Consider the following 113,172-nt stretch of genomic DNA (forward strand, 5'->3'; position numbering starts at 1 on the left):
ACATCTCCGAAGACGCCGCCGGCCTGCTGAACAAGACCTTCGGCACCGACGCCGTCAAGCGCGGCCTCCTCGTCGGCACCGCCACCATCACCGCACAGATCAAGTAACACCCCGCACCACCACAATCGGCCCGGACCACGCAACAGCGTGGCCCGGGCCGACGTGCGTTGCGGCTCGTGCGTCGAGCGGAACCGGGTGTCCCTGGCGGAACCGGGCATACCTGGCGGAACCGGGCGTACCTGGTGGAACCGGGCGTACCTGGTCGGTGCTTTCGACCAGGTACGCCCGTTCTTGCGAACCAACGCGCGCGATGGGAAAGAACGGGCGCACAGACGGACGGGAGGCCCAGCGCCAGCTGGCACCGGGCCTCCCGTCCGTCATGTGCGGACGCCGGGCCGGCGGCCGCCGTCGTTACGGGCTGGGCGACACCTCACGTGCTCACGTCCGCGTGGTCTGTCGCTCAGCGCGAAACACAGCCCAGCCCGCAGCTATGGGCCGGGTGCAGGCGGCTCGACGGCCGTGCCGGGAGGGACGGTGCCAGCTGACACCGGGCCTCCCGTCCGTCCCGTGGTGCGCCGGGCCGGCGGCCCCCACCGAGACTCGGCCCGCGGACAGGTTGCGGGTGCCGGGACGCGCGGTCTGTCCAGCGGAGCGAGGCTCGGCCAGCGACGGCGACGCGCGCAACGAGCAACGCCCCGACCGGACCGGTCGGGGCGTTGCTCGTGGTGGTGCCGATCAGCGGATGATCGAGATGTTGTCCGCCTGCGGGCCCTTCTTGCCGGGCCCGATCTCGTACTGCACGTGGTCGTCCTGGGCGAGCGGCCGGGAGCCGGTCGCCGCGACGATGCTGGAGAAGTGCGCGAACAGGTCTTGGGACCCGTCGTCGGGGTGGATGAAGCCGAACCCCTTGCTGTGGTCGAACCACTTGACGGTGCCCGTGGGCATGGCGGTCAGCACGGCGTCAGTGGATGCGCAGCTGCGCGACCATGGGGCACGCGAAGGGGTCGCGGGCGGCGAGGCCGACGCGGTTGAGGTACCGGACGACGATGCCGTAGGAACGCAGCAGCGTGGTCTCGGTGTATGGCACGTCGAGGGTGTCGCAGTGGTCACGGACGAGCAGGCGGGCCTGCTTCAGCGCCGGACGCGGCATCGACGGGAACAGGTGGTGCTCGACCTGGTAGTTCAGGCCACCCATCAGGAACGACACCCACCAGCCGCCACGGATGTTGCGCGACGTGCGCACCTGGCGGGAGAAGAAGTCGACCTTCGCGTCGTGGGCGATGGTCGGCATGCCCTTGTGGTTCGGGGCGAACGAGGCACCCATCATCACGCCGAACACGGCCAGCTGCACCCCGAGGAACGCGCACGCCATCCCGAACGGCAGGAACCAGAACACCACCGTCAGGTAGATCGCGAAACGGGCAACGAGCAGGGCGCCTTCGATGAGGCGGTGCTTCTTGTCGGCCTTGGTGCCGTTGCCGGTGACGATGGACATCACGGCGTAGCGGTGCAGGTTCAGGCCCTCGAGCGTGAGGAGGGGGAAGAAGAGCCACCCCTGGAAGCGCATGAAGGTCTTCATCGCGCCACCCTTGACGGCGGCGGCGTCCTCCGGCAGGAACCGGATGCCGTCGGGGGCGATGTCCGGGTCCTTGCCGACGGTGTTCGGGTTGCCGTGGTGGCGGGTGTGCTTGTTCATCCACCACGAGTAGCTGAGGCCCACGAGGAACGTGCCGAGCCAGCGGCCCGCGCGGTCGTTCCACTTCTGGGACTCGAACACCTGACGGTGCGCGGCTTCGTGCGACAGGAACGCGAACTGCGTGAACAGCACGCCCAGCGCGCCGGCCACGATCAGCTGGAACCACGAGTCACCCAGGAACGCGAACGCGACCCAGGTGAGGGCGAGGCTGCCGACGAGTGCGCCGAACAGTGCCCAGTAGAAACCGGTACGACGGCGCAGGAGGCCGTTCTCCTTCACCTGCGCCAGGAGCGCGGAGTAGGTCGAGGTGCCCTTGCGGGCCCCCGTAGCGGGACGAGTGCGGGTGTAACCCGGAGCGAGCGGAGTGGTGGTCATGTGGACCGCCTTCCGGTACGGATCGGTCCTTCAACCGGTTCGAGGGAGTTCACGCGATTGCGCTTGCGGCGACCCTAGGGGCCGAACTTGCGTGTTCACCGTGGTGTCCAGAACACGTTGCGCAGTGCACGAACTCAGCCCGCGTGGCGCTCCGGACCGTCCGCGCACCGACCGGACGATGCACGCAACGTCTGCCCCGGGTACTCCCCGAACCGACGGAAGTACGTGCCCGAGAACCGCCCCAGGTGCCGGAAGCCCCAGGCCATCGCGGCCTCGCTCACACTCGTCTCGTGCCGGCTGCTGGACTCCAGTGCCGCGCGCACCCGATCAAGCCGCATCCGCAGCAGGAACGTCATCGGCGAGACCCCGTGTTCCCGCATGAACGCCGTCTGCAGGGTCCGCGGACTCACGCCCACGGCGTTGCAGATGTCGGCCAGGCACAACATCTGCTCGCAGTGTCCGTCGAGGTAGGCCTCGGCGAGCTCGACCGTCGACGGCGTCACCGCGCGGCGGAGGACCGCGGGCGTCCGCACGCCGAAGGCTCCGAGGACGGCCTCGACCAGCGCGACCTGCGCACCGGTCCGGGCACCGGACGTGAACCCGTCGCGCGTCGCGGTGACGGCCACCTGCTCGACGCACCGGCGCAGGTGTTCGAGGGCCGCGACGGCGGGCTCAGCACCCCGCGTCGGCAGTTCGGACGCTGCTCCCAGCGACGAGCGCACCTGGTCGAGGAGCGACCGGTCGATGCTCACGAGCTGCAGCGTGCCCTTCGGGGCGCGCACCGAGAACTCCCCGGACGTCGGCATCAGGACGGGCGTGCCCGGGCGGGTCTCGAGGACGACGCCGTCCTCGACGGCGATGCGGACACCTCCGGTGCTCGACCACCCGACGACGATGCGGTCGATGGGCTCGAAGACCCCGGAGAAGCCGGAGGTCGCCGACGCCGTGACGAGGCTCACGCAACCGTCCCGTCGGGTCCGGTAGCGGAACCGGAACGGCAGCCGGAAGGCGTCGTCCTCGACGTCGAAGCGCACGTCACGGCCGTGCCCGGCCTGGGCGAGCACGCGCGCGGCGAAGGCCCGGTCGGTACCGGATCGTTCGGTGCGGCGTCGCTGCGCGTCGATCCTCGCGGTGACGGTCCGGGCGGCGTCGATCCCGTGGACCGCGGTCAGCACGGTGCCTCGTCGAAGCGCTGTCCGCAGCGGTGTTCGAACCAGGCGCGGGCGTCCTGCAGGCTCGCTCGCCGGTCGTGCTCGTGCAGCGCCGCCATGAGCGTGCAGTCGAACCCGTCCACCGTGCGCTCGATGAAGCCGAGGAGCATGTCGGGGTCCCCCCATGCAGCTGCGGCGTCGACCACCCGCCAGCACCCGGCGTCGACCGGCTGCACGCGGATGTCCGTCGGGTCCGTCGCGGCGAGCGCACGGATCCGATCGGTGTGGACGACCTGCTGCCAGACGGCGGCCTCGGCCATCACGGTCGTGGATCCCTGGCGGTGTCCCATCGCGCCCTCCCTGTCGGTTCGATGTGGCGCATCGCTTCGACCGCGATGCACGAGACACTTTCAGTATCGACAGGACGATTCCGGTCATGTCAGGGGTTGACTTCGTACCGCGCAAGGTGGATCATCCGTCGCCTCGATCGGTGCCCTGGGAGCGCGCCATCGGCGGGTCCCGTACGGTCGGCGCATGAGCGACGGGAGCAGCGCGACCCAGGACGGCCCGCCCCGACTCTCGCGTGCGGTCCGGGATGCGATGCGGTTCGTCCACGAGCAGGCTGCGACCCACATCACCGTCGCCGACGTCGCCGCGGCCGTGCAGCTGTCGCCGCGGAGCCTGCAGAAGCGGTTCCAGGCCGAGATCGGGCAGTCCCCCGGAACCTTCCTGCGCGCCGTGCGCCTGGAGGGTGTCCGACGCGACCTGCAGGAAGCCTCCGGTGCGCCGGACCGGCGGACGATCGCGGAGATCGCCGAACGCTGGCAGTTCAGCAACGCGGGCCGGATGGCTGCGGCGTTCCGTGCGGCGTACGGCATCGCGCCGTCGTCGGCGCTGCGGTCCTTCGTTCCCGAGGACGACGAGGACGGCGCACCGAGCCTGTCGGACCGGAACCAGCGGCGCTTCCGCCTGGTGCTCGACTGCGAGGTCGACGTCGACGACGCGAAGGCGGTGCTCGCCGGTGCCCTGCAACGCGCGGGGACCGGTCCGTGGCGGGACTACCGTCCGGACGGCGGCAGCGAGGACCTGATGGCGTTCCTGCTCGGCAACGCGGTGCGGACGGTGGTGCGTGAGACCTCCGGCGTGACGCTGGTGGCCCTGGACGCGATGCTCCGGGTGCAGGACGAGCAGGGGTCGTACCCGCCCGCAGAGCTGCCGGCCTGGCGCGCCGGCCCACCGCCGAACGTGCCTGCGCCGTCCGGATCGTCCGACACCGACCAGCGCGTAGGATCGAGAGACGGCAGGGAAGGCGCCCATGGATGACGCATTCGAGCGTGCACTCCGTGCGCTCCGGTCGGCAGAGATCGCCGACGACGAACTCAGTCGGCCGTTCGCGCTCGCGCTGCCGATGGGCGGTGTCTCGATCTCGACCTTCGGTGACCTGTGCCCGAGCGAGACCGTGTCCGCGACCGACGAGGTCGCCACTCGCGTCGACGAGATCCAGTTCGACCTGTCCGAGGGACCCTGCTGGACCGCGCTCGCGACCGATGCTCCAGTGCTGGAGACGGATCTCGTGCAGCGTCCGAACGCCGCGTGGCCTGCCTTCAACGATGCCGTCCGGAGCGAACCCGTCGGCGCGGTCTTCGCGTTCCCGGTCGCCTTCGGGCCGTTCCCGCTCGGCGCGGTCGATGTGTACGTGCCGGAGCCCGCGACGATCGAGGACGACACCGTGCGGCAGGCCATGACCCTCGCCTCGGCCGTCAGCCGCCGGGTCCTGCGCCGCGCGCTCCGCTCCATCGCGGACGAGGACGACGCCCTGCTCGACCGCAGCCCGTCGTCGCGGCGCGTGGTGCACCAGGCCACCGGGGTCGTGCTCGCGCAGCTCGACATCAGCCCCGAGGACGCCTACCTGCTGCTGCAGGGCCACGCCTTCGCCCGCCGGACGACGATGCGGCGGGTGGCGGAGGAGATCCTCGACGGCACGGTCCGGTTCGAGAAGCGAGGCGACCTGATCGAGGAGGTCCAGTGACGACGGCAGGCAGAGAAGCCCGGATCCTCGAGACGTTCACGTCGCTCGCCGACACCCTGGTGGACGCCTACGACGTCGTGGAACTGCTGCAGACCCTGGTCGAGACGTGCGCCGACGTGCTCGGCATCGACGCCGCGGGCATCCTGCTGGCGAACGACGACCAGGAGCTCGAGGTCGTGGCCTCCACCTCCGAGGCGACCCGTCTCGTCGAGGTGCTGCAGCTCGATGCCGAGGCCGGCCCCTGCATGACCTCGTTCGCGACCGGACGGGTCGTGACGTGCCCGGACATCGAGGTCGCCCCGGCGGAGTGGGCGATGTTCCGCACGGGTGCGCTCGCGCTCGGGTTCCGCTCCGTGCACGCCGTCCCGCTCCGGCTGGGGAGCAACGTCATCGGCACGCTCAACCTGTTCGGGGCCGGCGTCGGTGCCCTCGCGGAGTCGGACCTGCGCGTCGCCCGGGCCCTGGCGGACGTGGCCACGATCGGCATCCTGCACGAACGCTCCCTGCGCGAGCACGAGGTCGTCCGCGCGCAGCTGCAGCGGACCATCGGGTCGCGCGAGGTCATCGAGCAGGCCAAGGGCGTCGTGTCGTACCTGCGCGGCGTCTCGATCGAGGACGCCTTCGCAGTGATCCGGGGGTACGCGCTCGAGCACCACGAGCCGCTCTCCGAGGTCGCCCGCGCGATCGTGCAGCGCCGACTCGTCCCCTGACGACCGCGGGCGAGCAACCCCGACCGCGGGCGAGCACGCACGACCACGGGCGAGCACCCACGGCCCCCTCCGCCCGCTACGGTGAGCGGATGGGCAAGGTCACGCTGCAGGACGTCGCCGCACACGCCGGCGTCTCGATGAAGACCGTGTCCAACGTCGTCCGCGGCTACCAGCACGTCAGCGACCCGATGCGCAGCCGGGTGCAGGCCGCGATCGACGAGCTCGGCTACCGCCCGAACGTCTCGGGGCGGTCCCTGGCGACCGGACGCTCGAACATGCTCGCCTTCGCGTTCCCCGACCTGCGGCGTCCGTACTTCGCCGAACTGGCCCACGTGTTCTCCCGGGTGTGCGCCGACCGCGGCTACCAGCTCCTGCTCGAGGAGACCGGCGGCGACCCCGACGGTGAACGCTCAGCGGTGCGGGGACGCGAGGCCGGTGTGGTCGACGGGGTCGTGATCCACCCGCAGGTGCTCACACCCGAGGCCATCGACCGGATCCGCGGGGACACCGCCGTGGTGTTCCTCGGCGAGGACGTCCGGCCCCCGCACGCCGACCAGGTCGTCATCGACAACGCCGGGGCCGCCACCGAGGCCGTCGCGCACCTGGTGGCGCTCGGCTGCCGCCGCATCGGGTTCTTCGGGCACGAGACCGGCCCGTCGTCGCGCACGTCCGGACTGCGTCTGGACGGCTACCGCGCCGGACTCGTCGCCGCGGGCCTGCCGCTCGACGACGCGTTGCTGGTCCCCCGCGAGGTCGGCGACGCCGCCGGTGCCGAGGTCGCCTTCGGTGCCGCGCTCGACGCCGGTCTCCGCGTCGACGGGCTGCTCTGCCGTGACGACCTGGCCGCACTCGGGGCGCTCCGGGCGATGCGCCTGCGCGGCCTGGACGCCCCCGGCGACGTCGCCGTCGTCGGGTGGGACGCGGTCGGACTCGGGTCGAGCCTGGTGCCGAGCCTGACCTCCGTCGCGCCCGACACGGTGGCCCTCGCCGACACCGCGCTCGACCTGCTGGTCGAGCGGATGGACGGCTCCGACGTCCCCGGCCGGCTGGTCACGGTCGGCCACCGCCTGCTCGTCGGCGAGAGCGCGCCGTACGCGGACGGCACGTCCGACCGGGCGGCGCACCAGCGCTCGTGAACGGCGGACGGGAGGCCCGTGGCGGTGCGGCCACGCGCCTCCCGTCCGCCGTTCCCCCGTCGACTGCCGTCAGCGGCCTGCGGGAGCCGACTCCCCCGGGTGCACGCTGCCGAGCAGCTCGACGACGACGTCCCGCAGGGCGTCGGGCAGCCCGACGGTGCCGAGCTCGACGATGCGGTCCGCACGCGGCAGGTCCTTCGCCACGACCTCCCACGCCTCGAGCTTCTCCGGGTTGTCGGCCTGCGCGCCCTCGAGGACCCACCGCACGGCCTCCCGAGCGTCGACACCGACGACCGGAGCGCCGACCAGCGTGACCGATCCGCCCGACGCCGAGTCGACGGACAGGTCGACCGAGAACCGGTCGGCCGCACGTGCCGACGTCGGCTGCCCGTCGGCCGGCGCGGCGAGGAACGTGATCCGCCAGTCGCGGTGGGCGGGGACGACGTCGAGGGCCCCGGTGGTGGCGTGCACCCGGAACTCGGCGTGCGCTGGGTCCCAGGTCAGGCGGGTCCGGGCGGTGCGGCTGCCCTCGCCCTCGTGGTCCTCGACCAGGGTGAACTCGCCGGTCGCACCCGGTGCGACGAGGACCTCGAACGCCGTCGGGTTCACGGTGGCGTCGAGCTGGTCGGCCGCGGCGAGCGGCAGGATCCCACCGGCGCGCAGCAGGACCGGCACCGTGTCGAGCGTGCGGTGCAGGTCGACGAACCGGTCACCCGCGTACACCGTGCCGGTGAAGACGTCGGTCCAGGTGCCCGGCGGCAGCCAGGCCCGGGCGACCCCGTGCCGGCTGACCGGGTCGCGCGGTGCCACGATCGGGGCGACGAGCAGCTCCGAGCCGAACGCGTAGGTGTTCGGCACCCGGTACGCCTCGTCGCGGCGCGGCTCCAGGTGGTAGAGCGGCCGGACCAGCGCGGTGCCCTCGGCGGTGCCGTGGTTCATCGTGTGCAGGTACGGCACCAGGCGGTGACGGAAGCGGAGTGCCTCCCCCATCGCGGCGCGGGCCTCGGCCGGGAACACCCACGGCTCCTTGCGGATGAACGGGTTGTTGGCGGAGTGCAGGCGCATGATCGGCGAGAACACCCCGAACTGCACCCAGCGGGTGGCGAGTTCGTCGTCGCGGACGCCGCGGGTGTGGCCGCCGATGTCGTGGCTCCACCAGGGGTAGCCGATGTTCGCGGCGGTGGCGGTGAACTCGGGCTGGAACGCCAGGGACGCCCACGACACGACGGCGTCACCGGAGAACCCGACGGCGTACCGGTGGCTGCCGGGGCCGGCGTAGCGCGAGAAGGTCATGCCGTCGACGGGGGCCGGGACCGCGGTTGTGTCGGTGTCGGTGTCCGCGGTGGTGTCTGTTTCCGCGGTCGTGTCGGCGGTTGCGTCGCCCGACGCCGCGTGTCGCGCCGAGTCGAGCAGGTGGAAGTGGTTGAGCAGCCACAGCGGGTCGACCCCGGGCAGCCCGGTCTCACGGCCCTGCTGCCAGTCGATCCACCAGAAGTCGACGCCCTGCTCCTCGAGCGGGCGGTGCAGCTGCTCGAAGTAGGCCTGCAGGAACCGCCGGTCCGTCGGGTCGAACGGGATCGGCTGCTCGGTCTCCGGGTCGACGCCCATCGCCCGCGCCACCGCGGGGTAGGCGTCCTCGAACGCCCGCACGCCGTCGGCCGGGTGCAGGTTCAGCGTCGTGCGCATCCCCCGGCGGTGCAGCTCGGCGAGGAAGGCCTCGGGGTCCGGGAACAGCGATGGCTCCCAGGAGTACCCCGTCCAGCCGTTGCCGAAGCGCGGCGGGACCGAGTCCACCCGGTGCCAGTCCATGTCGATGACGGCGACCGAGAACGGCAGGTCTTCGTCGGCGAAGCGGTCCAGCAGCTCGAGGTACGAGGTGTCGCTGTACGGGTGGTACCGGCTCCACCAGTTGCCGAGTGCCCACCGCGGCATCCGTGAGGGCGGCCCGGAGACGGCGTGGTACGTGCGGAGCGCGGCGTCGTAGTCGCGGCCGTACGCGAAGACCGTGACGTCGCGGCGCCCGGGGACCCGTGTGCCGATCCAGCCGTCGTCCGCGAACAGGAACGACTCGCTGTCGTCGAGCGCGGTGATGCCGTCGCGGGCCAGGATCCCCGACTCGAGCGGCATCCGGCCGTCGACGTCGTCGAGGGTGCGGCCGGTGCCGCCGAGGTCGCGCGGCTCCTGCCCCCAGCGCCAGCGGTTGGCGTCCGGACCGGTGGTCTCGACGACCAGGCCGCTCGGGCTGAAGGGGCGGCCGTCGTAGCGCAGGCGGGCGCGATCCGTGGTGACGACGACGCCGGCGGCGGTGCCGGTGCCGTCGGCGGCGGCCGTCCGCTCCACGGTGAACGCCGGCACGGGCAGGCGGCGGCGCATCGCGAAGGTCGACGCGCGGTCCTCGAACCCGCCGTCGTCGCTCCACTCGATGCGGAACGCCCCGGCGTCGAGCACGGTGATGCGCCAGTGGTCGCCGGTGACGACGGCCGCGGGGTCGGCGACCGGGTCCGACCCCGGGAACGGACGGATGGTGGGGAGGACGGCGCCGGTGGTGCCGGTCGTGCTGGTGCCGGTGGTGCTGCTGCTCACGTGGTGCCTCTCAGCTCTTGACCGCGCCCTGCGTCACGCCGCTGATGACCCAGCGCTGCGCGAACAGGTAGACGATGATCGTGGGCGCCATCGCCATCAGGTACGAGGCGAAGGCGACGTTGTAGTTGGTGCCGAACTGACTCTGGAAGATGTTCTGCACCACGGGCAGGGTCTGCAACCCCGGATCCGCCGTGATGAGCGACGGCATCATGAAGTCGTTCCACGATGCCAGGAACGCGAAGATGCCGACCGTCGCGTTCATCGGGCCGAGGAGCGGCAGGATGATCCGCCAGAAGATCTGCCACGTGGACGCCCCGTCGATGCGGGCGCTCTCCTCGAGCTCGACCGGGATCGACCGCAGGTACGCCGAGTAGAGCAGCACGCTGAACGACAGTTGGAACATGGCGTGCAGGATCCCGACGCCGATCGGGTTGTCGAGGCCGATCTCGGCGGTCAGCTTGATCTGCGGCAGCGCCACCACCGGGAACGGCAGGAACATCGCCGCGAGCAGGTAGACGAACGAGTACCGGAAGAACCGCTTGTGCCAGTTCCGGACGATCGCGTACGAGGCGAACGAGCTGAGCAGCAGCGTCGCGACGACGGTGAGCGCCGCGACGCCCAGGGACACCGAGAAGGACACCGGGAACCGGGTCAGCTGCCAGGCCTCGGCGAACGAGCCCGGGTTGAACGGGAACGGCAGCGAGAGCGCGTTGCCGTCGACGGACTGCTCGGTCGTCTTGAACGCCATCGAGAGCGTCACGTACAGCGGGATGAGCACGGTCAGCGACGCGAGGCCGAGGACCACGGTCAGCGTCCAGTTCGTGCCACCCAGTCGTCGGCGGGGGCCGCGGCCGGAGCGACCGGTGCCGCCGGTGGTCACGGCGCGGGTGTCGGTCGGGGGTCGTGTGTCGATGGCGGTCATGCGAGTCGCAGGTTCCTTCCGCGGGTCGCCGCGAGCTGCAGCACGGAGATGAGGACGGTGATGATGAAGAACACGGTCGCGTTCGCCATCTGGTAGGCGTAGTCGCCGCCGGTGAAGCCGCCGAAGATGGTCATCGCGACGCTGCTCGTCGCGCTGCCGGGGCCGCCGTTGGTCAGACCGACGATCACGTCGTAGGCGCCGAGGTAGCCCTTCACACCGAGCACGGTGTTGATGACGATGAAGCCGCCGAGCAGCGGGAGCGTGATCGAGCGGAGCTGCTTCCAGCCGGTCGCGCCGTCGAGCGCACTGGCCTCGTACAGCTCCTCGGGGATGGACGTCAGCCCCGCTGTGTAGATGAGGAGCGCGCCGGGCACGGTCTGCCAGGCGGACACGATCACGATCGCGAGCCAGGCGAGGTTCGGGTCGCCGAGGATGCTCTGCTCGAGCGGGCCGAAGCCGACGCTCGTGGCCAGGGCCGGCACGGTGTTCGAGAACAGGAAGTTGAACACGTAGGCGACGATGATCCCCGAGATCACCATCGGGATGACGAACACCGACCGCAACCCGGCGGCGAACCGGATCTTCTTCGCCAGGGCGATCGCCAGGGACAGCGCGACGACCTGCGTGACGACGACGGTGACGGCCGCGAAGCCGAGCGTGAACCCGTACGACGCCAGGATCGCCGGGTCGGAGACGAGCGCCTTGTAGTTCTCGACGCCGATGAAGTCCCACTGCCCGAACCCGAGGTAGTCGGTGAAGCTGTAGAAGACGCCGACGCAGGCGGGGGCGACGACGAACGCCGTGAACAGCACGAGGGCCGGCACGAGGAACAGGTAGTACATGCCCTCGGTGCGGCTGAGTGAACCGACACCGCGGGAACCCACACGCCGGTGCGTGCGGGCTGCGTCGGTCGCCGGACCGGAGGTGTCCGGGTCGGTGTCGCGGGAGAGCGGGGTCTGCATGGTCATGGTGACTCCTGTGTCCTGGTCCGGCTCAGACCGTCGCGGAACGGCCGGCGAGCCGCCGCCAGTCCGAGTCGAGCCGCTGCAGCATCGAGGTGAAGTCCCCGCTCCGGATCGCCGACTGCAGGTAGTTGCCGAGCGGGATCGACGTGGGGATGAAGGTGCCGGCGCCCTGGTAGAACGCGGCGTCGTCGACGTACTGCTGCAGGCCGGCGAGGCGCTCGTCCTGCTGCGGTGGTGCGTCGATGCGGGGCGAGTACGCCAGGTTGTCGCGGTTGTAGGCGTCGATGACCTCGGGCTGCATGAGGAACTCGACGAGCTCCTTCGCCTGCTCCGGGTGCTCGGACGCCGTGGGGATCCAGAGCCCGAGGTCGATGTTGACCCGGGCCTTGCGGTCGCCCGGGTCGTTCGACACCGGCAGGGCGAAGGTGGCGACCGGCAGCTTGTCGTCGATCAGCGCGATCTGCCCGAGCGCCCACGGGCCCTGCAGGTACATCGCGGCCTCGCCCTTGCCGAACGCCAGGTTGCCGTCGGCGTAGGCCCGGGTGGCGTGGTCGCGGTTGAAGAACGACGAGATGGTCTTCGCGCGCTCCATCGGCACCGCGAAGTCCTTCTCGAACGACACCTCGGAGTCCGGGCCGACGTCGGCGCCGAGGGCCTTCATCTTGCGGAAGAACGAGCCGGTGTCGACGAGGCTGCCCACCGAGTAGTCGAACAGGCCCTGCCAGAGCGTCCAGGTGTCCCGGTCGGTGGCGTAGATCGGCGTGATGCCGGCCTTCTGCAGGGTCCGACAGACCTCGACGAACTCGTCCCACGTCGTCGGGACCGGCAGGTCGTGCTCGGCGAAGATCCGCTTGTTGTAGATCACCCCGGCCGCGGCGAGCGAGTACGGCAGCACGCTCGTGCGGTCCTCGAACTTCGCGTACTGGTTCGTCAGGGTGTCGATGTCGGGGCGGACCCGCGCCGCCGACGGCAGGTCACCGAGGTCGCTGAGCACGCCGCGCGAGATGTACCGGGCGAGCTCGAGGTTGTCGTTGAAGCAGCCGACGTCCGCCGGTTCACCGCGCACGAACTGCGGGGCGATGGCCGCCGTGCTGTCGTGCACGACCGACAAGCCGGTGTGCTCCCCCTCGAACTTCCGCAGCAGCTTGTCGAAGTACGCGATGACCTCCTGCTTCTGCTCGTAGAAGCGGAGCGTCGTGGCTCCACCGGCGGCACGCCCCGGGGTCGCGCACCCGGCGAGCGCCATCGTGCCGAGTGCGATGCCACCGGCCGCGCCCGCGAGGAACCCCCGCCGGCTCACCGCCGCCTGGAGTGTTGCGGTCCTGCTTCCCACCATCGGGTCTCTCCCTCGTCGCGCATCGTCGCGCAGGCTCCTGTTTACAGCGCTGTAAAGCGTACGTCAACGTTGTAATCGCATGTGGCAGTAGTCGGTGCACCCTACGGACAGGAGGCACGGTGCCAGCCCGCCCCGCGCCTCCCGTCCGCCGCGCAGCGCGTCCACCGCCGCGCGCCGCCGCCCACCGGGACGGACACGGCACGGAGCTGGCAGGATCGTCTGATGGCTGAGGACGAACGGGACATCGCACTCCGGGTGGGGCACGAGGAGCTCCGCATCCGCGGGGTCTACGAGACCATCAGCATCATCAACGACGTGATGGTGGCGCTCTGGTTCATCGTCGGTAGCGTCCTCTTCTTCTCCGAGACCACCACGACGGCCGGCACCTGGCTGTTCCTGATCGGGAGCGTCCAACTGCTCATCCGTCCCGTGATCCGGCTGTCCCGGAGGCTCCACCTCGGTCGGGTCGGCCGGGGGAACCCCACGGAGTCCGCGCGCGATTTCTGAACCACGACACGCCTGGGCGAACACACAGGAACGCGAGCAGGCACCATGGAGGGATGGCAAGCACCACTCCTCCCCTGCCCGGACCCGTGACCACGACACCGCAGTTGCGGCGGTGGGTGTTCTGGCCCGCCGCCGTCATCGTGCTGGGGTTCGTGGCCTTCACCCTGATCTCCCCCTCCACCGCCGAGGCGCTGTTCCTCGGTCTGCAGGACGGCATCGTCAAGAACTTCAGCTGGTACTACGTGCTGATCGCCGCGTTCTTCGTCGGCTTCTCGCTGTTCGTCGGCTTCAGCCGCTTCGGTGACATCAAGCTCGGCAAGGACCAGGACGAGCCCGAGTTCTCGACCGGTTCGTGGTTCGCACTGCTCTTCGCCGCCGGCATGGGCATCGGCCTCGTCTTCTACGGCGTCTCCGAGCCACTCAGCCACTTCGCCTCCCCGCGCCCCGGCGTCACCGGCACCGAGAAGGAGCTCGCGCAGCAGGCACTGACCCAGACGTTCCTGCACTGGGGCCTGCACGCATGGGCGATCTACGTCGTCCTCGGCCTGGCCCTGGCGTACGCGATCCACCGCCGGGGTCGCCCGGTGTCGATCCGCTGGGCCCTCGAACCGCTGCTCGGCAACCGCGTCCGCGGCGGCTGGGGCAACCTGATCGACGTGATCGCCCTGGTCGGCACGCTGTTCGGCGTCGCGACCTCGCTCGGCCTCGGGGTGATCCAGATCGGCGCCGGACTCGAGAGCGCCGGCATCGCCGACAGCAGCATCGTCAGCCAGATCGCCATCATCGCGGTCATCACGGCCGTCACGATCGTCTCGCTCGTCACCGGTGTGACCAAGGGCATGAAGATCCTGTCGAACTTCAACCTGCTGCTCGCCGCCGCACTGCTGCTGTTCGTGCTCATCGTCGGCCCGACGCAGTTCCTGCTGCGGGACTTCGTGCAGTCGATCGGCTCCTACCTGCAGAACATCGTCGGCCTGTCGTTCAACGTCACCGCGCAGCAGGGCGCCGAGGGCGAGGCCTGGCAGGGCGCCTGGACCACCTTCTACTGGGGCTGGTGGATGTCGTGGGCGCCGTTCGTCGGTGTCTTCATCGCCCGCATCTCCAAGGGCCGCACGGTCCGCCAATTCGTGTTCGGTGTCCTGCTGGTGCCGACCGCGCTCACGTTCCTGTGGTTCGCCGTCCTCGGTGGCACCGCGATCCACCGCCAGACCGACGGTTCGGGTGGCCTGATCGGCTCGGACGGCTCGGTCGACATCGAGGGCTCGCTGTTCGCGGTCCTCGGCGACCTGCCCGCCGGCATGGTCCTGACCTACGGCGCGATCCTGCTCATCGGCGTGTTCTTCGTGACCTCGTCGGACTCCGGCTCGCTCGTCATGGCGATGATCGCGTCGGGCGGTGACATCGAGCCGAAGAACTGGCTGCGGGTCTTCTTCGCCGGTGTCGCTGCGCTGCTCGCCGTCGCCCTGCTGCTCAGCGGTGGACTGAACGCCCTGAAGACGGCGGCGATCACGACCGCGTTGCCGTTCAGCATCGTCCTGCTGCTCACCTGTTGGTCGACGATCATCGCCTTCACCCGTGAGCGCCGTGCCTACGACAAGGCCGAGCGCGAGGTCCTGCTCGAGCACGTCGGCGCCTACTACGGCCTCGAGGTCGAGGCGCCGACCGAGCGTCCGGCACGGTCCGGCCTCGGCCGCCCCTGGGCCGCGGTGAAGAACCGTGTGCGCGGCGGCCGCGGAACCGCGGCCCCGACGGTGGGCGCGGGCGCGCTCGACGAGTTCCCGGTGCGGCCCGAGTCGATCTCGGCTGACCCAGCGGTCGACCCGAGCCTCGACGCGCGACCGGCAGCGGACGACGGGCCCGCGACGGAGCAGCCGGAGCGCTGACGGGCGGTCGACGCGACCACCTGACAGACGGGAGGCACGGTGCCAGCTGGCACCGTGCCTCCCGTCCGTCAGTGCGTCAGGTGTCGGTCCGTGCGGACGCGACCTCGAGGGTCACGACGACCGCCACCACGGCGAGCGCCGTGACCGGCAGCGACACCGCCGGCACCGCGATCGACGCGAGGACGACGAGCACCAGGGCCACCACGACGGCGTTGGCCCGTGCCGACAGCGACGGCCGGATCGCGAGCGCCCAGATCGACAGCACGAACACCGCGACCGGCACCGCGACGGTCGCGGCGACCGAGGCGGACGACAGCGCGACGTGTCCGGCGGCGGCGCTGACGGCGACCTCGATGCCGGCGGGCAGGGCACCGGCGGCGGCGAAGACGAAGTAGTGGCCGTAGCCGAACACGAGCGCGGTGGGCAGCGAGCGGATGTGTGCGTGCTGCTCACGGGAGAAGTAGATCCACCACATGCCGACGGTGATCACCAGCCCGCACCCGGCGAGCGCCAGCAGGGCTCCGAGGTGCTCGGTGTGCGCGAGGGCGTCGATCACCGCGCCGGCCGACGCCACCAGTCCCTCGCCCAGGACGATGAGGGTGAACAGGGAGAACCGCTCGGCCAGGTGCCGGGTGTGCCACGGGGCCGTCCCCGTCGAGGTCTGCGCCCAGATCGGCACGGACAGCTCGGCGAGCACGAGGAACGGTGCGGCGTACCCCCAGACGTCGTCGGGCAGGGCGAGTGAGACCACCCAGAGCAGCTGCACGACCGTGATGCCGACGGCGTGCAGGATCGCTGTCCGCCGGTACCGGGTGGAGGACGCGGCGGCGCGGATCCACTGCCCGACCAGGGCCAGCCGCATGACAACGTAGCCGATGACGCCGATCGTGAAGTCGTTCTCGACCATGGCCGCGTGCACCCCGGCGGCGAGGACGAGCACCCCCGCCATCTGCACGAAGGTCATCACCCGGTAGAGCCAGTCGTCGGTGTCGAACGACGTGGCGAACCAGGTGAAGTTCATCCACGCCCACCAGATCGAGAAGAACACCAGCCCGTAGGCCAGGACGGCGGAGGCGACGTGTCCTTCGAGCTCGATCTCGTGCAGGTTCGTCGCGGCGAAACCGACCGCGACGACGAACACCAGGTCGAACAGGAGCTCCAGCGGGCTCGCGGCACGGTGTCGCTGGTCGGGGTCACGCGGCACCATCCGGCGCAGTCCGATGGTCGGCATGGGGCCAACGGTAGGGCATCCCCAGAACGCGGACTGCTGACGGCGGGACCGGCCCTGCCGATCTGTCCGTGTGCAGGCCCCGCACCACCAGACCAGCCCGTCTCGGCCGTGGACGTCGTGTCCGGCCGAACCCCTCCGACAGGAGTCCCGGTGACCTCACCGCGTCCCGCCGTCCGTCCCAGGTCGTTCCGCCGAGCGGCCGTCAGCGCCACCGCCGGCGCACTGACCGCCACAACGCTGCTCGCGTTCGCCGTCACCCCGGCGCACGCCGCGACCTCGGACACCCCGCGCTCACCGGCCGATCCGACCGCTGCGGTGGCCGCACCACAGGAAGACCCTGGAGGCTCGTCCCGCGTCGGTCCGGCCGCGGACGGCGTGCAGGTGGGTTCCGGCTCCTACGCGCCGGCCCCGCCGGACGAGATCACGGACATCGCGGACGTGCGGAAGACGCTCGACCAGGAGCTGTACATCGACCCGTCGAAGGCCGGCGAGCCGGTGCCGACGAACCAGTGGTGGACGGACCTGCTGGTCAGCAAGTACTCCGGCGACATGTGGGCGTACCCGTTCGTCTCGTCGAACAGTGCCGCGGGCACGAAGCTCACGATCCCGACGCGGTGGAACAACGACGGCACGGCGATGCGCCTGGAGTCCCCCGTGACGGTGGGCGGGACGGTGGAGCCGACCCCCGACGCGAGCGACCGCACCCTCGCCGACTTCGAGGACGGCCTGCCCGACGGCTGGACCGCGACCGGTGACGCCTTCACGGCCACCGCCACCGGGACGGCCAGCGGGCAGAGCGCGGTCTCCGGGTGGCTCGGCGGACGCTTCCTGAACTCGTTCAGCGACGAGGACGGCGACGGCGCGACCGGCACGCTCACCTCGCCGGCGTTCACGATCGACCGTTCGACCCTGGCGTTCCTGGTCGGCGGTGGCCGGCACCCCGACCACGAAGCCGTGCAGCTCCTGGTCGACGGCGACGTCGTGGCGAGCAGCACCGGGACGGACAGCGAGCAGCTGCGCTGGGACAGCTGGGACGTCTCCGCCCACCGAGGGCAGTCCGCGCAGCTGCGGATCGTCGATGACCTGCGTGCCGGGTGGGCACACGTGCTGGTCGACCAGGTCCTGCTCACCGACGCCCCGGACGGCCTCGCTGACCGCTTCGCGACCACATTCCGGGCGAAGCAGGCCGATGCGCTCCGCTGGGGCGACTGGAACGTCAGCTGGCGGATGCCGCAGGACGGCCCGGGCGGGCAGTACATGGACGTCACGAGCGTGCAGGGTTCGCCGTACGAGTGGTTCGAGTTCTACGGCATGACCCCGCGCCTCACCCTGCAGGACGGTGCCGAGATCACCGACGGGGACGGCGAACCGCTCGACCTGCCGGTGACGACGGACCGGTTCGAGATCCGCCAGGACGGCCACGTCTTCGGCGTGCACGCCCCCGACGGGACGACCTTCACCCGTGTCGGGAACGCGCTGGAGGTCTCATCCGGCACGCCCTACCTGGTGCTCAGCGCGGTGCCCGAGCAGGGGCTGTCCCTCGACGACCTGCACCGCACCGCCTTTGCGGTCCCCCGTGACACGACGATGACGTACTCGTACGACCCGGCGGCGGCGAACGTCCGCCAGCAGTGGTCGATCCGCACCGACACGCTGCAGGGCGACGACCACGACACCGTGCAGGGCTGGCTGCAGCACCAGTACGCCGACGCCACCACGAACCTGCGCTTCACCGGCGCCACCTACGAGACCCCGCGCGGCACCATGCGGACCACCGTCGGCCACGACGGCTGGACCCTGGACTACGCGTTCACGGGCATCACGCCGATCGGTGCCACGCCCGAGGCGGTCGGCGACGACCCGTACTCCGAGCAGGTCATGCGCGAGTACCTGCACGACTACGCCGCGAAGACGACGTACGGCGGGGACACCTACTGGGGCGGCAAGGACGTCCTGCAGCTCGCCGAGTACATGACGATCGCGCGGCAGATCGGTGCCACCGAGGACGCCCGGACGCTGCAGGACACCCTCGAGCGCGCCCTGACCGACTGGTACACGTACACGGACGGCGAAGCGGAGCACTTCTTCGCGATGTACCCGACGTGGAAGGCCCTGATCGGGTTCGCCGACTCCTACGGGTCGGCCCAGTTCAACGACAACCACTTCCACTACGGGTACTTCGCCGTCGCGACCGCGATGCTCGGCCGGGTCGACCACGAGTGGGCCGCGAAGTACCAGGGCATGGCGACGCTCGTCGCGAAGCAGTACGCGAACTGGGACCGCGACGACGCCCGGTTCCCGCACATGCGCACGTTCGGCGTCTGGGAGGGCCGGTCGAACGCCGGCGGCGTGTCGTCACCCGGCGGCAACAACCAGGAGTCGTCGTCCGAGGCGATCCAGTCCGAGGCGGGGCTCTTCCTGCTCGGCTCGGTCCTGGGCGACGAGGAGATGCAGGCCGCCGGTGCGGTGCAGTACGTCACCGAGCGCGCGGCCGTCCGCGACTACTGGCAGAACGTCCGCGGCAACCCCGCCTCGGCGTCGTACGACGGCAACGGCGCGTTCCCGGACGAGTACGAGCACGGGCAGGCGGGGATCCTGTTCGACTCCGGGCAGGCCCACGCCACGTACTTCTCCGGCGACCCCGCCTGGATCTCCGGCATCCAGTGGATGCCGATCGCCCCGTGGTTCGACTACTTCGGCTGGGACCCGGGCTTCTCGAAGGCCCTGATGCGCGAGATGATGGCCGCCCGCCCGGAGTCCATCGGGCAGGCCGGCGTCACCGACGGCAACGCGGCACGCATCCAGATGCTCACGAAGAAGTGGTGGGGCGTCGGCAGCTACGGCGACGTGAAGATCACCCGCGACCGCCCGGCCGCGATCGGTGAGTTGCAGGACGCGATCCGCGCGGTCGAGACGAACCACCCCGGGTACATCACCCGACGAACCGCGGCGAACCCCCTGTACGTCCCGGCCACCGACACCCTGCTGGTGAGCGTGGAGGACGACGGACGGGTGGTGTTCCCGGACCGGTACTGGACCCCGGAGAACCTGCCCGACTCGCTGGTGCCCACTGAGCTCGACGGTCCCACCGCCGACCGGAAGCCCCAGGACTGGCCCACGCCGTCCCCGCTGATGCCGTTCCTGGTGGACGACTTCCGCGCCGACACCGCGACCATCGACCAGCTGTACGGCGTCGACCTCACCGACCACACCCCGGGCGAGGACACCGAGCACGCCGCACGGGTGTTCAGCGGCATGGGTGACGCCCTCGGCAACGTCGTGCTCGGGTTCCTCGGGCAGTACGACCCGGACACCTACGCCGACGTGCACGCCGCACTGTGGGCCGCCGACGACCCGGCCGTGACCGGACAGTCGATGGCTGGCCTCGTCTACCACCAGGCGATGTCGAACCGGACCGTCGGCACCGAGGTCACCGACCGGCACACCTCGGACCCGCTCAGCCAGGTGTTCCGCGCACCGGACGGCACGATCAGCTACGTGCTCGACAACCCCGACACCGTGCAGCACACGTACGACGTCTACGAAGGCACCGAGGTGATCGGCCAGATCGCGGTCCCGGCCCAGACGCAGATCACGTCGCACCTGGACGCGCGGCTCACCGAGGTGGTCGTCTCCACCCAGGGCGCCCCGAAGACGATCGTCCCCGGCGCGACCACGACCTTCACCGCCACCGGCTACGACCAGTACGGCGCCACCGTCGCGCTGGACGAGGTCACCTGGTCGACCGACACCGGCACGATCAGCGCCGATGGCCTCCACCGCGCATCGGAGCGCGCGGAGCAGGCGACGGTCACCGCCACGATCGGCGGGGTGCACGGGTCGTACGCCTTCCGGGTCGCACCGGCACCGGTCCTCACCGGGTTCGACGTCACGCCCGGCTTCGACCGGCTCGTCGTCGGGACGCCACAGCGGTTCCGTGCCGCCGGCCACGACCAGTACGGCGACCCGGCGGCCCTGCCCGCCGACGTCACCTGGTCGTTCACCGGTGCCGGAAGCGCCGGGACCGACGGCACCGTGACGACCACCGCCGCGGGCTCCGGGTACGTCGTCGCGACCGGTGGCGGTGTCGAGGGCTCGGCGGTCGTCGCCTCGGTGACGTCGATCCCCGACGCCGCAGCGGCTGCCGACGTCGACGCGAGCTCCTCGGACGGCGGGAACGTCGCCGGGAAGGCCGTCGACGGGGACCGCAGCACCCGGTGGGAGAGCGCGCACGGTGTGGACGAGGTCGACTACACGATCGACCTCGGGCGGCTGACCGACGTCGACACCGTGCGGGTGGACTGGGAGAACGCCGCCGCCGCACGGTACGTGCTGCAGGTCCGGGACACCGCCGACGACCCCTGGCGCGACGTGCGGACCGTCGACAAGACCACCGCCGACGCGGACACGGTAGCCGTGGGCGAGACCGCCCGGTTCGTGCGCCTGCACCTGACCGACCGCCTCACCGGGTACGGGTACTCCATCTGGGAGGTGCACGTGTCCGGCACCCCGGCGGCCTCGACCGTCGACGTCGAGGACGTGCTCGTCGCACCGCGCAGCGCGACCGTCCGCACCGGTGACACGGTCCGGATGGCGGCCTACGGGTTCGACCACGACGGGTTCGGCGGGCGGCTCGCCGCGGACCGTCCGGAGTGGACCGTCGACGGTGGCGGCGGGGTCGACCGGGACGGTGTCGTCACCGCAGCGGCCGAGGGCGGTGTGACCGCGACGGTCACGGCCACGGTGCCAGGAGCATCCGGGACGGCCACCGTCACGACCCTCGCCGAGGCGACCGACGGTGACGACGACGGCGGAACGGCACCCGCCCGCTCTCGTGACATTGCCGCCGGCAAGCCCGTCACCACCTCGTCGGACGAGCGCGGCGACCTGTCCGGCGGCAACGCGGTGGACGGCGACGACCGGACCCGGTGGGCCAGCGCAGCACGCGACGGTGAGTGGTTGGCGGTCGACCTCGGGCAGGTCGTGCCGATCGACCAGGTGCAGCTCGACTGGGAGGCCGCGTGGGCCGAGGCCTACCGCGTCCAGGTCCGCGACGACGAAGACGCCCCCTGGCGGACCGTCGCGGAAGAAGCCCACGGGACCGGCGGCGAGGTGACCCACCGGTTGGAGGGCGACGACGTCACCGGCCGCTGGGTCCGGGTCGTCGCAGACCGCCGGCACACCGCGTTCGGTGTCTCCCTCTGGGACCTCCGCGTCACCTCGACGCAGGGCGAACCGACGCCGGACCTGGCACGACGGGCGACCGTGTCGTCATCGGCCGACGAGGGCGACGGCGTCCCCGCACGGAACGCCGTGGACGGCGACCCGGGATCGCGCTGGGCGAGCGGGCACACCGACGACCAGTGGCTCGCCGTCGACCTCGGCGCACCGCACCGGCTGCAGGGCGCGGTGCTCCGGTGGGAGGACGCCTTCGGACGCTCCTACCGGATCGAGGCGCGGAACGCGGACGACGACGGGTGGACGACGCTCGCCACCGAGACCGACGGTGACGGCGGGACCGACCGGCACGCCCTGGACGGCTCGTGGCGGTACGTCCGCGTGCACGGTGTCGAACGGGCGACCCCGTACGGCTACTCGCTGTACGACCTCGAGATCCGGTAGCCGGGGCAGCACCCGTCGGACGACGCCGCCGCGGTGCGGTTACGTCGTCCGACGGATGCCCCCGACCGGCCGGACCACGGATCCTGGCGGGACACCACCCGCACCACGTCAGGAGCACGGACCATGACCAGCACCCCCCTCGAGACCCTCGGCATCATCGGCGCCGGCAACGTCGGCGCGCAGATCGCCCGCCGCGCGATCGCCGTCGGTCTCGACGTCGTCCTCGCGAACTCCCGCGGGCCCGAGACGCTCGAGTCCCTGATCGACGAGCTCTCCCCCGGTGCCAGAGCAGCCACCGTCGCCGACGCCGCCCGGGCCGGTGACGTGGTCGTCGTCTCGATCCCGATCAACGGCTACCGGGACCTGCCGGCCGAGGCGTTCGCGGGCAAGGTCGTCGTCGACACCGGCAACTACTACCCGGAGTTCTTCGGACCGGTGGACGAGCTCGAGCAGGGCGCGGTGCCGACCACCTCCGAGCTGCTCCAGCAGTCGCTGCCGGATGCTCGCGTCATCAAGGCGTTCAACAACCTCGGCGCCGCCGACGTCACCACGGACGGGTCCCCCGCCGGAACGCCGGGGCGCCGAGCCCTGACCGTCGCCGGGGACGACGCGGACGCGAAGGCCGTCGTCACCGAGCTGCTCGACCGGTTCGGGTTCGACGTGGTCGACGTGGGACCGCTGAGCGAGGGCTGGCGGTACGAACGCGACCAGCCGGCGTACGGCGTGCGGCACGACCGGGCCGGCATGACCGCCGCTCTGGCGGCAGCGGCTCGCCGCTAGCCCGCCGCCGTCACCCGGGCGCCGCCTGCGCCTCGGGGTCGTCCCGCACCGCAGCCGCGACGAGGGTGTCGAGCAGCCCGGGCCAGCGCGCCTCGAGCGCGTCCCGGCGCAGCTGCACGGCGTGCTCGCGTCCCGTCACACGGGTCCGGGTCAGTCCGGACTCGCGCAGCACCTTGAAGTGGTGCGAGAGCGTCGTCTTGTGGATGTCGAGTCGGTAGTCGGTGAGGTTGCACGGGTGGTAGTCGCCGTCCGACAGTCGCTCGATGATCACGAGTCGCGCGGGGTCACCGGCCGCCCGGAGCACCCGAACGAGTTCGAGGTCGTCGACGTCGGGCAGCGGGAAGGGGTCGTGCCCGACCTTCGACTCTTCGTTTGACATGCATCAAACCTATCAGGAATGATCTCAATGGTTTGATGCTTGTCAAACAAAGCCGAGGCAACGACCTCGGAACCGAAGGAGTGACCACCGTGCCCACCACCACCGACCCCCGCGTCACCGACAACCGTGCCGCGATCCGCGCCGACCGACCGCCCATCGGCCGCATCGCGATCGTCACCGCGGACCGCGTCGAGGACGTCGAGTTCTTCTACCCCTACTACCGGTTCGTCGAGGCCGGCTACGACGTCGACGTCCTGACGCCCGACGGCGGGACCGTCACCGGGTACGTCGGCCTGTCCCTGCGGACCGGGCTGCAGCGCGTCGCGGACGCCACCGCCGAGCACTACGACGCGGTCTTCATCCCCGGCGGCCTGGCCCCGGCCGAGGTCCGGACCGTCCCCGAGGCCCTGGCGTTCCTCCGGGACTTCGCCGCCACGGGCCGACTCATCGGTGCCGTGTGCCACGGACCCCAGGTCCTGGCCTCCGCCGGGCTGGTCGACGGACGCAGCCTGACGTCCTGGCGCGAGGTCGCCGACGAGGTCCGTGCGGCCGGCGGCACCTGGATCGACGAGCCGGTCGTCGAGGACGGCCAGTTCGTCACCGCCCGGAAGCCCGGCGACATGCCGCAGCAGCTGGCCCGGATCCTCGAGCGGCTCGCCACGGCACGGACGGAACGCGACGATGTCTGATCCCGTCCGCACCCCCTTCTCCGCGTCCGCCACCGCGGCCGACGTCCTCGCCGACGTGGACCTGCACGGCCGCCGGTACCTGGTGACCGGCGGCGCCTCCGGCATCGGCGCGGAGACCGCCCGCGCCCTCGCCGGTGCCGGAGCCGAGGTCGTCGTCGGGGTGCGCGACACGGCCCGCGCGGACGCGGCGTTCGCCGACCTGGAGGCCCGTGGCCTGGTCGTGCCGCGTGCGCTCGACCTCAGCGACCTCGGTTCCGTGCGCCGCTTCACGGACGCGTGGCAGGGCACGGTCGACGGGGTGGTCGCCAACGCCGGCGTGATGGCCCTGCCCGAGAAGCAACTCGCGGCATCGGGTTGGGAGATGCAGCTCGCGACGAACCACCTCGGCCACTTCGCCCTGCTGCTCGGGTTGCGGGAACACCTGTTCGCCGCCGGGTCCGCCCGGGTGGTGACGGTGAGCTCGACCGCGCACCTGCGCTCCCCGTTCCACTTCGAGGACCCGCACTTCGCCGTGCGTCCGTACGACCGGTGGGCCGCCTACGCGCAGTCGAAGACGGCCGACGTGCTCCTCGCGGTGGGCGTCGCGGACCGCTGGGCGGAGCACGGCGTCACCGCGAACGCGGTCATGCCCGGCTGGATCACGACCCGGCTGCAGCGTCACCTCGACGACGCGACGCTCCGGGCGATGGGCGCACTCGACGACGACGGCAACCGGATCGAGCAGCCGTTCTTCAAGACCGCGGCGCAGGGCGCGGCGACGTCGGCACTGCTGGTCGCCTCCCCGCTGGTCGCCGGCGTGACCGGGCGGTACTTCGAGGACAACCAGGAGTCGCCCGTGCTCGACGACGGCACCGGCCACGACCGCGGGGTGGCGCGGTACGCGCTGGACCACGGTGCCGCGGAGCGGCTCTGGACGCTGGGTTCCGGATACGTCACCTGACGGATGCTGCCGGGACGGGCCTCCTGTCAGCGTGGAGCACGCCACGCACCATCCGTCACCAGCGACCCACGAGGAGCCCACCATGACCGGAAACCCGAAGCACATCGCCCTGGAGCCCGCCGCCCAGGAGTTCGTCGACGCGACGTCGAACCCGCCGTTCCTGAACGACCTGCCGCCCGCCGAGGGACGCAAGGCGGTCGACTCCGTGCAGGACTCCCCGATCTTCAAGCCCGAGGTCGACGAGGAATGGCTGGAGATCGAGGGCGGTCCCACCGGCACCGTGAAGATCCGCCTGGTCAAGCCGGCCGGCACCACCGCGAACCTGCCCGTGATCCTGTACGTGCACGGTGCCGGCTGGGTCTTCGGCGACGCCCACACCCACGACCGCCTGGTGCGCGACCTCGCCATCGGGTCGAACGCCGCCGTCGTGTTCCCGGAGTACGACCGCTCCCCCGAGGTCGGCCACCCGGTCGCGCTCGAGCAGTCCTACGCCGCAGCCCAGTGGGTCGTCAAGGAGGGCGGCGAGAAGGGGTTGGACGCCTCGCGCTTCGCGGTCTCGGGCGACTCGGTCGGCGGCAACATGGCGATCGCCCTGGCGCTCCTCGCCGCCGAGCGCGGGGACGTCGAGTTCGTGAAGCTCGTCGCCTTCTACCCGGTGACGAACGCCGCGTTCGACACCGGCTCGTACGAGGAGTTCGCCGAGGGCTACTTCCTCACCCGTGCCGGCATGCAGTGGTACTGGGACCAGTACACGACCGACGAGGCCGTGCGCGCCCTGCCCACGGTGTCGCCGCTCCGCGCACCGCTCGAGGTGCTCGCGACGCTGCCCGACACCCTCGTCATCACCGGTGAGGCCGACGTGCTCCGCGACGAGGGCGAGGCCTTCGCGGCACGCCTGCGCGAAGCCGGCGTCAAGGCGACGAACGCCCGCTTCGGCGGTATCGTCCACGACTTCGTGATGGTGAACGCACTGCACGACACCGAGGCCGCGAAGCACGCGCTGATGCTCGCCACCGCGTCGCTCCGTGCCGCCCTTGCCTGAGCAGGAGCGTGCCCGCGCGAGCACCCCGGAGACGCTCGAGACGCTCGTCGCGCGCGAGGAGATCCGGACACTGCTGGCGACCTACGCCCGCGGAGCCGACCGACGCGACGCCGTGCTCGAGGCGTCCGTGTTCACCGAGGACGGGGTCGTCGCGCTGTACGAGGGCGACCCCTCCTCGCACGAGCCGGTCGACACGATCCACGGTCGGGAGCACCTGGCCGAGACGTTCGCCGGACTGATCGCCCGGTACGAGGTGACGACGTACCTCAACGGTCAGTCCATGATCCGGTTCACGGGACCCGACACCGCCGACGGCGAGACGTACTGCGTCGCGTTCCACGTCCTGCACGACGGCGGCGAGCGGGTGCTCCTGACGATGGCCATCCGCTACCTCGACCGGTTCGTCCGGGTCGAGGGCGGGTGGGCGATCGGGCACCGGGACCTGGTCTTCGACTGGACCGACCGGTCCCCGTCGCACACGTGACTGAGACCGCCACCGCACACCGACACCGACCACCGACCACCGACCACCGACGGAGACACCATGTCGCAACCGCTCGAATCGCTCATGCACGCCAACCTGTTCGAGGTGTTCGGGGAACGCGACCCGGACCGCCGCCGCGCCGCCATCGAGCGGACCTACGCCCCCGACGTCGAGTTCCTGGACCCCGACGAGGTCGTCACCGGCCACGACGCCCTGCACACCAAGGCGCAGCGCCTGCTCGACGAGGCTCCCGGGTTCGTGTTCTCGCCGGCCGGCCCGGTCTACGAGAACCACGGGATGGGGTACCTCGCCTGGCACTTCGGACCGGAGGGAGCGCCGCCCGTCGTGTCCGGGATGGACATCTGCTTCGTCGAGGGTGACCGCATCGCGAAGGTCTACACGCTGCTGACCAGCTGAACCCACCCGCAGACGCCCGACCCGCCGCAGTGTCACGCACCCTGCGATGATGGTCGGGCGTCTGGACGGTGGGCGAGGCAGGAGGACACGGGCGATGTCGATGCAGCACGAGGTGCCCCCGGAGTCCCCGTACGCCTACATGAGCGCCGAGCAGGTGCGGACCTGGTACGCCTACATGAAGCTCCAGCTGCGCCTGCGGTACGAGATGAACCGGCAGTTGCGCGCCGACAGCGACATCTCGCTCGCCGACTACGACGTCCTCGTCGCCCTCACGAGCGAGCCGGGCGGCGAGATGACGATGTCGGCCCTGGCGACCCGCATCGGGTGGGAGCGCAGCCGTGCCTCGCACCACGCGAAACGCATGGCCGAACGCGGGTTCCTCGAACTCCGTCGGAGCGAGCACGACCGGCGCACCACCGCCGTCGCCCTGACCGACACGGGCTGGCGGACGCTCCGCGAAGCCACGCCGCGCCACACCGAACTCGTCAAGGACATGTTCTTCAGCGACCTGCGCGAGGACGAGCTGGCGGGCTTCGCCGACGTGCTCGAGCGCGTGTACGAGTCAGTGCTCGAGCACGGCACCCTGCCCCGACCGGCCGACCACCCCTAGCTCCGCTTGCCCTCACGCACCAGCGCGACGTAACTTAGGTGAAAGATCACCTAAACGAGCGAAGGGCAGCGTGTGGACGCCGAACGAGCCGTGTCACCGCCGCTCCCCGACCGTGCACTGTTCGGCCGCGCGGACGAACTCGCGGCCCTCACGCGCCTGCTCGACGACGCCGCGGCGGTGACTGCGGACGGGGCGGCCGAGGACGAAGCGGCAGAGCGCGGCGCCGCGGTCCTGGTCGAGGGTGAGGCGGGCATCGGCAAGACGACGCTGCTCGCCGCCGTCGAGCGGCACGCGCGGCGGACCGGCTTCCGCGTGCTGACCTGCACCGGCATCCAGGGGGCGAACAGCGTGGGCTTCGACGGCCTGCACGAGCTGCTCCACCCACTGCTCCCCTTCGCGTCCGCCCTGCCGCCGCGCCAGCGCACCGCACTGCTCACGGCCCTCGCGGTCGAGGACGGCCCGAGTCCGGACCGCCTGCTGGTGAGCACCGCGACGCTCGGGCTGCTCGAGGAGGCCGGGTCGCACCGTCCGGTGTTCGTCCGCGCCGAGGACCTGCAGTGGCTCGACCGGTCCACCACCGAGGTGCTCGACTTCGTGGGACGCCGGCTCACGCACACCCCGGTCGTCGTCATCGCGGCGGTCCGGACCGGACACGCCCCGGACGCCGTGCCCCCGTGCAGCTTCACGCGGTTCGAGCTCGGACCGCTCGCCGACGACGCCGCCGAGGCCCTGCTCGACGCCCACGCCGGCACCCTGTCCACCTCGGTCCGGCGACGGGTGCTGGCCGAGGCCGGCGGCAACCCACTCGCCCTGCACGAACTGCCCGTCACCTGGACCACGGGCGGCCCGGCCACCATCGCGTCCCGGCTCCCCACCACGCGGCGGCTCGAGCAGGCGTTCCTCGAGCAGGTCGCCGCCGTCCCGTCCGGCAGCCGCTCGTTCCTGCTGCTCGCCGCGGCGGCCGACGACGCCGGCCTGCAGGACGTCATGGCGGCGGCCCGCACGATGGACCTCGGGGTCGACGACCTCGAGCCGCTCGAGGAACTCGGGCTCCTCCGCACCGACCTCGTCTCCTTGCGCTTCCGCCACCCGCTCCTGCGCTCGGCGGTGATCGGCAACGCCTCGGCCGCTGCACGGTCCGCGGCGCACCGGGCACTCGCGTCGGTGGTCACCGACGGCATGCGCGCCGCCTGGCACCGGGCTTCGGCGACGTTCGAGCGGGACGAGTCCATCGCCGCCGACCTCGAGACCGCCGCCGACCGCGCGGCACAACGGGGTGCCCGCCCCGAGGCGGTCCGGGCCTACGAGCGTGCGGCCACCCTGTCGCAGGGGGTCACCGGTCGGGCACGTCGGCTGGGCCGGGCTGCCGAGACCGCACGGGCCGCCGGCATGACGGCCGAGGCGATCGAGCTCCTGGAGCAGGTCGACTCCCTCGCCGCCGACCCCGAGACGGTCACCGAGACCGCCGTCACGCAGACGGTGCTGAGCCTGACCACGGGTGCTGCCGGTCGACCACGCATCGAACTCCGCCGGATCCGGCCCGTGCTCGCCGGCCCGGAGCACGCGGACCGGCTCGTGCGGGTGCTCTGGGCGGCGGCCCTCAACGCCCGCGGCCGCAACCTGCCGCGATCGGAGTGGAAGGACATCGAGGCGGCCCTGCTCGCGACACGCTCGGCGAGCCCGCTGAAGTCGGTGGCCCTCGCCGTCCTGGCGCCACTCGGCTCCGCCCACCACCTGCGCACCGAACTCGCACACCTGGTGCCGCAGCTCACCGAGCAGCCGCTCGCGATGGCGTCCCTCGCGATCGCAGCCGAGTCCCAGCAGGACCTCGAGACCGCGCTGACGTGCTGGGAGCTGGCGTACGAGCGTGCACACCAGCTCGGCGCCGTCGCCGACGAGACCCAGGCGCTCCGCGGCCGGGCGACGGTGCTCATGCTGCGCGGGCGGGTGCGGGACGGTCTGGCCGACGCCGAGTACGCCGTCCGCATCGCCCGCGACGTCCAGCTCCCGCTCATCGCCGGGATGGCCTACGCCACGCTCGCCCGGGGCCACGCCCTGCTCGGCGACGACGAGGCCGCGCTGGCCGCCCTGCGCGAGGGCTCGGAGTTCGCGCACGGCGGGCGGCTCGCCCTGGCCAGCGCCGACGCGCGGTGGGCAGCGGGACTGGTCGCCCTCGGTCAGCGGCGCCACCGGGACGCCCAGATCGAGTTCACGCACATGACCGTCCACGCGACCCGGTCCCTGTGGGCGATCGCCGACCGCGCCGAGGCCGCGGTCCGGGGCGGTCGACCCGATTCGGTCGTCGAGAACCTCGCCGAGGCCGAGGCGGTCGCCCGTACCACCGGGTCCGCGCACCTGACCGCCCTCGTCGTGCGGAGCCGGGCCCTGCTCGCCGAGGGCACGGACTCGACGGGAACCGACACCGACGGCGCGGGCGGCGCGGACCCGGAGTCCCTCTACGTCCGCGCGATCGAGGCCGGCCGCCTCGCGGACTCCCCGGTCGAACTGGCGAGGACCCAGCTGCTGTTCGGCGAGTGGCTCCGCCGCGAGCGTCGGGTGGTCGAGGCTCGGCTGCACCTCCGCGAGGCGCTCCACGCGTTCGACGCCGCCGGCACCGCGGGCTTCGCCGCCCGCGCCGCGGCGGAACTCCGCGCAGCCGGCGAGGCCCCGGAACGGGCCGACAGCACGACGGCGCCGACACGCGAACGGCTCACACCCCAGGAGCTGCAGATCGCGCGGCTCGCCGCCGCCGGCATGACGAACCGCGAGATCGCGGACCGCATCTACCTGTCGCACCGCACCGTCAGCACCCACCTGTACAAGGTGTTCCCCAAGCTCGGCGTGACGAGTCGCACCGAGCTGGCGGCCGCGCTGGCGGCGTCCGGTCCGACGGACTGACGCACCGGGCGACGACCTGGAGGCACGGGTTACGTCACGCAACGGATGCACCGTGGGCGGACCAGCTGCGAGCCTCGTGGCGGCGACCCGGCATCGGGTCGCGACCACGACGACCACCGGGAGGCGCCCATGCCGGAAGGCTCCGCCGACGACACCGCCGACCACGCGGCTGCGCGGCTGCCGGACGCGCCGAGCGCGTTCTTCACGGCCCTCGTGACCGAGCACTTCGTGCTCCAGACCGCGCGCGGCATCACCGTCTCGGAGTCGTCGACCCGGGCAGCGATCTACCTGACGACACTGTCGAGCGCCCTGGTGGCGTTCGGGTTCCTGGCCGACACCGACTTCGCCACGGGCTACCTCGCCGTGGTGATCCCGGTCGTCGTGCTGCTCGGGGTCTTCACCTACGAGCGACTCGTCCAGACCTCGCTGGAGGACGTGGTCGCCCTCGCCGCGATGCAGCGGATCCGCCGCTGGTACGGCACGATCCTGCCCGGCGCCCGGCGGTACTTCCCGGTGCCCGAGGACCGGATCGCGCCGAACGAGCTGCTCGACATCGGGCTCCGGCTGTCCTGGCGCGGGGTGTTCTTCACGCTGTCGAGCGCGATCGCGGTCGTGAACTGCATCGTCGCCGGTGCCGGGGCGGCACTGCTGACCGCGAGCACGTGGGCGCCGTCCGGGTCCCTGGCGACCGGGGTGGTCACGGCCGTCCTGCTCGCCGGTGTGCACGGGGTCTACCAGGAGCGTCGGTACGCGCGGGTCCTCGGCATCCTGCGGTCCGACACCCGAGAACGACGACGAGAACGAGACGGACTGACACCATGACCGAACCCCTCCTGCAGGCACACGACCTGACGAAGTCGTTCCCCGGGCCGGAACAGTCGAGGGTCCCGGTGCTCCGGGGTGTCTCACTGTCCGTGCTGCCGGGCGAGTTCGTCGCCGTCGTCGGCCCCAGCGGCTCCGGCAAGTCGACGCTGCTGTACTGCCTGTCCGCCCTCGAGCCCTACGACAGCGGATCGGTGTCGATCGCCGGGCAACGCCTCGAGACCCTCCGACCGAAGCAACTGCAGGCACTCCGCCGTTCGACGGTCGGCTTCGTGTTCCAGTCCTTCAACCTCATCCCGTCGCTGACCGCGCGGCAGAACATCGCGCTGCCCGCCAGCCTCGCCCACCGGCCGGTCTCCGCGGACCAGGTCGACGCGGCGCTCGCCTCGGTCGGACTCGCCGACCGCGGCGATCACCGACCGGGCGCGCTGTCCGGCGGGCAGCAGCAGCGGGTCGCGATCGCCCGGGTCCTGGCGTCCGAACCGCACGTCGTGTTCGCCGACGAGCCGACCGGCGCGCTCGACACCACCGCCGGTGACGCGGTCCTCGACCTGCTGCGCCGGGTGGCCGACGGTGACAGGTCGGTGGTGATGGTCACGCACGACCTCGAAGCGGCTGCGCGTGCCGACCGTGTGCTCGTCCTGCGCGACGGGGCCGTGCACCGCGAGCTGGCGCACCCGGACGCCGCCGCGGTCCTCGAAGCACTGACCGCCGCCGCGCAGGAGGCCTGACGTGCTCCGACTCGTCCTGAGCGACCTGCGGCAGAACGCCGGCATCTGGATCGGCGCACTCGTCGTCAGCGCAGCCACCGCGGCGGCTGCCGCCATCGCGGCCGGGATGCTCGAGACCGGCTTCGCGATCATCGGGTCAGGCAGGCCGACGGACCTGCTCCGGGCCGGCGGCCTCGCCACGCTCGCCTCGCTCGTCGTCGTGCTGACGATCATCGCCGTCACCGCCGTCCTCGGCAGCGTCACCCGCTTGACGATCGACCTGCAGCGGCGGGGCTACGCGCTCTGGCAGCTGGTGGGGGTGCCGTCCCGCACGGTCACGGTCGTCGTCCGGCTGCAGCTCGCCGTCGTGGCACTGGTCGGCAGCACGATCGGCTGCCTCGTCGTGGCCCCGTTCGTGCCGGCGTTCCTGCACTTCGGGCTGTCGGAGTCCGACGGGCTCCGGGACCTCGACGAAGGGTTCGGACCGACCAGCGCCGTCACGGTCGTGCTCGCGGTGACGCTCGTCGTCGTCCTGAGCAGTCTCCGGCCGTCGCGCCGAGCCGGTCTCGTCCGCCCGATCGAGGTCCTGCGGGAGCCCGAGTCCGTCCGCACCCGGACGACCTGGACCCGCTGGGCCGCGAGTGCCGTCGCACTGCTGCTCGCCGGGCTCCTGACCAGCTCGATCGTCGACGCCGGCGTCCGGACCGGTGGCCAGGTGCTGCTGATCGGGCCGCTCCTGACGGCGGCCTGCACCGCGATCGGCCACGCGGTGTTCCCGGTCGCCCTCCGGGCATGGACCGCGGTGGTGCCCACGCACCGATCGGCATCGTGGTTCCTCGCACGCAACGCCGCCGCGTTCTTCGTCGACCGGAGCAGCGCCACGGTGAGCGCGCTCGTCATCACGATCGCCCTGCCCGGCAGCATCTTCGCCGGCTTCGACACCCTGGGTGACGCCGTGCACCGGACCACGGGGTCGTCGTCGGGTGGTGGACTCGACGTGCAGAGCGTCCTGCTCATGCTCGGCGGGCCGCTGCTCGTGTCGCTCTTCGGCGCGGCCGCCACCGTCCTGATGGCCGGACGCACCCGCGAGCAGGAGGCCGCGCTGGTCGAGGCCGCCGGCGGGTCCCGCGCCACCGTGCTCGCCCGCGCAGCGTGGGAGTCCGTCATCCTCGTCGGCACCGCGGTCCTCGTCGCCGCCGTCGTCCTCGTGCTGACCGCCTGCGGACAAGCCGTCGCGCTCGCGGTCACCGTCCCCGGCACGCAGCCCCACCTGGGCCTGCAGGCCGCCCTGCCGGCCGCCCTCGTGAGCCTCGTGCTCATGGTGGCCGCCGGCACGATCCCCCTCGTCACCGGACGCCGACGCAGCATCCCGCTCGTCCTCGCCGCCGACTGACCCCGAACCAGGAAGACCCCTCTTGCGCATCCTCTTCTCCGGCGTCCCCGCACTCGGACACCTCCTGCCCCTCGTCCCGCTCGCCCGTGCCGCACAGGCGGCCGGCCACGATGCCGCCCTGCTCACCAGTGGTGGGATGCGCGAGCCCCTGGCGACCGAACTGCCCACGGTGCCGGTCCTGGCGGCCGGACCCATGCCTCCCGACCTGTTCTCCGAAGTGGCCCGCCGCATCCCCGGCAGCGACCCCGCGAACCGGCCCGAGCCGGCGGCCGTCGCCGAGTTCTTCGCCGGCACCCGCGTCGACCTGACCGTCGACGACGCCGTGCGCGCAGCGCGCGGGTGGGCGCCCGACGTGGTCGTCGCGGACGCCGTCGACCTGGTCGGACCGCTCGTCGCCGCGGAACTCGGCGTGCCGTACGCGATCGTCGCCTTCGGCCCCGAGGTCCCCGAGGAGTTCCGCCGCCCGATGGCCGAGCTCGTCCTCCCCCGCTACGCCGAGCGAGCAGTGGTGCCCACCCCGCCCATCGCCCTGCTCGACCCGACGCCGGTGTCGCTGCAGGCACCCGGGTGGACGCAGCCGCCCGTCACGATCCCGTTCCGTTCCGAACCGCACAGCCGACCCGACACCGCCGCCGCCGAGCAGCCGCTCGCACCGGTCTCGGCGCGCGGAGGACGACCGCGGGTGCTCGTCACCCTCGGCACGGTCTTCGGCGACGCCGCGCTGCTGACGGCGATCCTCGACGGGTTCCAGCCCGACGAGGCCGACCTGGTGGCGACCGTCGGGGTCATCGGCGAGCGCCTCGACGACAGCGAGCACGTGCACTTCGTGCCGTTCCGCCCGATGCGCGAGCTGCTCGAGGGCGTGGACCTGGTCGTCGCAGCGGCCGGTGCCGGCACGGTGCTCGCCGCGGCCAGCGTGGGCGTGCCGATGGTGCTGCTCCCGCAGGGCGCGGACCAGTTCATCAACGCTGCCCGTGCCGCCGAGGCCGGTGTCGCGGTCGTGGTCGACGAGCCGTCGGCGGTCGGCCCGGCGGTGCACCGGATGCTCGCGGAGCGCAGTCACTTCGCCGCGGCACGGCGACTGAGCGACGAGACCGCGCAGCGCCCGAGCGCGACGGACGCCGTCAGGGAGCTCGTCGAACGGGTCGAGCGCGTCGCCTGACGACGGGTCTGGTCAGCGGTCGGTCGGCCCGGGTGCTGCGGGTTCCGGGTCGAACACCGTCTGGGTGAACCGCTGCGCGAGCGGGTCGTCCTGGTCCCCGAGCCGGATGCCGAGCAGCGTGTTGATGAGCATCCCCTTGGCCAGGAACGACTCCGCCGCGGACTCCGACAGCCCGGCCTCCTCGACCAGGAAGTGCAGGATCCGGGTGAAGCCGTCTCGGGCGACCGGTCCGACGACGGGGTCGGCACCGAGCATGTACGACTGCATCACGATGAGGTGCACGCCGTCCTCGGTCGCGAGCGCACGGTACGCAGCGCCGAGGCGGGACGCGACGGTGCCCGGCTGCCCGTCGTCGAGCGCCGCCCGGAACGCGTCGAGCACGGCTTCGAGGCACCCGTCGACGACGGCGAGGAACAAGTTCTCCTTCGAGCCGAACATCCGGACGACGTACGGCTGGCTGATGCCCGCGGCCTGGGCGATGCGCTCCGTGGTCGCGCCGTGGTACCCCTGCCGGGCGAACACGGCGGCCGCCGCGGTCAGGGTGGCCTCGCGCCGCTGGCTGCCGGCCATGCGCTCCGCACCCTTCTGGACCGGACCCCTTGCTGTCGTCATGCCGCGAGGGTATCATCCGATTCCATGAGTAATGAATCGATTACTAACAGCGCTGCGAAGTCTGCCGGCTTCCCCCCGGTCCGCCGGGTGCTGCCCGTCCTCGTCACCCAGGTCCTGGTCGCGATGACCGTCGCCGGAGCGTTCGCCGGCCTGTACATCGGCCTGCAGAAGGCCCCGACACCACACCACCTGCCCATCGCCGTCGTCGGCACCCAGGTGGCCGACGCGGCGGGCAAGGCGCTCGGCGACCGCGCCGACGTGCGCACCGCCGGTTCCCCCTCCGACGCACGCGACCTCGTCCGGTCCCGCGATGCGGTCGCAGCCCTCGTCCCCGGCAGCGACGGTTGGTCCCTGTACACGGCAGGCGCCGAGGGACGGAGCGCGACGACCGCCGCGACCACGATGCTCTCCGGGGTCGCGGCCGGTGCCGGTGCCTCCGTCACCCGCACACAGGACGTCGTCCCGCTCGCGACGAACGATGCCCAGGGCATCGCGGGGTTCTACCTGGTCTTCGGCACGACCTTGGCGGCGTTCATCCTGGCGCAGGTCATGAACTCACTCGGCGCCCTCGCGCGCCTCCGCACCCGGATCGTCGTCACGGTGGTGGGGAGCATCGCCGCAGCCGCGGTGGTCGCCGTCATCGCCGGGCCGATCGACGGCGCCGTCCCCGCAGCGACGGGCGCCGTGATCGTGGTGCTCTCGCTCCTCGCCGTCGCCGTCTCGCTGTCCACGATGGCGATCACCTCGATCGTCGGACCGATGGGCGTGATCGTCTCGACGCTCCTCTTCACAACCCTCGGCAACGCGACGAGCGGTGCGACGATCAGCACCCACCTGTTGCCACCCGTGCTCGCCACCGTCGGACAGGCCCTCCCGCCGGGTGCCGCGTTCGGCGCCGTCACGGGGTTCAGCTACTTCGACGGGGCTGGCGCGACGGGCGCGCTCCTCACGTTGGGTGCGTGGATCGTCGCCGCAGCCGTGTCCCTGTCGGTGGCGCACGGGGTGCGGACCGGCGCCGCACGGCGACGGGACGTCGCGGCGATCGTCGGACCGGTGCCGCCGGCCGCCGTCGTGGCGTGAGCGATGCAGTCACCGCGAGCGGCTGACGGACTGGAGGCCCGGTGCCAGCTGGCACCGGGCCTCCAGTCCGCCTGTCGGCACGGCCGATTCGTTGCCGGATCGAGACACCCGTCCGGCCCGGCGTGCGGCATGGTTGAGCCACCGATGGCAGGCAGGACGGAGCGCACGGTGGAACGAGTGGTGGGGTGGGCCACGATCGCGGTGGTCGTCACCGTGACGGTGTCGATGTTGCTGGTGGTCCAGACGACCACTTGTCTCGACGCCGTCCCCGGAGCGGGCACGAGCTCCTGCACGACCACGCCGATGATCGGTGTCGCCGGCACGTGGGTCGCGGCTGTCACCGGCGCCGTCGTGCTCGCGGTCTGCGTCTGGCAGATCGTCCGGGCGGCCCGGTCTGGCAGGGCCGTCCGATGACGAGCACGGGTCCTGGGGCGAATCCGCGTCCGTGGACGCTGATCGCCGTCGCGGTGCTGGTGGGCTGGGCGATCGTGACGGCGCTGCTGTTCCCGGTCACGGGGATGGACGAGCACGAGGGGCCCGGCGACCAGGTGTGGCGGACCTCGTCGAGCACGCTCGGCGTGCCGCTCTCACCGGAGTGGGACGTCCTCGTCTGGCTCGCCGCGCTCGCGCTGGTGCCGGTCGTCGTCGTCGGGCTCGTGTTCCTGCTCCGTCGCCGACGACCGCACACCGCGCCCGTCAGTCCGTCGCCGGGTGGCCCTGTCCGCTGAGGTGCGCGAGGAGCACGTCACGGACACTCGTCCACGACTGCACGCCGTAGCGGTCGTTGTCGACGTGGTGCAGCTGCGCCTGCCCGCTGAACATGCTCACGAAGTACTGCATCCCCTGCCATGCCGGGAACGTCTCGTCAGGGTTCTTCGACAGGCGCCGGCCGACGGCGCTCATCGCGGACAGGGTCCCGGTCGTGCCGGCCCACTGCAGCCGGAAGCGCTCCCCCGTCAGCTCGCTCATGGTGCGTGCGACGTCGCGTGCGGTGACCTGGTCACCCGCCATCTCGATCACCCGCGGAGCATCGTCGTCCAGGGCAGCGAGGGCCGTGACCCTCGCGACGTCGTCCTTCGTGGTGAAGTCGAGCACCTGGTCCGCCGACGACCAGAACAGCACGAGCCGACGGCCGGACAGGATCATCGGGGCCTCGCCGGTCAGCAGGTCGGTGAACATGCCGGTCAGGATCGAGGTCGCCTGCACCGGGGCCGCATCGAGGTCGGCGGCGAACTCGCGCCGCAGCTCGAAGTTGCGGTTGGTGCCGGGTGTGATCCGCCGGTAGTCAGCCGAGTAGTCGGACGGGATGAACCGCCGGACGCCCGCCGCCACGGTCGCCGCGAGCAGCGCGCGCTGGGCGTCGACGATCACCGGGCGGGTCCCGCTCACGGCGGAGACCACGACGTCGGCGCCGCTCACGGCCCGGGTCAGGGCGTCGTGGTCGCCGTACTCGGCGGCGACGACGTCGACACGGGCGTCGTCGCCGAAGCGTTCTGCGGCGGTCCTGCTGCCGGGTCGGGTGAGGACACGCACCCGCACGTCGTGCTGGGTGAGCTCGCGGACGATGCGGTGCCCGAGGTCGCCGGTGGCGCCGGCGACGAGGATGGTGGTGGTCATGGGCGGGGCCTCACTGCAGTGGTGGTCGACGTGGTCGTCGCGGTGCGCCGTCGGGATCGCTCCGGGACGGCGAGGGGGTGCTGGAACGTGGGGTCCGCCTGGTCCGGTCCGGCGGTGCCGAGCCCGGCGGTGAGCGCGACGCGGGCCAGCAGCCGGCGCAGTGTCGTCTGCTCGTCGTCGTCGAGGTGCCGCATGAGCACGCCCTCGGCGCCGCGCAGGGCGGACCGCGTCCGGGCGAGCAGGGCACGGCCGGCGTCGGTGGGGTGGACCTGCCGCACCCGCCGGTCGGTCGGGGCGGGGCGGCGCTCGACGAACCCGCCTGCCTCGAGCGCGTCGACGATGTAGGTCATCTGGGTCTTGTCGATCCCGAGGCGCTGCGCAAGCCCGAGTTGCGACGACGGCTCCTCGGTGGTGATCGCGACGAGCACCTGGTAACCACGGGGACCTCCCGGCACGTCGGCGACCGCCTCGCTGCCCAGCCGTGTGAAGCCCTGGAGCGCCAGCGGCAGCGCCCACCCGAGTTCGGATTCGATCCCTTCGGCACCCCAGTCGATCTCGGGGAGTGCGTCGGTCGGCGTCGGACTGTCCATACCGGAGACCGTACCGGAACAAGATCGTCTTGTGCAAAGATCATCTGCAATCAAGACGGACAGCCGTCGCGACGCCGAGCACCCGAGGACTCCATGTCGGACACCGCAGCCATCACCCCGTTCACCCTCGACGTCCCCCAGGCGGAACTCGACGACCTGCGCCGCCGTCTCCTGACCACCCGCTGGCCCGATGCCGAGACCGTCGAGGACACCTCGCAGGGACCCCGACTCGAGAAGGTCCGCGCCCTCGTCGAACACTGGACGACGGAGTACGACTGGCGCCGGACCGAAGCGCTGCTGAACGGCTGGGGCCAGCACACGACCCACATCGACGGGCTCGAGGTCCACTTCCTGCACGTCCGGTCCGCCGTCCCCGGTGCCCGCCCGCTCCTGCTCACCCACGGCTGGCCCGGTTCCGTCCTGGAGTTCCGCCACGCGATCAGTCCGCTCACCGACCCGGTGGCGCACGGCGGCGACGCGGCGGACGCGTTCCACGTCGTGATCCCGAGCCTGCCCGGGTTCGGCTTCTCCGGGAAGCCGACGACGACCGGGTGGAACACCGCCCGGACCGCGAGGGCCTGGTCGGTACTGATGTCCCGGCTCGGGTACACGGACTGGTTCGCCCAGGGCGGCGACCTCGGCGCCACCGTCACCGCGGAGCTCGCGGCACTGCAGGCCGCCGGGGACATCGGGCTCGCCGGGATCCACCTCAACATGGCGCTGTTCATGCCGACGGACGACGAAGTCCGGAACGCCTCCCCCGACGAGCAGGTCATGCTGCAGGAGAGCGGCCACTACTGGCGGGAGCTGTCGGCCTACTCGCAGCAGATGTCGACCCGCCCGCAGACCATCGGGTACTCGTTGGCGGACTCCCCCGTCGGGCTGGCGTCGTGGATCTACGCGATGTTCCAGGACGTCGGCGGCTCCCACGACGAACACGGCGATGCCGAGCGGCTCTTCCCGCTCGACGAGATCATCGACGACGTCATGCTGTACTGGCTGCCGAACACCGCGGCGTCCTCGGCGCGCCTCTACTGGGAGGCGACGCGGACCGGCTGGGCCACCCCGGGCACCGTCGAGGAACCGCTGACCCTGCCCGTCGGCCTGAGCATCATGCCGGGCGAGTACGTCCGCCGGTCGCGCCGCTGGGCAGCGCGCCGGTACACGGACCTGGTGTTCTTCAACGAGGTCGCGCGCGGCGGGCACTTCGCGATGCTCGAACAGCCGGAGCTGCTCGTCGACGACGTCCGTGCGACGTTCCGCGGGCTCCGGTGACGGCGACCGACCGGATCACCAGCAGCAGGGCGTACCCGATCATCACGCCGCCCAGCGTCGGCACGAGCCAGGCCCGCGTGTCGCCCGCGACGGCGGTGTTCACGAACCCCAGGCCGGGGATCGAGTACCAGACCCGGCCCATGACCTGCGCGGCGACGACCCGTTCGGGATCGACGGCGGAGTTGTTGTCGCCCTTGAACGTGAACAGGCGGCGACCATCGGCCCCGATCGCGACGGCGACCACCCGGTGCGAGATCACGCCGGGCCGATCGACCCGGATCTGGTAGGTGACGATGTCGCCGACACCGATGTCCGAAGGGTCCACCGGGCGGACGACCGCCAGGGTGCCCGGTGGCATCCCCGGTTCCATCGAGCTCGTCAGCACGGTGAGCGGCACCGAACCGGTGATCCGCGGCACCAGGATCGCCAGCGCCGCGAGCCCGACCACGACGATCAGGAGCAGGACCGCGGCCGTCTGGCCCAGCAGCCGGAGGGCGCCCGACCAGCGGGCACCCAGCGGCTGCGGCTGCGGCTGCGGCTCCGACTGCGGCACTGCGGTCGTCACGACGTGGCCCGGAGGGAGAACAGCTGGAGCCCGGACGTGCTGCAGTCGGCGACCGTCATCGGGTTGGTGGCGGCGGACCCGCTCGACGCCGTCAGGCAGAGGTCGTTCCGGTTGCGGAACCGGAAGAGCCCACTGCCCGCGCCGACCGCTTCGGCCGTCCACTTCTGGGCACTGATGTCGTTGTCGGGACGGAGCAGGGCGGAGCGGTCGCTCGGGGCGTCCCAGTACAGCGACGGGTTCGACGGAGACGTGATCCGGAGCCAGTCGTCCTCGGGCGTGAAGCGCCAGGTCTGCGTCGCGCTGGTCGTGCAGGTCGTCGTGGTGATCGGTGAGCCGGACGCCGACCCACCACTCGCGACGCACGTGCCGGTGGCGTCGTTCCGCAGGACGTACCGGCTCGTGGACGTGTACCAGCCGGTGGCGTGCTGGATGCCCTGGGACGCCGGCGACGCGTGGCCGCCCGTCCCGCTGGCGACCGCTCGCACCGTGTACGCGTAGTACTTCGAGACCTGCAGACCGGTGTCGGTGAAGGACCGGACGGACGCCGACGTCACGCTGACCAGGACGCCGTCCCGGTACACGGCGTAGGAACCGATGCCGCTGGCGTCCGCGGGCGCTGCCCAGGTGACCGTGATGCTGCTGTCGGTCTCGGCGGTCTTCGACGGCACCGACGGGGTGACGGTGTCGGCGACGCTCTGGGCGGCGCGGGCGTGCGCAGTGCCGACCCAGGCCCCCTGACGGGCGGTGACGGTCGCGTCGAGGGTGGTCGCGCCTCCGGAGAGGTCGAAGCGCTGGCCCTGACTGACCGACGTCCGCACACAGGTCGAACGGCTCGCGCCGGCGGCGAGGGTCGCGACCACGGGGGCGATCGTCGTGCCCGAACCGGTTATCGCCGCACTCGACGGAGCACCGGAGCAGGGGTTGGCGTTCGTGGACTGCCAGACGTCGATCCGGACGGCGCTCGACACCGCGGATCCGGCGGTCGCTGCGAGCGAGAGCGAGGTGGTGGCGGGGACGGACCCCGAGTTCGACACCGTGACGAGCGCCGTGTGGGACAGCCCGGCCGAGGAGTACGTGGTGGCGAGGTCCTCGACACCGCGGATGCCGACCGAGACGGAGCCGGTCGTCGCGGCGGCCCGGACGGACTGTGCCGGGGCGGTCCACGTCGCCCACGCCGTCCCGCCGCTCACGAGTTCGAGCGCGACGACCGCGGCGGCCGTCGCTCCGAGCAGGAGCACGCGTCGACGCGAAGTGCGGTCGGTCATGATCCTGCCTGCGTCCCGCTGATGGTCGTGGTGAAGTCGGTGGAGAGGCCCTGCTGCGAGGCGGCTGCGTCGGCCGGCATCGCGACGGCGAGACAGAGGACGACGGCGGCGCCCGGGGGCAGCGCGATGCCCGCGGACCGCGGCGAGGTCGAGTCGAGCGTGCCGGACCACGTGGGGCGCACGCTGCCGGCTCGGCACACGGCCGCCGACGTCGCAGCGCCGACGGTCACCCGCAGGTCACTGCGGACACCGGAGGCCGACGTCGTCGTGCCGGCTCGCGCCATCGCGACACCGAGGTCGAGGGGGACGTCGCCGGTGTTCGTCGCGGTGACCACGCCGAACTCGGTGGCACCGGGGTAGAGCGGTGCGGACGGCAGCGCGAGACTGCTCAGCGACAGGTCCGCGGACCCGGCGGTGATCGTCGCGGGCTCGGTCGAGGACCGGGCGCTGAGGAGGGCGAACGTGCCACCGTCGGTGGAGATGGCGACGACCGCCACGATCCCCACCGCGGCGACGGCGAGCAACGTCGCCGTCGGCCAGCCGGTCATCGCGCCCCCTCGGCGCCGGCGGCTCACGCCTGGGTCAGGGTCACGGCGATGGCGTCGAGGTCGACCGACCCGTTCTGCGTGCCGTCCTCGACACCGGGGGTGGTGCTCTTCGGGAAGGCGATGGTCACGCCGACGCGGACGTCCTGCTGCGAGCCGGTCTGCCCGGTCACCGTGTACGGCGCAGCGGCACCGGAGACCCCGTCACCGGACGCGGTGAGCACCGCGTTCGCCGACAGGTACTTCGCCAGTGCGACGTCCGCCGGGGCCGACGTCGAGGTGGCCTCGACCGATGCCGGGTCCACGGCCAGGGTGGCCTTCAGGCCCTTGCCGTTCGCGGTGACGACCATGTCCTGCGAGTAGGTGACGACGTCGCCCGGCACGATCGGGTAGCCGTCCAGCGTCGAGAGCGGCGACCCGCCGTTGACGGTCCAGCTCGCCGCCTGTGTGGTCGGCTTGATCGAGAGTGCGCCGGCGACGATGGTGCCCCCGGCGGTCTCGGCGCTGGAGTTCCAGAGCGCGAAGGTGCCGGCGCCTCCGAGCAGGAGGGCGACGCCCGCTGCGCCGATGATCGAGGCGGTGATGATCTTCTTCATGGTGTGCTCTCTGCGACGTCGAACGTCGGATCTGCGTCGACCACGTGCGGGCGGACAGCTCGATGAACTGCTGGCGGCCAGGCCCCGGGGAAGGGCGCGGCGCATCGACCGGAGAACGCGGTGCTCGACCTGCTGGGAGCGGCAAGTGCAGGCGACGAAGCCCTGCGAGCAGGGACCCGCCGACGGCCGGTCGTGCTGCTTCGCTGAGTATGACATGACAATGACCCACGTGCCGATCTGCGCGGAGACACAGGCGGACTGGCAGGTTGACACACCCTCACTTGCCCACCCAGAGGCGAGAGCCTTGTGGACACAAGTAGATACCACTACTCTCCGATAGTGCGAATATCTGAACTTGCCCGAGCGGCGTCCACGCCGGTCACCGCCGTCAAGTACTACCAACGCGAAGGCCTGCTGCCTCCCGGCGAGAAGTCGGCGCCGAACCAGACCGCCTACGACGACCGGCACGTCGAACGGGTCCGGCTCGTCCGGGCACTCCTGGAGACCGGCGGCCTCTCGGTCGCCGTGACGAAGCAGGTCCTGGCCGTGCTCGATGCCGAGACCGCACCGCTGGCCGAGGTCTTCGCCGTCGCCCAGTACGCGATGACCACCCCGCGCTCCCCCGAGCCAGAGGCGACCCCGGAGGCCCGTATCCGGATCGAGGAACGGGTGTCGGCCGCCGGCTGGTGCGCGACATCGGACAACCCGGGACTCGAGACCGCGGCCCGGGCGCTCGACGGGCTGCGCACCATCGGGTTCGACGCCCCGGACGACTACCTCGATGCCTACGTGTCGGCAGCGGCGAGCGCAGCACGGGCCGACGTGGCAGCACTGCAGCACCGCGACGGCCGGACCGCGATGGCGGAGCTGATGGTGATCGGCACCGTCCTCGGCGATCCGCTCTTCGCGGGACTCCGGCGCCTGGCGCAGCAGGACGCCACCCACGACCTGTTCCCCGTCGCCGACACGGACGAGGCCGGCGCATGACCGCTCCACTGCATGTCGTCCTGGGCGGCAACGGTGTCGTCGGCCGCGAGACGCTCCGAGCCCTCCGCGAGCACGACGTCACCGCCGTGTCCGTCGGCCGGCGCCCGTCGACAACAGCAACGGCAGGCAACAACGAGAGCGAGAGCTCCGACGCCCGCACCGACCACGTCATCGCCGACCTGCTCGACCCCACCGCGGTCCGCCGCGCACTGCACGGCTCCGACGTCGCGTACCTCGTCGCCGGCCTGCCGTACTCGTCGGGGGTCTGGGCCGACCAGTGGCCGCGGATCGTCGACAACACCGTCGAGGCAGCCCTGGCCGAGGGCACCCACCTGGTGTACCTCGACAACGTCTACGCCTACGGCCGCGTGTCCGGGCCGATGACCGAGGCGACCCCGATCAACCCCTCCGGCCGGAAGGGTGCGGTGCGCGCGGCCGCCCTCGAGCAGCTGCGGACCGCGGCCGACCGCGGACTGGCCGTCACCATCGGGCGGAGCGCCGACTTCACCGGCCCCGGGGCGACGACGAGCGTGTTCAACGGGTTCGTCGTTGATCGGATCGCCGCCGGCAAGCGGCCGACCTGGCTGCTCGACGCCGACCAGCCGCACTCCCTCACCGCCACGACCGACATCGGCGACGCGCTCGTGGTCCTCGGCACCGACGGCCGTGCGACGGGCCGGACCTGGCACCTGCCGACCGCCCCGGCACTGACGGGGCGGCAGTACGTCGAGCTCGCCGGGGTACCCGCCGCTCGCACGGCCGTGATGTCGTCGGCCACGCTGCGCTTCGGTGCGCTGTTCAACACGTCCGCCCGCGAGACGCTCGAGCTGCGGTACCAGTACACCGACCCCTACGTCTTCGACTCGTCGGCGTTCGAGCAGACCTTCGGCGTGCACCCGACCCCCACCGCCGACGTCGTGGCCGCCGCCCTGCTGCACGCCCGGAGCGTGAACCGGTGATCGCCGCCGTCCGCCGAGCGGCCGCGTGGCACCCGGCACTCATGGCCGTGGCCGGCCTGATGGTCGTGTCCACCGCGGTCTGCCTCGTCGGACTCGTCGTGGATCCCCGGACCATCCTCGGAGCACCGGCGTGGATGAAGCCCCTGAAGTTCTCGCTGTCGATCCTGCTCTACGCCGTCACGTGGGCGTGGCTCATCGCACACCTGCCGAAGTGGCGGACGCTGGCTCGCCGACTCGGCACCGTGGTCGCCGTGGCCCTGGTGGTGGAACAGGTGCTCATCGCGTGGGCCGCCGCGACCGGTACGACGAGTCACTTCAACGTGTCGAACAGCGTGCACGTGGCGGTGTGGGCGGTGATGGCGGTGGCGATCACGACGCTCTACCTCTGCACCTTCGTCACCTCGATCGCCCTGTTCTTCCTGCGTCTGCCGACCCCGGCGCTGACGATCGCCGTCCGGGCCGGTGCCGTCATCGCACTCGGCGGCATCGGGGTCGCCTTCCTGATGACCGGCCCGACCCCCACCCAGCTCACCGCGCCCGACGGCATCGTCGGCGCCCACACGGTGGGGATCGCGGATGGCGGCCCCGGGGTGCCGCTGCTCGGGTGGAGCACCGTCGGCGGCGACTACCGGGTCGCCCACTTCGTCGGCATGCACGCCCTGCAGGTGCTCCCGCTGGTGGCGCTCCTGGTCGCCGCCGCCGGTCGGCGCCTGCCGTGGCTGGCGCACCCGACCACGCAGGTTCGGATCGTGGTCGTCGTCGCGGTCGCGTGGGCGGCGGGCACCGTGCTCCTCACCGTGCAGGCCGCGGTCGGACAGTCGGTGGTCCACCCCGCCGGCGCGGTGGGCGCGGTGGCGTGGTCACTCGTCGTGCTCGCCGCAGCCGCGAGCGCGGCCGTCCTGCTCCGTGCCCGCACCGCTCCGGCGGCGCGACTGCGCTGACGGATCAGCGGACCCGGAGCCCTCGGGAGATCAGGTCGGCGGCAGCACGGGCTTCCGTCGCCCACCCGGGGCGATCGATCCCGGCCCCGATGCCGTGCAGCAGCATGAGCACCGTCCCGGGGGCGACGTGGGACCGGACGGCCCCGTCGGCGGCAGCGCGCGCCAGCAACTCGGCGAGCGTCCGCTCCAGGTCTCCCCCGCCCTCGGCCTGCGTGGTGGCGTCGACCACGGCGGCGAGGGTGCGCGCGAGCCCCGCGTGGTCGACCACGTACTCCACGAACCCGTGCAGGAAGTCGTCGAGGCTCTCAGCCGCGGGGCGCGTCGAGTCACGAGCACGGCGGCAGAGGACGTCGACCTCACCCCGGTAGACCGCGGCCGCCAGCGCTTCGCGTGTCGGGAAGTGTCGGTAGAGCGTGCCGACGCCGACTCCCGCGCGTCCGGCGAAGTCGTCGAACCGGAGCTGCTCGTCACGCTCGAAGGCCGTGCGCGCCGCGGCCACGATCGCGTCGCGGTTCCGACGGGCGTCGGCGCGCATCGGCTTCTCGGCAGGCAGGGGTTCCTCGACCGGCACGGGTGCTCCTTGACAAGTGGAAACAATCTCCATATCTTCCAAGTGGAGATCGTCTCCAGACTAGCGGACAGGTGCCCGATGCGGATCCTCATGCTCGGACGGGGCGTCATCGCCACGATCTACGGCCAGACCTTCCAGCACTCCGGGCACCAGGTCGACCACCTGGTGCGGCCGGGGCGCGCTGCCGAGTACGGCGACAGCGTGCAGACCGACGTCATCGACGGCCGCCGCGGACCCCTGGGTCGGCGGACCCGATCGACGTCGCCGACGCGGCTGGTCGAGTCGATCGACACGGACGACGAGTACGACCTCGTCGTCCTCAGCGTGGGCCACCACCGGCTGCAGGAGGCCGTGGCCACCCTGGCACCGCACATCGGCGACGCCACCGTGCTGGTCCTCGGCAACGTCTGGGACGAACCCCTCGCCGCGGTCGCCCCACTGCCCGCGGACCGGGTGCTGTTCGGGTTCCCGGGAGCCGGCGGCGGGTTCGACGCCGACGGGGTCCTGCACGGTGCCGTCCTCCGTTCGGTCCGGCTCGGGACGACCGGCGCGACTCCGGACCGACGGGAGCTGGTGCGGTCGGTGTTCCAGCGGGCGGGCTTCACCGTGCAGGACGAGGACGACATCCGCGGATGGCTGTGGCTGCACTTCGTGCTCGACGCCGGCATGTTCGCACAGGCACTGCGCAGCGGCGGCATGGCGACGATGGTCGGGGACCGGCGCGCGCTCCGCGACGCGTTCCTGACCGGCCGCGAGCTCCTCCCGGTCCTGGAGGCGCGGGGCGTCGACCTCTCCCGACACCGCCCCTCGACACTGCCCATCCGGCTGCCGGGGACGACGGCGACACTCGTCGCCGCGGCCACGGCGCTGGTGCCGATCGCCCGCGCGAGCCTCGCGGCGCACGACGACCCCTCCGCCGCCGAACCCCTGGCGGTCCTCGCGGACGTCCGCCGCACCGCCGGCGCGCTCGGCACCCCGACCCCGCGCCTCGACCGGACGGCGCCACGCGTCTGACGACAGGTGCGGGCCATGGACGCGACCACCCACGGACTGGAGGCACGGTGCCAGCTGGCACCGTGCCTCCAGTCCGTCACGGCGAGCGTTCCGGACCCGCCCGTTACGCTGTCCCCGTGTCAGAGCCGCGCCGCAGTCCGGGGAACCAAGCTTCACTGCGTGAAGCCAACCGGGGCCGGGTCGTCAGCGCGGTGAAGCGGCACGGCGGACTGACGCAGGTCGAGCTCGCCGGGGTGACCGGGCTCTCCCCCGCAACCGTCTCGAACATCGTCAAGGAACTCGTCGCGACCGGCGCCCTGCACGCGACGCCGAGCACCTCGAGCGGCCGTCGGGCGCTCCGCGTGACCCTGCCGCACGGCCTCGGGCTGGTCGCCGGAGTGCACGTCTCGCCGCGGCACCTGCGGCTGGCGCTGTCGGACCTGAACGGCGCCGTCCTGGCCGAGCGGCACATGCCCCTGGCCCGTGACCACCGCGCCGACGCCGAGCTCGACAAGACCGCGCTGCTCGTGCTGGACATGGTGGAGTCCATCGAGTCGTCGATGGACGAGGTGCTCGCCGTCGGCCTCGCCGTGGCCGCTCCGATCGACGCCCGCACCGGGATGACGGCGCGCGGCGGGATCCTGCGGGGTTGGGACGGCGTCGCGCTCGGCCAGTCGCTCGCCCGGCGGATGGACAAGCCCGTGCAGGTCGACAACTCTGCCAACCTCGCCGCCCTGGCGGAACACCGGAGCGGGGCGGCCCGTGGCCGAGACACCGTGGTGACGCTCGACGTCGGCAACGGCATCGGTGCCGGACTCGTGCTGGGCGGGCACCTGTTCCGTGGGCACCACGGCATCGCCGGTGAGTTCGGGCACACCCCCGTCCTGCCGAACGGGCCTCTGTGCCGGTGCGGGAACCGCGGGTGCCTCGAGGCGATCGCCGGCGCGCCCGCGGTGCTCGAGGGCGTCCGCGACGAGGTCGGCACCCTCAAGCTGGCGGACCTGATCCTGCGGGCGATGGGCGGCGACCAGGTCTGCATGCGTGCCGTGGCGGACGCCGGGCGCGCGATCGGTTCGGCGGCGGTGGGCCTGTGCAACGTCCTCGACCCGGAGCGGGTGGTGGTCACGGGCGAGTTCGCACGAGCCGGGGAACTCCTGCTCGGCCCGATGCGGCACGCCCTCGAGTCGTCGCTGATCGTCGACGTGGACGGCACGCCGGACGTGGTGCAGGGGCAGCTCGGCGAGAAGGCCTCGGTGACCGGCGCGCTGGCCCTGGCGATCGAAGCCGTGGACGTGACGCGCGCACGCTAGGCGGAGACGTGCCGGGCCGTGCCGGCCGGGGCGCTCCGCGCTGCGCCGGCCGTGCCGCTCCGCGCCCTCCGGATAACGTTTTCGTCACGGCGCGCGGTCCTTGCGTTCAACTCTTGCAGCCAAGAACGCTCGCTGTCACACTCAGGGCACCGCCGATGGGGGCGGTCCACTGTTGGAGGACGTTTCAATGAAGAAATCCACCACACGAGCGATGCTGGGCGTCAGCGCCCTGCTGCTCGCGATCACCACCTTGGCGGGCTGTTCCAACGGCGCGGACGCCGGGACCGGTTCCGGCGGAGGCGGCGGCGACGCGTCGAAGGCCAAGATCGGCCTGCTCCTGCCCGACTCCGTCACCGCCCGCTACGCCAGCGCCGACCGTCCGCTCTTCACCGCCGAGGTGAAGAAGCAGTGCAGCGGCTGCTCGGTCATCTACGCGAACGCCGACGGCGACGCGTCGAAGCAGCTGCAGCAGGCCCAGTCGATGCTCACGCAGGGCGTCAAGGTCCTGGTCCTCGACCCGTTCGACGGCGAGGCCGCAGCGTCCATCGTCCAGCAGGCGAAGGCCAAGAAGGTGCCGGTGATCTCCTACGACCGGCTCATCAACAGCCCCGACCTGAGCTACTACATCTCGTTCGACAACGAGAAGGTCGGTGAGCTGCAGGGCCAGGCACTCGTCGACGCCCTCAAGGCGAAGAAGGTCCCGGAGGGCTCGGGCATCATCATGGTGAACGGCTCCCCCACCGACAACAACGCCTCGCAGTTCAAGAAGGGCGCCCACTCGGTCATCGACGACAGCGGCTACAAGGTGCTCGCCGAGTACGACACCCCCGGATGGGACCCCGCCAAGGCGCAGGACTGGGCAGCCGGCCAGATCAGCAAGCTCGGCAAGGACAAGATCACCGGGGTCTACGCGGCGAACGACGACACCGGCGGCGGCGTCATCGCGGCCCTGAAGTCGGCCGGCGTCACCGAGCTCCCGCCCGTCACCGGGCAGGACGCCTCGCTCGCGGGCATCCAGCGGATCCTCGCCGGTGAGCAGTACATGACCGTCTACAAGGCCTTCAAGCCCGAGGCGTCGAAGGCCGCCGACCTGGCGATCCAGTTCGCCAAGGGTGAGACCCCGAAGGGCGACACCACCGTCGACACCGCCGGGGGCGCCAGCGTCCAGTCGACGCTGCTCGACCCGGTCGCCGTCACCACGGACAACGTCCAGTCGACGGTGGTCAAGGACGGCCTGTACGAGGTGTCGAAGATCTGCACCGCGCAGTACAAGTCGGCCTGCGACAGCGCCGGCATCAAGTAGGTCCGACCCCCTCTGCCCGCCCGGTCCGACTGCGGACCGGGCGGGCCTCACCGATCGAGGACGACACCCGTGAGCACGACACCAGTGAGCAACGCGTCACCAGCAGCACACCCCTCCGCCGACCCGGTGATGTCCCTGCGCGGGATCACCAAGCGGTTCGGCGCCGTCCAGGCCCTCAGCGACATCGACTTCGACGTCTACCCGGGCGAGGTGGTCGCCATCGTCGGCGACAACGGCGCCGGCAAGTCGACGTTCGTGAAGATCCTCGCCGGGGTCTACACGCCCGACGGCGGCACGATCACCTTCGGTGGCGACGAGGTCACCGTCCCGAACCCCGCGGCGGCCCAGACCCTCGGCATCGCGACGGTGTTCCAGGACCTCGCCCTCGCCGACAACCTCGACGTGGTCTCGAACCTGTTCCTCGGGCGCGAGATCGCCCACCCGTTCCTCGACGAAGAGGAGATGGAGCGCCGCTCGTGGGAGCTCCTGCAGCAGCTCGCCGCCCGGATCCCCTCGGTGCGGATCCCGATCGCGTCGTTGTCCGGTGGCCAGCGGCAGACCGTGGCGATCGCCCGCTCGCTGATCGGCGACCCGCAGGTGGTCGTCCTCGACGAGCCCACCGCAGCCCTCGGCGTCGCGCAGACCGCCGAGGTCCTCAACCTCGTCGAACGCCTGCGCGAGCGCGGACTCGGCGTCGTCCTCATCAGCCACAACCTCGCGGACGTGCAGGCCGTCGCCGACCGGGTCGCGGTCCTGCGACTCGGGCGGAACAACGGCACGTTCCGCATCGACGACGTCTCCTACGAGGAGATCATCGCGGCCATCACCGGCGCCACCGACAACGCCGTCACCCGTCGCGCCGCCGCCCGGACCGAGCAGGAGACCAGCGCATGAGCAAGACCGACGAGACCCTCACCGCGGCGACCCCGACCCCCTCGGCGGCCGACCTGCAGGACGAGCGGCTCCTGCGCGACCAGGGGATCGGCGGCGCGGCGAAGGCGTTCGTCCGCCGCGTGCGCGGCGGTGACATCGGTTCGCTGCCGGTGGTCGTCGGGCTCATCGTCATCTGGGCGGTGTTCCAGGCGCTCTCCCCCGACTTCCTGTCCCCGGGCAACCTGGTCAACCTCGCCCTGCAGTGCGCCGCGGTCGGCACCATCGCGATCGGCATCGTGCTCGTGCTGCTGCTCGGCGAGATCGACCTGTCCGTCGGCAGCGTCAGCGGACTCTCCGCCGCGATCCTCGGCCAGGGCCTGACCACACTCGGCTGGCCGCTGTGGCTCGTGCTCACCGTCGCCCTGGCCGTCGGTGCCGCGGCCGGCCTGCTCTACGGCCTGCTGTTCACCCGCTTCGGGGTGCCGAGCTTCGTCATCACGCTCGCCGGTCTGCTCGGGTTCCTCGGGCTGCAGCTGCTCATCCTCGGCCCGAACGGTTCGATCAACCTGCCGTACGACTCCCCGATCGTGCAGTTCGCGTCGGCCTCGTACCTGCCGCCGTGGCTCGCCTACCTGCTCGCCGTCCTGGCCGCCGGAGGACTCTTCTTCACCGAGATCCGACGCGCTGCCCGCCGCCGCCGTGCCGGGCTGTCGACCGGGGCGATGTCCCTGACCGTCGTGAAGGCCGTCGCGCTGTTCCTCGGCCTCGCCCTGATGGTCTGGTACCTGTCGCGCGACTTCGGCACCGGCACCTCGTTCGTGTTCTTCATCGTGCTGGTCGTGCTGATGAACTTCGTACTGAAGCGCACCCGTTGGGGCCGCTCGGTCTTCGCGGTCGGCGGCAACGTCGAGGCTGCACGGCGCTCCGGCATCCGGGTGAACCGCATCTACATCTCGGTGTTCATGCTGACCTCGCTCTTCGCCACCGTCGGCGGCATCCTCGCCGCCGCCCGCCTGAACTCGGCGAGCCTGTCGTCCGGCGCCGGCGACACGAACCTCAACGCGATCGCCGCAGCCGTCATCGGCGGGACCAGCCTGTTCGGTGGCCGTGGCAGCGCCTGGTCGGCGCTGCTCGGCATCATCGTGATCCAGTCGATCTCGAACGGGCTCACCCTGCTGAGCCTCGACTCGTCGATCCGCTACATGATCACCGGCGCGGTCCTGCTGCTGGCCGTCATCATCGACTCGCTCTCGCGGCGCAGCCGCGCCAGTCACGGCGCGGCCTGAGCGGGGCCCTGGACCCCGCCACGCGGACGGACGGGAGGCACGGTGCCAGCTGGCACCGTGCCTCCCGTCCGTCTCGGCGCGCGTCTCGGATCCGGAAGACGCCGTCGTGTTCCCCCGACGCCGCCCCGTGCGCGAGACGCCTCCGAAAACGGAGGCGTCTCGGCAACTGGGCGGCGTCTCGGCGCGCTACTTGCTCTTCGAACCCGAGGTACCGGGCAGGCTGAGGATGTTGTCGGTGCCCTGCGGCACGACGATCAGCGAGCCGTTGTCGCCGGCGCTCTTGAGCGCCTCGATCTCGCGCTGCTTGAGCGCGGCGTCGGAGAGCGGGTGCTCGTTGAGGACCTCGTTGGCGTCGGCCTGGCCCTGCGCCTCGGCGACCTGCTGCTGCGCCTGCACCTTCTTGGCATCCAGGAGCGCGCGCTCCTTCGTGACCTGGATCTGCGCCTGCTGCGCCGTGGCGTAGGCGTCGATGACCGACTTCGGCGGGGTGATCTCCTGCAGCGCGAAGTTGTCGACGTGCACGCCCGAGCCCTTCCAGCGCGTCTCGAGCGCCTGGATCATCGCCTTCTCGACGGTGCCGCGCTTGGTGATGAGCTCGATGGTGGTGAAGTCGTTCGGCACCTGGCGGACGACGCTGCGCACCGAGTTGCCGATGAACTGCGTCTTGAAGTTCTCCTCGGTCTTGTACGACCGGTAGATGTCGGTGACCGACTTCGCGTCGATGCTGTACTGCAGGTTCAGGCTGACGTTCGACGAGACGCCGTCCTGGTCCTGCACCGTGACGTACGGGCCGGAGCGGACGTTGCCGTTGTTGTCCGAGTCGGAGCCGTTCACCGCGTTGATGTAGGTGACGGTCTGGTTCCGGATGTTGAACGTGTGGAGCGTGGCCCACGGTGCCTTGAAGTGGAACCCGGAGTCCGTGGTCTGCCCGACGATGTTGCCGGAGATGTCCACCTGGACCTTCGACTCGCCCGTGTCCTGCGCGTACAGGGTGCTGCCGAGCGTGAGCCCGACGAACAGGACGCCGGCGGCTGCTGCTGTCCACGTCGCGATGAGGTTCGGGCGGCGGGTCGGGATGGCGGGACGTGCCTCGCGACCGGGCGTGGCCGGTCGTGCGGGGGTGGAGTAGGTGCGTGTTCGGAAGAAGAGCGCGACGAGCGCGATGACGAGGAAGACGATGGCGGCGACGAACATGACGATCACTCCTGGATGCTTGTCCGTTGAGTCTGCCGTACCCGGAGGGGTGCGGGCGACGCGGGTGCGCGTGGTGGCGGGCGATGCGCGCCGTCCGTGTCGCCCCTGTCGCCGGGCGCCGGTTCCGTCTGGTGCGAGGTTGCACACCTGGTGCGAGCCCGGATGCCTCGCACCACGTGTACAACCTCGCACCGCGCGGATGCGCTCGGGTCGGGGCCGCGTGGGCTAGGCCGGTCCGACGATCTCCTCGATGCGCTCGAGTCCGCTGCGGCAGCGTCCGAGGTACTCGTCGTACAGGTCCGGTCGCCGGTCACGCGCCCACCGTGTGACGTCGAGCAGGTGCAGCGCAGTCATCGACGCGAGCCGCCGGTGGTCGTCGTCCGACGTGAGTCCGGCAGCCGTCATGAACTCGTCGTGGTCCGCGCGGGTGACGGACCCGTCGATCAACGTCCACGTGAACACCCGGCGGGCATCCGTCCACGGTGCCGGCCCGGTCTCCGCTGCGCCCCAGTCGATGAGCACCGGCCGCTGGCCCGGACCGCGGGAGATCAGGTTGCGAGGTGCGAGATCGCCGTGGGCCAGCCCGAACTCGAACTGCGCCTCCGACAGCGGAGCGAGACGATCACGCAACCGGTCCGGCGACGCGTAGGCACCGTCACGGAGCAGCGGATCGTCGTCGCCGAGCGCGTCGAGGTTGTAGTCGAGGTGCGCCGTCCAGGCGAGCCGGAGGTCGTCGCCGAACCTCGTGAACAACGACCGAGGCGCATCGACGAGCGGGATCATGGCGACGGCTCGCGCGGAGCGACCGAGCCACCGCCACGGGCGGTCGATCGGTCGTGGGTCAGGCGCGACGTACGCCGACACCGAGAAGTGGACACCGCCCTCCGACCCGTGGGTGAGCGGTTCGGGGACCGGGATGCCGACCCGGCTCGCGCTTCGTGCGGCCCACGACTCGACGGGGTACTCGTCCTGCCGGAGCGGGTCAACCGGGAAACGCAGTACGACCGGAGCAGCACCCGCACGGTCCACCCGGTAGGTGTGGTTCACCGCCCCGCCGTGCAGCCGTTCGATCCGGTCGACCGATCCGCCGACGGAGCGCAGGACGACTCGGAACCACTCCTGCTCGACCACCTCGTCCGACATGGGACCAGCATGGCCGCTCCGATCAATCGTCGCGAGGAACGCTGTTCGCGGCGCGGGATGCCGAAACCGCACCGACGACGAGCGCCGCCAGCGTGGTCGCCAAGGACAGCCCGAGCAGCACCACGTAGAGCGCCGGGATGAGCTGGGCCGGAACGGACACGATCGCCACGATCGCGGCACCGATGAGCAACGGCCGCATGACCCGGCGGGCGGCGAGGTGCCCAGCGCGCCAGGCCGCGTCGCTCCGCATGAGTGACTGCAGCCGGATGCCCGCTGCACGGTTCCGCCCCAGGCCGTCCGCAGCGACCGACACGATGCCCCAGATCGCCGCGTCGACGATGAGCAGGAGCACGGCACACCCGATCGCCGCCCACCAACCTGGACTGTCCATCACGACCTCCCCGCACCACGTTAACGCGGTGGAGGCAACGCGCACGAGGTCAGGAGACGGGCGCGCCTGCCCGATCGAGCTCGGCCAGGACTCGGCGGCTTCGACGCACGCCGATCACCGTCGCGACCGTGACGAACACCGCGACGACGGCGATGAACACCAGGAACGCCCAATCCGAACCGAACGTCGGGGCTGTGGCGCCTCCGAGTCCCAACAGGCTCAGCCCGGTGCCGATCAGGGTCGGCGCCGAGGTTCGGATGGACCGCCGCTGCCACGCGAGCATCGCCCGCACGAGCGGCACGGTCTCGGGCAGCACCGGTACTCGTCCGCTGACCTGTCGGGTGACGGACTTGCGGTCCGCCGGGGTGAGCGCGCCGAGCGGCTGTTGCGGCGTCTCGACGAGGTAGGGCAACAGCCTGCGGTGGCGTCGAGCACGGACCCATGCGGTCACGTTCACGACCGCTCCGGCCAGGGCGAACAGGAACCAGATCACCGAGTCGGTGCGGAGCACGGAGGGAACGCTGATGAACGCCCACAGGATCGACAGGCCGGCGAACCCCGCCTGCTGCGACATGACGACCACCGTCGGCCCGTGCTCGACCAGGTACTCGGCACGACGCGTCGCCTCGGCGAGGTCGCTCGGGTTCACCACCCGGGGACCTCGACCCGCACCGAACTGATCCGACCGGCGCGGGTCGTCGCCGTCACGGCCGGGTCGTAGCTGTCGGCGGTCGCCAGGTAGAGGGTGCGACCGTCCTCGCCACCGAGCGCACAGTCGATCGCACAGTCCCCGGGTGCGTCGATGCGGTCCGTCACCTCGCCGCCCTCGACGACCCGCAGGAACTCGCCCGTGTCGACCGAGCAGACCCAGATCGCGCCGTCACGGTCGACGGTGCTGCCGTCCGGGGTCACGCCACCGGGCAGGGCTGCCCACTCGCGCCGCCCGGTCAGCGAACCGTCGTCCTCGATGTCGAACGCGGTGAGCCGGCCACCCCACGTCTCGCTGACCACCAGGGTCCGGGTGCCGGGCAGGATGTTGGCGCTGTTCGGGAACACCAGGCCCTCGGCGGCCAGGCGGACGGAGCCGTCGGGGTCGATCACGTAGAGCGGGCCGGGGCGCAGTTCCTCACCCGCGTACAGGTCGTAGCCGAAGGCGCCGATGTAGGTCCGGCCGGTCTGGGCGTCGAAGACCAGGTCGTTCACGAGCGACGACTCGATCGTGGACAGGTCGGCGAACACCGAGGTGCTGCCGTCCGGCTCGACGGCGACGACCGTGCGGGACTCCATCGAGCTGATGACGAGCCGTCCGTCGGCCAGCCACCCGAGCCCCGACGACTGCCCGTCGACGGTGGCCTCGAGCCGGGGGCCGTCGGTCGAGGACGGGTCGACCGAGAAGACCTCGCCGGTGTGCATGTCCGAGTACCAGAGCCGCCCGTCGTGCCAGCGGTTCCCCTCGGGGAACCGGATGCCGGAGATGACGATGTCGGTCGCTGAGTCCAGGGTGATGTGCACGGATCCAGCCTGCCAGCGGGACCGGGAAGCTGCCCGGACGGATGCCGTGACGGCGGCCTAGGGTCGTCCCATGCCGGGTCGTCACCTCATCCACCACCTGGGCGTCTTCGCCAGCGACTTCGCCGCGAGCGACGCGTTCTACACCGCCGCCCTCGCGCCCCTCGGCATCGGAGCGGGCTACCGCACGGACGCCGTCGCCGAGTTCTGGCAGCACGGGGACGACACCCCGAGCGTCTCGCTCGAGACCGCCCGGACCCCCGCGGCGACGACGCGCGGACTCCACCTGGCGTTCGAGGCCGGGTCACGGAGCGAGGTCGACGCCTTCCACCGCGAAGCCGTCGCCGCCGGCGGGGTGTCCCGGCACGAACCGCGCTACTGGCCGGAGTACGGCGCGTACACCGCGTTCGTGTCCGACCCGGACGGGAACAACGTCGAAGCGCTGATCAAGGAGAGCGGCGACTGACCCGGCGGCTGCACGACGGTCACCGACAACCGCAACGGACGACGCATCTGGCACGATCGACCCATGCCCCTCGACGGAACTCCCCTGCACCGGCTCGGCTTCCTGACGATCGGGTCGTTCGACCCCGCCCGACCGTCCGAGGGCCACGAGGACACCCTGCGCGTGATCGAGCGCGCCGAGACCCTGGGCTTCGACAGCGCCTGGCTGCGCCACCGGCACCTGCAGCACGGCATCTCCTCCCCCGTCGCGGTGCTGGCCGCCGCCTCGCAGCGCACCTCGCGCATCGACCTCGGCACCGCCGTCACCCCGCTCGGCGCGGAGAACCCGTTCCGCCTGGCGGAGGACCTCAGCACGGTCGACGTCCTGCTCGGCGGCCGTCTGAACCCGGGGTTCTCGGTCGGAACGCCGATGAACTTCGACCTGTACCGCGACGCGATCTACCCCGACACCCTGGAGCACGAGGACCTCGGCAACGACCGGCTCCTGCGCTTCCGTGACCTGGTGCGCGGTGACCCGGTGACGGCCACCGAGACCGTCGAACGCCGCGGCATCGAGGAGTTCGCGAGCACCGTCCAGCCGCACAGCGCCGGCCTGGCCGACCGGATCTGGTACGGCACGGGCAGCACGAAGTCGGCCGTGTGGGCGGGCGAGAACGGCTTCCACCTGCTCACCTCGAGCGTCACCCGCAGCGAGGTCGGCACGGACTTCGCCACGAACCAGCGCGCCCAGATCGACGCCTACCTCGACGTCCACCCCGACCCCGCTGCCGCCCGCGTCTCGCAGGGCCTGGTCGTCATCCCGACCGACACCGCGACCGCCGAGCAAGCGGCCCGCTACCGCGCCTACGTCGAGAGCCGCTCGGGTCGCGTCGGCGTGCCGCAGGGCCCCGCCGGGATGCTCTTCGCCGCCGACCTGGTGGGCACGTCGGCCGAGATCGCCGACCGGCTGCGCGCCGACGTCGGCTACCAGGCGGTCACCGAGGTCGCCTTCGCACTCCCGTTCTCGTTCGAGCCCGACGACTACGCGCAGATCATCACGGACATCGCCGAACGGCTTGGACCGGAACTCGGCTGGGCGCCGGGATCCGACGGGTGGGACCCGCAGCACGGATGACGAGTCGGCCGATTGCACCGGTGGTGGTCAAGGCACCCGATGTCGGGCAAGATCGACGGGAGGGTCATCAGCACCCGTCGACTCTGGGGGGTCACATGCACGACCAGCGTCCCGAAGAACCGGTCCGACAGCACTCGACCGACTTCCTCCCCGGGGTCAGCGGCAACCCGGTCGCCCCGTTCCAGCGAGACCATCAACCGGGTAGCGCGCCGATCCGGAACGACTGGATCTTCTTCGTTCCCATCGGCGGTGTCGTCGTCCTCGGGGTCGTCGCGTACGTCATCTGGGGCTCGTGATGCGGCTCCGGGTGGGGTTCGCAGAGTCAGAGCCCGGCAGCACGCCGACGATCGAACACGATGAACGGCTCGTCCGGACCTTCCGGCACACCGCGAGCCGACTGTTGTTCTGGGGCTGTGTGCTGTGTGCGCTCGGCGGCGCCTCGATCGGCTGGTCGGTAGTCGGTCCGATCCGATTTACGGGGCTGGCTCTGGCGGGCTTCTTCGTCCTCGTGGGCTCGGGCTTCCTCGTCTTGCGGAGCCGCGTGATCCGGCGGGCTCGGCCTGCCGTGGCAGCCGCGCAGGGGCGCATCGACCGTTTCGGATCGTGGCAACGCTCGCAGCCAGGGTGGGTCCCCCTCGACGGCTTGCGCCGGTCTGGTCGTTGACGGCTTCGTCGACGCCGTCACCCGGTCGAGCGAACCGGTCAGTCCTGCTGGTCCGCCTCCACCGCGTCCCGCAGCCGGTCGAACACGTCCGGCACCGCTGAGCGCACCCGGCTCCAGCTCGGGATGAACGGCTTGTCGTTCGGCCGCGCCGTGAAGGCGCCGCCGGCGTCGAGGATCGCCTTGGTGAAGAGCTCCACGGCGGCTTCCTCGGCGTGCTGGTCGAACGCGAGCCCGCTCATCTCGGCTTCGTGCCGGTACACCTCGACGATGTCGAGTGCGTTCCGGTAGTACGTCGCCTTGAGCACCCGGAACGAGTCGGAGGTGAGCGGGACGCCCATCGTCGCGAGCTTCCGGAGCAGCGACTGCACGATGTCGTTGCCCATCCGGGCGAGGCCGCCGGTGCCGTCGGCCTCGGCGAGGGGCTGGTGCTTGTGGTCGTACGCGTCGGCGATCTCCACCTGGCACACCTGCCGGGTCGCGTAGTCGCGGTAGACCTCGGAGAGCATGCCGATCTCGAGTCCCCAGTCGCCGGGGATCTTCAGGCCGTTCAGCACGTGGGCACGCATCGCGAACTCACCGGACAACGGGTACCGGAAGCTGCTGAGGTACTCCAGGTACTCGGACTCCCCGTAGACCTGGCGGAGCGAGCGGAGCAGGGGCCCGACGAGCAGCCGTGCGGCGCGGCCGTTGATCCGACCGTCGGCGACGCGGGCGTAGTAGCCCTTCGAGAACTCGTAGTCGAACGCGGGGTTCGAGACCGGGTAGAACAGCCGCGCGAGCATGCCCCGCTCGTAGGTGGTGATGTCGCAGTCGTGCAGGGCGATGCAGTCCGCCCGCTCCGATGCCAGGGCGTACCCGGTGCAGTACCAGACGTTCCGGCCCTTGCCGGGCTCCCCCGGCGCCAGGCCCGCGCGCTCCAGTTCGGCGTCGAGCTCGCGCAGTCGCGGCCCGTCGTTCCAGAGGATCCGGTGCCGCTGCGGCAGCCGCGAGAAGAACTCGCGGGCGTGCTCGAACTGCGAGCGGTCGGCGCGGTCGAGCCCGATCACGATCTCGCTGAGCCAGTCGGCCTCGGCCAGCTCGTCGACGATCCGCGACAGGGCCGGACGCTCGAGCTCGGAGTACAGCGCCGGCAGGATCAGGCTCATCGGACGCTTCTCGGCGAAGCCCCGCAGGTCGTCCTCGAGGCTCGCGGTGCTGCGGCGACCGAGGTCGTGGAACGTCGTGATGACGCCGTTCTGGTGGAAGTCGCTCATCGGTGGCTCCTGACGGACGGGGTGGTGAACCGGGTGAGGCCCTCGGTCCAGCCCTGCGGGCCGGGGGCGGTCGTGCGGTGGACGCGCTCGGGGCGGTCGTCGGCGAGCGGTCCGGGGGCCGGTCCGTGTCCGCGGACCACGACGGCGAAGTCGACGGCGTCGAGCAGCGCGGTGTCGTTCGGGCCGTCACCGAGTCCGATCGTGCGCGGGATGGTTCCCGTCCGACGCTCGTGGTCGGCGATCAGCGTCCGGACCGCCGCGCCCTTGTCGCGGCCGGCCGGCAGCACGTGCCAGAACCGGCCGCCGCGCACCAGGTCGAGGCCGACCGCGGCGAGCGCCGCGCGGAACGCGTCCGCCCGGTCGTCGTCCTCGGCGTGCCAGAGCAGCACCTCGGACGCCTCGCGCTGCTGTGCTCGTCCGGCCGCTTCGAGGTCGAGGCCGGTCCACGCGGCGACGACCGCGTCGGTCACGCCGCCGAAGGTCTCGAACCGCAGATGCAGTGACTGTCGGACACGGTCGAGTGCTGCGTGCAGCCGCTCGAGCTCACCGTCGACCGGTCCGACCAGCACGTCGCCCACCGGTCCGACGACGACCGCGCCGTTCTCCGCCACGAACGCGTGTCCGTCGAGCCCGGTGCGTGCCTGCAGCGCCGTGATCTCGGCACGCGTCTTGCTGCTGCAGAACACCACGGGGACGTCGTCCACCCGCAGCTGTTCCAGCATCGGCAGGGCCGCGTCGAACGAGTAGTCGTGGTGGTCGAGGAACGTCCCGTCGAGGTCCGTGACGATCATCAGGTCGGGTGTTGGCATCGTGCTCCGCTGGCGGCTGGCTGGGCTGCGGGCGACGATGCCCCGGACCACCCTGCCACGCGCATGCGTCGGTTGGGTGAACAAGCCGGCGTCGGTCGCGCGACGCGACCAGCGGACGGACAGGAGGCACGGCGCCAGCTGGCACCGCGCCTCCAGTCCGTCACGGCGTGTCAGTGCGCGCGCAGGATGCCGAGGAACTCGTCGGCCCACTCGAGGTTGCGGGCGAGCTTCGCCCGGCGCTCCTCGGTGTCCACGACGTACGCGTCGAGCTGCGCCTGCAGCCGGTTGCGCTCGGCGCCGTCCGCCGTCTGGAGCCCGTCGAGGATGCCGAGGAGCTCGGCCATCTGCTCGAGGGAGTAGCCGAGGGGCTTCATCCGGCGGATGACGAGCAGGCGTTGCAGGTCGTCGTCGGAGTACAGCCGGAAGCCGCCCTCGGTCCGGCCGGTGGGGTGGAGCAGCCCGACGTCGTCGTAGTGCCGCACGGTCCGGATGGAGAGCCCGGTCCGGTCGGCGAGTTCACCGATCCGCATCGTCGATGCTCCTGCCGCGTCCGTCACTGCTGACCCCTTCCGCCCGGTTGCCCGGTTCCGACCGATCGTACCGATGCTTGCGCAGCAACCCTTCCGTTGCGTTAGAGTCGGACACGACCGACTCTTCCGTCGCGGAAGGTTCGGGTCCCTGGCCGCACTCGGTCAGTGCGCGCGACGAAGCGCCCCACGACATTCCCCCCGCGGACGCCGAGCGTCCGCATCCCTCACCGAAGGAGAACCGTGACGACCGTCACGCCCGCACCGGCTCCGGTGCACGCAAGTCCCACCGTCCTGTCCGCCCTGCGGAACCCGAAGATCCTGCTCCGCGAGGTCCTCGCCGGCCTCGTCGTGGCCCTCGCGCTGATCCCGGAAGCGATCTCGTTCTCGATCATCGCGGGCGTCGATCCGCGCGTCGGCCTGTTCTCGGCGTTCGTGATGGCCGTGGTCATCTCGTTCGTCGGCGGACGTGCCGCGATGATCACCGGCGCCACCGGAGCCATCGCGCTCGTCGTCGCCCCCGTGGTCAAGGAGCACGGCTTGGACTACCTGATCGCCACCGTCCTGCTCGGCGGCGTGTTCCAGCTGGTCCTCGGCGGGCTCGGCGCGGCCAAGCTGATGCGCTTCGTGCCGAGGTCGGTGATGGTCGGGTTCGTCAACGCCCTCGCGATCCTGATCTTCACCGCGCAGCTGCCGAACATCATCGGCGTCGACTGGCTCGTCTGGCCCATCGGGGCCGTCGGCATCGCGATCATCGTGCTCCTGCCCCGTGTCACCAAGGCCATCCCGGCACCGCTCGTGGCGATCGTCGTCCTGACGCTCGTCACCGTGCTGGCGTCCATCGCCATCCCCACCGTGGGCGACGAGGGCAAACTCCCGGACAGCCTGCCGACCCTGTTCATCCCGAACGTCCCGCTGAACCTCGAGACGCTCACGATCATCGCCCCCTACGCACTCGCCATGGCCCTCGTCGGACTCCTCGAGTCGCTGATGACGGCGAAGCTCGTCGACGAGGTCACCGACACCGGTTCCCGCAAGACCCGCGAAGCCCTCGGGCAGGGGGTGGCGAACATCGCCTCCGGCCTGTTCGGCGGCATGGGCGGTTGCGCGATGATCGGCCAGACGATGATCAACGTGAAGGCCTCCGGCGCCCGTACCCGGATCTCGACGTTCCTGTCCGGGGTCTTCCTGCTGGTCCTCGTCGTCGGACTCGGCGACGTCGTCGCGATCATCCCGATGGCCGCCCTCGTCGCCGTGATGGTCATGGTCTCCGTCGGCACCTTCGACTGGCACAGCATCAAGCCGTCCACACTGCGGCGTATGCCGGTCGGCGAGACCATCGTCATGGTCCTCACCGTCGTGATCGTCGTCGCCACGGACAACCTGGCCATCGGCGTGATCATCGGTGTCATCGCCGCGATGATCGTCTTCGCACGCCGCGTTTCCCACTTCACCACCGTGTCGCGGAGCATCGAGACGCTCAGCACCGGTGAGCAGCACGCGCTCTACACGGTCGAGGGCGAACTCTTCTTCGCGTCGAGCAACGACCTCACCACCCAGTTCGACTATGTCGACGACCCCGAACTCGTCGTCATCGACATGACCGGGTCACACATCTGGGACGCCTCCACCGTCGCCGCGCTCGACGCCATCGAGACGAACTACCACCAGCACGGCAAGCGCGTCGACATCCGCGGTATGAACGACGCCAGCCAGGCGTTCCACAGCCGCCTCGCCGGGAACCTCGGCGCCGGTCACTGACCCCCTGACCCTCCCCCCTACGTCACGTGACGGAAGACACCGGGTCCGAGCCGCCCCACGATGGACCGAGGGCGGCAGGACCGTGGTGCGACCTGTGCCGCACGCCGCCCACGACACGGCAGGAGCGTCGCCATGAAAGTCATCGCAGTGATCGGCACCGGCAAGGTGGGAGCGGGGTTCGCGCGGGCAGCCGTCGCCGCCGGCCACGATGTCGTCCTCGCCAACTCGCGCGGCCCGGAGAGCCTGTCCGAGATCGTGGCCGCACTCGGCGAGCGGGCATCCGCGGACACCGTGGTCGGGGCAGCGGAGCGGGCGGACATGCTGCTGCTCGCCGTCCCGCTGCACCGGTACGACCAGCTCCCGGCGGCCGCGCTGGACGGCCGGATCGTCATGGACGCGGGCAACTACTACACCGACTGGTCCGGACACATCGAAGCGCTCGACGACGAGTCGACCACCACGTCGGAACTCCTGCAGGCTTCGTTCCCGGCCGCTCGTGTGGTGAAGGCGTTCAACAGCATCTACGCCGAGGAGATCGCCACGGACGCACGGCCGGGCGGAGGACCCCGGCGAGCGCTGCCCGTCGCGGGCGACGACGCCGCAGCCAAGGACACCGTCAGCGAGCTCATCCAGAGCATCGGCTTCGACGTCGTGGACGCCGGTCCGCTCCGCGAGGGCTGGCGGTTCCAACGCGGAACCCCGGCGTACGTCGTCCCGCTGACCGCCACCGAACTCGTGCGGGCACTGGCCGACGCGCGCCGCTACCGGGACATGGAGGCGGACGACGTCTTCTCGCGTCGGACCCACCTGATGCCGGAGGCCGAGAGGGAGACCGACATCTGACGCGACCGGGCGACGCGATGGCACCCCTGTGACCGCCGACTCCGGGGTGCCCCTCGGCCACACGACACGCCCGGCGGCGAAGGATCTGTGAGGATGTCCCCTCCGTGCACACTGCGGAGTGAAGGGGGTGGACATGAACCGATCAGCCGAGCCGGACAGCGCGCTCGTGGCGGCAGCCGCGCGCGGCGACCGCAGTGCGGTCACCGCGTTGTTCGACCGTCACGCCGAGACCATGACCCGCTACACGTGGGCACTGGTCACGCGGCGCATGGACGTCGAGGAGATCGTGCAGGACGCGTTCCTGACCCTCTGGCAGAAGGCCGACACCGTGGAGGTCCCCGGGGAGTCACTCCTGCCGTGGCTGCTCGTCGTGTGCCGGAACCACGCCGCGAACCTGCGGCGACAGCAGCGGCGACACGAGGGTGTCGACCTGCCCGACGAGCTCGCCGCGCCCGAGCCGGACGACGACGCCCGCGAACGGCTGCGGTGGGTCCGCGCCGAGATCGACGCGCTCGCACCACTCGATCGCCAGGTGTGCGAGCTCTGCCTCATCGAGGGCCGCTCCTACGCCGAGGCCGCCGACCTGCTCGGCATGAGCGTCGGCGCCGTCACCCAGCGCGTGTGGCGGTCCCGTGCACGGATCAAGAAGGCGGTGACGAACGATGAACGATGAACGACGAAGCGACCACGGGTCCCCGATGAGCAACGAGCCGCCCGGAGGCGACGAGATGCAGCGGATGCTCGCCGGCATGCGGCAGCAGGTCGTCCGGGGCATGCACGACAAGCCACGCCCGGCTTCCACACACCGTCGCGTCGGCCTCATCGTGGCGTTGATCGCCGTGCTCGGCATCGGCACCGCGAGCGGTTCGGTGGCGCTCGGACTCGTTCCGACGCCCTTCGCCGCAGCACCTGCACCCGCGCCGTCCTCTGCACCGCCGACACCGACACCGACCGGGTCACCGTCCCCGTCCGCGGCCCGCATCACGCCGACCCCCGCGCCGGCTGACACCACGGCGACGATCCCCGGGGCGTGCACCGACGCTGTGCCGGCCGCCGACGCTCCCCGCTTGTTCGGTTCGCTGGAGATCACCCAGTTCCGACCCCAGGTACCGGGCGGCAGGACCGACTACTACATCGACCCCGAGACCCCGTTCAAGGAGGACGCGGAGCTGGTCTGTTCCTGGACACCGGGCGGTACCTCCGAGGGCGACGAGGGGCTGTTCCTCGAGATGGGCACGGTAGATCGTGACGTCCTGCAGGCTCGCCTCCGCGTCGTCGCCGACAAGGACTGGACCTGCACCGACACGCTCGGTGGACGTTCGTGCCAGCACACCGAGACGTCGATGTACTACTCGGATCAGGTGGAGACGACGCACACGTTCTTCGTGCGCGGCGACACCTGGATCTCGATCACGCAGTCGAACGTCCCGACCGACGGCCTCCTGAAAGCGCTCGTCCAGCAGACCTGGACGGACTGACAGGCGGACTGGAGGCACGGTGCCAGCTGGCACCGCGCCTCCAGTCCGTCGTCACGCACGCTCAGAGCCAGTGCCGCCGCTTGAACACCGCCCACAGCACGACCGCCAACAGCACCATCGCGACGATCGCCGCCGGGTACCCCCACACCCACCGCAGCTCGGGCATGTGCTCGAAGTTCATGCCGTAGATCGACGCGACCAACGTGGGAGCGAACAGGATCGCCGCCCAGGACGAGATCTTCTTCACCTCTTCGCCCTGCTCCATCGATGCCCGCGCCAGCCGCCGGCTCTCCTCCCCCTGTGCCAGGCTCGCGCTGGTCATCCGGCGCATCGCGTCGTTCTGCTCCTGCGTCACCAGGGTCGAGTGCAGCGTGAGCGCGTTCTCGAGCAGTGTCCGGAACGTGTCGACCCGCTCCGTCACGCGGATCGCGTGGTCGAGCACGTTCCGCAGCTGGTTCTGCACCTCGATGTCCGTGCCGTACTTCTCGGCACCGCGCAGCAACGCGTTGAGCATCCCGGGCAGCGGGCCGATGGCGCGCTGGAACCCGATGACCTCGCTGAGCAGCTGGTAGATCCGCCGCGAGGACGCCGGGTCGACGTCACCGTCGAACAGGTCGTCCTCGATGTCGTCGATGTCGTCCTGCAGCCCGGCGACGACCGGGGCGTAGCTGTCGATGACCTCGTCGAGGACCGCGCACAGCACCGCCTCGGATCCGCGCCCCAGGGCGTCCGGATCGGCTTCGAGTCGCTTCCGCACGTCCGCCAGGTTCGGCTGCTCCGCGTGCCGGACGGTGACGACGAAGTCGCGCCCGGTGAACAGGTGCACCTCACCGAACTCGACGGTCTCCTCGTCCTCGTCGTACCAGGCGGGTCGCAGCACCACGAACAGGGTGTCGCCGTAGCGCTCGAGCTTCGCCCGCTGGTGTCCCTTGTGCGCGTCCTCGACCGCGAGCGGGTGCAGCCCGAACTCGTCCGCGACCGAGGCCAGCTCGGCGGCCGTCGGTCGGAACAGCCCGATCCAGGCCATCGCGCCGCTTCCGGCAGCGTCGAGCGCCTCGTAGGTCAGGCCGAGGTCCTGCGGCGACTCCGTTCGGGTTCCGTTGACGTAGATGCCGTTGTCGATGAGGGCCACCGGTGTCCTCCTGGTTCCGTGGTGCATGCGGGCAACCTGCCGATCATGCCGGACCGCCGACGGCGGGAGCGCTTCTCTGACGGAGCCCTCACGCTTCGCGCCGGATTCCTGTCGGAGTCCTGACACGCCCTGGGCGCGACCCCAGGACGGACTGGAGGCACGGTGTCAGCTGGCATCGTGCCTCCAGTCCGTCACGTGGCAGACGAGACGGCGTGGATCTGACGGAACGTCGGGACGACAGCGAGGATGGTCTGGTGAATCGCACCGACCGGCTCTACGGGCTCGTGGAGGAGTTGCGCGCCGTCGCGCCGCAGCCGCGGAGCGCGCGTCGTCTCGCGGAGCGGTTCGAGGTGTCGGTGCGGACCATCGAACGGGACATCTCCGCGCTGCAGCAGTCGGGTCTGCCCATCTGGGCGGAGCCCGGCCGGACCGGCGGGTACGTCATCGACGCGTCCGCGACGCTCGGCCCGGCGGGCTTCACGCCGGACGAGGCCCTCGCGGTGCTGATCGGGCTCGGCTCGCTGGGGCGCAGTCCGTTCCGGCAGGCGGCGCAGACCGCGGCCAGGAAGACACTCGCGGTCATGCCCGCCGGCGACGCCGCACGAGCCAGCGCACTGGCATCCCGGGTGCACTTCCTGGAGGACGACGAGGACACGGTCGTCCCGGCCGAGTTCGCGGCGGCCCTGCGCGCGGATCGGGTCGTGCGACTCCGGTACCGGGACGCTGGCGGAGCGGAGTCGGTCCGCGACGTCGAACCGTTGGGGTCGATCGGGAAGGACGGTCAGTGGTACCTGATCGCCTGGTGCCGGACCCGCGACGGGGTGCGGGCGTTCCGGGGCGACCGGATGCTGTCGGTCGAGATCACCGACGAGCGGCCTGTGCAGCGCATCCTGCGATCCGAGGACCTCGCGATCCAGTACGGACGACTCCGGCCGGTCCTCGACGACTAGCGCGGTCGGTTTCCGGAAACGCGGTCGGTTTCCGGAAACACCGACAGGACGGTGTCGCGGCGGCCGGTGAAGCTGGTCGCTCCGAGTCAGCAGCACCACCGTGAGGAACCCCATGTCGTTCGCATCCGTCCGCATCATCACCGACGACCTCGAGGGCATGGTCGCCTTCTACGAGCGGATCACCGGCCAGCCGGCCGAGCGCCCCGCACCGGTCTTCGCGCAGTTCAGCGGCCCGGGTGCGACCCTCGCGATCGCCAGCACCGCCACGGTCGCCATGCTCAGCGGCGCGCTGACGCCGGCCACGAACCGTTCCGTGCTCATCGAGTTCGAGGTCGCCGACGTCGACGGCGACTTCGCCGGACTGCAGCTCGGCAGCGACGACGTCGTCCTGGAGCCGACCACGATGCCGTGGGGCAACCGTTCCGCACTGGTCCGCGACCCGGACGGCAACGTCGTCAACCTGTTCAGCAGGCCCGCCGCCGCCAACTAGGCGGAGCGGCTCAGGCGGCGGCGGCGTTCGCGGACGAGCGGCACTCCTCCGGTGGTCGCCCAGCAACGGACTCCGCAGCGATGTCACGGAGCCGTGTAAGCCGGTCGTGGGTGGCGCCGAGGGCCTCGATCTGGCGTCGGATGCGATCGCTCTCCTCGTCGAAGTGGTCGAGCATCGTCCGCGTGGCGACCCCGGTGTCGAGGAAGGGCAGGAGTTCGACGATCCGACGACTCGGCATGCCCGCCGCGTAGAGCATCTGCATGAAGCGCACCCGCGCGACATCGGGCTCGCGGTACTCCCGGTGTCCGCCCGTGGTCCGCTCCGACTCGAGGAGCCCCTGCTCCTCGTAGTACCGCAGTGACCGGACGCTGACGCCGGCACGTTCTGCGAGTTCACCGATCCGCATCGTTCTGTCCCTCGGGCTTGATCCTCACGTTGACGTCAGGTTCTAGCGTAGCGAGCATGAACCTCTCTGGAGCCACTGCCCTCGTCACCGGCACGAACCGCGGTATCGGACGCCACCTCGCCGCACAGCTGATCGCCCGCGGGGCGAAGGTCTACGCCACCGCCCGACGCCCCGAACTGATCGACCTCGAGGGCGCCGAGCGCCTCGCCCTCGACATCACCTCCCCCGCGTCCGTCGCAGCGGCCGCCGCGGTCGCGACCGACGTCGATCTCCTGATCAACAACGCCGGGATCGCGACCACGGCGACCCTGCTGGGCGACCTGGACGCAGCGCACGCCGACATGGACACGAACGTCTGGGGCACCCTGTCCGTGATCCGCGCATTCGCACCCGTCCTGGCGGCGAACGGCGGTGGGAGCATCGTGAACATCGCCTCGGGTGCCTCGTGGCTCGCCATGCCCGGAGCCTCCGCCTACGCGGTGTCGAAGGCCGCCCTGTGGAACATGGGCAACGCGTTGCGGCACGAGCTGGCCGGCCAAGGGACCGCGGTGATGTCCGTGCACCTCGGAGTCGCCGACACCGACATGACCGCGGGGATCTCGATGGCCAAGACCGACCCTGCGGATGTGGCGCGCGCGACCTTGGACGGGGTCGAGCGCGACGACTACGAGGTCGTCGTCGACGAGCAGACCGCGTTGATCAAGCAGATGCTCGCCGGCCGCCCCGAGGAGCTGTACGCGGTGGTGGCGCAGATGCTCGCGTCGTAGGAGTCGGCTTCACGCAGCCTTCGGCACGGCCGCCAACGTGCGGCCGTGCCGGGCCGCCTGCTGCGGACGCGCTCGGTGTCCCCGACGTGCGCTCGGACCCGGGCTTCGCGGCTGCGGCGACGGCGACGCCCGAGATCGATGAGGACAACCCTGACACCCGGCCTCCGGTCGGCTCCTGAGATGAAGGGAGAGCACTGGCACCCGAGCTCAGGAGGCGAGGGGCTCCAGCTCCCGCGCCTGGTCCGCTGACGGGTGCTCCTCGACGTACCGGCGCTCAGGTTGCGTCGACACCCTGCCCACGCTCCACCCGATCATGGTCGCAAGAGAGCGCATCGAACCGAACCACGCGGCTCCCCGCAATCGACGGCCGCTACCTGCGGAGCCGGTCCGCGGCGTCCGTCGCGGCACCGACCATGCGGCGGATGAACGCGGCGTGGTGCTCGAGCTCCGCTGCAGGCACCTGTTGCAGGGCGGCAGCAATCTCGGCGGTCGACCTCTCCGTGAACGCCCGCGCACGTTCCCGTGCCGCCGGTGTCGGACGGAGCGTCACCCGGCGCCGGTCGGTGTGCTCACGGCTGCGTGCGAGCAGACCGGCCGCTTCCAAGCGGTTCAGCAGCACCGTCACGGAGCCGGAGGTCATACCGATCCGCTGCCCGAGCCGTGCGGGCGACAGCGGGTCCCCGGACGAGTCGGCCCAGAGCACCTGTCCGAGGGCGTTCGCATCTGTGGTCGGCAGGTCGAGCCAGGAGGACATCAGCTGGTTGAGCTCCGCGAACGCCACCGCCCAGGTCTGGAGCGCTTCCATCACCTCGACCTGGGGTGCATCCCACTCCGCCTCGAACACGTCGTCCATCGAATTCCTTTACTGTGTAGTATCTTTATTGTAAAGCTCAAAACGGAGGAACACCATGGCAAACCGCACCGCTGTCATCTCAGGAGCCAGTATCGCTGGCCTGTCGACCGCATACTGGCTCCGCCGGACCGGATGGGACGTGACCGTCATCGAACGCGCCGCTGCGTTCCGTGACGGCGGACAGAACGTCGATGTTCGAGGCGTCGCGCGCGACGTGCTTCGCAAGATGGGCTTGTTCGACGCCGTGAAGGCACGGAACACCACCGAGACGGGCACCGTGCTCGTTGACGGGCGAGGGGCCGTCACCGCCGAACTGCCCTCCGACGGGGCCGGCGGCGCGACAGCGGAACTCGAGATCCTGCGCGGCGACCTCGCTCGGACGATCCTCGACATCCTGCCGGCCGGCGTCTCCTTCATCTACGGGGACACCGTGTCGGACGTCGCCGACGACGCTGCGAGAGTCACCGTGACGACCGCGAAGGGACAGCGCCTCAGCGCGGACCTGTTCGTCATCGCCGAGGGTGTCCGGTCTCGGACCCGTGCGATGGTCTTCGCCGAGGGCGACGTCGACCAGCGCGACCTCGACGTCACCATGGTGTTCGGGACCATCCCGCGGACCGACAGCGATGACGACCGTTGGCGGTGGCACAACGCCGTTCGCGGACGCCAGGTCCACCTGCGACCCGACCCGTACGGCACCACCCGCGCGATCCTCGCCTACTCTCCCGGCGACGACGTCATGGGTCTGACTCGTGAGCAGACACTGGCGGCGGTGCGGCGCAGGTACGACGGAGTCGGGTGGGAGGCGCCACGGGTCCTGGACGCGCTCGACACGTCCCCGGACGTCTACATCGACCAGCTCCAGCAGATCCGGATGCGGACCTGGCACCGCGGCCACGTCGTGATGGCCGGTGACGCCGGATGGTGCGTCACACCGATGGGTGGCGGCGGCGCCTCACTCGCGCTCACCGCCGGGTACGTCCTTGCCGCGGAGCTCGCCGACGTGACGCAGGACCAGGAAGCAGCGCTGACCGCGTACGAGAAGTGGATGCGCCCGCTGGTCGACGATGTGCAGGACCTCCCTCGCGGACTCAAGGCCCTGGCGTACCCGCAGTCCCGACTCGCTCTCGCGCTCCGCGGGCTCCTCAACAAGGTGTTGATGTCACGGCCGCTTCGACCCGTCGCCATGAAGCTCACCCAGGTCGCCGAGACCGATCGCGAGTTGCCGGTCCTCCTCGATCGCTGAGTCCTCAGCGAGGCAGGGGACGCACTCACTCCGCGACGTCCGGCAAGCTGGGAGCATGGCCGACACAGCCCCAGGTACCGTCCACTTCCATCAGAAGCACCACGAAGCGATCATCCGCGGCGACAAGGTCACCACCGTGCGGTGGAACGAGTCCGTACAGGTCGGCGCGGCGACGTTCGTCTTCGACGATCACCCGACCGCCGAACCGTTGGCCGGCGCGATCACCGCCGTGCACCGTTACCGGCTCGACACCCTCACGGCAGAACAGGCGCATCAGCCTCCGGGGACGGACATGCGGCGCTTCGGGGAACAGCTCCGCGAGAACTACTACCCCGAGATGCCGGACGACGCGGTCGTCGAAGTGGCAGAACTCATGACTCGGCCATCTCTGTAGGGCACCTGCTGACGGACACCAGAGTGGCCGCCAGCGCGCATACCCTGGCGGAATGAGGCAACGTCGAGTCGGGGGTCCTGCACTGTTGGTCGGCGTCGCCGTCGCGGTCGCGGTGACGCTCACCGGCTGCACGGGCGGCAATGACGGCCTGGCCAAGCAGTACCGCGACGGCGAGACGAAGAACTACATCTCGGGAGACGGTGCTGTCACGGAGTTCGCCGCGAACGATCGTGGTGAACGGATCATTTTCGAGACGCATGACCTCGACGGCAAGGTCATCCGAGCCGATCAGTACCGTGGCAAGGCGCTCGTCCTCAACTTCTGGTACGCGTCGTGCGCACCCTGCCGCGTCGAGGCGAAGGACCTCCAAGCCGTCAGCGATGATCGGCACGCCCAGGCGTCGTTCCTCGGCGTCGATGTCCGGGACTCGGCAGCGACCGCGCGTGCCTTCGTGAAGGAGCACGACGTCTCGTACAGCAACGCCGTCGATCAGGACGCGGCCGTGCAACTCGCGTTCTCCGGGACGAACGCCCCCAACTCGACGCCGGCAACCATCATTCTCGACAAGGAGGGCCGAGTGAGCGCCCGCATCCTCGGGCCGATCAATCGCAGTGTGTTGACGACGTTGATCGACGAAGCCAACAAGTGACGACGTGACGTCGGAGTCCTGAACAACGAGGCAGTCAGTGCGCCGAGCGCGGACGGCGGGGTGCCCCGTGGAGGTATCGCCTGACGGTCCGGCAGGAGTGACGGGCGTCGTGGCTACTTCTTCTCGAACTTTTCCCAGTAGCGGGCGAGAGCCGCTTGGCCCGGTTGAGCCGTGGTGAACAGGACTACAGCGGACCCGATGAAGATGACGAGAAACGCGACCAGAAGGTCGAGCGTGCCGTCCGAGTGGGCCATCAACACGAAACCGATGACGATGACGAGCGCACCCAGTGTCGCGAGTACGACGCGTCGAGGGGTCATGAGTGCGAATCTATCGTCACCGTCATGGATCGGTATCAATTCGCCTCGCGGTCAACGGCATTCGTTCAGTGACGGGGCCGGTGGAAACTTCCCGTTAGCCGATCGGCTTGCGGTACTGCTTCCATCGCTTGCGCTGCGCGACCGCGCTACGCTCAGCGAGGTGGGCACGTTCTTGATTGGGCTGGCAGTGATCGGCGTCATATGGGGCTGTTTTCTCGTACTCTTCCCGAGGCCGATCTCCCGCTTCGCGCGGAAAGTGCAAGGGGAGTTCTGGGGAGGGCAGTTCACTCCGGAGCTCACACGATTCGTCGGCTGTGGTTTTGTTCTCGGAGGCGTCATCGCAGCTGGGACGTTCGTCGCCGATCTCCTCAGGCGCTGAGGGCCCGAGGAACGCCGCGTACGGGATCGCTAGGCGGTCAGTTGGGCTCGGAGCTCTTCTGGCGTCAGGTCGTAGCCCGTTACACGAGGTCCCGACCAGTTCAGACCTGCGTTCAGTCCGTCCTTCTCGATTCCCGGAAGCCATCGGCTCTCGAAGTCAACGCGCGAGATCTCCAGGGGTCGAAAGCCCTTGTACGCCGGAACCTGTGCGATGACGCGCTCCGCGCGCGACCGCCGAGACCAGAACGGCATTGCCCGGCGGCCATCGGCTGCCTTCGGTGCGGGCACACCGTTGTTGTCTTCGACCGTCCACACCGGCCCGTTGCTGCCGATCTCACGAAAGAACGACGACGCCTGTGCAGCACTGACAGTCACACCACAAAACTAGCGCAGACCCTCGTGCCGGTAGCCGATCGCCCATCGGGGCGTCGGTCGGGTAGTTCCACGGGTAGCTTGAGCATCATGACGACTCACGAGTGGCTGGGCCGACGCCTGCCGCTGTGGACGCTGGTCCTCGTCGGTGTCGTTCTTCTCGGCGTCGCCGCGTCGCTGTTGGTCCTCGTCGACTCGATGTTGGTCTTCCTGGCTATCTCACCACTCAGCGTCGTGGGGCTGTACACGCTCGCCTATGCCGGCGGGGAGTGGCGACGACGAAGCGACAAGCAGAGCTCCCGGTAGCCGATCCGCTAGCGGTCTTCGCCGTCCCGCAAGCTTTTCAAGCCCGCGTACAGCGGCCACGGCATGAGCACGATCAACAGGAGCCACGACCCGGGTTGGGTGGTGTTGATGATGAGGTTCAGCAGTCCGAGCGCGAGCAGAAGACTGGCTGCGATCACCATGAACCACGCAAACGGGCGCGGATACTTCGGCGGCTTCACCAGCTCAACGTAACGGCGAGCGGATTGTCTCGCACAACGATCGACCGCCGAACGAGGCTGCCAGCGACTCAGGTTCGCTTCGTCCGGTCACGCTCGGATCGGGCGGACCCGTGGAGTGCGAAGCCGATCGCGCCGACGATCGCAGCCAGCAATCCCATCGCCGCGATGACCAGCCCTCCGGCCACGAGCCCGACGTACTGGACGCCCGCACCGAGAAGTGCCATCACGAGCCCCGCGACCAGAGTTCCGAGGCCGAACGCAAGGCCGAACACACGAGGCGGAATGCGAGGGAACATGCGTCCATCTAACTCTCGACTCTCGACTCTCCGCGATCCGCGCGCGCTGGCGAAGTGACGTCCGTGCCCGGATGTGGCGGCCACCCCGGTCCGTCGCCGGCTGCGCTCCGGACCTCCTCGACGACGACCGCGGGTCACGCCCGAACACTCGACCGCGGTGCAGTCTCGACTGGAGAACTCGGCGAACTCCCCCGCGAACAGCGTCGGTGACGGAAATGGGTTGCGATCTGCCAAGCGTCCTCGGTCTGCATCCATGCACCTTGCCAACGGACGCCGCTGCCGCCCGAGGCTGCGCGCGCATCACCGTAGCGATCGGGGCACGTCCTCGCCGAACCCGAGCAGCATCGACGGTTCCAGGTCACTCACTCCCCCGATGCGCATCTGCGACAACGGGTGGGTCCTCGAGGGCGTTCAACGGTGACCGTTCAGCCGAGTGCCGGCGGGAGCGCCCCGATCTGCCCGAGGATGCTGAGCACGTCCGGCTGACCGACCTCGTCGACGATCAGTCCCTCGTCGAAACGGTAGAAGTTGCTCGCGTTCGCGACCACCGTCCTCCCCGTAGCGGGGACACCGAGGAACTCGCCGTCGTGCGTGCCGCGGAGTTCGAAACGTGCTGCGACCGTGTCGCCCTCGACGACGATCCGGTCGATGCTCCACTGGATGTCAGAGAACGCGCCCCGCATGATCGTCAGGATTTGCAGGTACCCCGGCAGCCCGCGCAGCGGCTCGGGCGAGAACGGCGTCAAGAACGCCGCCTCCGGTGCGATGACCGTCTCACCGATGGACGGGTCGGCGCTGTTGATGAAGTCGACGAATCGCAGGAACGAGAGGCGTGTGTCTGTGGTCATGGACAACTACTTTACATAGCAAGTAGATGCCGTAGAGTCGAAACATGAGTATGGACCTCGCCCCCCTCCCTGGAATCGACGCCCAGGATGACCGGACCGGGCGAGTGGCGCGTCTGCACGAGTACTTCGCCGCGCTGGTGCGGCACGAGACCGACGTGTGGAACGCGGTCGAGAAGCGGATGCGGGGCGAGGGTGTGCTGAGCCTGGCCCGACTGGAAGTGTTGCGGATCGTCCAGGCAGCCTCATCGGGCGCCCGGGTGCAGGACGTCGCGACCGGCGTCGGGACGTCGATCGCTGCAGCCAGTCGCTTGCTGGACCGGCTCGCCGCCGATGGCTTCCTCGAGCGTTCGACGGACCCGGACGATCGGCGCAGCGTCCGCAGCGTGCTCTCACCCCAGGGGAGAGACGCCTTCGCCCTCGCGGACGAGCGGTTCGACCAAGCGCTGGACGCCGTGCTCTCGGACGCCGATGCCGCGGCGATCGCAGACGGCATCGCGGCACTCGAGCGCCTGCAGTCGACGTTGGAGGCAAGGCGATGACGGCCACCATGCGGGCCGTCGTGATCGACGCACCCGGTGGCCCCGACGTCTTGCACCTCCGTGAGCTGCCGATCCCGATCCCAGGCCCGGGCCAGGTGCTGATCCGTGTAGAAGCGTTCGGGCTCAACCGGTCCGAGCTGCACTTCCGCCGCGGCATGGGCCATTTCGGGACCTTCCCACGGGTGCCCGGGATCGAAGCCGTCGGGACCGTGGAGGCAGCCCCAGGTGGAGAGTTCCCCGCCGGTACCCAAGTAGCCGGGCTGATGGGCGGGATGGGTCGCGACTTCGACGGGGGCTACGCCGAGTACACCGTCGTTCCGGCCAGCAGCGTCGTGCCGTTCCGGAGCAGCCTCGACTGGTCCCTGCTCGGCGCCGTCCCCGAGATGCTGCAGACCGCACACGGTTCGCTCACCGTGGGCGTCGGTGCCCGCCGGGGCGACACGATCCTGATCCGCGGTGGCACGTCGTCGATCGGCCTGGCGTGCATCGTGCTGGCGAAGCAGCAGGGCATGACCGTCATCGCCACCACGCGCAACCCGGACCGCACGGAGCGACTGCACACCACTGGTGCGGACCACGTCGTGGTGGACTCGGGCAGGATCGCCGACACGGTCCGTCGAATCGTGCCGGACGGCGTGAACGGAGCGGTCGAGTTGATCGGCACCGACACGCTGCCCGACACGCTCCGGGCGACAGCCGTCCACGGCACCGTGTCGTTCAGCGGGATGCTCTCCGACGTCTGGACCATCCCCGACTTCTACCCGATGGCGGTGATCCCCAACGGGGTGCGCCTCACCGCGTACTCCGGCGAAGCGAGCGACCTGCCGGCATCGGTGCTGCAGACGTTCCTCGACGCCGTCGCAGCCGGCACCGTGCAGGTCCCGATCGCGAAGGTGTATCCACTCGAGGAGATCGTGCAGGCCCACCGCGACATGGAGGACGGGACCCGGTCAGGCAAGCTCGTCGTCATCATCCGATGATGGGTACGGGCTCTCCGGAACCCCGCTCTCGGGGTGGAACCCGTTCGTCCTCGACAAGGGCGCCAGCCAGTGCAAGTCAGGAAGGTCTGATGTCTCCTCGCAGCTACAAGATCACCTTGGCCGTCCTCGGCCTGGTCAGTCTCTTGCTCGTGCCGTTCTTGGTGCAGGGCGCCCTGCCGGCGATGTACGGCACAGTCGCACTCGTCGTTGTCGTCGCTTGGCTGCTCTACGGCGTCGTCAGCTCGAAGCTGACCCGACGATCCGGGCACAGCTAGGCAGGTCTCGGTGGCCCGCAACTGACGGACAGGAGGCCCGGTACCAGCTGGCACCGGGCCTCCAGTCCGTCAGTGGCACGCGTCCAGGGCCTGCGCTCCTGTCGTCGCATCCCACGCGCGCCGCCGTACCCGGCAGCACCGTCCGGTCACCCCCAGGTCAAAGGCTGTTCACCCGCTGCCGCTACCTCTGCTTGTCGGACCGCTGCCCGAGGGTCCCGATACCGGAGGACCCATGAACACCCGCACCGCACTGTCCTGCGTTGCCGTCGCCGCCCTCGCCTCACTGGTGTTCGCGACACCGGCACACGCCGACGAGGCCAGCTTCACCAGCAGTAAGCAGCCGTACATCGCCCCCAGCCAGTCGGACATCGACGCCTACTCGCCGGCACCGACGGGCTACGCCCCCGTCGCCACGGAGTCGGTCGCCCGACACGGATCCCGGGGACTGTCCGCGTACAAGTACGACGCACTGCTGCACCGTCTCGCCGCGACCGCGCAGGCCGAGAACGGGTTCCTGACGCCGGAGATCGGGAAGGCGTTCTCCGCGAACCTCGACGCCATCACCGCGGCGAACGTCGCGAACGGCTACGGCATGCTCACCGGTCAGGGCGCCACCCAGCACCAGGGCATCGGAGCACGGGCCGCGCAGCGCAACGAGCAGCTGTTCGCAGCTGCGGCGAAGACGGGCGGGCGTGTCGTCGCCGAGACCTCGGGTGAGTCTCGCGCGACGGAGTCGGGCGAGAACTTCTTGCGGGGCTTCGGGGCCACGGGTGTCAAGCTCGAGCCGCGCCCTGACCTGCTCTACTTCCACGAGGTCGAGAACCCGGACGGCACCGAGAAGGCCGAAGGGTCGCCCGAGCGCCAGCGCGCCCAGGCGTACGAGGACTACGTCGCCCAACAGACCGGTGACGGCGGCACGATCGCCGCAGCCCTGCAGTACATCGAGGCGAAGCCGCGATCCGTCGAAGCGGCGAAGGACTTGCTCTCCGGCATCTTCACGCCCGGGTTCATCGCCGCGATCGGCACGGACAAGGCACACACCTGGTACAACACCGCCGACGGCTCGAAGGGCGGCGCGGTGGCGTGTGCGCCCGGTGCCGACACGAAGGCCGATCCCGATGCCTGCGGCGATCCGAAGAAGTCGATCAAGAGCACCGTCGATGCGGCGATGTCGCTGTACAACCTGTACATCATCGCGGCCGACATGCAAGAGGAGAACGTCGCTCCGCACCAGTTCGACTTCGCGCAGTACTTCGCTGGCCGGCCGGCGGATGCCGAGTGGTTCGCGTACCTGCTCGACGCCGAGGACTTCTACGAGAAGGGCCCGAGCCTCGCCGGGCACGACGAGACGTACTCGATCGCCGAGCCCCTGCTCGACGACTTCTTCGCCATGATCGACGCCCGCGTCGCCGGCGGCGACGTGGTCGCGACCTTCCGCTTCGCGCACGCCGAGACGATCATCCCGTTCGCGGCGCTGCTGCGTCTGCCGGGATCCACCGTCGCCGCGCCCGACAACGCTGCTCCGACCTCGGACGCCGACGTCTACGACGACGCCACCAACCCGTGGCGAGGATCCCAGGTGACGCCGATGGCTGCGAACGTGCAGTGGGACGTCGTGTCGCGAGCGGGCATCGACCCCGCTACCGGAGCGACCTACACGCCGCTCGTGCGCATGCTCTACAACGAGCGGGAGATCGCGTTCGCCTCCGGCTGCCGTGCGGTCGCCGCAGGGTCGCACTGGGTCAAGGAGACCGAGCTCAAGCACTGCCTGACCGGCGCGGCGATGACCGAGAGCCCGCTGATCGCTGCGGCCGTGCCAGGACCGACCGCGACGCCCACCGCGGAGCCCGCGCCGACGCCGACCGTGGCACCAGCGACCCATGCTGCCGGCGCACCGACGACCCCGCCGACGATCCCGGCGACGGCGACGGGCACGCTGGCCGCGACCGGAGCGGAGTCACCTGTCGGACCGGCGTTGCTCGCGACACTGCTCCTCCTGGCCGGCGCCGGGACGCTGGTGCTGCGTCGCCGGCGTCGCCGGCGACCCACCGAGTGACACCGACGCGGATCCGCGGCTTCTCGAGATGACCAGCCTGTCCCGGCGCCCCGCCCCAGCGGGGTGACGGACGGACTGGAGGCACGGTGCCAGCTGGCACCGTGCCTCCAGTCCGTCCGTGGTCGCGTTCCAGGTCCTCGCCGAGTTCACCCGCTCCGGGCGATGGGCGCCTCCCCCAGCAGGACGAAGGTGGTGGTCCGTTCAACGGACCGACGGCCGGGAGCAGAAGGCATGAGCAGTACAGGGCAGTCCGATCGCCGGACTCGTTGGCGCTCGAACCGCGAGCTCATCACCGTCCTCATCCTCTCGATCACCGCGGTCCTCACCGCCTGGTGCGGGTTCCAGGCATCGAAGTGGAGCGGCGAGATGTCGATCGCGTTCAGCCAGGCCTCGAGCGCTCGGGTGCAAGCCGCCGACGCGACCTCTGAAGCGCGCGACGCCCGGCAGTGGGACCTCACCATCTGGGTGCAGTGGGTCCTCGCTGATGCACGCAACGACACGGTGCTCCGGGACTACGTCGAGCAACGGTTCACCCCGGAGCTCCGGACCGCGTTCGAGGCTTGGCAGGCCGACGGGAAAGCAGCGGCCGGACCGTTCGCCGAGCGGTCCTACGTCCCCGAGGGCACCGCCGCCGCGACCGCACTCGCCGATCGCGCGGATGGACGCTTCGCCCGGGCGCTCGAGATGAACCAACGGGCGGACAACTACTCCATCCTCACCGTCCTCTTCGCCCTCGTCCTGTTCCTCACGGCCCTGTCCCAACGGGAACTGCGCGAGCGACTGCGAGATGTCCTGTTGATCACAGCCGTCGTTGGCGCGCTCGCCGGCATCGCCCTCCTCGCCACGTTCCCCGTCAAGCTCTGACCGACCGGAGCGAGGCTCCAGACCGGTGCGGTCGATCGGGAGATCGGACGAGGACATCGCTCGGACGAGCGATGAGCGTCACGGCACCAGCAGGGCGCTTCGGATGAAAGGCGCCTGAAGCAGAACGACGCTTCTGTGGCGATCCAGCAGCAGGCTGCACTCCTGTCCGATCTGGCCGCGAAGCAGGGGCTGTTCGCAGTCACCGACGGTGTGTACCACCGGGCCTCTCGTCCGTCCGTGGTCGCGCTGCAGATCCGGATCACGTCTCCGCCGGACGGTTGCGAACCACGATGGACTCGCTAGACAAAACGTTCTACGTCTGACATGTTAACGGCTGAACGTCAGCATTGAGAGAAGGAGCAGTCGATGAGCAAGATCGGTCAACAGGCTCGGCGTATCACCGCCGGCTTCGCCGCAGCGGCCGTCGGGGGGATGGTGTTCCTCGGCACGGCCCCCGCGCATGCGCAGGACGTTGCAGGGAGCCAGGGAGTCATCGGCGGATGGTCGGAGAGCACCGGGACCGTCGAGGGCGCAGAAACCGGGATGACGGTGCTCGCGGTGAACCACCGTGGCGCTTCGGAACGGAAGACCATCAGCGGGACGACGCACAAGCGTTCGCATGGTTGGACGACCTGGGCAGGGGTGCAGCACTACACGCGCGCGCGGCTCGAGCACGGCAGCAGGATCATCGCTGACTCCGGCCGGAAGTGGGGCAAGTCCGGCACGGAAGCAGTGACCGCGTGGAAGCCGTACCGACCGAACCAGCCCGGCAACGGTGTCGGTAGCGCGAAGACCTACTACGGCAGGTGACACATCGCAGCGGGTGCGAGCCGACGGCTCGCACCCGCTGCTGCGTGAGGAGAAGACGTGACGAAGCAACAGATCACGGCAATCGCGGGCCTGCTCCTGCTGGCCATGGTGTTGACGGTCTTGCTCGGGGTGTTCGACGCTCGCCGACGTGTCATCGCCGCGGAAGGCAATGACCTCCGTACGGGCCAGAGCGCGTGGGTGACCGCGACACTCGATGAACTCGTGCGTGCTCGGAGCGCGTTCGAACCGGGGACGAAGGTGTTCGTGGGTCTGGACGGTGACGTCCGCGCCGTCGTGGTCCTGTCCGGACAGTGGACAGACGTCCCACTGCACGACGGGCACGCACTGACCGGGCGCCCCGGCGAAGCCCTCGCCGGCGCTGACGTTGCCATCCGCGGCGACGACATCGCCGTCGATGGCAAGCCGTACAACGTGGTGGGGCGACTCGGCGTCCGGGCCGACAGCCTGCTGTCCGACGATGTGGTCCTCGGTGATCCGTCGCGGTTCTCGGCGTCACCGCAACGGCTGCTCCTGGACGGCCCGAGCAGCGCCCACCACTACCGCGCACAGTTCCCGGGCAGGAGCGTCGAGATCATCGACGACGGCACGAACCGCAGGACGAACGTCGACGCCGTGTCGCCGGTCCTGGTCGCGCTCGGCGCGCTCGTCATCATGCTCATCGCCGTGGTCGCAGGTCTTCAGGCCGGACGATGGGAACTCCGCACCGCCGCCGTCCGCTTCACCACCGGGATCCGACCGCTGAACACCCTGCGCAGCGCAGCCGCCAGAGTCGCTGTGATCGGCACCGCCGCCTGTACGACTGCCCTCGCGGGCGCGGCAGTCGTCAGGCAGACCACCATCCTCGACCTCGACGTCACCGCCGCAGTCGTCGCGGTCGGAACCGTCGTGCTTGCCGTGTCCGTCGCTTCGTTCTTGCAAGGAAGCCGTCGATGGAACTGCTGAACGACCTCCGGTCCAACTGGGCGATCATCGTCGCCAAGATCGTCCTGCTCGTGCTGCTCGCACTCTGCTGGTACAACGTGGCGTCGTTCACCCAGTCCACATCGCAGGCCGTGGCCCAAGGACTGTCCGCTGATGCCGATGCCGACCTCTACACGGTGGTCGACGATCTCGGCCCGGATGCGTTCGAAGCGATCCGGCGAGACCAGCACGCACTCGACGACGTCGCCTCGTTCGTCGACCGTATCGACGATGAGCCCCGATTCGACTTCATCTCCTCGTACGACCAGCCCGTGACCGTCCAGGACTTCCGCGGCGACGACCGCTTCGACATCGGTTACGGCACCGAGTACACGCTCAGGGGGAAGTACCAGGACGAGTCCGGCAGGACCGTTCAGGACATCAAGTCCGTCCAGCTCAACGAGACCGCGTACGAGTTCGCGGGGCTCTCCGTTCAGGACGGCGTGCCGATCGATTGGGACGCTGTCGACTGGGGATCTGGCCGGATCCCGGTGCTGCTCGGCAACGAGTACCGCGGCGTGTACGAGGTTGGAGCGCGATTCACCGGAGCGGTCATCCTGCAGGAGCAGGAGCTCGAGGTCGTCGGTTTCCTCGAGCCGGACAGTGCCATGTACTTCCGCGGTGAGCCCAACCACTACCTCGACGGCACCGTCATCGTGCCCTACCCGCCGACACTCGCCGGACTCGACCGAGCAGCGCTCGACCGGGTGGATCCCGAGCTGTTCGGACGCCTGGTGTTCCAGGTGCTCAACGCCGACCTCGCCGTCGATCACAGCCTCGATTTCGGGGACGTCGTCGCGCGTCTCGACGCGATCGGAGACGACACCAGCTTCCGGTCGTACACGTTGCTCGGAGTACCGACCTACCTCGTGCAGCTCTCCCTCGTCCGCCAGCTCATCCAGGACAACCTGGTGCTCGTCACTGCGCTGCTCATCATCCTCACCGCGGGCGTGGGCATCATCACGGCCTTCCTCCACCGGCTCCTGCATCACCGTCGTGCGCCAGTGGCGCGGGTGCACCATCTCCTCGGGAGGAGCCCGGACGCGACGAACCGACTGTTCCGCGCAAGCCGCCTGACCGAGTACACCGCCGCGCTCGGGCTGTTCCTCGCGACCAGCGCACTGCTCCCCAACGACAGCGAGATGGCTCGACTCGGCGCCGGCACCGCCCTGCTCCTCTGGTGCGTGGCGGACGGCGCACTCGGCCGGCGAAGAGGTGCCCCACGATGATCGTGCTGCGCGACGTCTCGAAGACCATCACCGAGCCCGACGGATCGACCCGAGCGCTGTTCGACCGACTCGACTTCGACCTTCGTGAAGACGATCACTCGGTCGCGATCACCGGGCGGAGCGGATCCGGCAAGAGCACGCTGCTCCGGATCCTCGCCGGCCTCGACACCGACTTCGGCGGGACATACGAGCACGACGGGCACGTGCTCGAGCGCACCGCACGGAGGATGGCGGCGCATCGACTCCGACACATCGGCATCGTCACCCAGGACCACGGGCTCCTCGGCGACCGGAGCGTGCTCGACAACGTCCGGCTCGGCGTTCCTGCTCGCGCTGACTCCGCCGACCGAGCGCATGAGGCTCTCGAGGCGGTCGGCATCAGCCACCTCGCTGGCAAGCGCCCACGACGACTGTCAGGAGGAGAAGCGCAGCGCGTCGCGATCGCTCGAGCCATCGCGAAGCGCCCTGCCGTCGTCCTCGCCGATGAGCCCACCGGCGCACTGGACGAGGCGACCGAAGACGACGTGCTCGCCCTCTTCGATCGGCTGCAGCAAGCGGGAACCAAGTTTGTGATCGTCACCCACAGTGAGCGCGTTGCACAGCGATGTGGACGTCGACTGCAGCTACAACACGAGCAGCTCATCGCGCGCGGGACGGTCGCGGCTGAAGAACTCGGCGAACATCTCCCGTTTCGCCGTGTGTGAATCGGGCTCGAACTCGAGTCCCTCCACGTTGATGTCGGTCCCGAACAGTCGCAGGATTCCCGGGCCGTTCGGCCCCGCGGTCTCGAGGGACACCGAGAACAGTGTCGGCGACTTCTCTCCTGCAGCGATCCGTCGGGCGTCTGCAAACGCCGCACGGTACGTCGCGTCGGTGACGCGGATCACGCTGACCGAGCAACTCGTGGCGTCCCAGTCGGGCGCGAGCCGCTAGGGCGTGTCTACTACACATGGAGTCTTTGATCCCGCTCCGGGCACTCCGAGGCGTCGGTAGAGTCAAGCCATCGGTCTATCGGCGCCGAACCGCTGGCATTGCAGGGGAGATTGGGGGTGGACGCAGTTGAGCTTCGACGCACACTTCGAGGAGGCCATCGCCCGGGGCAAGGAAAACGCTCGGGTGATCCAGCTCGCACACAACCATTGCCTCCACATGGAGTTCGTCCCGTTCGGCGGGCAAGGCATGCTCGAACCTGCCGTGGGCCTCCCGATTAACATGCGCAAGATCGGGTGCATCAAAGCCCACGGGACGACCGCTGGGCTTCAACTTGGTTCGGTAGCCCGCCAGTTCTACACGGAGAACTGCATCGGCTGCGAGCTCCGCCGCCCCTCCGGTCAGGTGCCGACGCTCGCTGGGCTGGTGGAGGCCGAGGAAAGGCATGAGGCCGAGGCCGCACTTATCGCTGATGCCGAGAAGGCCGAAGCAGAAGCACTTCGAGAACAGCGTGTCCGCAAGCGTGGTGCTCTCCGTGTGTCGGCTGATCCAGCCATGGAACGCGCTCTGCGGGACCTCGATGTCCTGGATGCATCCGATGATGAGAGCGCTGCCGCAGCGCTGCGACGGCTGACCGCTCTCGCACAGAAGGCGCCTGACACGTTCTCTGAAGTCGTGGTCGCAGAGATGCTGATACTCGTGGGCTTTGGCCGTCCCACCATGCTCAAGCCACTGCGAATCCTCGCTCGCACCCAGATGCGCTGGCGGCGGGACGTCGTGGATGCCGCGCTCGCCGTGCTCGAGACCTGGGCAGCAGAGGATGCCGCGCGAGTGCTTTTGCAGTTTCAGAACGTCACGCGACCCGATGATTTCACGGCGTCCGTTGTCAGGTCTCTTCTTTATGTCGCATACGGTCCTTTAGAGGACGATTTCGGGTATTCGGGCGAGAGCCGCTCTACTGATCCCGCGACGCTGAAGCTCCTTGCAGATCGGGCGAGCGACACGCTGATGGAACTTCTTGAAGATATGCTGCCTGGCCCGCCTTCCTTGTCTGGTCTGGAGCTTCCGCCTGGCAACAGGTCGCCGACGGCGACCGTTCACTCGAGCCGCAGTCGTGCCACCGCGGCAGGCGCGATTGCTCAGCTGCTGATCATGGATGAGCCCATCGCTCCACGATTTGTTCCTGCTCTCGTCCGCAATCTGCTCACAGCTGATGACGAGATGGAGGGGCATTCTCATGCAGCCGTCCAGCGGGCGCTGGGCCTGTTCATCGTGCGTGGTGTGGATGGCGCGGAGGAGGCTTGGGCTGCAGCGGGCGAGGGTGCTTCAGATGAGCAACGGGGAACCCTTTTCAAGGTGTGGTGGTTTCTCTCGCAGCTTGTCGACCCCGACCGTGGTTGGCAGGGCGAGGAACCCAAACTGTCCGATGAGGACCGTCAGCAATTGCGCGCGCGGATCTTCGAAACGTCGATGCTGCGACTTGCCGGAGGATGGGGATACGACGTGGCGGGGCAGGCTGCGGACATCATTCTCGATCTCGCCAGGGATGCCCCCTATTGGGCCGCAAGCCAGATCGACGTGCTCCTGGGAGGGTTCATCACCGCAAACAGCGCGGCTGACCAGCCCAGATCGCAGGTTCTCGTACCAACAAACGCCCTACCCGACGCGCTTGCGAAGATGGAGTGGGCGACACGGCAGACGGTCCTGAGGTCCGCCGCCTCCCGCTGCCTCGATGCGGTCGAGTACGCGGCGCAGGCCGATCCAAGCATCGCTCTGGATGCTGTCGTGAAGTTCCTCAGCCACGAACGCGATGAGGAGAAGGACTGGGGCGTTAGCGCGCGCCTCTTGCGGGTACTAGGCAACATCGGACGCGATGCCGGCCAGAGGCCAGGAGTGCTGACAGCTGTCATACCCGTTCTCTATACGAACCTCATGAGCTCGTCCCCTGCCCTTGTGGCTACAGCTATCCGCGCCTGGGCCGAGGTCGCTTCGAGGAATCCCCTGCCCAGCCTGTTCGAGGACTTGCTGCCGGTCCTCATGGAGAACCAGTACATCGCCGTGATTACCGCGTTACTGGAGAGCCTTCCTCGGCTCAGCCTGACCGAGGATGCGATGCGGTCGGGATTGCGATTCGCTGTGACGTGGTTCGCGTCCAGCAAGGTCGGCGGCCCGAATTCCTCCCTCGTTGAACCATCGGTGGAGTGCGCCGGCCGTCTCCTACAGCGGCTTCCCGAAGACAACGTCGCGCTGGAGCGAACGCTACTGAAGGTCTCTGCGGCGCTGCCGGCCCACGAGATCAACGACGTTCTCCGGGTGAACTGGTCTTCTAGAGCACGGAAGAGTGTTGAGTCCGCCCAGATACGACTCGGCCGAGTGGCCGACTCAACCTACAACTCACCGTTCAACCGGCGACACGACACGGAAGAGGTCGCACTCCTCGAGTGTGGGCAGGGTCTGGTCGGATTGGGAGTAGCGGATCTGAAAGCTGCCGCGCAGGCACCCGGCCCCGAGCGAATCCTCGCAGGCTTGCACATCGTCGAAGTGGCTTGGCGCGCCAACCGAGCAGACGACGCTCGTGCAATCTGCGAGCGGCTTGAGGCGTCGATCCCAAAGACGCAGGCATTTGACCGGCAGCGCACTCTGACCACGCTCGTCAACGCGGCCATTTCGGGAGACGAGCCACCTCACGTCGACGAGGAGCCGACCGACGAGAACGGCTTCCCGTCGTTGGCATTCAACCTGCATGCGCAGAGTGCGCTGCGGATATCAATCCGCAGGCTGTTGACCGGGACCGCGGGCCTGTCGTCCGTCAGCAGCATTGACGCCGCTGCCTTGTCGCTCGAAGAAGAAGCGACGAAGTTAACGGAGTGGTCGCAGCGTGCGACGCCCACCGCCGCTTATCTCAGGTTGTTCGCAGAGCTGTGTGTCGTCGCCGCACATCTTTTGAGGCTCGAAGCGGCGGAGATGGACCGCGACGACCCTGCAGCTCGGGCCCGGCGGCGAACGGTGAAACGATCCGCCAGCTCCCTCACCCAGCGCGTCGAAAGCGAACTGGGCACCGATGATCCGTTAGGAGCATTGCTATCAGCTGAGCTCATCCGCGTGCTGCAGGAAGAAGGGGACGTAGACCCCATCGCGCTAGTTGGTGAGTGGGCGTCGCTGCCGCTCCCGCTCATCATCATCGAGGGTGCTCCGCTTCAAGCGGAACGACCGACCGAGCGAGATGCAGTCATCGCGCCCGAGGCGGTCGCGGTCGCGATGATCTCCGTTGACGACCGACAGCTAACAGGACCCGCGGTGCTCCAGCGGCACACGGTGTACTCCTTAGGCGTGAAGCTTCAGGTCGACGAGTGGCCCGTCTGGGCCGACCGCCTCGACCTGGAACTTGTTGGCGGTTTGTCAGCGAAGGACATCCAGCTTCCGGTTATGACCTGGAAGAGGAGCGACGGCTTCGACGGTGTCCTGACTGGGGAAGGAACCTTAGTCTTACGGTTCGCTCTGCCTGCAGGTCGTCCTGCGCCTCCGTTCGTCATTGCCGCTAGCTGGTCGGGGTCCGTAAAGGGTAAGCCGCGGGTAGAACGGCTAGACATCGCGGGCCACGCACAGATCCGGCTTCGTCCCTTCGACGCGTCACGAGACGCGCTGACGACCTACGACATCGTTGATGAGCATTTGCTTGCCCTCTACTCATCGCTTGCCGGTGACTTCCCGGACGACGAGGTGCAAGCGTTCTGTCGGCTGTTCACCTCGGTGTGCCGGTCCGGGTTCCGATTCACGTGGGAGAAGAAGTATCGTCGCGGCGCGCGCGTCACAGAGCGGCAATTCCATGACGATCTCTTCGCCGATCTGCTTGCGGACCCGGAGCTGGAGGGACGTGTCGAGCGTGGCAACCCCTTGGCGCTCGGCTACCTCGATATTCGCCACGGTTGCATTACCGCCGAACTGAAAGTCGAACGCCTTGTCCCCGTGACCGAGGCTTCTGCCCCCAAGTACATAGGGCAAGCCACCCAGTACGCCTCGGCGGACGGTCGGCACCTGTCAATCCTCGCGATCCTAGATATGAGCCCGAAAGAGCTCACAGTCGGGGCACCCGAGAACTATGTATTCACCCTCGTGCCCGCGCTGCACGGTCTCGACAGCCCGGAGACCCCCTCCCTGGTCGCAGTAATCGTTGTTAACGGCAATATGCCCGTCCCCAGCTCGTGGTCGCGGCGAAAACCCAAACGCATGGGTGAATACCCGGCCAATGCGTGATCCGGGTGCCCAGATTCGATGATCGACGCGAGTCCGGTACATGGTGTTTGAGCTGTCGCAGGTCGCCGAATCGATGTCAGAGGTCACCAGCAACTTGGACTCATGATCACGGCACCTGACTCCCGTTGGAAGGTTGCTGCGCGCGACCCTGGCTTGCAGGCCGCGATGACAGCGTCGCAGTCTCATCTTCCGTTGCCGCTGGGCGAGGAGAAAAAGGAAGCACGGGCCGCAGAGCGTCAGATGACGGCCGTACTTAAACCGGCTCGCGTTCGTATGGTCGAATTCGTCCCGCCACAGTACATACTGAACGCCACCGCTCCCATATGCTCTCTACTATGACGATCGACCCATCCCACTTCGGGCCGTACCTGTCGCTCGGCCTGCTCGTGGCCGGCTCTTCGAACCGGAGCGTGGCCACGCTCCTCGCCGAGATCCGAAATGCGGTGTTCTCGGGGCGTCCGAACAGCGAGCGTGGCGAACCCCGCAGCGTGCACACGGTCGAGAAGTTCACGAACGCGTCCGTTGAGGGAAAGGGATTTGTGTACCGTGTACGCGAGACCCCCTCTTGGTGGCGCGGACCTGAACTCAGCGCCCCTACCGGCGCTCGTCACGTCAGTCCAGTCCTCCACGACGTCCTGCACCTCGTCCTCGTGCTGAAGTGCGCACGTTCGATTGCCGTGTACACCTCGCATCCGTCCGACTGGGGACGGATCGTGCGCGCCGTGGACGACGGGACTGTGACGAAGGTGAAGCTGATGCCTGCAGATCTCATCAACGGTGCGTTCACCCACAGCACCTGGGCGATGCCCACGGTCTGGATGAAGGGCCTGCACCATCCTGTCCAGACGAAGGCCGACAGCAAGCAGCTCACGGGGCTCAACGTCCGCTCGGTGATCGATCCGTTCGGCGATCAGACCTACCACTTCTCGTCCGGTCGCTCGCGAGTACCCCTCGGAGAAGACGATTATGAGTCGATCGGTCTCTCGCCGTCCAAGCATCGGATCTGGCTGGGCCAGTCGGCGGATTTCGCCGACTTCTGTGAGCGAACGGAGTGGGCGCTGAAGTTACTTTCGGGCGCGTCAGCGATCGCGACGCCGATCGCCGAGCTTGCACAGCCAGTCGAGTCGCTGGACGAACTCGGAGTTCCTGACGAGATCGGTTGGGCACCGCAGGGTGAACGCGAATTGGGGACGTCGGAGGCGGCCGACGCCTTGGCCTTGCTGGAACAGGTGAGTCTGGATCTCGACACGACGGACTCGACGATCATCGAGGACGATGACACCGGTGACCGGAGCGTTTACGCGGTGGTTCATCTCGTCGCCCAGGGGTCCGCCATCGCCCATGTGACGCTCGAGATCCGGTACCCGCAGGCCTCCAACACGGTTGCCTTGAGGGTCGTCCCGGCGGAGCAGACGGATGAGCTCGACGATTACGAGCAGGCTATCGAGACCATCCTCGTGGAGGAGGGATGGGGGAAGATTCGTTACTCCGACGGCCACGTGGTGTCCGGGAGAGTGGCGTACCTCCCGCACTACTCAGCAGTGCCGTTCACGGGGTGGGAGTGGGTCGACTTCACCACGCCGCGCACAGTGGATGTCACGAAGGAGAAGCCGATCCGCCTGAATGCGACCGATCGGCGGGCTGCTGACCTCTCTCGCATCGGCGAGATGGGTGATGACTCGTTGTTCAGCTGGGTATACGACCGGTGGGGCGAAGGGCGTCCCGGAATCCTGTTGTGCGATGACGGGAGCGGCGAGATCGCGGACTTCCTTCATCTAGCACCGATCGATGACGACGGAGAGAGCCTGCTGACGTTCATCCACGCGAAAGGTGGCAAGAGCGGGGACTCCAATCGTGGGCTGTCAGTGAGCGAGTACGAGGTGGTCATAGCCCAGGCAATCAAGAACCTCGCTTACGCAGAGCCGGAAGCGATCGCCGCGAAGCTCCGGGCGCTGTCCGCGAACGCCCGAGTTTGGAACGAGGACAACCCTGGCCTCGACGCCTCCGGCTTCGCGGACGAACTCCTCGGCAGGAGAAGGAAGATCAGGCGCCGAGTCGTGGTGCTCCACCCGCACACGCTACGAGGCAAGTACGAGATCGACGCTGGAGGCGCGACTTCGAGCCTACGGGGTCGACACGCGCAGCTCAGCACCCTCCTTCTCGAGGCAGAGGCGACGTGTCGGAGCGTCGGCGCGCAGTTCTCTGTCATCGGTGCCGACCAGTGAAGTCACCCCGACCAGCCGCATCATTTCCAACGATGGCTAACCATGCGCAAGCTCACGCGTCCTGCAGGCCGGACGATTCGTTTTACCAGGCAACTTTTGGAGGATTGCTCGGATGGCTCGAATTAAGTCGTGGGTGACCACCACGCGGGAGGACGTCGGCCCTCACAAAGTTGTGAGGATGGTGCCGCTCGACGAGGCCGCGGTGAACACGGGGGTGACATGGGCTGCTGCCGCTGTGCCCCGTCACTATGTTTCTGCAGATGAGATCGCGGCAGTGCTACGCGAGCTCGGCAAGCCCGAGGCGGCGGAAGTCCTCAGCGGAAAGCTGCCGGTCAGCAAGCGGACCCGGTCGGGCGAACTCGGAGAGATCCTTGGCACCCAATATGTGGCGCGAGAACTCGGCTATCGCATGATCGCGCGCCTGCGGTGGAAGGACAGCCGCGATATGCCCATGCGCGGCGATGATCTCCTCGGCGTTCGCCTGGTGGACGACGACAAGCTCGAGTTCCTCAAGGGTGAGGCGAAGAGTCGCGCGAGCCTGTCGACTTCGACTCTGGACGAGGCTGAGACGGCGTTGCTGAGCGATCACGGCCTGCCGACGCCCCATGCACTGATGTTCGTCGCCGCGCGTCTGCGCGAGGTGGGCGAGACGGAGTTGCACGTGAAGATCATCGCCGCCCAACTTCGCGCACGTATCCGACCAAGCGAGGTACTGCACCTGCTGTTCACGTTCTCCGGCAACAACCCTCTCAAGTTGCTGCGCAATCACACCAACGCCTACGCGGGCAAGATCCGCCGACTCGGCGTGGGGCTACAGGTCCCAGAGCACCAGGCGTTCATTCGTCGAGTCTTCGAGAAGGTGATCCGTGATGCCCGGGCGCGTTGAGGATCTCGAAACCGCGATCGGTCGGGCAACTGCGCCGGGCTTTCGTGGACGGCTCCTCGCCCGCGGGGAAGCGCGCGCAATGATATGGCGCGATGGCGCTCTCCCGGAGGACGCTCCCGCATTTGACGTCCTACTGAGCCACGATCTTCTCGCCTACGGTTACGCGCTACTGGAGCACGGCCTAGAGCTGAGCGATCTTGAGGGACCTACCGACGTGTCCCGACAGGCATTCGAGAACGCAGCGGCAGCAATCGAATCCGTCGTCGCCCGAGGGGAAGGAACACCAGAACTGGGCTTTCATCGCGTGGTCGCTGCAGCCAGCTTTCACCTCGCACGATACTCAGCACGGGCCTACTCACTTCTGACCGCGACGCGCAACGATCAGAACGTCTCACCCATCGAGAGATGCTTGGTTCTGCTCATGCTCCGGGATCTTGACACACTGACGGGCCTCGTCTCCGAAACCCGCGCAGATGAAAAGGCGACAGATGCGAGCCTCGCCGCGGAGTTACGCCGCACGCTCGACCCGAGCGACACGAACAACGATCTCGACGGCGGGGCCGATGTCCTCGATGTAACCGATACCGCCCTGGCCGATGCGTTTATGGCCGCGATCAGCGTGGCCATGCTGGCGTTCGAACGTGGCGAGCCAACGCTCCTCACGGGCGCCATCGCGCGACTGCAGATCGGTATGCGCGGCGCAGCCGCCCTGAGCATGGTGCCACAGTGGTGGTGTCATCGACTGGCGATCCACCTGCTCCGGGGTCTGTGGGAATCCAGCTTCCACGTGGTCTTGCCGACTGGCCCGGGAGACGGGGACGTTGGCGAGTGGGATCGCCTGCGCGCCACATTCATCGCCTCGCTCTTCCGCCGACGCCGCTCCGAAATCGACCTCTGGCCCTCCCAACTGGAAGCTGCGTCACGGGTCCTGAACACCCAAGACAATCTCGTGCTCTCCCTCCCCACGAGCGCCGGCAAGACTCGCGTCGCCGAACTGTGCATCCTCGCGACCCTGGCCGAAGGCAAACGAGTGGTGTTCGTCACCCCGCTCCGGGCGCTCTCCGCACAGACCGAGACCGCGCTGGAGCGCACCTTCGTCCCTCTCGGCAAGACCATCTCATCCTTGTACGGCGCCACTGGGGTCAGTGATGTCGACGAAAGCATCCTCCAGGAGCGCGACATCGTGGTCTCTACTCCCGAGAAGCTCGACTTCGCGCTCCGCAACGATCCGGATCTCCTCAACGATGTCGGGCTTATCGTGCTCGACGAGGGACACATGATCGGCGCGAACGAGCGGGAGGTCCGGTACGAGGTCCAGATCCAGCGCCTCCTTCGCCGCCCCGATGCGAAGACTCGTCGCATCATCTGCCTCTCAGCGATCCTGCCCGAGGGCGACGAGGTGAAGGACTTCGTCGATTGGCTCACAGACGATGAGCCCGATGGACTGATCAGCAGCGACTGGCGTCCCACCACGCTCCGGTACGGAGCGGTCGTCTGGCGGGGAGACAACGCGAGGCTGAACATCACTGTCGGCGGTGAGGAACCGTACGTGCCCCGATTCCTCACCGCGGAGACCGTTCCCAGCAAGCAACGCAAGCTCCCGTTCCCGAAGGACGCGCAAGAACTGACGCTGGCCACCGCCTGGCGGCTGGTCGACGACGGCCAGACCGTACTGGTGTTCTGCCCACTGAAGACCTCTGTCAACGCGTTTGCCAAGTTGATTGTCAAGTTGGCCAGGCAAGGTGCGCTCCGTAGCGTCTTCGATGGCGACCCGACTGTCCTGAACACCGCACTGAGCATCGGTCAAGAATGGTTCGGAGCCGACCATCCTCTCCTTGCCTGCCTGCGCATGGGCGTCGCCATCCATCACGGCTCTCTGCCAGGGCCGTACCGCAGAGAAGTTGAGAAGCTTCTGCAACAGGGAGAACTTAAGATCACGATCTCCTCCCCCACGCTGGCGCAGGGACTGAACCTGTCGGCGAGCTCGCTTGTGGTGCACAGTCTGTGGCGCAACCGGAAGATCATCGATGGCGCCGAGTTCCGCAATGTCGTTGGCCGCGCCGGACGAGCGTTCGTCGATTCGTCCGGACTTGTCGTGCATCCGATGTTCGAGCCCACCCGACGAGCACGACAGAACTGGGAACAGCTCGTCGAAGATTCGCAGCTGCGGGATATGCAGAGCGGACTCTTCCGACTCCTCGTTACCCTGCTCCAGAGGATGTCCGACAGTCTCGGTGAGGTCGACTGGGCCGAGTTCACCGAGTACGTGACAGGGGTTGCCGACTGGTCTTTCCCCGCGATTGCGACCGAGGACGAAGAGACCACGAGCGAAGCTATGAAGTCCTGGCCGGGCCAGCTCGCAAGTCTGGACTGCGCGATACTTGGCCTGCTCAGTGACTCATCTATCACGGAGGCCGATCTCGGTACCGCGCTCGATGCTGTTCTCGCTTCGTCGCTGTGGGCCCGGACGATCGCTCGCTATCAGGAACCTGTGCGCAACGCACTGCGGACAGGTCTCGTGGCCCGAGCTGGAGTCATCTGGCGGAACACGACTCCGGATCAGCGGCGCGGGTATTACCTGGCCGGCGTTGGGCTTGCGACCGGCCGGGAACTCGATTCACATGCTGAGCACCTCAACCGTCACCTGCAAATCGCCGAAGCGGCCATCCGACTCGGCATGGATGGAGAAGCGATCGACGCCATCACCCGCTTCGCCAGGATCGCGCTCGATATCTTCCCCTTCACTCCGAAGACTCGACCGCGTAACTGGGAGAAGATTCTGGTCGGGTGGCTGCGAGGGCACCCAGTCGTAGAAATCGCGGCCGACGACAGCCTCGAAACGGCCGAGTTCATTGAAGACACCCTCGCATACCGACTCCCGTGGGCACTCGAAGCCGTCCGTGTTCGCGCTACAGCACACCCCGCCCCCGATGCATTCCCCTGGGAGCTATCGGGTCTGGAGGCCGGACTGAGCGTCGCCGCCGTCGAGGCCGGCACACTCAACAGAGCCGCCTCAACGCTGATGCGTGCAGGCTTCGCGTCTCGGTCGGGAGCGCTCGCCGCAGTTGAGTCGACTGGAGCCGAGTTCTCGACGCTTGGCGGGCTACATGAGTGGATGACGTCCGACGCGACACAACTCGCAGCCGGAGGCATGGCGTGGCCGACTCCGACCACCCACGAACTGTGGACGAGCTTCGCCAGGCGCAGCGTCACGTCGCGCCAGCGAACGTGGGTTCACGAGGTGCACCAGTCGATAGTGACTTGGATGCCTGGCTACGAGCCGAGCTTCGGCGAGCCATACCGGGCGCTCTCCCAGACCAACGGAACAACCTTGCTCGAGACAGCAGATGCCCGGCAAGTTGGCGTGCTGACCGCGCGCCTGAGCCCACGTCGCCAGGGACTACTGAAAGTCACCGCGACCAGCGTCGGCGACACGGTCGAGCTCGAGTACCGTGGCCCGTCCGACCTCTTTGCGTAGACATCCGCCGGATCTATGGCTCCAGATTGCATCGCCGTGACTCACGGCCTACCTCGCGGCTATGGCTCGATCACCGGCCGCGGGCCTAATGATGAGCGGGCTCGTGGATTGCACAACAGGACTTTCATCGTTCGCCCCCGATGGCGGCCCGGTAGAGCCGTCGATGACGGAGTCCGCGGGGGACCAGTTCGGGTTGAGGATCGACCATCTCGCATCCACCGAGGCGGGCTCGTACACGCTTGATGCGGCCACAGAGCTTGTGCTCTCGGTGCCGCACAAGCTGACCGCCGGGTGCGCTGGGTCCAGTCCTGGAGGTCGTCAAAGATCTCTATGCGCACGGGGATGCGAATTGCCGGGTGTGGCTCTACACGGTCGCGAAGGTGGTACGCCGCACACTCGGCGAGGCGGAGTAGGCGCTCTCTTTCAGCGTCCGGTGTGATCCCGCGATGGCCACTGAAACGAAGAAGCCCACCGAGATCCTCGGTGGGCTTCTGTCATCGTGTCAGACACGTTTCGGTCGGGCTGACAGGATTTGAACCTGCGACCCCTTGACCCCCAGTCAAGTGCGCTACCAAGCTGCGCCACAGCCCGCGAGTTCCGGAGAACTCAGGATCCAGGAGGATCCTCGCCCACGTCCGACCGGAGCGCGAGCGACCGGTCCAGCATAGCGGACGTCAGACCCCCTCCGTGCCACGGCGAGTCGGAGCAACGCGACGCGAACGACACGCTCAGCCCGGCCGCACCACCTCGCGCCGCGCCGCCAACCACGGCAACCCGAGCCCGACGAGCAACCCGCCGGACCCGTCCGCCGCCAGGTCCCCGATCGTGTCGTCGTACCCGACGAAGATCTTCGAGTCGACGAAGTTGTGCCCGAGCCACTCCCCCATCTCCCAGACCGCCCCGACCGCGAGTCCCGCACACAGCGCGAGCACCGCGACGACCACCCGGCGCTCGGCGTGCGGGGCCGGCACAGCGCGCAGGTCGGCACCGATGACGTAGAGCACCGCCGCGAGCAGCCCGGTCAGCACGACGTGCATGAACTTGTCCCACAGGAAGACGGTCGTGTACCACTCGAGCACACTCGACCACCCGGCGAGGAGCACGAGCACGCACACCGCCACGTCGAAGGCCGGCCGCAGCCCGAGCATCCGCGGCACCACGACCCCGAGCAGCGCCAGCGCCATGACCGGGAACGCCGTCCCACCCCACCCGACGCTCGCCACGACGACGCTCACGAGCGTCAGCGCCCGCACCACGTCGGCCACCAGGAACCGCGGCCGCAGGAACGTCGGCCCGAGCGTGGCGATCACGACGCCCACCGCACGACCGCGTGCACGGCGGCGTGGTCGGACGGCCAGACGCCGCCCGGCCGCCGCACGTCGACCGCGACGCGGTCCACCTCCGCCTCAGCGGTCACGAGCACCCCGTCGATCCGCCGGCCACCGACACGCGGACTCCCGTAGTGCGGGTACGTCCCGTAGGGCTCACCCACCTGCCTGGAGGCCCGCCCCCAGCTGTCCTCGACCCCAGCCTCCGCCAGGGCTCGCCATGGTGCGGATCCGGCGGGGCTGTTCCAGTCGGCCATGACCACGGCGGGCAGGCCGCGCTGCCGGACGATCCGGCCGAGCAGTTCGGCGGACCGCAGCCGGGCCCACGGCGAGGCGACGTCGAGGTGGGTGGCGATCGCCAGGAACCGAGCGCCGGTCGCGCGGTCGTCGACGACGGCTCCGACGGCGTGCCGGGGGAAGGACGTGGCCCACGACCGCGAGCCGGGGCGGTGGGGCGTGCGGGAGAGCGCCCAGGTGCGGCGCTCGACGACGTCGAGGCGGGAACGGTCGAGGAACAGGCCGACCTGTTCACCACCTCCGCGCGCTCCCCGTCCGGCCAGGACGGGCTCCCAACCCGACCCGAGGCCGGCGGTGAGGTCGTCCGCCTGCGTGGGCAGGGCCTCCTGGACGGCGACGACGGTGGGCGCTTCGGACGTGACGAGCGCGAGCACGGCGTCGCGGCGACGCTCCCAGGCGTCCGGGTGGGTCAGCTGCCGCGGCACGCGGCGACGCACGTTGAGCGTCATGCAGTGCACCTCGGGCGACCGGACCGGTCCGATGAGCGGGCGGTCGTCGGGGTGGTGGGGCATGCCTCCCTTCTACGAGACGACACCCGTCGGATTCTCAGGGACCTCTCCGTCTGGCTCGTATGGTGGCTCGATGCGTTCTCGTTCCACCCCTCGTCTCCTGGTCGCGATCGCGGTCTCCGGCCTGCTGCTCGGAGCCGCCGGGTGCACGTCGAGCGGACCGGACACGAGCCGCCCGACGTTGGCGAAGGCCTCGGCCGACACCGTCACGGTGGCCGACGCCTCGGACGCCGCCGCCCGGTCGGTCCGCGTCAGCAAGGCCCTGTTCGCGAGTGCCCCGGGAGCGGTCGTCGCCCGGGCCGGCGACACCGACGGCATCCGCGATGCGGCGAAGGCTGCGGCGAGCGCCCACGTCCCGGTGCTGCTGACGGCCAAGGACAAGAGCACTGCCGTCGCCCGCGAGCTCGACCGGCTCGGTGCCGACTGGTACCAGGCCGAGGGCGACCTGTCGCTCGACACGGACGTCGAACAGCGGCAGGCGCCAGACGGCGGTGACGCGCCGGAGTCGACCCGGGCCTCCCGGCAGGCGACGGTGGTGGTGGCGGACGCGAGTGCGGACGCTGCTGCCGTAGCAACAGCGAAGGCCGCCGGCGCTCGCGTCGTGACCATGCCGGAGGGCGTGACCGACCCGGCTGCCGCACCTGACGTGGTGACGGCGCTGCACGAGCGGGCGAAGCACCCGACGGTCCTGGTCGGTGCGGCGTTCGACGCCCTGCCGAACCCGGAGTGGACGGTGCGGGCGGCCGAGGGCGGGTTCCAGCTGCGGAACGGCGGTCAGCGGCCGTTCGACGGGCACCGGTACGTCGCGCTGTACGGGGCTCCCGGGGCGCCTGCGCTGGGCGTGCTCGGCGAGCAGGGGCCGAAGGAGACCGTGCAGCGTGCCGAGCAGGTCGCGAAGCCGTACCGGGCGGAGTCCGACGAGCTCGTGACGCCCGCGATGGAGGTCATCGCGACCGTCGCCGCGGGGGACGCCGGAGCCGACGGCGACTACTCGACGGAGCTGCCGGTGTCGACGCTCGAGCCCTACGTCGACGCCGCGCACGATGCGGACATGCCGGTCATCATCGACCTGCAGCCGGGCCGCTCGGACTTCCTGTCGCAGGCCAAGAAGTACGAGTCGCTGCTCAAGAAGCCCGGCGTCTGGCTGGCGCTCGACCCGGAGTGGCGGCTGACGAAGGACCAGGTGCCCCTCAAGCAGATCGGGAGTGTCTCGGCCTCCGAGGTGAACGAGGTGTCCTCGTGGCTGGCTGCGCTCGTGCGCGATGAGGGGCTGCCGCCGAAAGCCCTGGTGCTGCACCAGTTCCGGCTGTCGATGATCCAGGACCGCTCCGCGCTGCAGACCCACCCGGAGCTCGACATGCTCGTGCACGTCGACGGGCAGGGGTCGCAGCCGGACAAGCAGGCGACGTGGAAGGCACTGCACCAGGGCGCGCCGGATGGGCTGCACTGGGGCTGGAAGAACTTCTATGACGAGGACACGCCCATGCTGACGCCCGCGCAGACCATGCAGGACGTGCAGCCGACACCGTCGTTGGTCACCTACCAGTAGGGCCCGGTTGGTCCGGTTGTCCACAGCCGGGAGGCGCGGGTCGGGTTTCGTCGGTTGCTCCTGACAGCATGGGGGCATGTCTGGTCTTGGTGTCGGGTCCACCGCGTCGTCTTCCGTGTCCCCCTCTGCGGACATCGCCGCCGAGGCGCAGCAGGCGCTCGCTGCGCTCACGGGGCGCCCCGACGCGGTGTTCCACCCCGGCCAGCTCGAGGCCATGTCGGCGCTGGTCGAGCACCGGCAGCGCGCCCTCGTCGTCCAGCGCACCGGGTGGGGCAAGTCGGCCGTGTACTTCCTGGCGACGCTGTTGCTGCGCCGACGCGGGGGCGGCCCGACGGTCCTGGTCTCGCCGCTGCTCGCCCTGATGCGTGACCAGGTCGCCGCTGCCGCGCGGGCCGGTGTCCGCGCGGTGTCGATCAACTCCGCGAACGCCCACGAGTGGGGCGAGACCCAGGCCGCCCTCGCCCGTGACGAGGTCGACGTGCTCCTCGTCTCCCCCGAGCGGCTGAACAACCCGAAGTTCCGCGACGAGCAGATGCCGACCCTGATCGCCCGGATGGGCATGCTCGTGGTCGACGAAGCGCACTGCATCTCGGACTGGGGCCACGACTTCCGGCCGGACTACCGCCGACTGGCCGAGCTCATCCGGTCGCTCCCCCACGGCGTCCCCGTCCTGGCCACCACCGCGACGGCGAACGAGCGCGTGGTCGAGGACGTCGCCGAGCAGCTCACCGCCGGCCCGGCCGACCCGGTCTTCACCATCCGTGGGTCCCTGGCCCGCAAGTCCCTGCGCCTCGGTGTGCTCACGCTGCCCGATGCCCGGCAGCGGCTCGGCTGGCTCCTCGCGCACCTCGGCGACCTGCCCGGCAGCGGCATCATCTACACACTCACCGTCTCGGCAGCCGAGGACATCGCACGACTGCTGCGCGACAACGGGTACGCCGTCCGTGCCTACACCGGGCGCACCGACACCGACGAGCGCGAACAGCTCGAACAGCAGCTCAAGGGCAACGAGCTGAAGGCCCTGGTCGCCACGAGTGCGCTCGGCATGGGGTTCGACAAGCCCGACCTCGGGTTCGTCGTGCACGTCGGCGCTCCCTCGTCGCCCGTCGCCTACTACCAGCAGATCGGTCGTGCGGGTCGTGCGACCGACAACGCCGACGTCCTGCTCCTGCCCGGACGCGAGGACCGCGAGATCTGGCAGTACTTCGCCAGCGCCTCGATGCCGACCGAAGCCCGCGCCGCCGCCGTGCTCGGCGCCCTGTCCACCGACACCGCGATGTCGACCGTGGCGCTCGAGGGCCTGGTCGACATCAAGCGCTCCACCCTCGAACTCCTGCTCAAGGTGCTCGACGTCGACGGCGCCGTCCGACGCGTCACCGGCGGCTGGGTGTCGACCGGGCAGCCGTGGGAGTACGACGCACCCCGGTACGAGCGGGTCGCAGCGGCCCGTGCCGCCGAGGCAGCGTCGATGCTCGACTACGAGTCCACCTCGGCCTGCCGCATGCAGCTGCTGCAGCAGGACCTCGACGACCCCTCGGCCGAGCCCTGCGGCCGGTGCGACAACTGCGCCGGCGCCTGGTTCCCGACCGCCGTGTCCGACACCGACTCGTCCGGAGCCGCGGCCGCGCTCGACAAGGTCGGCGTCGAGATCGCCCCGCGTGCCCAGTGGCCCTCGGGGATGTCGTCGCTCGGTGTCTCCGTGCGGGGCAAGATCGGCCCGGACGAGCTCGTGCAGCCGGGCCGTGCGGTGGCGCGTCTGACCGACCTCGGCTGGGGTGGTCCACTGCGTGCGCTGTTCTCACCGTCCACCCCCGATGCCCCGATCTCGCGCGAGCTCGTCGACGGCTGTGTCCGGGCGCTTAAGGACTGGCCGTGGGAGGCCCGGCCGACCGGCGTCGTGGCGATGTCGTCGCGGTCACGGCCCGAGCTCGTGGGGTCCCTCGCCCAGGCGCTGTCCACCATCGGGCGGCTGCAGTTCCTCGGCACGCTCGGCCGCGCTGGCGGGACCCCTCGTGGCGACGGTGCGACGAACAGCGCCTACCGGTTGTCCGGCGTGTGGGACACCTTCGTGGTCGATCCGTCGCTCGCCGCCGCCCTGCAGTCGCACGAGGGCCCGGTGCTGCTCGTCGACGACCTGGTCGACAGCCGGTGGACGATGACCGTCGCCGGTCGGGAGCTCCGGCGCGCCGGGGCATCCGCCGTGCTGCCGTTCGCCCTGGCCACGGTCGCCTAGCCCGCTCGCGCCGCCCCACATCTGTTTTGCGACAGTCCACGTGTCGATCGACTCGTGTTCTGTCGCGGAGCCGGTCCGCCGCCCGCCGGAGCCCTACTGCCGCGCGGGCTTCGGGAACGTGGCCCGCATGTGGTCGCTCGTCAGCACGTCGCCGATACCGACCATGAGCACCGAGAACAGGATCTGCTCGATGACCATCCAGAACGGGTAGAGGCCCGGGATCGCCGCGACGATCAGCGTCACGATCGGGAAGATCCGGCTGAACAACCGCATCCGCTGGTACGCCCAGTAGTACCCGAGCTGTGCCCGCCAGGCGAACACGTAGAGCGTCAGGGTGATGAGCAGCACCACGGTGGACCGGAACCACACCGCCCACGACAGGGACTCCCCCGCGCGGGTCAGCAGCACGGCGACCACGATTGCGGTGAGCCCGACGACGGTCTCCGCGACGAGCAGCCACCGGATCCACCGGAACGAGCGGACGGTGTCGGGGTGTTCGAGCATGTCCTCGCGGATCACGTACCCGGCCTGCCGACCTCCGGCCAACCGGTCGAGCCGCAGACGGCACCACACACGGTCGGCGAGCACACCGAGTCCGTCGTTCTGCTGCGTCACCAGTACATCGTGCCCCATCCCAGCGGTGGCGGCGGACGCGGCACAGCCACGAGCACCGATGCGGAACGAGACTGTCGACGTCGGACGACCACGACGCAGTCGTTCTGCGTCGGCGCAGCGCACCCCAACCCGCCCAGCCCGGCCCCGCTCAGTCCGACGGGACGAGTGCCGCGCCACCGAGCACGGTGCCGGTGTCGGCGTCGAGCAGGACCAGGGAACGGACCTCGTCGGGCAGTGACCACGGGTCGCTGAGCACGACGGTCAGCCCCTGTTCGACCCCGGCTGCCTGGAACAGGTCGTAGGACTCCCCGGCGGGTGTCCACACCGGCTTCGAGCCACCGCGCACCGTCCCCGCGGACAGCACGACGTCGACCGGGCCGTCCCCGCCGGTCTCCAGGTGGTCGATCTCCACCGCGAGCGTCTCGTCATCCGTGTTCCCGGCGATCCGCACGTGCCCGGAGGCCGCAGCCCCGATGCCGACGATGTCACCGGAGACCGGCGGGACGCGGCGCCACCACGGGTCGATGGGCGAACCGTCGACCGGACGGACGGGTTCCGGCTCGATCGGTTCCTCGAGGCCGTTGGACGGCGGCAGTCGGACGTCGGGCGACTGCGCCGGCTCGGAGGGCACGGAGTCGGCACGGGTGACCGCGTCGCCGTCGTCCGGTGCGTGCGAGATCGTCCACAGGGACACCGAACCCACGACGACCACACCGACGAGGAAGCCCACCAGGGCGAGCCGACGTCGGTCCGCTGCCCACGGCCCGGTACCCACGCCCCCATGATGCCGCACCGGCGCGCCGGACCGGCCCCGGGCCTCCAGGCCGAACGCGAACGCAGAACGCGCCCCGACGGATCGAGGCGCGTTCTGCGTGACGGGCGGGAGGGCTCAGCGCTTCCGGCGCTCGCGCACCCGCATGTTGACGTTGATCGGCGTGCCGGAGAAGCCCCAGACCTCGCGGAGGCGACGCGTGATGAAGCGTCGGTACTGCGGGTCGAGGAACGCCGACGTGAAGAGCACGAAGGTCGGCGGCTGGCTCGACGCCTGGGTCCCGAACAGGATGCGGGGCTGCTTGCCGCCGCGAACGGGGTGGGGGTGTTCCTGCACGAGCTCGGCGATGAAGGCGTTGACCTTGCCGGTCGGGATGCGGGTGTCCCACGACTCGAGGGCGGTCTCGAGCGCGGGCACGAGCTTCTCGAGGTGGCGGCCGGTGCGGGCGGAGATGTTCACGCGCGGGGCCCAGGCGACGTGCGCCAGGTCCTGCTCGATCTCGCGCTCCAGGTAGCGGCGGCGCTCGTCGTCGAGCAGGTCCCACTTGTTGTAGGCCAGCACGAGGGCACGGCCGGACTCGAGGACGAGGTCGATGATGCGGAGGTCCTGCACGGACACCGGCTCGGTGACGTCGAGGACGACGACGGCGACCTCGGCCTTCTCGAGCGCGGCCGTGGTGCGGAGCGAGGCGTAGAAGTCGGCGCCCTGCTGCATGTGGACGCGCTTCCGGATGCCGGCGGTGTCGACGAAGCGCCACACCTTGCCGCCGAGCTCGATCTGCTCGTCCACCGGGTCACGGGTGGTGCCGGCGATGTCGTTCACGACGACCCGCTCTTCACCGGCAGCCTTGTTGAGCAGCGAGCTCTTGCCGACGTTCGGACGGCCGAGGATGGCCACACGGCGGGGGCCGCCGACCTCCTGCTTGGCGACGGCCGAGGTGTCGGGCAGCGTCTTGATGATCAGGTCGAGCAGGTCCGCGACGCCACGGCCGTGCAGGGCCGACACCGGGTGCGGCTCGCCGAGCCCCAGGTTCCAGAGTTCGTAGGCGTCGAGTTCACGGCGCTCGTCGTCGGCCTTGTTCGCGACGACGATGACGGGGCGGTCGGTGCCGCGGAGCATCTTCACGACGTGCTCGTCGGTGGCGGTGATCCCGACCGTGACGTCCACGACGAACAGCACGGCGTCGGCGAGGTCGATCGCGACCTCGGCCTGCGCGGCGACGGAGGCGTTGATGCCCTCGGCGCCGGGCTCCCAGCCGCCGGTGTCGACGAGGGTGAAGCGCTTGTCGTTCCAGTCGGCCTTGTAGCTGACACGGTCGCGGGTGACGCCGGGGACGTCCTGCACGACGGCCTCGCGACGACCGAGGATGCGGTTCACGAGCGCGGACTTGCCGACGTTCGGGCGGCCGACGATCGCGAGCACCGGGTATGCGGGCAGGTAGTGGACGCCGTCCTCGCCGACCTGACCGGCCTCGAGCAGGGCGAGGTCCTCGTCCTCGAGGTCGTACTCCTCGAGTCCGGCGCGGAGCGCGGTCGCGCGCTGCTCGGCCTCGGCCTCGTCGAGTCCGGCGAGCCGCTCGCCGAGGGCGTCGTCGTACCGGGGGAAGTCGTCGTTGTCCGGGTTGTCCAGCTGAGCCATCTTGGGTTCCTCGCGAGCGGCCGGGGCCGCGGTGTCGGTGGCCGTTGCCGGCCGGGGCCGGGGGTCCGGCCGTGGTGTGACCAGGCGGCCGAGGCCGTCCGGTCGTGCGTCAGTGCGTGGCCGCGCGGGCCAGGTCGACGACCGCCTGCACGGTCTGGTCGAAGTCGAGGTCGGTGGAGTCGAGCGTCGTGACGCCGTCGGCGGCGTTCATGAAGTCGACGACCTTCGCGTCCGCCGCGTCGCGACGAGCGAGTGCTGCGGAGGTCTCGGCGGCCGACTGGGTCGTGACCTCTGCCGAGCGTCGGGCCATTCTAACGGACTCGTCGGCCGTCAGCAGGATCCGGACCTCGGCGTCGGGTGCGACGACCGTGGTGATGTCCCGGCCCTCGGTGATGATGCCCGGGGCGTCGGTCTTCCGCATGACGTTGCGGAACAGCTGGACCAGGCGCTTCCGGACGTCCGGGAGCTTGGCGATGTGGGCGACCGCGCCGGTGACGTCGGGGGTGCGGATGGCCTCGGTCACGTCGGTCTCCCCCACCTTGACGTAGTAGTCGTCGGGGTCGGTGCCGATGGCGTAGTCGAAGGTGTCCCAGCTCGCCAGGACCGCCGCGGCGTCGTCGAGGTCGACCTGCTGCTGCAGGGCGTGCCACGCGAGTGCACGGTAGGCGGCGCCGGTGTCCTGGTACCCGTAGCCCAGAGCGCGTGCAGCCGCGCGGGAGACGCTCGACTTGCCGCTGCCGGCGGGGCCGTCGACCGCGATGACGATCTTCGCCACGTAGGCGCCGTCGGCCAGGCCGGACGGCATCGGGGCGCTGGTCGAACCGGGCTCCCCGCCGGGCTCACCGAGGCCGCCGGCCGGACCGCCGAGCGGACCGCCGTCGCCGCCGGAGCCGTCACCCGGGCCGCCGAGCGGCCCGCCGGCACCACCGGTACCGGGCGTCGGGAGGCCGGAGTCGGGCCCGTCGGTCCCACCGGCCGGAGCGCGTCCACTGATCACGCCGGAGTCGTTCGTGTCGTCGTTCAGGCCCATGCTGCTGCGATCCTCCATCCGCGCCCCTCGAGTTCCTCGACGAGTCGCTGTTCCTGCTCGGGCAGCACCGACACCTCGACGATGCCGATCTGTGCGCCCGGTGAGTGCTCGAGGCGCATGTCCTCGAGGTTGATGCCGATCTCCCCGATGAACGTCAGGAGTGCGGCGATCTGCCCGGGGGTGTCGTCGACCAGGACGACCACCTGGGCGAAGCGCTTGGTGGTGCCGTGCTTGCCGGGCAGTCGTTCGACCCCGCGGTTGCCGTCGGCGATGGTCTCGGCGATGGTGCGCGGCGATCCGGCACCGTCCGGGTCGCCGAGCGCGTCGATCACGCGGGACAGGTCGTCGCGCAGGTCGGTGAGCACCGGCCGGATGTGCCCGGCGTTCGCCCCGATGATCTGCACCCAGAGCCCCGGGTCGCTCGCGGCGATCCGGGTGACGTCGCGCACGCCGCCGCCGGCCAGGCCGAGCGACCCGTCGGGGGCGTCCCGCAGGCGCGAGGCCATCAGCGTCGACACGAGCTGCGGCGCGTGCGAGACGTAGGCCACGGCGAGGTCGTGCGACTCGGGGTCCATCGGCACGACGGTGGCGCCGACGTCGAGCGCGAGGTCCTCGACCACCGCGGCACGCTGGTACGTGATGCCGTCGTGCCCGGCGATGACCCAGGGGCGGCCGACGAACAGGTCGGCGCGGGCGGCGGTCGGACCGCTGCGCTCGCGTCCGGCCATCGGGTGCGACCCGATGTAGCGGGAGACGTCGGCCCCGGCCGCCACCAGGGCGGCGAGCGGCCCGGACTTCACGCTGGCGACGTCGGTCACCACGGCGTCGGGGTGGGCAGCGAGCTCGCGCTCCACCACCATCGCCACGACGTCCGGCGGCACCGCGACGACGATGAGCTCCGGCTGGTCGCCGGCGGACGGTCGACGCCCGGCGCCGTAGTCCACGGCGAGCGCCAGTGCGGCGGGCGAGACGTCGTCGAGGACGACGTCCACGCCCTTCTCGCGCAGGGCGAGACCGATCGAGGCGCCGAGCAGCCCGGCACCGACGACCCGGACCGGGCCGCGCAGACGGCGGTCGATGTCGGTCGGGGTCACGTCGGTCACCGGGCAAGCCTACCGATCGAGGCTCGGGCATCGGTCGATGCCCGAGCGTCGGGTTCGGTCAGTCCGCCGACTCGTCCTCGTACTCGTCGTCGTCCTGGTCGAGCGCGACGTCACGGTCGTCACGAGCGGACGGCTTCGCGTCACGGACGGTGCTGAGCAGCTTGCCGACCTCGACGGTGCCGAGCTCGCGCATCTTGCCCGGCGGCAGGCTGCCCAGGTGCAGCGGTCCGAACGACCGGCGGACGAGTTCGAGGACCGGGTGGTCGACGGCCTCGAGCATGCGACGGACGATGCGGTTGCGGCCGGAGTGCAGCGTGATCTCGACGAGCGACTCACCCCGCGAGGACTCGAGCAACCGCACCTTGTCGGCCTTGATCGGACCGTCCTCGAGCTCGACGCCCTCGGTCAGGCGCTGCACCACGGCGGGGTTCACGTTGCCGTGGACCTTCGCGATGTACGTCTTCTGCACACCGAACGACGGGTGCGCCAGCACGTGTGCCAGGTCGCCGTCGTTCGTCAGGACGAGCAGCCCGGAGGTCTCGGTGTCGAGACGGCCGACGTTGAACAGGCGCTCCTCGTAGCGGTCCACGAACTCCGTCAGGTCGCGGCGACCGCGCTCGTCCTGCAGGCTCGAGACGACACCGGTCGGCTTGTTCAGCACGATGTAGCGCCGCGACGAGTCGATCTGCACGGGCACGCCGTCGACGCTGATCGCGTCCTTCTCGGGGTCGACGCGACGCCCGAGGGCGTCCACGACCTCGCCGTTGACCGTCACGCGGCCCTCGACGATCAGGTTCTCCGCGACCCGGCGGGATGCCACGCCGGCAGCGGCGATCACCTTCTGCAGGCGCTCACCCTCTGCCTGGAGGCCCGGCTCGGCCCCGGCAGGAGCCGTTCCGTCCGCCGCGTCCCAGTCCTCGATGATCGGCCGTTCGGGCGTGCCCTCGGCCGGGTTGCCCCGGTCGTCGCGCTGCCCGCTCGGCTTCGGCGTGGTGCGGTCGCTGTTGCGGACGCTCGTGGTGCCGCCGACGTAGCGGCGGCCGTTGTGCCAGACGCGGCTCTGCTGGCCGTCGGGAGTCCGGCGGTCGTCGCGCCGGTCGTCGCGGGGAGCGGAGCTGCCACGGTCGTCGCGACCCCGGTACCCACCGCGGTCGTCGCGGGGAGCGGAGCTGCCACGGTCGTCACGGCCCCGGTACCCACCACGGTCGTCGCGCGGGGCGGCGCTGCGGTCGTCACGGCCCCGGTACCCACCACGGTCGTCGCGCGGGGCGGCGCTGCGGTCGTCACGGCCCCGGTACCCGCCGCGGTCGTCGCGCGGAGCGGAGTTGCCGCGGTAGCCACCACGGTCACCGCCGCCGGATCGGTCATCGCGACCCCGGTAGCCGCCACGGTCGTCACGCGGAGCCGAGTTGCCGCGGTACCCACCACGGTCGTCACGCGGAGCCGAAGCACCACGGTCGTCACGACCCCGGTAGCCACCACGGTCGCCGCCACCGGAACGGTCATCGCGACCGCGGTAGCCACCACGGTCGTCACGCGGAGCCGAAGCCCCACGGTCGTCGCGGCCGCGGTACCCACCACGGTCGTCACGCGGAGCCGAGTTGCCGCGGTACCCACCACGGTCGCCGCCACCGGATCGGTCATCGCGACCGCGGTACCCACCACGGTCGTCACGCGGAGCGGAGTTCCCGCGGTAGCCCCGACGGTCACCACCGCGGTCGTCGCGAGGAGCGGACCCACCACGGTCGTCACGGCCGCGGTAGCCACCGCGATCGTCACGCGGAGCCGAGTTGCCGCGGTACCCACCGCGGTCGCCGCCACCGGCACGGTCGTCACGGCCCCGGTACCCACCACGGTCGTCACGGGGCGCCGAAGCCCCGCGGTACCCACCACGGTCGCCGCCGCGGTCGTCGCGCGACGGGTACCCGCCACGACGGTCGTCGTCACGCGGCGGGCGTGCGCCCCCGCGGTCGTCGCGACCGTACCCGCCGGAGCGGCCACCGGCACTGGAGCCGGCCCCGCCGCGTCCGCCGGCCGGGCGGCCGGAGCGATCCGGGCCTCCCGAGCGTCCGTTGCGGTCGTCTCGGTCTCGGGGCGCGCCGCGCCCCCGGTCGTCAAACCCTGCCATCGGGGATCCCTTCGTTCTGCTCGAAGCCGTCCGCACCGTCGTCCAGGAGGGGCGAGATGAGCGGCAGCTCGTCGAGCGAGTTGATGCCGAGCTGCTGCAGGAGCAGGTCGGACGTGACGTAGTTGATGGCGCCGGTCTCGGCGTCGGTGAACGACTCCTCGATGAGGCCGCGTGCCACCAGGGTGCGGACGACGCCGTCGACGTTGACGGCGCGGATCGCAGCGATCTGCGAGCGGGTGATCGGCTGCTTGTAGGCGACGACCGCGAGGGTCTCGAGTGCGGCCTGCGACAGCCGCGAGGGGCGCTCGGCCTCGACGAACTGCTCGACCACGGGGTCCAGGTCGGCGCGGACGTAGAAGCGCCAGCCGCCACCGACCTCGCGCAGTTCGAAGCCACGGCGGATCGTGCCGTCGACGCCGTCGAAGTCGGCGACCAGGCGTTCGATCGCCTGGCGGACGGCGGGGACGGGCGAACCGACCGCAGCACCGAGTGCGACGAGCGACTGCGGCTGGTCGGCGATCATGAGGATGGCCTCGAGCTGCCGGTCGATGGGGATGGTGGGGTGGGACTGCGTTGCGGCGCGCTCGTGGATCTCGTGCTCGATCGCGCGGGCGTCGGCCATCTCGTCAGCGCCGCCGGGTTCGGCGCTGGACGTGTCGTGCACGTCATCCGTCATAGTCGGCTCCCAGGTTCGCGAGGCTCTCGTCGGACCAGTCCTCGGCGGTCCACCGCAGTGTCAGCTCCCCGAGCGGCTCGAGCTGCTCGAACGAGATCGACGCGTTCCGGTACAGCTCGAGGATCGCGAGGAAGCGAGCCACCACGATACCCGTCTGGTCGACGCCCGCGACCAGTTCACGGAACGAGACCCCCTCGCCATCGCGGGTGCGGAGGATCGAGACGACGATCGCGGCCTGTTCGCGGATGCTGATGAGCGGGGCGTGCAGGTGATCCAGGCCGACGGTCGGGATCTCCCGCGGGGCGAAGGCCAGCGCGGCCAGTGCGGCGAAGTCCTGCACCGACAGGGTCCAGACGAGCTCCGGCGTCCGCGCGCGGAACCGTTCCTCGAGCCGGACGCTGCGGACGTGCCGGCGCGACTCGACGCCCCAGCGCTCCCCGAACCAGTCGGCGGCCTGCTTGAACGCGCGGTACTGCAGCAATCGGGCGAACAGCAGGTCGCGGGCCTCGAGCAGGGCGACGTCCTCGGCGTCCACGAGCTCACCCTGGGGCAGCAGCCCGACGATCTTCAGGTCGAGCAGAGTCGCCGCGACGACGAGGAACTCGCTGGCCTCGTCGAGTTCGTCGGCGGACTCGGCCTGCCGGACGTACTGGATGAACTCCCCCGTCACGGCACCGAGCGACACCTCGGTGATGTCGAGCTCGTGCTTCGTGATGAGCGACAGCAGGAGGTCGAACGGTCCGTCGAAGTTGGCGAGCCGGACCCGGAACCCCGCGTCAGGCGACGGCGCCACGCTGGACGAGCTCTCGTGCGAGCTGCCGGTAGGCGTGGGCGGCAGGGTGGTCCGGCGCGGTCTGCGTGATCGGGCGTGCGGACACGGTGGCGTCCGGGAACTTCACGGTGCGGCCGATGACGGTGTCGAGCACGCGGTCGTCGAAGGTGTCGACGACCCGCTCCATGACCTCGCGCGAGTGCAGCGTGCGCGAGTCGTACATGGTCGCCAGGATGCCGTCGAGCTTGAGCGCCGGGTTGAGACGGTCGCGCACCTTGTCGATCGTCTCGATGAGCAGGGCGACACCGCGGAGCGCGAAGAACTCGCACTCGAGCGGGATGAGGACGCCGTGTGCCGCGGTCAGGGCGTTCACGGTGAGCAGGCCGAGCGACGGCTGGCAGTCGACCAGGATCACGTCGTAGTCGTTCGCGACCTTGCGCAGCACGCTCGCCAGGATCTGCTCGCGGGCGACCTCGTTGACCAGGTGCACCTCGGCCGCGGACAGGTCGATGTTCGCCGGGATGACGTCGAGGCCGGGGGTGTTCGTCGGCTGGATGACCTGGTTCGGGTCCTTCACGGCACCCATGAGCAGGTCGTAGACGGTGTGGATGTCGTGCGTCCGGACGCCGAGGCCCGCGGACAGCGCACCCTGCGGGTCGAAGTCGACGGCCAGGACCTTGCGGCCGTACTCGGCGAGCGCAGCGCCCAGGTTGATGGCGGTCGTGGTCTTGCCGACGCCGCCCTTCTGGTTGCAGAGCGCGATGATGCGGGCGGGTCCGGTGCTGTCGAGTTCCTCGGGCACGGGGAAGTCCCGGACGGGACGCCCCGTCGGACCGTGGGTGGTCGCGCCGGTGGGGTTGGTCGTCGGGTTCGGGCTCACCCCGTCATCGTACCGGCGACCTCGGGCTGGGCCGGGTCGCACCGCCGCGGGACCGCCGCGCTGCTGCTCGTCAGGCAGCGCGCAGGGCGACGCGCATGCTGTCGACCCGCTCCGCGATCACGGGGTCGGTCGACCACCGCTGCTGTAGTCGGCCCACGAGCTCGCCGACCTGCTCGCGGTCGAGCCCCGGGTGCAGCGCCAGTCCCACCGTCAGCTCCGGCCCGGCGAACCGGCCGACCGGGTCGCCCGGCGCGAGTTCGACACGGGCGACGCTGGGCTCCCCCTCGACCGAGGCCGCGAAGGCCCGGGCCACCTCGGGGTCCTCGAAGCACGGGGTCCACGGCAGGTCCTGCCCGAGCGCCCAGACCGCCGGACGTCGCAGCACGAACTCGGTCGGCGACTTCGGGTCGAGCACGACGAGCTGGGTGTCCTCGCTCGCCGCGGCCATCGCCACACGGCGGGACTCCACCGGCACCGGTCGCGCGTCCGGGTCCCACGCGTGCATGGCGTCCACCGAGGTGAACGCCGGCATCACGCTGCGACCGTCCGGACCGGCGACCGTCACGATCGAGAGTTCCTGGGTCTTGTCGACGAGCTTGCCCTCGTCGGTCTCCCCCACGTCACCGGCCTCGGCGATGAGCGGGATGAGCAGCCGGGCGGTCCGGAGCGCCTCGACGATCGCCGCCTGGGACGCACCGTCGGCGATCGCACCGATGGCCGCGACCACCGCGGGATCGGCGAGTCCGTCGTCGTCGGCGAACGCGGTGTCGTGGTGGTCGAACGTGCGGCCTTCCCACGAGAAGCCCGCCGAGTCCGCCGCCCCGCCGGGGGTGTGCGCGTCGTCGGCGTCCGGCCCGGTGCCGCGGCCGTTCGAGATGCCCGCCACGGCGTTACTCGGAGGCGATGTCGAGTGCGGCCGGCAGCGTGAACGCCCCGGAGTACAGCGCCTTGCCGATGATCGCGCCCTCGAGCCCGTACGGCACGAGTTCGCGGAGCGCACGGAGGTCGTCGAGCGTCGAGATCCCGCCGGAGGCCACCACGGGCTGGTCGGTCCGGTCGCACACCTGGCGGAGCAGTTCGACGTTGGGCCCCTGCAGCGTGCCGTCCTTCGTGACGTCGGTCACCACGTAGCGGGCGCACCCGGCGGCTTCCAGCCGGTCGAGCACCTCCCACAGGTCACCGGCGTCCTCGGTCCAGCCGCGGCTCGACAGCGTGGTGCCGCGGACGTCCAGCCCGACGGCGATCTGCTCGCCGTACTCACCGATCACCCGCGCGGCCCAGTCCGGGTTCTCGAGCGCCGCGGTGCCGAGGTTCACGCGCGCCGCACCGGTCGCCAGTGCCGCTTCGAGCGAGGCGTCGTCACGGATGCCACCGGACAGCTCGACGGAGACGCCCTCGACCTCGCGGACGGCGTGTGCGATCACCCGGCGGTTGTCGCCACGACCGAAGGCTGCGTCGAGGTCGACGAGGTGGATCCACTCGGCACCCTGGTCACGCCAGGTCCGGGCAGCGGCGACGGGGTCGCCGTAGCCGGTCTCGCTCCCCGCCTCGCCCTGGGTGAGTCGCACGGCCTGTCCGTCGACGACGTCGACAGCCGGCAGCAGGACGAGGGGCGGGGTGTCGGTGAGGTCGGTCATGGTCCTGTCGGTTTCGTTGCGGTGGAGAAGGGGCTGCGGACAGCCGGGAGGCCCGGTGCGCGTCCGGCACGGCCGTCGCGCCCGGCACCGGCCGGGTTCAGAGCGAACGCACCCAGTTGGAGAGCAGGCGGATGCCCGGCTCGCCGGACTTCTCGGGGTGGAACTGCGTGGCGGTGAGCGGCCCGTTCTCGACCGCGGCGATGAACGGCTGCCCGTGCTCGGCCCAGGTCAGACGGGGCGCACGGAACGGCCCGTACGCATCGAGCGGGAAGTCGGTCACGCCGTAGGAGTGCACGAAGTAGAAGCGCTCGTCGTGCAGTCCGTCGAACAGCACGGAGTCCTCGGGCGCCTGCACGGTGTTCCAGCCCATGTGCGGCAGCACCTCGGCCTGGATCTCCTGCACGGTGCCGGGCCACTGGCCGAGCCCTTCGACGTCGGCACCACGCTCGATGCCGCGAGAGAACAGGACCTGCATGCCGACGCAGATGCCGAGCACGGGTCGCCCGCCGGCCAGACGGTGGTCGACGATCTCACCACCCTGCACGCCCTCGAGCTGGTCGATCACGGCGGCGAACGCCCCGACGCCGGGAACGAGCAGGCCGTCGGCCTTGAGTGCCGCCTGCTTGTCCGAGGTCAGGGTGACCTCGGCGCCGGCGCGCTCGAGTGCCTTGGCGGCGGAGTGGACGTTCCCCGACCCGTAGTCGAGGACGACGACGTTCGGCTTGGCGGTTGTCACAGGGCGCCCTTCGTGGAGGGGATGCCGTCGACGCGCGGGTCCAGCTCGACCGCCTTGCGCATGGCTCGGGCGAACGCCTTGAACTCGGCTTCGGCGATGTGGTGGGGGTCGCGGCCCTCGAGCACGCGGACATGGACGGTGATGCCGGCGTTGAACGTGATCGCCTCGAACACGTGGCGGACCATCGAGCCGGTGAAGTGGCCGCCGATGCGGTGGAACTCGAAGCCCGCGGGCTCGCCGGAGTGCACCAGGAACGGACGCCCGGAGACGTCGACGACGGCCTGGGCCAGCGCTTCGTCCAGCGGGACCAGGGCGTCGCCGTACCGGCCGATGCCGGAGCGGTCGCCGAGGGCCTGCTTGATCGCCTGACCGAGCACGATGCCGGTGTCCTCGACGGTGTGGTGCACGTCGATGTCGGTGTCACCCGTCGAGCGCACCCGCAGGTCGATCAGGGAGTGCTTGCTGAACGCGGTCAGCATGTGGTCGAAGAACGGCACGGAGGTCGAGATCGACGAGGTCCCGGTGCCGTCCAGGTCGAGCTCGAGTTCGACACTCGATTCGCTCGTCGAACGGCTGATCGAGGCGGTGCGGGCGGTCATGCCTTAACCCTAACCGGCGGCTGCTCGGCGGCGACCTGCCGCATGGCGTCGAGGAACGCGGTCGTCTCGGCTTCGGTCCCCGCACTCACCCGCAAGTGGTTCGGGATCCCGAGGTCGCGCACGATGACGTCGCGCTCGAGCAGCGCTTCGAACGCGGCGTTCGGGTCGGCGACAGCACCGAACAGGACGAAGTTCGACCAGGTCTCGTAGGTGCGGTACCCCATGGCCTGGAGCTCGGTGACCATGCGGTCACGCTGCCCCTTGATGTCGTCGACCATCGCCAGCATCTCGGGGGCGTGCCGGAGTGCCGCGATCGCCGCCGCCTGGGTCAGCGCGGACAGGTGGTACGGCAGCCGGACCAGCCGGACGGCGTCGACGACGGCGGGGTGTGCGGCCATGTACCCGACCCGGGCACCGGCGAACGCGAACGCCTTGCTCATCGTGCGGGAGACCACCAGGCGCTCACGACCGGGCAGCAGCGTGAGGGCACTCGGGGCGTCGGACGGCATGAACTCGGCGTACGCCTCGTCCACCATCACGATGCCGTCGGTCGCGTCGTAGGCGG

111 protein-coding genes and 1 tRNA gene (1 of these 112 only partly in view) are annotated in these 113,172 nt (G+C 70.2%); 61 read left to right on the plus strand and 51 right to left on the minus strand.

Features of this window, described 5'->3' with window-relative positions; translation table 11 throughout:
• Positions 1 to 735 precede the first annotated feature (735 nt).
• The 4 genes from DEJ05_RS02160 to DEJ05_RS17950 form a co-directional block, all read right to left on the minus strand.
• Entirely contained in the window at positions 736 to 945 is a 210-nt protein-coding gene (locus DEJ05_RS02160; RefSeq protein WP_071405807.1) for a cold-shock protein, read from the minus strand.
• A 16-nt stretch (positions 946 to 961) separates the two neighbouring features.
• Positions 962 to 2,071: an acyl-CoA desaturase gene (locus DEJ05_RS02165; protein WP_110864824.1), complete on the minus strand. Its 1,110-nt coding sequence runs from the start codon at positions 2,069 to 2,071 to the stop codon at positions 962 to 964.
• A gap of 134 nt (positions 2,072 to 2,205) precedes the next feature.
• The gene (locus DEJ05_RS02170) at positions 2,206 to 3,246 is read right to left on the minus strand and encodes a helix-turn-helix domain-containing protein (protein ID WP_181440625.1); all 1,041 of its coding nucleotides are present in this window, start codon (positions 3,244 to 3,246) and stop codon (positions 2,206 to 2,208) included.
• A complete protein-coding gene (locus DEJ05_RS17950; protein ID WP_181440626.1) occupies positions 3,240 to 3,572 on the minus strand; it encodes a hypothetical protein in 333 nt (110 codons plus the stop codon). Before DEJ05_RS17950 ends, DEJ05_RS02170 begins: the two co-directional genes overlap by 7 nt.
• 184 nt (positions 3,573 to 3,756) lie before the next feature.
• Between DEJ05_RS17950 and DEJ05_RS02175 the strand changes: the two genes are divergently transcribed.
• The 4 genes from DEJ05_RS02175 to DEJ05_RS02190 all read left to right on the plus strand — a co-directional run bounded on the left by DEJ05_RS02175 (position 3,757) and on the right by DEJ05_RS02190 (position 7,097).
• Positions 3,757 to 4,545 carry a helix-turn-helix transcriptional regulator gene (locus tag DEJ05_RS02175; protein ID WP_111038951.1) on the plus strand — a complete coding sequence of 263 codons (789 nt, stop codon included), beginning with the start codon at positions 3,757 to 3,759 and terminating at the stop codon, positions 4,543 to 4,545.
• Positions 4,538 to 5,251: a GAF and ANTAR domain-containing protein gene (locus tag DEJ05_RS02180; RefSeq protein ID WP_111038950.1), complete on the plus strand. Its 714-nt coding sequence runs from the start codon at positions 4,538 to 4,540 to the stop codon at positions 5,249 to 5,251. Before DEJ05_RS02175 ends, DEJ05_RS02180 begins: the two co-directional genes overlap by 8 nt.
• On the plus strand, positions 5,248 to 5,961 hold the full coding sequence (locus tag DEJ05_RS02185; RefSeq protein ID WP_071405801.1) for a GAF and ANTAR domain-containing protein: 714 nt from the start codon (positions 5,248 to 5,250) through the stop codon (positions 5,959 to 5,961). Before DEJ05_RS02180 ends, DEJ05_RS02185 begins: the two co-directional genes overlap by 4 nt.
• An 89-nt stretch (positions 5,962 to 6,050) precedes the next feature.
• Positions 6,051 to 7,097 (plus strand): LacI family DNA-binding transcriptional regulator, encoded by a 1,047-nt coding sequence (locus tag DEJ05_RS02190; RefSeq protein ID WP_111109624.1) that lies wholly within the window; start codon positions 6,051 to 6,053, stop codon positions 7,095 to 7,097.
• A gap of 69 nt (positions 7,098 to 7,166) precedes the next feature.
• Here DEJ05_RS02190 and DEJ05_RS02195 read toward each other — a convergent pair whose 3' ends face one another.
• The 4 genes from DEJ05_RS02195 to DEJ05_RS02210 are packed head-to-tail and all read right to left on the minus strand — an operon-like array spanning position 7,167 to position 12,867.
• Positions 7,167 to 9,680, minus strand: coding sequence for a TIM-barrel domain-containing protein (locus DEJ05_RS02195; RefSeq protein WP_111109625.1), 2,514 nt, complete (start codon positions 9,678 to 9,680; stop codon positions 7,167 to 7,169).
• Between the two features lie 10 nt (positions 9,681 to 9,690).
• Complete coding sequence (locus tag DEJ05_RS02200; protein WP_111038946.1) at positions 9,691 to 10,602, minus strand: carbohydrate ABC transporter permease; 912 nt, start codon at positions 10,600 to 10,602, stop codon at positions 9,691 to 9,693.
• A complete protein-coding gene (locus DEJ05_RS02205; RefSeq protein ID WP_111033103.1) occupies positions 10,599 to 11,570 on the minus strand; it encodes a carbohydrate ABC transporter permease in 972 nt (323 codons plus the stop codon). Before DEJ05_RS02205 ends, DEJ05_RS02200 begins: the two co-directional genes overlap by 4 nt.
• A 25-nt stretch (positions 11,571 to 11,595) precedes the next feature.
• Complete coding sequence (locus DEJ05_RS02210) at positions 11,596 to 12,867, minus strand: ABC transporter substrate-binding protein (RefSeq protein ID WP_111109626.1); 1,272 nt, start codon at positions 12,865 to 12,867, stop codon at positions 11,596 to 11,598.
• A gap of 258 nt (positions 12,868 to 13,125) precedes the next feature.
• Here DEJ05_RS02210 and DEJ05_RS02215 point away from each other — a divergent pair, with 258 nt between their 5' ends.
• Positions 13,126 to 13,410 carry a YrhK family protein gene (locus tag DEJ05_RS02215; RefSeq protein WP_111030383.1) on the plus strand — a complete coding sequence of 95 codons (285 nt, stop codon included), beginning with the start codon at positions 13,126 to 13,128 and terminating at the stop codon, positions 13,408 to 13,410.
• A gap of 53 nt (positions 13,411 to 13,463) precedes the next feature.
• Entirely contained in the window at positions 13,464 to 15,293 is a 1,830-nt protein-coding gene (locus DEJ05_RS02220; protein ID WP_258375306.1) for a BCCT family transporter, read from the plus strand.
• A 76-nt stretch (positions 15,294 to 15,369) separates the two neighbouring features.
• Here DEJ05_RS02220 and DEJ05_RS02225 read toward each other — a convergent pair whose 3' ends face one another.
• Entirely contained in the window at positions 15,370 to 16,524 is a 1,155-nt protein-coding gene (locus DEJ05_RS02225; protein WP_181440627.1) for a low temperature requirement protein A, read from the minus strand.
• A 150-nt stretch (positions 16,525 to 16,674) separates the two neighbouring features.
• Between DEJ05_RS02225 and DEJ05_RS02230 the strand changes: the two genes are divergently transcribed.
• Together DEJ05_RS02230 and DEJ05_RS02235 are read left to right on the plus strand one after the other, a co-directional pair.
• Positions 16,675 to 22,146, plus strand: coding sequence for a discoidin domain-containing protein (locus DEJ05_RS02230; protein WP_111109627.1), 5,472 nt, complete (start codon positions 16,675 to 16,677; stop codon positions 22,144 to 22,146).
• A 33-nt stretch (positions 22,147 to 22,179) separates the two neighbouring features.
• Complete coding sequence (locus DEJ05_RS02235; RefSeq protein WP_111109628.1) at positions 22,180 to 22,926, plus strand: NADPH-dependent F420 reductase; 747 nt, start codon at positions 22,180 to 22,182, stop codon at positions 22,924 to 22,926.
• A gap of 10 nt (positions 22,927 to 22,936) precedes the next feature.
• Here DEJ05_RS02235 and DEJ05_RS02240 read toward each other — a convergent pair whose 3' ends face one another.
• Positions 22,937 to 23,305 (minus strand): helix-turn-helix transcriptional regulator, encoded by a 369-nt coding sequence (locus DEJ05_RS02240; RefSeq protein WP_111038941.1) that lies wholly within the window; start codon positions 23,303 to 23,305, stop codon positions 22,937 to 22,939.
• Positions 23,306 to 23,394: 89 nt separating this feature from the next.
• On the opposite strand from DEJ05_RS02240, the gene DEJ05_RS02245 reads away from it, so the two are divergent.
• From DEJ05_RS02245 to DEJ05_RS02295, 11 genes are all read left to right on the plus strand, one after another.
• Complete coding sequence (locus DEJ05_RS02245) at positions 23,395 to 23,994, plus strand: type 1 glutamine amidotransferase domain-containing protein (protein WP_220035445.1); 600 nt, start codon at positions 23,395 to 23,397, stop codon at positions 23,992 to 23,994.
• A complete protein-coding gene (locus DEJ05_RS02250; protein ID WP_111087479.1) occupies positions 23,987 to 24,934 on the plus strand; it encodes an SDR family NAD(P)-dependent oxidoreductase in 948 nt (315 codons plus the stop codon). Before DEJ05_RS02245 ends, DEJ05_RS02250 begins: the two co-directional genes overlap by 8 nt.
• 82 nt (positions 24,935 to 25,016) lie before the next feature.
• Positions 25,017 to 25,976 carry an alpha/beta hydrolase gene (locus tag DEJ05_RS02255; RefSeq protein WP_111030389.1) on the plus strand — a complete coding sequence of 320 codons (960 nt, stop codon included), beginning with the start codon at positions 25,017 to 25,019 and terminating at the stop codon, positions 25,974 to 25,976.
• On the plus strand, positions 25,969 to 26,460 hold the full coding sequence (locus DEJ05_RS02260; RefSeq protein ID WP_181440628.1) for a nuclear transport factor 2 family protein: 492 nt from the start codon (positions 25,969 to 25,971) through the stop codon (positions 26,458 to 26,460). Before DEJ05_RS02255 ends, DEJ05_RS02260 begins: the two co-directional genes overlap by 8 nt.
• A gap of 60 nt (positions 26,461 to 26,520) precedes the next feature.
• Positions 26,521 to 26,877, plus strand: coding sequence for a nuclear transport factor 2 family protein (locus tag DEJ05_RS02265; protein ID WP_244993449.1), 357 nt, complete (start codon positions 26,521 to 26,523; stop codon positions 26,875 to 26,877).
• Between the two features lie 94 nt (positions 26,878 to 26,971).
• On the plus strand, positions 26,972 to 27,487 hold the full coding sequence (locus DEJ05_RS02270) for a MarR family winged helix-turn-helix transcriptional regulator (protein ID WP_111030391.1): 516 nt from the start codon (positions 26,972 to 26,974) through the stop codon (positions 27,485 to 27,487).
• 72 nt (positions 27,488 to 27,559) lie between these two features.
• Complete coding sequence (locus DEJ05_RS02275) at positions 27,560 to 30,385, plus strand: LuxR family transcriptional regulator (protein ID WP_220036999.1); 2,826 nt, start codon at positions 27,560 to 27,562, stop codon at positions 30,383 to 30,385.
• 129 nt (positions 30,386 to 30,514) lie between these two features.
• The gene (locus DEJ05_RS02280) at positions 30,515 to 31,207 is read left to right on the plus strand and encodes a hypothetical protein (protein ID WP_111054332.1); all 693 of its coding nucleotides are present in this window, start codon (positions 30,515 to 30,517) and stop codon (positions 31,205 to 31,207) included.
• A complete protein-coding gene (locus DEJ05_RS02285; RefSeq protein ID WP_111030393.1) occupies positions 31,204 to 31,938 on the plus strand; it encodes an ABC transporter ATP-binding protein in 735 nt (244 codons plus the stop codon). The genes DEJ05_RS02280 and DEJ05_RS02285 overlap by 4 nt, the downstream gene beginning before the upstream one ends.
• Before the next feature lies 1 nt (position 31,939).
• Entirely contained in the window at positions 31,940 to 33,310 is a 1,371-nt protein-coding gene (locus tag DEJ05_RS02290; protein WP_111109629.1) for an FtsX-like permease family protein, read from the plus strand.
• A gap of 22 nt (positions 33,311 to 33,332) precedes the next feature.
• Positions 33,333 to 34,472 (plus strand): nucleotide disphospho-sugar-binding domain-containing protein, encoded by a 1,140-nt coding sequence (locus DEJ05_RS02295; protein ID WP_111109630.1) that lies wholly within the window; start codon positions 33,333 to 33,335, stop codon positions 34,470 to 34,472.
• Between the two features lie 12 nt (positions 34,473 to 34,484).
• Here the strand turns inward: DEJ05_RS02295 and DEJ05_RS02300 are convergent, their stop codons facing one another.
• Positions 34,485 to 35,084 carry a TetR/AcrR family transcriptional regulator gene (locus DEJ05_RS02300; protein ID WP_111046540.1) on the minus strand — a complete coding sequence of 200 codons (600 nt, stop codon included), beginning with the start codon at positions 35,082 to 35,084 and terminating at the stop codon, positions 34,485 to 34,487.
• A gap of 24 nt (positions 35,085 to 35,108) precedes the next feature.
• Here DEJ05_RS02300 and DEJ05_RS02305 point away from each other — a divergent pair, with 24 nt between their 5' ends.
• From DEJ05_RS02305 to DEJ05_RS02315, 3 genes are all read left to right on the plus strand, one after another.
• Positions 35,109 to 36,164 (plus strand): hypothetical protein, encoded by a 1,056-nt coding sequence (locus tag DEJ05_RS02305; RefSeq protein ID WP_146244994.1) that lies wholly within the window; start codon positions 35,109 to 35,111, stop codon positions 36,162 to 36,164.
• A gap of 168 nt (positions 36,165 to 36,332) precedes the next feature.
• Positions 36,333 to 36,578 (plus strand): hypothetical protein, encoded by a 246-nt coding sequence (locus DEJ05_RS02310; RefSeq protein ID WP_146245550.1) that lies wholly within the window; start codon positions 36,333 to 36,335, stop codon positions 36,576 to 36,578.
• Positions 36,575 to 36,892, plus strand: a complete 318-nt coding sequence (locus DEJ05_RS02315; RefSeq protein WP_111109632.1) for a hypothetical protein — start codon at positions 36,575 to 36,577, stop codon at positions 36,890 to 36,892. Before DEJ05_RS02310 ends, DEJ05_RS02315 begins: the two co-directional genes overlap by 4 nt.
• On the opposite strand, the gene DEJ05_RS02320 is transcribed toward DEJ05_RS02315, so the two are convergent.
• Together DEJ05_RS02320 and DEJ05_RS02325 are read right to left on the minus strand one after the other, a co-directional pair.
• Positions 36,861 to 37,781, minus strand: coding sequence for an NmrA family NAD(P)-binding protein (locus DEJ05_RS02320; protein WP_111109633.1), 921 nt, complete (start codon positions 37,779 to 37,781; stop codon positions 36,861 to 36,863). The genes DEJ05_RS02315 and DEJ05_RS02320 overlap by 32 nt on opposite strands.
• Positions 37,778 to 38,371 (minus strand): MarR family winged helix-turn-helix transcriptional regulator, encoded by a 594-nt coding sequence (locus tag DEJ05_RS02325; RefSeq protein WP_111109634.1) that lies wholly within the window; start codon positions 38,369 to 38,371, stop codon positions 37,778 to 37,780. The genes DEJ05_RS02320 and DEJ05_RS02325 overlap by 4 nt, the downstream gene beginning before the upstream one ends.
• A 93-nt stretch (positions 38,372 to 38,464) precedes the next feature.
• Between DEJ05_RS02325 and DEJ05_RS02330 the strand changes: the two genes are divergently transcribed.
• Positions 38,465 to 39,646, plus strand: a complete 1,182-nt coding sequence (locus DEJ05_RS02330; protein ID WP_111109635.1) for an epoxide hydrolase family protein — start codon at positions 38,465 to 38,467, stop codon at positions 39,644 to 39,646.
• On the opposite strand, the gene DEJ05_RS02335 is transcribed toward DEJ05_RS02330, so the two are convergent.
• The 4 genes from DEJ05_RS02335 to DEJ05_RS02350 are packed head-to-tail and all read right to left on the minus strand — an operon-like array spanning position 39,552 to position 42,617.
• The gene (locus tag DEJ05_RS02335; RefSeq protein ID WP_181440629.1) at positions 39,552 to 40,211 is read right to left on the minus strand and encodes a signal peptidase I; all 660 of its coding nucleotides are present in this window, start codon (positions 40,209 to 40,211) and stop codon (positions 39,552 to 39,554) included. The genes DEJ05_RS02330 and DEJ05_RS02335 overlap by 95 nt on opposite strands.
• Positions 40,208 to 41,476: a fibronectin type III domain-containing protein gene (locus DEJ05_RS02340; protein WP_111109637.1), complete on the minus strand. Its 1,269-nt coding sequence runs from the start codon at positions 41,474 to 41,476 to the stop codon at positions 40,208 to 40,210. The genes DEJ05_RS02335 and DEJ05_RS02340 overlap by 4 nt, the downstream gene beginning before the upstream one ends.
• The gene (locus DEJ05_RS02345) at positions 41,473 to 42,024 is read right to left on the minus strand and encodes a hypothetical protein (RefSeq protein WP_111033127.1); all 552 of its coding nucleotides are present in this window, start codon (positions 42,022 to 42,024) and stop codon (positions 41,473 to 41,475) included. The genes DEJ05_RS02340 and DEJ05_RS02345 overlap by 4 nt, the downstream gene beginning before the upstream one ends.
• 23 nt (positions 42,025 to 42,047) lie before the next feature.
• Positions 42,048 to 42,617 (minus strand): alternate-type signal peptide domain-containing protein, encoded by a 570-nt coding sequence (locus DEJ05_RS02350; RefSeq protein WP_111033128.1) that lies wholly within the window; start codon positions 42,615 to 42,617, stop codon positions 42,048 to 42,050.
• Positions 42,618 to 42,956: 339 nt separating this feature from the next.
• On the opposite strand from DEJ05_RS02350, the gene DEJ05_RS02355 reads away from it, so the two are divergent.
• From DEJ05_RS02355 to DEJ05_RS02365, 3 genes are read left to right on the plus strand one after another with little or no spacing between them, the layout of a single operon-like run.
• Positions 42,957 to 43,604, plus strand: coding sequence for a MerR family transcriptional regulator (locus tag DEJ05_RS02355; RefSeq protein WP_111109638.1), 648 nt, complete (start codon positions 42,957 to 42,959; stop codon positions 43,602 to 43,604).
• Positions 43,601 to 44,563, plus strand: a complete 963-nt coding sequence (locus DEJ05_RS02360; protein ID WP_111109639.1) for an NAD-dependent epimerase/dehydratase family protein — start codon at positions 43,601 to 43,603, stop codon at positions 44,561 to 44,563. The genes DEJ05_RS02355 and DEJ05_RS02360 overlap by 4 nt, the downstream gene beginning before the upstream one ends.
• Positions 44,560 to 45,504 (plus strand): hypothetical protein, encoded by a 945-nt coding sequence (locus tag DEJ05_RS02365; RefSeq protein ID WP_258376070.1) that lies wholly within the window; start codon positions 44,560 to 44,562, stop codon positions 45,502 to 45,504. The genes DEJ05_RS02360 and DEJ05_RS02365 overlap by 4 nt, the downstream gene beginning before the upstream one ends.
• Before the next feature lie 4 nt (positions 45,505 to 45,508).
• Here the strand turns inward: DEJ05_RS02365 and DEJ05_RS02370 are convergent, their stop codons facing one another.
• Positions 45,509 to 46,075 (minus strand): TetR/AcrR family transcriptional regulator, encoded by a 567-nt coding sequence (locus DEJ05_RS02370; protein WP_111109640.1) that lies wholly within the window; start codon positions 46,073 to 46,075, stop codon positions 45,509 to 45,511.
• Positions 46,076 to 46,153: 78 nt separating this feature from the next.
• Here DEJ05_RS02370 and DEJ05_RS02375 point away from each other — a divergent pair, with 78 nt between their 5' ends.
• The 5 genes from DEJ05_RS02375 (at position 46,154) to DEJ05_RS02395 (ending at position 51,840) form a co-directional block, all read left to right on the plus strand.
• Positions 46,154 to 47,089: a ketopantoate reductase family protein gene (locus DEJ05_RS02375; protein ID WP_111109641.1), complete on the plus strand. Its 936-nt coding sequence runs from the start codon at positions 46,154 to 46,156 to the stop codon at positions 47,087 to 47,089.
• 116 nt (positions 47,090 to 47,205) lie between these two features.
• Positions 47,206 to 48,378 (plus strand): ROK family transcriptional regulator, encoded by a 1,173-nt coding sequence (locus DEJ05_RS02380; protein ID WP_027464817.1) that lies wholly within the window; start codon positions 47,206 to 47,208, stop codon positions 48,376 to 48,378.
• A 187-nt stretch (positions 48,379 to 48,565) separates the two neighbouring features.
• Positions 48,566 to 49,681, plus strand: coding sequence for a sugar ABC transporter substrate-binding protein (locus DEJ05_RS02385; RefSeq protein ID WP_110864793.1), 1,116 nt, complete (start codon positions 48,566 to 48,568; stop codon positions 49,679 to 49,681).
• Positions 49,682 to 49,810: 129 nt separating this feature from the next.
• On the plus strand, positions 49,811 to 50,575 hold the full coding sequence (locus tag DEJ05_RS02390; RefSeq protein ID WP_111038920.1) for an ATP-binding cassette domain-containing protein: 765 nt from the start codon (positions 49,811 to 49,813) through the stop codon (positions 50,573 to 50,575).
• On the plus strand, positions 50,572 to 51,840 hold the full coding sequence (locus DEJ05_RS02395; protein ID WP_111109642.1) for a sugar ABC transporter permease: 1,269 nt from the start codon (positions 50,572 to 50,574) through the stop codon (positions 51,838 to 51,840). Before DEJ05_RS02390 ends, DEJ05_RS02395 begins: the two co-directional genes overlap by 4 nt.
• A gap of 186 nt (positions 51,841 to 52,026) precedes the next feature.
• On the opposite strand, the gene DEJ05_RS02400 is transcribed toward DEJ05_RS02395, so the two are convergent.
• The 5 genes from DEJ05_RS02400 to DEJ05_RS02420 form a co-directional block, all read right to left on the minus strand.
• Positions 52,027 to 53,034, minus strand: a complete 1,008-nt coding sequence (locus DEJ05_RS02400) for an SPFH domain-containing protein (RefSeq protein WP_258375647.1) — start codon at positions 53,032 to 53,034, stop codon at positions 52,027 to 52,029.
• Between the two features lie 225 nt (positions 53,035 to 53,259).
• Complete coding sequence (locus DEJ05_RS02405) at positions 53,260 to 54,177, minus strand: phosphotransferase family protein (RefSeq protein WP_111109643.1); 918 nt, start codon at positions 54,175 to 54,177, stop codon at positions 53,260 to 53,262.
• Positions 54,178 to 54,199: 22 nt separating this feature from the next.
• The gene (locus tag DEJ05_RS02410; protein WP_111109644.1) at positions 54,200 to 54,568 is read right to left on the minus strand and encodes an SdpI family protein; all 369 of its coding nucleotides are present in this window, start codon (positions 54,566 to 54,568) and stop codon (positions 54,200 to 54,202) included.
• Positions 54,569 to 54,617: 49 nt separating this feature from the next.
• On the minus strand, positions 54,618 to 55,217 hold the full coding sequence (locus DEJ05_RS02415; protein ID WP_146244997.1) for a hypothetical protein: 600 nt from the start codon (positions 55,215 to 55,217) through the stop codon (positions 54,618 to 54,620).
• The gene (locus DEJ05_RS02420; protein WP_111109646.1) at positions 55,214 to 56,080 is read right to left on the minus strand and encodes an SMP-30/gluconolactonase/LRE family protein; all 867 of its coding nucleotides are present in this window, start codon (positions 56,078 to 56,080) and stop codon (positions 55,214 to 55,216) included. The genes DEJ05_RS02415 and DEJ05_RS02420 overlap by 4 nt, the downstream gene beginning before the upstream one ends.
• A 70-nt stretch (positions 56,081 to 56,150) precedes the next feature.
• Between DEJ05_RS02420 and DEJ05_RS02425 the strand changes: the two genes are divergently transcribed.
• From DEJ05_RS02425 to DEJ05_RS02435, 3 genes are all read left to right on the plus strand, one after another.
• Positions 56,151 to 56,543 (plus strand): VOC family protein, encoded by a 393-nt coding sequence (locus DEJ05_RS02425; RefSeq protein ID WP_111109647.1) that lies wholly within the window; start codon positions 56,151 to 56,153, stop codon positions 56,541 to 56,543.
• Between the two features lie 63 nt (positions 56,544 to 56,606).
• Positions 56,607 to 57,656, plus strand: coding sequence for an LLM class flavin-dependent oxidoreductase (locus DEJ05_RS02430; RefSeq protein WP_111109648.1), 1,050 nt, complete (start codon positions 56,607 to 56,609; stop codon positions 57,654 to 57,656).
• A 95-nt stretch (positions 57,657 to 57,751) separates the two neighbouring features.
• Positions 57,752 to 57,952, plus strand: coding sequence for a hypothetical protein (locus DEJ05_RS02435; RefSeq protein WP_110864786.1), 201 nt, complete (start codon positions 57,752 to 57,754; stop codon positions 57,950 to 57,952).
• A 406-nt stretch (positions 57,953 to 58,358) separates the two neighbouring features.
• On the opposite strand, the gene DEJ05_RS02445 is transcribed toward DEJ05_RS02435, so the two are convergent.
• From DEJ05_RS02445 to DEJ05_RS02455, 3 genes are all read right to left on the minus strand, one after another.
• Positions 58,359 to 59,573 carry a glycosyl transferase gene (locus DEJ05_RS02445; protein ID WP_111109650.1) on the minus strand — a complete coding sequence of 405 codons (1,215 nt, stop codon included), beginning with the start codon at positions 59,571 to 59,573 and terminating at the stop codon, positions 58,359 to 58,361.
• On the minus strand, positions 59,570 to 60,382 hold the full coding sequence (locus tag DEJ05_RS02450; RefSeq protein ID WP_111109749.1) for a mannosyl-3-phosphoglycerate phosphatase: 813 nt from the start codon (positions 60,380 to 60,382) through the stop codon (positions 59,570 to 59,572). Before DEJ05_RS02450 ends, DEJ05_RS02445 begins: the two co-directional genes overlap by 4 nt.
• 170 nt (positions 60,383 to 60,552) lie before the next feature.
• On the minus strand, positions 60,553 to 60,939 hold the full coding sequence (locus DEJ05_RS02455; protein WP_111109651.1) for a MerR family transcriptional regulator: 387 nt from the start codon (positions 60,937 to 60,939) through the stop codon (positions 60,553 to 60,555).
• Positions 60,940 to 61,152: 213 nt separating this feature from the next.
• Between DEJ05_RS02455 and DEJ05_RS02460 the strand changes: the two genes are divergently transcribed.
• The 4 genes from DEJ05_RS02460 (at position 61,153) to DEJ05_RS02475 (ending at position 64,991) form a co-directional block, all read left to right on the plus strand.
• Positions 61,153 to 62,670 (plus strand): SulP family inorganic anion transporter, encoded by a 1,518-nt coding sequence (locus DEJ05_RS02460; RefSeq protein ID WP_111109652.1) that lies wholly within the window; start codon positions 61,153 to 61,155, stop codon positions 62,668 to 62,670.
• Positions 62,671 to 62,730: 60 nt separating this feature from the next.
• Positions 62,731 to 63,513: an NADPH-dependent F420 reductase gene (locus DEJ05_RS02465; RefSeq protein WP_111109653.1), complete on the plus strand. Its 783-nt coding sequence runs from the start codon at positions 62,731 to 62,733 to the stop codon at positions 63,511 to 63,513.
• Between the two features lie 133 nt (positions 63,514 to 63,646).
• Positions 63,647 to 64,186 (plus strand): RNA polymerase sigma factor, encoded by a 540-nt coding sequence (locus tag DEJ05_RS02470; RefSeq protein ID WP_083389453.1) that lies wholly within the window; start codon positions 63,647 to 63,649, stop codon positions 64,184 to 64,186.
• A gap of 25 nt (positions 64,187 to 64,211) precedes the next feature.
• Positions 64,212 to 64,991, plus strand: coding sequence for a hypothetical protein (locus DEJ05_RS02475; protein ID WP_111109654.1), 780 nt, complete (start codon positions 64,212 to 64,214; stop codon positions 64,989 to 64,991).
• Between the two features lie 61 nt (positions 64,992 to 65,052).
• Here DEJ05_RS02475 and DEJ05_RS02480 read toward each other — a convergent pair whose 3' ends face one another.
• Entirely contained in the window at positions 65,053 to 66,123 is a 1,071-nt protein-coding gene (locus DEJ05_RS02480) for a magnesium and cobalt transport protein CorA (protein WP_111109655.1), read from the minus strand.
• 254 nt (positions 66,124 to 66,377) lie between these two features.
• On the opposite strand from DEJ05_RS02480, the gene DEJ05_RS02485 reads away from it, so the two are divergent.
• Positions 66,378 to 67,073 (plus strand): YafY family protein, encoded by a 696-nt coding sequence (locus tag DEJ05_RS02485; RefSeq protein WP_111109656.1) that lies wholly within the window; start codon positions 66,378 to 66,380, stop codon positions 67,071 to 67,073.
• Between the two features lie 112 nt (positions 67,074 to 67,185).
• A complete protein-coding gene (locus tag DEJ05_RS02490; RefSeq protein WP_111109657.1) occupies positions 67,186 to 67,563 on the plus strand; it encodes a VOC family protein in 378 nt (125 codons plus the stop codon).
• Positions 67,564 to 67,573: 10 nt separating this feature from the next.
• Here DEJ05_RS02490 and DEJ05_RS02495 read toward each other — a convergent pair whose 3' ends face one another.
• Positions 67,574 to 67,969, minus strand: a complete 396-nt coding sequence (locus tag DEJ05_RS02495; protein ID WP_111030427.1) for a MerR family transcriptional regulator — start codon at positions 67,967 to 67,969, stop codon at positions 67,574 to 67,576.
• Between the two features lie 56 nt (positions 67,970 to 68,025).
• On the opposite strand from DEJ05_RS02495, the gene DEJ05_RS02500 reads away from it, so the two are divergent.
• On the plus strand, positions 68,026 to 68,736 hold the full coding sequence (locus DEJ05_RS02500) for an SDR family oxidoreductase (protein ID WP_111109658.1): 711 nt from the start codon (positions 68,026 to 68,028) through the stop codon (positions 68,734 to 68,736).
• Positions 68,737 to 69,106: 370 nt separating this feature from the next.
• On the opposite strand, the gene DEJ05_RS02505 is transcribed toward DEJ05_RS02500, so the two are convergent.
• Positions 69,107 to 69,589 (minus strand): MarR family winged helix-turn-helix transcriptional regulator, encoded by a 483-nt coding sequence (locus DEJ05_RS02505; RefSeq protein WP_111030429.1) that lies wholly within the window; start codon positions 69,587 to 69,589, stop codon positions 69,107 to 69,109.
• A 55-nt stretch (positions 69,590 to 69,644) separates the two neighbouring features.
• On the opposite strand from DEJ05_RS02505, the gene DEJ05_RS02510 reads away from it, so the two are divergent.
• The 3 genes from DEJ05_RS02510 to DEJ05_RS02520 are packed head-to-tail and all read left to right on the plus strand — an operon-like array spanning position 69,645 to position 71,878.
• Entirely contained in the window at positions 69,645 to 70,835 is a 1,191-nt protein-coding gene (locus DEJ05_RS02510; RefSeq protein WP_111109659.1) for an FAD-dependent monooxygenase, read from the plus strand.
• Between the two features lie 55 nt (positions 70,836 to 70,890).
• Positions 70,891 to 71,229 carry an ASCH domain-containing protein gene (locus DEJ05_RS02515; RefSeq protein WP_111023236.1) on the plus strand — a complete coding sequence of 113 codons (339 nt, stop codon included), beginning with the start codon at positions 70,891 to 70,893 and terminating at the stop codon, positions 71,227 to 71,229.
• A gap of 52 nt (positions 71,230 to 71,281) precedes the next feature.
• Complete coding sequence (locus DEJ05_RS02520; protein ID WP_111109660.1) at positions 71,282 to 71,878, plus strand: TlpA disulfide reductase family protein; 597 nt, start codon at positions 71,282 to 71,284, stop codon at positions 71,876 to 71,878.
• 113 nt (positions 71,879 to 71,991) lie between these two features.
• Here DEJ05_RS02520 and DEJ05_RS02525 read toward each other — a convergent pair whose 3' ends face one another.
• Positions 71,992 to 72,198 carry a hypothetical protein gene (locus DEJ05_RS02525; RefSeq protein ID WP_111109661.1) on the minus strand — a complete coding sequence of 69 codons (207 nt, stop codon included), beginning with the start codon at positions 72,196 to 72,198 and terminating at the stop codon, positions 71,992 to 71,994.
• 160 nt (positions 72,199 to 72,358) lie between these two features.
• On the opposite strand from DEJ05_RS02525, the gene DEJ05_RS17775 reads away from it, so the two are divergent.
• Positions 72,359 to 72,577 carry a hypothetical protein gene (locus tag DEJ05_RS17775; RefSeq protein ID WP_146244998.1) on the plus strand — a complete coding sequence of 73 codons (219 nt, stop codon included), beginning with the start codon at positions 72,359 to 72,361 and terminating at the stop codon, positions 72,575 to 72,577.
• Positions 72,578 to 72,606: 29 nt separating this feature from the next.
• On the opposite strand, the gene DEJ05_RS02530 is transcribed toward DEJ05_RS17775, so the two are convergent.
• Positions 72,607 to 72,951, minus strand: a complete 345-nt coding sequence (locus tag DEJ05_RS02530) for a DUF2750 domain-containing protein (protein ID WP_111109662.1) — start codon at positions 72,949 to 72,951, stop codon at positions 72,607 to 72,609.
• Positions 72,952 to 73,038: 87 nt separating this feature from the next.
• On the opposite strand from DEJ05_RS02530, the gene DEJ05_RS02535 reads away from it, so the two are divergent.
• Positions 73,039 to 73,254, plus strand: a complete 216-nt coding sequence (locus DEJ05_RS02535; protein WP_111109663.1) for a hypothetical protein — start codon at positions 73,039 to 73,041, stop codon at positions 73,252 to 73,254.
• Between the two features lie 8 nt (positions 73,255 to 73,262).
• Here the strand turns inward: DEJ05_RS02535 and DEJ05_RS02540 are convergent, their stop codons facing one another.
• The 3 genes from DEJ05_RS02540 to DEJ05_RS02550 form a co-directional block, all read right to left on the minus strand.
• Positions 73,263 to 73,454: a hypothetical protein gene (locus DEJ05_RS02540; RefSeq protein ID WP_111109664.1), complete on the minus strand. Its 192-nt coding sequence runs from the start codon at positions 73,452 to 73,454 to the stop codon at positions 73,263 to 73,265.
• Positions 73,455 to 73,522: 68 nt separating this feature from the next.
• Positions 73,523 to 73,678, minus strand: a complete 156-nt coding sequence (locus DEJ05_RS17955; protein ID WP_181440631.1) for a hypothetical protein — start codon at positions 73,676 to 73,678, stop codon at positions 73,523 to 73,525.
• A 497-nt stretch (positions 73,679 to 74,175) separates the two neighbouring features.
• Complete coding sequence (locus tag DEJ05_RS02550) at positions 74,176 to 74,598, minus strand: ester cyclase (protein ID WP_110864774.1); 423 nt, start codon at positions 74,596 to 74,598, stop codon at positions 74,176 to 74,178.
• Positions 74,599 to 74,642: 44 nt separating this feature from the next.
• Here DEJ05_RS02550 and DEJ05_RS02555 point away from each other — a divergent pair, with 44 nt between their 5' ends.
• From DEJ05_RS02555 to DEJ05_RS02615, 13 genes are all read left to right on the plus strand, one after another.
• Positions 74,643 to 75,137, plus strand: a complete 495-nt coding sequence (locus DEJ05_RS02555; protein ID WP_111109666.1) for a MarR family transcriptional regulator — start codon at positions 74,643 to 74,645, stop codon at positions 75,135 to 75,137.
• Positions 75,134 to 76,117: a zinc-binding alcohol dehydrogenase family protein gene (locus DEJ05_RS02560; protein WP_111109667.1), complete on the plus strand. Its 984-nt coding sequence runs from the start codon at positions 75,134 to 75,136 to the stop codon at positions 76,115 to 76,117. The genes DEJ05_RS02555 and DEJ05_RS02560 overlap by 4 nt, the downstream gene beginning before the upstream one ends.
• Before the next feature lie 89 nt (positions 76,118 to 76,206).
• On the plus strand, positions 76,207 to 76,392 hold the full coding sequence (locus DEJ05_RS02565) for a hypothetical protein (RefSeq protein ID WP_071244971.1): 186 nt from the start codon (positions 76,207 to 76,209) through the stop codon (positions 76,390 to 76,392).
• A gap of 232 nt (positions 76,393 to 76,624) precedes the next feature.
• Positions 76,625 to 78,448: a histidine-type phosphatase gene (locus DEJ05_RS02570; protein ID WP_111109668.1), complete on the plus strand. Its 1,824-nt coding sequence runs from the start codon at positions 76,625 to 76,627 to the stop codon at positions 78,446 to 78,448.
• A 231-nt stretch (positions 78,449 to 78,679) separates the two neighbouring features.
• The gene (locus DEJ05_RS02575; protein WP_111109669.1) at positions 78,680 to 79,312 is read left to right on the plus strand and encodes a hypothetical protein; all 633 of its coding nucleotides are present in this window, start codon (positions 78,680 to 78,682) and stop codon (positions 79,310 to 79,312) included.
• A gap of 366 nt (positions 79,313 to 79,678) precedes the next feature.
• A complete protein-coding gene (locus DEJ05_RS02580) occupies positions 79,679 to 80,122 on the plus strand; it encodes a hypothetical protein (RefSeq protein WP_111109670.1) in 444 nt (147 codons plus the stop codon).
• A gap of 57 nt (positions 80,123 to 80,179) precedes the next feature.
• On the plus strand, positions 80,180 to 81,085 hold the full coding sequence (locus DEJ05_RS02585) for a hypothetical protein (RefSeq protein ID WP_111109671.1): 906 nt from the start codon (positions 80,180 to 80,182) through the stop codon (positions 81,083 to 81,085).
• Positions 81,073 to 82,332: a hypothetical protein gene (locus tag DEJ05_RS02590; RefSeq protein ID WP_111109672.1), complete on the plus strand. Its 1,260-nt coding sequence runs from the start codon at positions 81,073 to 81,075 to the stop codon at positions 82,330 to 82,332. Before DEJ05_RS02585 ends, DEJ05_RS02590 begins: the two co-directional genes overlap by 13 nt.
• Complete coding sequence (locus DEJ05_RS02595) at positions 82,329 to 83,036, plus strand: ABC transporter ATP-binding protein (RefSeq protein ID WP_111109673.1); 708 nt, start codon at positions 82,329 to 82,331, stop codon at positions 83,034 to 83,036. The genes DEJ05_RS02590 and DEJ05_RS02595 overlap by 4 nt, the downstream gene beginning before the upstream one ends.
• Before the next feature lie 355 nt (positions 83,037 to 83,391).
• Positions 83,392 to 87,516 (plus strand): hypothetical protein, encoded by a 4,125-nt coding sequence (locus tag DEJ05_RS02600; RefSeq protein ID WP_111109674.1) that lies wholly within the window; start codon positions 83,392 to 83,394, stop codon positions 87,514 to 87,516.
• A gap of 335 nt (positions 87,517 to 87,851) precedes the next feature.
• Entirely contained in the window at positions 87,852 to 89,741 is a 1,890-nt protein-coding gene (locus DEJ05_RS02605; protein WP_146244999.1) for a hypothetical protein, read from the plus strand.
• Positions 89,742 to 89,853: 112 nt separating this feature from the next.
• Positions 89,854 to 90,627 (plus strand): DUF1837 domain-containing protein, encoded by a 774-nt coding sequence (locus DEJ05_RS02610; RefSeq protein WP_258376071.1) that lies wholly within the window; start codon positions 89,854 to 89,856, stop codon positions 90,625 to 90,627.
• Between the two features lie 79 nt (positions 90,628 to 90,706).
• Positions 90,707 to 94,105 (plus strand): DEAD/DEAH box helicase, encoded by a 3,399-nt coding sequence (locus DEJ05_RS02615; RefSeq protein ID WP_258376072.1) that lies wholly within the window; start codon positions 90,707 to 90,709, stop codon positions 94,103 to 94,105.
• A gap of 517 nt (positions 94,106 to 94,622) precedes the next feature.
• Here the strand turns inward: DEJ05_RS02615 and DEJ05_RS02620 are convergent.
• The 3 genes from DEJ05_RS02620 to DEJ05_RS02630 all read right to left on the minus strand — a co-directional run bounded on the left by DEJ05_RS02620 (position 94,623) and on the right by DEJ05_RS02630 (position 96,242).
• Positions 94,623 to 94,696: transfer RNA gene (locus tag DEJ05_RS02620), tRNA-Pro, on the minus strand.
• 137 nt (positions 94,697 to 94,833) lie between these two features.
• Positions 94,834 to 95,415 carry a hypothetical protein gene (locus DEJ05_RS02625; RefSeq protein WP_071245046.1) on the minus strand — a complete coding sequence of 194 codons (582 nt, stop codon included), beginning with the start codon at positions 95,413 to 95,415 and terminating at the stop codon, positions 94,834 to 94,836.
• On the minus strand, positions 95,412 to 96,242 hold the full coding sequence (locus DEJ05_RS02630) for an endonuclease/exonuclease/phosphatase family protein (RefSeq protein ID WP_111109677.1): 831 nt from the start codon (positions 96,240 to 96,242) through the stop codon (positions 95,412 to 95,414). The genes DEJ05_RS02625 and DEJ05_RS02630 overlap by 4 nt, the downstream gene beginning before the upstream one ends.
• Positions 96,243 to 96,312: 70 nt before the next feature.
• Between DEJ05_RS02630 and DEJ05_RS02635 the strand changes: the two genes are divergently transcribed.
• Positions 96,313 to 97,788, plus strand: a complete 1,476-nt coding sequence (locus DEJ05_RS02635) for a hypothetical protein (protein ID WP_111109678.1) — start codon at positions 96,313 to 96,315, stop codon at positions 97,786 to 97,788.
• Positions 97,789 to 97,864: 76 nt separating this feature from the next.
• Positions 97,865 to 100,021: an ATP-dependent DNA helicase RecQ gene (locus DEJ05_RS02640; RefSeq protein ID WP_181440632.1), complete on the plus strand. Its 2,157-nt coding sequence runs from the start codon at positions 97,865 to 97,867 to the stop codon at positions 100,019 to 100,021.
• A 93-nt stretch (positions 100,022 to 100,114) separates the two neighbouring features.
• Here the strand turns inward: DEJ05_RS02640 and DEJ05_RS02645 are convergent, their stop codons facing one another.
• From DEJ05_RS02645 to DEJ05_RS02710, 14 genes are all read right to left on the minus strand, one after another.
• Positions 100,115 to 100,636 carry a hypothetical protein gene (locus DEJ05_RS02645; RefSeq protein ID WP_111109679.1) on the minus strand — a complete coding sequence of 174 codons (522 nt, stop codon included), beginning with the start codon at positions 100,634 to 100,636 and terminating at the stop codon, positions 100,115 to 100,117.
• 148 nt (positions 100,637 to 100,784) lie between these two features.
• Complete coding sequence (locus tag DEJ05_RS02650) at positions 100,785 to 101,411, minus strand: hypothetical protein (RefSeq protein ID WP_146245000.1); 627 nt, start codon at positions 101,409 to 101,411, stop codon at positions 100,785 to 100,787.
• A gap of 114 nt (positions 101,412 to 101,525) precedes the next feature.
• Positions 101,526 to 103,046 (minus strand): ribosome biogenesis GTPase Der, encoded by a 1,521-nt coding sequence (der, locus tag DEJ05_RS02655; protein WP_071405612.1) that lies wholly within the window; start codon positions 103,044 to 103,046, stop codon positions 101,526 to 101,528.
• 109 nt (positions 103,047 to 103,155) lie between these two features.
• Positions 103,156 to 103,851, minus strand: coding sequence for a (d)CMP kinase (cmk, locus tag DEJ05_RS02660; protein ID WP_071405656.1), 696 nt, complete (start codon positions 103,849 to 103,851; stop codon positions 103,156 to 103,158).
• 215 nt (positions 103,852 to 104,066) lie between these two features.
• Entirely contained in the window at positions 104,067 to 105,179 is a 1,113-nt protein-coding gene (locus DEJ05_RS02665; protein ID WP_111109681.1) for a prephenate dehydrogenase, read from the minus strand.
• A 58-nt stretch (positions 105,180 to 105,237) separates the two neighbouring features.
• Positions 105,238 to 106,026, minus strand: coding sequence for a pseudouridine synthase (locus DEJ05_RS18280; protein WP_231495626.1), 789 nt, complete (start codon positions 106,024 to 106,026; stop codon positions 105,238 to 105,240).
• A gap of 1,267 nt (positions 106,027 to 107,293) precedes the next feature.
• The gene (gene scpB, locus DEJ05_RS02675; RefSeq protein ID WP_258370495.1) at positions 107,294 to 107,983 is read right to left on the minus strand and encodes an SMC-Scp complex subunit ScpB; all 690 of its coding nucleotides are present in this window, start codon (positions 107,981 to 107,983) and stop codon (positions 107,294 to 107,296) included.
• Positions 107,973 to 108,776 (minus strand): ScpA family protein, encoded by an 804-nt coding sequence (locus DEJ05_RS02680; RefSeq protein ID WP_171907825.1) that lies wholly within the window; start codon positions 108,774 to 108,776, stop codon positions 107,973 to 107,975. Before DEJ05_RS02680 ends, scpB begins: the two co-directional genes overlap by 11 nt.
• A complete protein-coding gene (locus DEJ05_RS02685; RefSeq protein ID WP_017885900.1) occupies positions 108,760 to 109,635 on the minus strand; it encodes a ParA family protein in 876 nt (291 codons plus the stop codon). Before DEJ05_RS02685 ends, DEJ05_RS02680 begins: the two co-directional genes overlap by 17 nt.
• A 70-nt stretch (positions 109,636 to 109,705) precedes the next feature.
• Positions 109,706 to 110,521, minus strand: a complete 816-nt coding sequence (locus DEJ05_RS02690; protein WP_111030464.1) for an SseB family protein — start codon at positions 110,519 to 110,521, stop codon at positions 109,706 to 109,708.
• Positions 110,522 to 110,525: 4 nt separating this feature from the next.
• Positions 110,526 to 111,272, minus strand: coding sequence for a bifunctional 1-(5-phosphoribosyl)-5-((5-phosphoribosylamino)methylideneamino)imidazole-4-carboxamide isomerase/phosphoribosylanthranilate isomerase PriA (gene priA, locus DEJ05_RS02695; protein ID WP_017885902.1), 747 nt, complete (start codon positions 111,270 to 111,272; stop codon positions 110,526 to 110,528).
• Between the two features lie 97 nt (positions 111,273 to 111,369).
• Positions 111,370 to 112,008, minus strand: coding sequence for an imidazole glycerol phosphate synthase subunit HisH (hisH, locus tag DEJ05_RS02700; protein ID WP_111109683.1), 639 nt, complete (start codon positions 112,006 to 112,008; stop codon positions 111,370 to 111,372).
• Complete coding sequence (hisB, locus tag DEJ05_RS02705) at positions 112,005 to 112,607, minus strand: imidazoleglycerol-phosphate dehydratase HisB (protein ID WP_027464776.1); 603 nt, start codon at positions 112,605 to 112,607, stop codon at positions 112,005 to 112,007. The genes hisH and hisB overlap by 4 nt, the downstream gene beginning before the upstream one ends.
• Positions 112,604 to 113,172 carry the 3' portion of a histidinol-phosphate transaminase gene (locus tag DEJ05_RS02710; protein WP_111109684.1) on the minus strand. 538 nt of this gene lie beyond the right edge of the window, so the window shows 569 of its 1,107 coding nt (coding positions 539-1,107); its start codon lies off the right edge, out of view — the gene reads right to left on this strand; its stop codon occupies positions 112,604 to 112,606. Before DEJ05_RS02710 ends, hisB begins: the two co-directional genes overlap by 4 nt.

This window comes from Curtobacterium sp. MCLR17_045 (genome assembly GCF_003234405.1).
Classification (GTDB): domain Bacteria; phylum Actinomycetota; class Actinomycetes; order Actinomycetales; family Microbacteriaceae; genus Curtobacterium; species Curtobacterium flaccumfaciens.

Bases quoted from the DNA above. Each gene is read 5' to 3' on its own strand.
- DEJ05_RS02160 (WP_071405807.1), bottom strand. From the start codon at position 945: ATGCCCACGGGCACCGTCAAGTGGTTCGACCACAGCAAGGGGTTCGGC.
- DEJ05_RS02165 (WP_110864824.1), bottom strand. From the start codon at position 2,071: ATGACCACCACTCCGCTCGCTCCGGGTTACACCCGCACTCGTCCCGCT.
- DEJ05_RS17950 (WP_181440626.1), bottom strand. From the start codon at position 3,572: ATGGGACACCGCCAGGGATCCACGACCGTGATGGCCGAGGCCGCCGTC.
- DEJ05_RS02175 (WP_111038951.1), top strand. From the start codon at position 3,757: ATGAGCGACGGGAGCAGCGCGACCCAGGACGGCCCGCCCCGACTCTCG.
- DEJ05_RS02180 (WP_111038950.1), top strand. From the start codon at position 4,538: ATGGATGACGCATTCGAGCGTGCACTCCGTGCGCTCCGGTCGGCAGAG.
- DEJ05_RS02190 (WP_111109624.1), top strand. From the start codon at position 6,051: ATGGGCAAGGTCACGCTGCAGGACGTCGCCGCACACGCCGGCGTCTCG.
- DEJ05_RS02200 (WP_111038946.1), bottom strand. From the start codon at position 10,602: ATGACCGCCATCGACACACGACCCCCGACCGACACCCGCGCCGTGACC.
- DEJ05_RS02205 (WP_111033103.1), bottom strand. From the start codon at position 11,570: ATGACCATGCAGACCCCGCTCTCCCGCGACACCGACCCGGACACCTCC.
- DEJ05_RS02215 (WP_111030383.1), top strand. From the start codon at position 13,126: ATGGCTGAGGACGAACGGGACATCGCACTCCGGGTGGGGCACGAGGAG.
- DEJ05_RS02220 (WP_258375306.1), top strand. From the start codon at position 13,464: ATGGCAAGCACCACTCCTCCCCTGCCCGGACCCGTGACCACGACACCG.
- DEJ05_RS02225 (WP_181440627.1), bottom strand. From the start codon at position 16,524: ATGCCGACCATCGGACTGCGCCGGATGGTGCCGCGTGACCCCGACCAG.
- DEJ05_RS02240 (WP_111038941.1), bottom strand. From the start codon at position 23,305: ATGTCAAACGAAGAGTCGAAGGTCGGGCACGACCCCTTCCCGCTGCCC.
- DEJ05_RS02250 (WP_111087479.1), top strand. From the start codon at position 23,987: ATGTCTGATCCCGTCCGCACCCCCTTCTCCGCGTCCGCCACCGCGGCC.
- DEJ05_RS02255 (WP_111030389.1), top strand. From the start codon at position 25,017: ATGACCGGAAACCCGAAGCACATCGCCCTGGAGCCCGCCGCCCAGGAG.
- DEJ05_RS02265 (WP_244993449.1), top strand. From the start codon at position 26,521: ATGTCGCAACCGCTCGAATCGCTCATGCACGCCAACCTGTTCGAGGTG.
- DEJ05_RS02270 (WP_111030391.1), top strand. From the start codon at position 26,972: ATGTCGATGCAGCACGAGGTGCCCCCGGAGTCCCCGTACGCCTACATG.
- DEJ05_RS02280 (WP_111054332.1), top strand. From the start codon at position 30,515: ATGCCGGAAGGCTCCGCCGACGACACCGCCGACCACGCGGCTGCGCGG.
- DEJ05_RS02285 (WP_111030393.1), top strand. From the start codon at position 31,204: ATGACCGAACCCCTCCTGCAGGCACACGACCTGACGAAGTCGTTCCCC.
- DEJ05_RS02300 (WP_111046540.1), bottom strand. From the start codon at position 35,084: ATGACGACAGCAAGGGGTCCGGTCCAGAAGGGTGCGGAGCGCATGGCC.
- DEJ05_RS02305 (WP_146244994.1), top strand. From the start codon at position 35,109: ATGAGTAATGAATCGATTACTAACAGCGCTGCGAAGTCTGCCGGCTTC.
- DEJ05_RS02315 (WP_111109632.1), top strand. From the start codon at position 36,575: ATGACGAGCACGGGTCCTGGGGCGAATCCGCGTCCGTGGACGCTGATC.
- DEJ05_RS02320 (WP_111109633.1), bottom strand. From the start codon at position 37,781: ATGACCACCACCATCCTCGTCGCCGGCGCCACCGGCGACCTCGGGCAC.
- DEJ05_RS02325 (WP_111109634.1), bottom strand. From the start codon at position 38,371: ATGGACAGTCCGACGCCGACCGACGCACTCCCCGAGATCGACTGGGGT.
- DEJ05_RS02330 (WP_111109635.1), top strand. From the start codon at position 38,465: ATGTCGGACACCGCAGCCATCACCCCGTTCACCCTCGACGTCCCCCAG.
- DEJ05_RS02340 (WP_111109637.1), bottom strand. From the start codon at position 41,476: ATGACCGACCGCACTTCGCGTCGACGCGTGCTCCTGCTCGGAGCGACG.
- DEJ05_RS02345 (WP_111033127.1), bottom strand. From the start codon at position 42,024: ATGACCGGCTGGCCGACGGCGACGTTGCTCGCCGTCGCCGCGGTGGGG.
- DEJ05_RS02350 (WP_111033128.1), bottom strand. From the start codon at position 42,617: ATGAAGAAGATCATCACCGCCTCGATCATCGGCGCAGCGGGCGTCGCC.
- DEJ05_RS02360 (WP_111109639.1), top strand. From the start codon at position 43,601: ATGACCGCTCCACTGCATGTCGTCCTGGGCGGCAACGGTGTCGTCGGC.
- DEJ05_RS02375 (WP_111109641.1), top strand. From the start codon at position 46,154: ATGCGGATCCTCATGCTCGGACGGGGCGTCATCGCCACGATCTACGGC.
- DEJ05_RS02385 (WP_110864793.1), top strand. From the start codon at position 48,566: ATGAAGAAATCCACCACACGAGCGATGCTGGGCGTCAGCGCCCTGCTG.
- DEJ05_RS02390 (WP_111038920.1), top strand. From the start codon at position 49,811: ATGTCCCTGCGCGGGATCACCAAGCGGTTCGGCGCCGTCCAGGCCCTC.
- DEJ05_RS02395 (WP_111109642.1), top strand. From the start codon at position 50,572: ATGAGCAAGACCGACGAGACCCTCACCGCGGCGACCCCGACCCCCTCG.
- DEJ05_RS02400 (WP_258375647.1), bottom strand. From the start codon at position 53,034: ATGTTCGTCGCCGCCATCGTCTTCCTCGTCATCGCGCTCGTCGCGCTC.
- DEJ05_RS02405 (WP_111109643.1), bottom strand. From the start codon at position 54,177: ATGTCGGACGAGGTGGTCGAGCAGGAGTGGTTCCGAGTCGTCCTGCGC.
- DEJ05_RS02410 (WP_111109644.1), bottom strand. From the start codon at position 54,568: ATGGACAGTCCAGGTTGGTGGGCGGCGATCGGGTGTGCCGTGCTCCTG.
- DEJ05_RS02425 (WP_111109647.1), top strand. From the start codon at position 56,151: ATGCCGGGTCGTCACCTCATCCACCACCTGGGCGTCTTCGCCAGCGAC.
- DEJ05_RS02430 (WP_111109648.1), top strand. From the start codon at position 56,607: ATGCCCCTCGACGGAACTCCCCTGCACCGGCTCGGCTTCCTGACGATC.
- DEJ05_RS02435 (WP_110864786.1), top strand. From the start codon at position 57,752: ATGCACGACCAGCGTCCCGAAGAACCGGTCCGACAGCACTCGACCGAC.
- DEJ05_RS02445 (WP_111109650.1), bottom strand. From the start codon at position 59,573: ATGAGCGACTTCCACCAGAACGGCGTCATCACGACGTTCCACGACCTC.
- DEJ05_RS02450 (WP_111109749.1), bottom strand. From the start codon at position 60,382: ATGCCAACACCCGACCTGATGATCGTCACGGACCTCGACGGGACGTTC.
- DEJ05_RS02465 (WP_111109653.1), top strand. From the start codon at position 62,731: ATGGACCGAGGGCGGCAGGACCGTGGTGCGACCTGTGCCGCACGCCGC.
- DEJ05_RS02470 (WP_083389453.1), top strand. From the start codon at position 63,647: ATGAACCGATCAGCCGAGCCGGACAGCGCGCTCGTGGCGGCAGCCGCG.
- DEJ05_RS02475 (WP_111109654.1), top strand. From the start codon at position 64,212: ATGAGCAACGAGCCGCCCGGAGGCGACGAGATGCAGCGGATGCTCGCC.
- DEJ05_RS02490 (WP_111109657.1), top strand. From the start codon at position 67,186: ATGTCGTTCGCATCCGTCCGCATCATCACCGACGACCTCGAGGGCATG.
- DEJ05_RS02495 (WP_111030427.1), bottom strand. From the start codon at position 67,969: ATGCGGATCGGTGAACTCGCAGAACGTGCCGGCGTCAGCGTCCGGTCA.
- DEJ05_RS02500 (WP_111109658.1), top strand. From the start codon at position 68,026: ATGAACCTCTCTGGAGCCACTGCCCTCGTCACCGGCACGAACCGCGGT.
- DEJ05_RS02505 (WP_111030429.1), bottom strand. From the start codon at position 69,589: ATGGACGACGTGTTCGAGGCGGAGTGGGATGCACCCCAGGTCGAGGTG.
- DEJ05_RS02510 (WP_111109659.1), top strand. From the start codon at position 69,645: ATGGCAAACCGCACCGCTGTCATCTCAGGAGCCAGTATCGCTGGCCTG.
- DEJ05_RS02515 (WP_111023236.1), top strand. From the start codon at position 70,891: ATGGCCGACACAGCCCCAGGTACCGTCCACTTCCATCAGAAGCACCAC.
- DEJ05_RS02520 (WP_111109660.1), top strand. From the start codon at position 71,282: ATGAGGCAACGTCGAGTCGGGGGTCCTGCACTGTTGGTCGGCGTCGCC.
- DEJ05_RS02525 (WP_111109661.1), bottom strand. From the start codon at position 72,198: ATGACCCCTCGACGCGTCGTACTCGCGACACTGGGTGCGCTCGTCATC.
- DEJ05_RS02535 (WP_111109663.1), top strand. From the start codon at position 73,039: ATGACGACTCACGAGTGGCTGGGCCGACGCCTGCCGCTGTGGACGCTG.
- DEJ05_RS17955 (WP_181440631.1), bottom strand. From the start codon at position 73,678: ATGGCACTTCTCGGTGCGGGCGTCCAGTACGTCGGGCTCGTGGCCGGA.
- DEJ05_RS02550 (WP_110864774.1), bottom strand. From the start codon at position 74,598: ATGACCACAGACACACGCCTCTCGTTCCTGCGATTCGTCGACTTCATC.
- DEJ05_RS02555 (WP_111109666.1), top strand. From the start codon at position 74,643: ATGAGTATGGACCTCGCCCCCCTCCCTGGAATCGACGCCCAGGATGAC.
- DEJ05_RS02560 (WP_111109667.1), top strand. From the start codon at position 75,134: ATGACGGCCACCATGCGGGCCGTCGTGATCGACGCACCCGGTGGCCCC.
- DEJ05_RS02565 (WP_071244971.1), top strand. From the start codon at position 76,207: ATGTCTCCTCGCAGCTACAAGATCACCTTGGCCGTCCTCGGCCTGGTC.
- DEJ05_RS02570 (WP_111109668.1), top strand. From the start codon at position 76,625: ATGAACACCCGCACCGCACTGTCCTGCGTTGCCGTCGCCGCCCTCGCC.
- DEJ05_RS02575 (WP_111109669.1), top strand. From the start codon at position 78,680: ATGAGCAGTACAGGGCAGTCCGATCGCCGGACTCGTTGGCGCTCGAAC.
- DEJ05_RS02580 (WP_111109670.1), top strand. From the start codon at position 79,679: ATGAGCAAGATCGGTCAACAGGCTCGGCGTATCACCGCCGGCTTCGCC.
- DEJ05_RS02590 (WP_111109672.1), top strand. From the start codon at position 81,073: ATGGAACTGCTGAACGACCTCCGGTCCAACTGGGCGATCATCGTCGCC.
- DEJ05_RS02595 (WP_111109673.1), top strand. From the start codon at position 82,329: ATGATCGTGCTGCGCGACGTCTCGAAGACCATCACCGAGCCCGACGGA.
- DEJ05_RS02605 (WP_146244999.1), top strand. From the start codon at position 87,852: ATGACGATCGACCCATCCCACTTCGGGCCGTACCTGTCGCTCGGCCTG.
- DEJ05_RS02610 (WP_258376071.1), top strand. From the start codon at position 89,854: ATGGCTCGAATTAAGTCGTGGGTGACCACCACGCGGGAGGACGTCGGC.
- DEJ05_RS02615 (WP_258376072.1), top strand. From the start codon at position 90,707: ATGATATGGCGCGATGGCGCTCTCCCGGAGGACGCTCCCGCATTTGAC.
- DEJ05_RS02630 (WP_111109677.1), bottom strand. From the start codon at position 96,242: ATGCCCCACCACCCCGACGACCGCCCGCTCATCGGACCGGTCCGGTCG.
- DEJ05_RS02635 (WP_111109678.1), top strand. From the start codon at position 96,313: ATGCGTTCTCGTTCCACCCCTCGTCTCCTGGTCGCGATCGCGGTCTCC.
- DEJ05_RS02640 (WP_181440632.1), top strand. From the start codon at position 97,865: ATGTCTGGTCTTGGTGTCGGGTCCACCGCGTCGTCTTCCGTGTCCCCC.
- der (WP_071405612.1), bottom strand. From the start codon at position 103,046: ATGGCTCAGCTGGACAACCCGGACAACGACGACTTCCCCCGGTACGAC.
- cmk (WP_071405656.1), bottom strand. From the start codon at position 103,851: ATGCCGTCCGGCCTGGCCGACGGCGCCTACGTGGCGAAGATCGTCATC.
- scpB (WP_258370495.1), bottom strand. From the start codon at position 107,983: ATGACGGATGACGTGCACGACACGTCCAGCGCCGAACCCGGCGGCGCT.
- priA (WP_017885902.1), bottom strand. From the start codon at position 111,272: ATGACCGACCTCACCGACACCCCGCCCCTCGTCCTGCTGCCGGCTGTC.
- hisB (WP_027464776.1), bottom strand. From the start codon at position 112,607: ATGACCGCCCGCACCGCCTCGATCAGCCGTTCGACGAGCGAATCGAGT.